85 protein-coding genes and 1 pseudogene are annotated in these 94,563 nt (G+C 72.3%); 34 read left to right on the top strand and 52 right to left on the bottom strand.

Translation table 11 applies throughout. From position 1 onward, the window contains the following. The 4 genes and pseudogenes from B0E54_RS13700 to B0E54_RS13685 all read right to left on the bottom strand — a co-directional run. Positions 1-230: pseudogene (locus B0E54_RS13700) on the bottom strand (hypothetical protein); the annotation flags it as partial. Further along, positions 230-1,933 (bottom strand): urease subunit alpha, encoded by a 1,704-nt coding sequence (locus B0E54_RS13695; RefSeq protein ID WP_234583799.1) that lies wholly within the window; start codon positions 1,931-1,933, stop codon positions 230-232. The gene B0E54_RS13695 and the pseudogene B0E54_RS13700, both read right to left, overlap by 1 nt. After that, the gene (locus B0E54_RS13690; RefSeq protein WP_308195359.1) at positions 1,930-2,295 is read right to left on the bottom strand and encodes an urease subunit beta; all 366 of its coding nucleotides are present in this window, start codon (positions 2,293-2,295) and stop codon (positions 1,930-1,932) included. Before B0E54_RS13690 ends, B0E54_RS13695 begins: the two co-directional genes overlap by 4 nt. Continuing rightward, positions 2,292-2,594, bottom strand: a complete 303-nt coding sequence (locus B0E54_RS13685; RefSeq protein ID WP_234583798.1) for an urease subunit gamma — start codon at positions 2,592-2,594, stop codon at positions 2,292-2,294. The genes B0E54_RS13690 and B0E54_RS13685 overlap by 4 nt, the downstream gene beginning before the upstream one ends. A gap of 397 nt (positions 2,595-2,991) precedes the next feature. Here B0E54_RS13685 and B0E54_RS13680 point away from each other — a divergent pair, with 397 nt between their 5' ends. Further along, the gene (locus B0E54_RS13680) at positions 2,992-3,411 is read left to right on the top strand and encodes a hypothetical protein (protein WP_234583797.1); all 420 of its coding nucleotides are present in this window, start codon (positions 2,992-2,994) and stop codon (positions 3,409-3,411) included. Between the two features lie 35 nt (positions 3,412-3,446). Here the strand turns inward: B0E54_RS13680 and B0E54_RS13675 are convergent, their stop codons facing one another. Both B0E54_RS13675 and B0E54_RS13670 read right to left on the bottom strand, forming a co-directional pair. After that, positions 3,447-4,901: a hypothetical protein gene (locus B0E54_RS13675; protein WP_234583796.1), complete on the bottom strand. Its 1,455-nt coding sequence runs from the start codon at positions 4,899-4,901 to the stop codon at positions 3,447-3,449. Between the two features lie 77 nt (positions 4,902-4,978). Next, entirely contained in the window at positions 4,979-6,166 is a 1,188-nt protein-coding gene (locus B0E54_RS13670) for an LLM class flavin-dependent oxidoreductase (RefSeq protein WP_234583795.1), read from the bottom strand. Positions 6,167-6,357: 191 nt separating this feature from the next. Between B0E54_RS13670 and B0E54_RS13665 the strand changes: the two genes are divergently transcribed. From B0E54_RS13665 to B0E54_RS13640, 6 genes are read left to right on the top strand one after another with little or no spacing between them, the layout of a single operon-like run. After that, a complete protein-coding gene (locus tag B0E54_RS13665; protein WP_234583793.1) occupies positions 6,358-7,335 on the top strand; it encodes an aliphatic sulfonate ABC transporter substrate-binding protein in 978 nt (325 codons plus the stop codon). Continuing rightward, positions 7,332-8,165, top strand: coding sequence for an ABC transporter permease (locus B0E54_RS13660; RefSeq protein ID WP_234583792.1), 834 nt, complete (start codon positions 7,332-7,334; stop codon positions 8,163-8,165). The genes B0E54_RS13665 and B0E54_RS13660 overlap by 4 nt, the downstream gene beginning before the upstream one ends. After that, positions 8,138-8,869: an ABC transporter ATP-binding protein gene (locus tag B0E54_RS13655; protein ID WP_234583791.1), complete on the top strand. Its 732-nt coding sequence runs from the start codon at positions 8,138-8,140 to the stop codon at positions 8,867-8,869. Before B0E54_RS13660 ends, B0E54_RS13655 begins: the two co-directional genes overlap by 28 nt. A 15-nt stretch (positions 8,870-8,884) precedes the next feature. After that, a complete protein-coding gene (locus B0E54_RS13650; RefSeq protein WP_234583790.1) occupies positions 8,885-10,291 on the top strand; it encodes a selenium-binding family protein in 1,407 nt (468 codons plus the stop codon). Then, the gene (locus B0E54_RS13645) at positions 10,288-10,917 is read left to right on the top strand and encodes a hypothetical protein (protein ID WP_234583789.1); all 630 of its coding nucleotides are present in this window, start codon (positions 10,288-10,290) and stop codon (positions 10,915-10,917) included. Before B0E54_RS13650 ends, B0E54_RS13645 begins: the two co-directional genes overlap by 4 nt. Before the next feature lie 42 nt (positions 10,918-10,959). Beyond that, positions 10,960-11,976 (top strand): acetylserotonin O-methyltransferase, encoded by a 1,017-nt coding sequence (locus tag B0E54_RS13640; RefSeq protein WP_234583787.1) that lies wholly within the window; start codon positions 10,960-10,962, stop codon positions 11,974-11,976. 83 nt (positions 11,977-12,059) lie between these two features. Here the strand turns inward: B0E54_RS13640 and B0E54_RS13635 are convergent, their stop codons facing one another. Then, positions 12,060-12,911: an alpha/beta fold hydrolase gene (locus B0E54_RS13635; RefSeq protein WP_234583786.1), complete on the bottom strand. Its 852-nt coding sequence runs from the start codon at positions 12,909-12,911 to the stop codon at positions 12,060-12,062. Positions 12,912-13,098: 187 nt separating this feature from the next. On the opposite strand from B0E54_RS13635, the gene B0E54_RS13630 reads away from it, so the two are divergent. The 5 genes from B0E54_RS13630 to B0E54_RS13610 all read left to right on the top strand — a co-directional run bounded on the left by B0E54_RS13630 (position 13,099) and on the right by B0E54_RS13610 (position 16,100). Beyond that, on the top strand, positions 13,099-13,410 hold the full coding sequence (locus tag B0E54_RS13630; protein WP_234583784.1) for a hypothetical protein: 312 nt from the start codon (positions 13,099-13,101) through the stop codon (positions 13,408-13,410). Positions 13,411-13,418: 8 nt separating this feature from the next. After that, the gene (locus B0E54_RS13625; RefSeq protein ID WP_234583783.1) at positions 13,419-13,676 is read left to right on the top strand and encodes a hypothetical protein; all 258 of its coding nucleotides are present in this window, start codon (positions 13,419-13,421) and stop codon (positions 13,674-13,676) included. A 67-nt stretch (positions 13,677-13,743) separates the two neighbouring features. Beyond that, on the top strand, positions 13,744-14,610 hold the full coding sequence (locus tag B0E54_RS13620) for a metallophosphoesterase (RefSeq protein ID WP_234583782.1): 867 nt from the start codon (positions 13,744-13,746) through the stop codon (positions 14,608-14,610). A gap of 146 nt (positions 14,611-14,756) precedes the next feature. After that, positions 14,757-15,653, top strand: coding sequence for an alpha/beta hydrolase family protein (locus B0E54_RS13615; RefSeq protein ID WP_234583781.1), 897 nt, complete (start codon positions 14,757-14,759; stop codon positions 15,651-15,653). Between the two features lie 48 nt (positions 15,654-15,701). Further along, on the top strand, positions 15,702-16,100 hold the full coding sequence (locus B0E54_RS13610) for a hypothetical protein (protein WP_234583780.1): 399 nt from the start codon (positions 15,702-15,704) through the stop codon (positions 16,098-16,100). Between the two features lie 5 nt (positions 16,101-16,105). Here B0E54_RS13610 and B0E54_RS13605 read toward each other — a convergent pair whose 3' ends face one another. The 4 genes from B0E54_RS13605 to B0E54_RS13590 all read right to left on the bottom strand — a co-directional run bounded on the left by B0E54_RS13605 (position 16,106) and on the right by B0E54_RS13590 (position 19,208). Continuing rightward, a complete protein-coding gene (locus B0E54_RS13605) occupies positions 16,106-16,879 on the bottom strand; it encodes a hypothetical protein (RefSeq protein ID WP_234583804.1) in 774 nt (257 codons plus the stop codon). A gap of 113 nt (positions 16,880-16,992) precedes the next feature. Next, positions 16,993-17,286, bottom strand: a complete 294-nt coding sequence (locus B0E54_RS13600) for a DUF1330 domain-containing protein (RefSeq protein ID WP_234583779.1) — start codon at positions 17,284-17,286, stop codon at positions 16,993-16,995. Between the two features lie 33 nt (positions 17,287-17,319). Then, positions 17,320-18,753 carry an MFS transporter gene (locus B0E54_RS13595; RefSeq protein WP_234583778.1) on the bottom strand — a complete coding sequence of 478 codons (1,434 nt, stop codon included), beginning with the start codon at positions 18,751-18,753 and terminating at the stop codon, positions 17,320-17,322. Further along, complete coding sequence (locus tag B0E54_RS13590; RefSeq protein ID WP_234583777.1) at positions 18,750-19,208, bottom strand: MarR family transcriptional regulator; 459 nt, start codon at positions 19,206-19,208, stop codon at positions 18,750-18,752. The genes B0E54_RS13595 and B0E54_RS13590 overlap by 4 nt, the downstream gene beginning before the upstream one ends. 130 nt (positions 19,209-19,338) lie before the next feature. On the opposite strand from B0E54_RS13590, the gene B0E54_RS32915 reads away from it, so the two are divergent. Continuing rightward, positions 19,339-19,497, top strand: a complete 159-nt coding sequence (locus B0E54_RS32915) for a tetratricopeptide repeat protein (RefSeq protein ID WP_374109268.1) — start codon at positions 19,339-19,341, stop codon at positions 19,495-19,497. 148 nt (positions 19,498-19,645) lie between these two features. On the opposite strand, the gene B0E54_RS13585 is transcribed toward B0E54_RS32915, so the two are convergent. Further along, positions 19,646-19,891 (bottom strand): discoidin domain-containing protein, encoded by a 246-nt coding sequence (locus B0E54_RS13585; RefSeq protein ID WP_308195358.1) that lies wholly within the window; start codon positions 19,889-19,891, stop codon positions 19,646-19,648. Between the two features lie 6 nt (positions 19,892-19,897). On the opposite strand from B0E54_RS13585, the gene B0E54_RS13580 reads away from it, so the two are divergent. Further along, positions 19,898-20,275: an integrase gene (locus B0E54_RS13580; RefSeq protein WP_234583776.1), complete on the top strand. Its 378-nt coding sequence runs from the start codon at positions 19,898-19,900 to the stop codon at positions 20,273-20,275. Positions 20,276-20,337: 62 nt separating this feature from the next. On the opposite strand, the gene B0E54_RS13575 is transcribed toward B0E54_RS13580, so the two are convergent. Then, positions 20,338-20,946, bottom strand: a complete 609-nt coding sequence (locus B0E54_RS13575) for a hypothetical protein (protein ID WP_234583774.1) — start codon at positions 20,944-20,946, stop codon at positions 20,338-20,340. A gap of 153 nt (positions 20,947-21,099) precedes the next feature. On the opposite strand from B0E54_RS13575, the gene B0E54_RS13570 reads away from it, so the two are divergent. Then, positions 21,100-21,483: a hypothetical protein gene (locus tag B0E54_RS13570; protein WP_234583772.1), complete on the top strand. Its 384-nt coding sequence runs from the start codon at positions 21,100-21,102 to the stop codon at positions 21,481-21,483. Between the two features lie 59 nt (positions 21,484-21,542). Here B0E54_RS13570 and B0E54_RS13565 read toward each other — a convergent pair whose 3' ends face one another. Together B0E54_RS13565 and B0E54_RS13560 are read right to left on the bottom strand one after the other, a co-directional pair. Further along, the gene (locus B0E54_RS13565; protein WP_234583771.1) at positions 21,543-23,921 is read right to left on the bottom strand and encodes a discoidin domain-containing protein; all 2,379 of its coding nucleotides are present in this window, start codon (positions 23,919-23,921) and stop codon (positions 21,543-21,545) included. 193 nt (positions 23,922-24,114) lie between these two features. After that, positions 24,115-25,968 carry an adenylyl cyclase gene (locus B0E54_RS13560; RefSeq protein WP_234583770.1) on the bottom strand — a complete coding sequence of 618 codons (1,854 nt, stop codon included), beginning with the start codon at positions 25,966-25,968 and terminating at the stop codon, positions 24,115-24,117. Between the two features lie 172 nt (positions 25,969-26,140). Here B0E54_RS13560 and B0E54_RS13555 point away from each other — a divergent pair, with 172 nt between their 5' ends. Further along, entirely contained in the window at positions 26,141-26,782 is a 642-nt protein-coding gene (locus B0E54_RS13555; RefSeq protein ID WP_234583769.1) for a GNAT family N-acetyltransferase, read from the top strand. Between the two features lie 378 nt (positions 26,783-27,160). Here the strand turns inward: B0E54_RS13555 and B0E54_RS13550 are convergent, their stop codons facing one another. Continuing rightward, positions 27,161-27,928 (bottom strand): alpha/beta fold hydrolase, encoded by a 768-nt coding sequence (locus B0E54_RS13550; RefSeq protein WP_234583768.1) that lies wholly within the window; start codon positions 27,926-27,928, stop codon positions 27,161-27,163. Positions 27,929-27,987: 59 nt separating this feature from the next. On the opposite strand from B0E54_RS13550, the gene B0E54_RS13545 reads away from it, so the two are divergent. Then, a complete protein-coding gene (locus tag B0E54_RS13545) occupies positions 27,988-31,029 on the top strand; it encodes a BTAD domain-containing putative transcriptional regulator (protein ID WP_234583767.1) in 3,042 nt (1,013 codons plus the stop codon). A 15-nt stretch (positions 31,030-31,044) separates the two neighbouring features. Here the strand turns inward: B0E54_RS13545 and B0E54_RS13540 are convergent, their stop codons facing one another. From B0E54_RS13540 to B0E54_RS13510, 7 genes are all read right to left on the bottom strand, one after another. Next, positions 31,045-31,599: a dihydrofolate reductase family protein gene (locus B0E54_RS13540; RefSeq protein ID WP_234583766.1), complete on the bottom strand. Its 555-nt coding sequence runs from the start codon at positions 31,597-31,599 to the stop codon at positions 31,045-31,047. Between the two features lie 119 nt (positions 31,600-31,718). Continuing rightward, the gene (locus B0E54_RS13535) at positions 31,719-32,252 is read right to left on the bottom strand and encodes a hypothetical protein (protein ID WP_234583765.1); all 534 of its coding nucleotides are present in this window, start codon (positions 32,250-32,252) and stop codon (positions 31,719-31,721) included. Between the two features lie 17 nt (positions 32,253-32,269). Continuing rightward, a complete protein-coding gene (locus B0E54_RS13530) occupies positions 32,270-34,105 on the bottom strand; it encodes a prolyl oligopeptidase family serine peptidase (RefSeq protein WP_234583763.1) in 1,836 nt (611 codons plus the stop codon). Continuing rightward, the gene (locus tag B0E54_RS13525; RefSeq protein ID WP_234583762.1) at positions 34,106-35,884 is read right to left on the bottom strand and encodes an N-acetylglutaminylglutamine amidotransferase; all 1,779 of its coding nucleotides are present in this window, start codon (positions 35,882-35,884) and stop codon (positions 34,106-34,108) included. It abuts the gene before it with no gap. A gap of 98 nt (positions 35,885-35,982) precedes the next feature. Next, a complete protein-coding gene (locus B0E54_RS13520) occupies positions 35,983-37,146 on the bottom strand; it encodes a circularly permuted type 2 ATP-grasp protein (RefSeq protein ID WP_234583803.1) in 1,164 nt (387 codons plus the stop codon). A 139-nt stretch (positions 37,147-37,285) separates the two neighbouring features. Next, a complete protein-coding gene (locus B0E54_RS13515) occupies positions 37,286-38,647 on the bottom strand; it encodes a glutamate--cysteine ligase (protein ID WP_234583802.1) in 1,362 nt (453 codons plus the stop codon). 163 nt (positions 38,648-38,810) lie between these two features. Continuing rightward, on the bottom strand, positions 38,811-39,371 hold the full coding sequence (locus B0E54_RS13510) for a DJ-1/PfpI family protein (protein ID WP_234583761.1): 561 nt from the start codon (positions 39,369-39,371) through the stop codon (positions 38,811-38,813). 52 nt (positions 39,372-39,423) lie between these two features. On the opposite strand from B0E54_RS13510, the gene B0E54_RS13505 reads away from it, so the two are divergent. Next, the gene (locus B0E54_RS13505) at positions 39,424-40,368 is read left to right on the top strand and encodes a GlxA family transcriptional regulator (protein WP_234583759.1); all 945 of its coding nucleotides are present in this window, start codon (positions 39,424-39,426) and stop codon (positions 40,366-40,368) included. A gap of 91 nt (positions 40,369-40,459) precedes the next feature. On the opposite strand, the gene B0E54_RS13500 is transcribed toward B0E54_RS13505, so the two are convergent. The 9 genes from B0E54_RS13500 to B0E54_RS13460 all read right to left on the bottom strand — a co-directional run bounded on the left by B0E54_RS13500 (position 40,460) and on the right by B0E54_RS13460 (position 50,697). Continuing rightward, complete coding sequence (locus tag B0E54_RS13500) at positions 40,460-41,449, bottom strand: phosphotransferase (RefSeq protein WP_234583758.1); 990 nt, start codon at positions 41,447-41,449, stop codon at positions 40,460-40,462. 271 nt (positions 41,450-41,720) lie between these two features. Then, the gene (locus B0E54_RS13495; protein ID WP_234583757.1) at positions 41,721-43,121 is read right to left on the bottom strand and encodes a cellulase family glycosylhydrolase; all 1,401 of its coding nucleotides are present in this window, start codon (positions 43,119-43,121) and stop codon (positions 41,721-41,723) included. Between the two features lie 110 nt (positions 43,122-43,231). After that, the gene (locus B0E54_RS13490) at positions 43,232-44,095 is read right to left on the bottom strand and encodes a hypothetical protein (RefSeq protein WP_234583755.1); all 864 of its coding nucleotides are present in this window, start codon (positions 44,093-44,095) and stop codon (positions 43,232-43,234) included. 65 nt (positions 44,096-44,160) lie between these two features. Next, positions 44,161-45,399 carry a VWA-like domain-containing protein gene (locus B0E54_RS13485; RefSeq protein ID WP_234583753.1) on the bottom strand — a complete coding sequence of 413 codons (1,239 nt, stop codon included), beginning with the start codon at positions 45,397-45,399 and terminating at the stop codon, positions 44,161-44,163. Continuing rightward, positions 45,396-46,622 (bottom strand): MoxR family ATPase, encoded by a 1,227-nt coding sequence (locus B0E54_RS13480; RefSeq protein ID WP_234583752.1) that lies wholly within the window; start codon positions 46,620-46,622, stop codon positions 45,396-45,398. The genes B0E54_RS13485 and B0E54_RS13480 overlap by 4 nt, the downstream gene beginning before the upstream one ends. 43 nt (positions 46,623-46,665) lie before the next feature. Beyond that, a complete protein-coding gene (locus B0E54_RS13475; RefSeq protein WP_234583751.1) occupies positions 46,666-48,036 on the bottom strand; it encodes a hypothetical protein in 1,371 nt (456 codons plus the stop codon). Positions 48,037-48,146: 110 nt separating this feature from the next. Continuing rightward, positions 48,147-48,908, bottom strand: coding sequence for a maleylpyruvate isomerase family mycothiol-dependent enzyme (locus B0E54_RS13470; RefSeq protein WP_234583749.1), 762 nt, complete (start codon positions 48,906-48,908; stop codon positions 48,147-48,149). 56 nt (positions 48,909-48,964) lie between these two features. Beyond that, complete coding sequence (locus B0E54_RS13465; protein ID WP_234583748.1) at positions 48,965-49,987, bottom strand: LD-carboxypeptidase; 1,023 nt, start codon at positions 49,985-49,987, stop codon at positions 48,965-48,967. A 107-nt stretch (positions 49,988-50,094) separates the two neighbouring features. Continuing rightward, the gene (locus B0E54_RS13460) at positions 50,095-50,697 is read right to left on the bottom strand and encodes a dihydrofolate reductase family protein (protein ID WP_234583746.1); all 603 of its coding nucleotides are present in this window, start codon (positions 50,695-50,697) and stop codon (positions 50,095-50,097) included. A gap of 166 nt (positions 50,698-50,863) precedes the next feature. Between B0E54_RS13460 and B0E54_RS13455 the strand changes: the two genes are divergently transcribed. Next, positions 50,864-51,841 (top strand): aldo/keto reductase, encoded by a 978-nt coding sequence (locus B0E54_RS13455; RefSeq protein WP_234583744.1) that lies wholly within the window; start codon positions 50,864-50,866, stop codon positions 51,839-51,841. A gap of 19 nt (positions 51,842-51,860) precedes the next feature. On the opposite strand, the gene B0E54_RS13450 is transcribed toward B0E54_RS13455, so the two are convergent. Genes B0E54_RS13450 through B0E54_RS13440 form a run of 3 tightly spaced genes read right to left on the bottom strand, consistent with a single transcriptional unit; the run spans position 51,861 to position 54,906 of the window. Further along, the gene (locus B0E54_RS13450) at positions 51,861-52,604 is read right to left on the bottom strand and encodes a YqjF family protein (RefSeq protein ID WP_234583743.1); all 744 of its coding nucleotides are present in this window, start codon (positions 52,602-52,604) and stop codon (positions 51,861-51,863) included. A 14-nt stretch (positions 52,605-52,618) separates the two neighbouring features. Continuing rightward, entirely contained in the window at positions 52,619-53,776 is a 1,158-nt protein-coding gene (locus B0E54_RS13445; RefSeq protein ID WP_234583742.1) for a winged helix DNA-binding domain-containing protein, read from the bottom strand. Then, positions 53,773-54,906, bottom strand: coding sequence for an epoxide hydrolase family protein (locus tag B0E54_RS13440; protein ID WP_234583741.1), 1,134 nt, complete (start codon positions 54,904-54,906; stop codon positions 53,773-53,775). The genes B0E54_RS13445 and B0E54_RS13440 overlap by 4 nt, the downstream gene beginning before the upstream one ends. 64 nt (positions 54,907-54,970) lie before the next feature. Between B0E54_RS13440 and B0E54_RS13435 the strand changes: the two genes are divergently transcribed. The 4 genes from B0E54_RS13435 to B0E54_RS13420 all read left to right on the top strand — a co-directional run bounded on the left by B0E54_RS13435 (position 54,971) and on the right by B0E54_RS13420 (position 58,521). Beyond that, positions 54,971-55,984, top strand: coding sequence for a YafY family protein (locus B0E54_RS13435; RefSeq protein ID WP_234583740.1), 1,014 nt, complete (start codon positions 54,971-54,973; stop codon positions 55,982-55,984). Further along, entirely contained in the window at positions 55,981-56,949 is a 969-nt protein-coding gene (locus B0E54_RS13430) for an RNA polymerase sigma factor (RefSeq protein ID WP_234583739.1), read from the top strand. The genes B0E54_RS13435 and B0E54_RS13430 overlap by 4 nt, the downstream gene beginning before the upstream one ends. A 114-nt stretch (positions 56,950-57,063) precedes the next feature. Then, positions 57,064-57,948: an alpha/beta fold hydrolase gene (locus B0E54_RS13425; protein ID WP_234583738.1), complete on the top strand. Its 885-nt coding sequence runs from the start codon at positions 57,064-57,066 to the stop codon at positions 57,946-57,948. Positions 57,949-58,062: 114 nt separating this feature from the next. After that, positions 58,063-58,521, top strand: a complete 459-nt coding sequence (locus B0E54_RS13420; RefSeq protein ID WP_234583737.1) for a DUF5709 domain-containing protein — start codon at positions 58,063-58,065, stop codon at positions 58,519-58,521. 65 nt (positions 58,522-58,586) lie between these two features. Here the strand turns inward: B0E54_RS13420 and B0E54_RS13415 are convergent, their stop codons facing one another. Further along, the gene (locus B0E54_RS13415) at positions 58,587-60,170 is read right to left on the bottom strand and encodes a DHA2 family efflux MFS transporter permease subunit (RefSeq protein ID WP_234583736.1); all 1,584 of its coding nucleotides are present in this window, start codon (positions 60,168-60,170) and stop codon (positions 58,587-58,589) included. 334 nt (positions 60,171-60,504) lie between these two features. On the opposite strand from B0E54_RS13415, the gene B0E54_RS13410 reads away from it, so the two are divergent. Further along, a complete protein-coding gene (locus B0E54_RS13410) occupies positions 60,505-61,338 on the top strand; it encodes a helix-turn-helix transcriptional regulator (protein ID WP_234583735.1) in 834 nt (277 codons plus the stop codon). On the opposite strand, the gene B0E54_RS13405 is transcribed toward B0E54_RS13410, so the two are convergent. After that, entirely contained in the window at positions 61,300-62,163 is an 864-nt protein-coding gene (locus B0E54_RS13405; RefSeq protein ID WP_234583734.1) for an AraC family transcriptional regulator, read from the bottom strand. The two genes, B0E54_RS13410 and B0E54_RS13405, sit on opposite strands and share 39 nt — an antisense overlap. A 50-nt stretch (positions 62,164-62,213) precedes the next feature. On the opposite strand from B0E54_RS13405, the gene B0E54_RS13400 reads away from it, so the two are divergent. Continuing rightward, positions 62,214-62,636: a DUF2000 domain-containing protein gene (locus B0E54_RS13400; protein ID WP_234583732.1), complete on the top strand. Its 423-nt coding sequence runs from the start codon at positions 62,214-62,216 to the stop codon at positions 62,634-62,636. A 95-nt stretch (positions 62,637-62,731) separates the two neighbouring features. Beyond that, positions 62,732-64,342 (top strand): ricin-type beta-trefoil lectin domain protein, encoded by a 1,611-nt coding sequence (locus tag B0E54_RS13395; RefSeq protein ID WP_234583731.1) that lies wholly within the window; start codon positions 62,732-62,734, stop codon positions 64,340-64,342. Between the two features lie 55 nt (positions 64,343-64,397). Here B0E54_RS13395 and B0E54_RS13390 read toward each other — a convergent pair whose 3' ends face one another. Together B0E54_RS13390 and B0E54_RS13385 are read right to left on the bottom strand one after the other, a co-directional pair. After that, positions 64,398-66,932, bottom strand: a complete 2,535-nt coding sequence (locus tag B0E54_RS13390) for an FtsX-like permease family protein (RefSeq protein WP_234583729.1) — start codon at positions 66,930-66,932, stop codon at positions 64,398-64,400. Beyond that, positions 66,929-67,687, bottom strand: coding sequence for an ABC transporter ATP-binding protein (locus B0E54_RS13385; protein ID WP_234583728.1), 759 nt, complete (start codon positions 67,685-67,687; stop codon positions 66,929-66,931). Before B0E54_RS13385 ends, B0E54_RS13390 begins: the two co-directional genes overlap by 4 nt. A gap of 147 nt (positions 67,688-67,834) precedes the next feature. On the opposite strand from B0E54_RS13385, the gene B0E54_RS13380 reads away from it, so the two are divergent. The 3 genes from B0E54_RS13380 (at position 67,835) to sthA (ending at position 71,195) form a co-directional block, all read left to right on the top strand. Continuing rightward, positions 67,835-69,037, top strand: coding sequence for a sensor histidine kinase (locus B0E54_RS13380; protein ID WP_234583727.1), 1,203 nt, complete (start codon positions 67,835-67,837; stop codon positions 69,035-69,037). Then, on the top strand, positions 69,034-69,672 hold the full coding sequence (locus B0E54_RS13375; RefSeq protein WP_234583725.1) for a response regulator transcription factor: 639 nt from the start codon (positions 69,034-69,036) through the stop codon (positions 69,670-69,672). Before B0E54_RS13380 ends, B0E54_RS13375 begins: the two co-directional genes overlap by 4 nt. 119 nt (positions 69,673-69,791) lie before the next feature. After that, the gene (gene sthA / locus B0E54_RS13370) at positions 69,792-71,195 is read left to right on the top strand and encodes a Si-specific NAD(P)(+) transhydrogenase (RefSeq protein ID WP_234583724.1); all 1,404 of its coding nucleotides are present in this window, start codon (positions 69,792-69,794) and stop codon (positions 71,193-71,195) included. Here sthA and B0E54_RS13365 read toward each other — a convergent pair. Continuing rightward, on the bottom strand, positions 71,192-71,596 hold the full coding sequence (locus tag B0E54_RS13365; protein ID WP_234583722.1) for a MerR family transcriptional regulator: 405 nt from the start codon (positions 71,594-71,596) through the stop codon (positions 71,192-71,194). The two genes, sthA and B0E54_RS13365, sit on opposite strands and share 4 nt — an antisense overlap. Positions 71,597-71,624: 28 nt before the next feature. On the opposite strand from B0E54_RS13365, the gene B0E54_RS13360 reads away from it, so the two are divergent. After that, positions 71,625-72,320, top strand: coding sequence for a methyltransferase domain-containing protein (locus B0E54_RS13360; RefSeq protein WP_234583720.1), 696 nt, complete (start codon positions 71,625-71,627; stop codon positions 72,318-72,320). A gap of 67 nt (positions 72,321-72,387) precedes the next feature. Here the strand turns inward: B0E54_RS13360 and B0E54_RS13355 are convergent, their stop codons facing one another. Further along, on the bottom strand, positions 72,388-73,800 hold the full coding sequence (locus B0E54_RS13355; RefSeq protein WP_234583719.1) for an endo-1,4-beta-xylanase: 1,413 nt from the start codon (positions 73,798-73,800) through the stop codon (positions 72,388-72,390). 33 nt (positions 73,801-73,833) lie between these two features. Next, positions 73,834-75,219, bottom strand: coding sequence for a PHB depolymerase family esterase (locus tag B0E54_RS13350; RefSeq protein WP_234583717.1), 1,386 nt, complete (start codon positions 75,217-75,219; stop codon positions 73,834-73,836). A 309-nt stretch (positions 75,220-75,528) separates the two neighbouring features. Between B0E54_RS13350 and manD the strand changes: the two genes are divergently transcribed. Further along, the gene (gene manD / locus B0E54_RS13345) at positions 75,529-76,737 is read left to right on the top strand and encodes a D-mannonate dehydratase ManD (RefSeq protein WP_234583716.1); all 1,209 of its coding nucleotides are present in this window, start codon (positions 75,529-75,531) and stop codon (positions 76,735-76,737) included. A gap of 46 nt (positions 76,738-76,783) precedes the next feature. On the opposite strand, the gene B0E54_RS13340 is transcribed toward manD, so the two are convergent. From B0E54_RS13340 to B0E54_RS13310, 7 genes are all read right to left on the bottom strand, one after another. Further along, a complete protein-coding gene (locus B0E54_RS13340; protein WP_234583715.1) occupies positions 76,784-78,922 on the bottom strand; it encodes an alpha-glucuronidase in 2,139 nt (712 codons plus the stop codon). Positions 78,923-78,965: 43 nt separating this feature from the next. Beyond that, a complete protein-coding gene (locus B0E54_RS13335) occupies positions 78,966-79,652 on the bottom strand; it encodes a DUF624 domain-containing protein (RefSeq protein ID WP_234583714.1) in 687 nt (228 codons plus the stop codon). Continuing rightward, entirely contained in the window at positions 79,649-81,181 is a 1,533-nt protein-coding gene (locus tag B0E54_RS13330; RefSeq protein WP_234583713.1) for a xylan 1,4-beta-xylosidase, read from the bottom strand. The genes B0E54_RS13335 and B0E54_RS13330 overlap by 4 nt, the downstream gene beginning before the upstream one ends. 96 nt (positions 81,182-81,277) lie before the next feature. Next, a complete protein-coding gene (locus tag B0E54_RS13325; RefSeq protein ID WP_234583712.1) occupies positions 81,278-82,921 on the bottom strand; it encodes an extracellular solute-binding protein in 1,644 nt (547 codons plus the stop codon). A 45-nt stretch (positions 82,922-82,966) separates the two neighbouring features. Then, positions 82,967-83,905: a carbohydrate ABC transporter permease gene (locus B0E54_RS13320; protein WP_234583711.1), complete on the bottom strand. Its 939-nt coding sequence runs from the start codon at positions 83,903-83,905 to the stop codon at positions 82,967-82,969. Then, entirely contained in the window at positions 83,902-84,894 is a 993-nt protein-coding gene (locus B0E54_RS13315) for a sugar ABC transporter permease (RefSeq protein ID WP_234583710.1), read from the bottom strand. Before B0E54_RS13315 ends, B0E54_RS13320 begins: the two co-directional genes overlap by 4 nt. A gap of 9 nt (positions 84,895-84,903) precedes the next feature. Beyond that, entirely contained in the window at positions 84,904-87,294 is a 2,391-nt protein-coding gene (locus tag B0E54_RS13310; protein WP_234583709.1) for a glycoside hydrolase family 3 N-terminal domain-containing protein, read from the bottom strand. A gap of 316 nt (positions 87,295-87,610) precedes the next feature. Here B0E54_RS13310 and B0E54_RS13305 point away from each other — a divergent pair, with 316 nt between their 5' ends. From B0E54_RS13305 to B0E54_RS13295, 3 genes are all read left to right on the top strand, one after another. Beyond that, entirely contained in the window at positions 87,611-88,645 is a 1,035-nt protein-coding gene (locus B0E54_RS13305) for a LacI family DNA-binding transcriptional regulator (RefSeq protein ID WP_234583708.1), read from the top strand. Positions 88,646-88,659: 14 nt separating this feature from the next. Then, a complete protein-coding gene (locus tag B0E54_RS13300; RefSeq protein ID WP_234583707.1) occupies positions 88,660-89,670 on the top strand; it encodes an acetylxylan esterase in 1,011 nt (336 codons plus the stop codon). Positions 89,671-89,940: 270 nt separating this feature from the next. Next, a complete protein-coding gene (locus tag B0E54_RS13295; RefSeq protein ID WP_234583705.1) occupies positions 89,941-91,155 on the top strand; it encodes a cellulose binding domain-containing protein in 1,215 nt (404 codons plus the stop codon). Positions 91,156-91,419: 264 nt separating this feature from the next. Here the strand turns inward: B0E54_RS13295 and B0E54_RS13290 are convergent, their stop codons facing one another. The 3 genes from B0E54_RS13290 to B0E54_RS32615 all read right to left on the bottom strand — a co-directional run. Beyond that, the gene (locus tag B0E54_RS13290; RefSeq protein WP_234583704.1) at positions 91,420-91,884 is read right to left on the bottom strand and encodes a MaoC family dehydratase; all 465 of its coding nucleotides are present in this window, start codon (positions 91,882-91,884) and stop codon (positions 91,420-91,422) included. A gap of 16 nt (positions 91,885-91,900) precedes the next feature. After that, the gene (locus tag B0E54_RS13285; RefSeq protein WP_234583703.1) at positions 91,901-93,049 is read right to left on the bottom strand and encodes an acyl-CoA dehydrogenase family protein; all 1,149 of its coding nucleotides are present in this window, start codon (positions 93,047-93,049) and stop codon (positions 91,901-91,903) included. Positions 93,050-93,109: 60 nt separating this feature from the next. Beyond that, positions 93,110-94,563 (bottom strand): LuxR family transcriptional regulator (locus tag B0E54_RS32615; protein WP_305076129.1); only part of this gene is annotated, 1,454 nt, incomplete at its 5' end.

The raw sequence follows: 94,563 nt of genomic DNA, 5'->3' as shown, positions 1-94,563 counted from the left end.
GGTGCGGGGGCGCCGCCGCCGACCGGCGACGCCACCCGGTGCGCCGCCGCCGCGAACGCCGCGCCGACCAGCCCGGCCGTGGTCAACCGGCCGACCAGGAACGACTCCAACGACGGCAGGTCGTTCACCCGGCCGGCGGCGACGGCCGCCTCCAGGCCGCCGGAGTGCGCGTGCGCGCCGGCCGGGAAGCGCCCGTCGGCCAGCAACAGGAGCAGGCTCGACGTCGCCATCAGAACAGGAAGTACCGCTGTGCCATCGGCAGCTGGGGCACCGGGTCCGGCTCCACCACCTCGCCGTCGATCCGCACCGTGAAGGTGTCCGGGTCCACCTCGATGTGCGGCATCGCGTTGTTCTCCGGCAGGTCGGCCTTGCCCCGGGACCGCACGTCGGCGACCGGCACGACCCGCCGCCGTACGTCCAGGCGCAGTCCGGCGTCCAGGGCGGCCGGCGCGACGAACGTCAGACTGGTGGCCGCCGCAGCGGCCCCGTACGCCCCGAACATCGGGCGCGGCAGCATCGGCTGCGGGGTGGGGATGGAGGCGTTGGCGTCACCCATCTGGGCGTACGCGATCATGCCGCCCTTGAGCACGAGGTGCGGTCGTACGCCGAAGAACGCCGGGTCCCAGAGCACCAGGTCGGCGAGCTTGCCCGGTTCGACCGAGCCGATCTCCCGTTCCAGTCCGTTGGCCATCGCCGCGCAGATCGTGTACTTCGCCACGTACCGCCGGGCGCGGTGGTTGTCGGCCGCGCCGTCGCCCGGCAGCGCGCCCACCCGCTCTTTCATGACGTGGGCGCTCTGCCAGGTCCGCAGGATCACCTCGCCCACCCGGCCCATCGCCTGCGCGTCGGAGCCGATGATGGAGATCGCGCCGAGGTCGTGCAGCAGGTCCTCGGCGGCCATGGTGGACGGTCGGATCCGGCTCTCGGCGAACGCCAGGTCCTCCGGCACGGACGGGTTGAGGTGGTGGCAGACCATCAGCATGTCCAGGTGCTCGGCGAGGGTGTTGCGGGTGTACGGGCGGGTCGGGTTGGTCGACGACGGCAGCACGTTCGGCTCGCTGGCCACCGTGATGATGTCCGGCGCGTGCCCGCCTCCCGCTCCCTCGGTGTGGTACGAGTGGATCGCCCGCCCGCCGATGGCGCGCAGCGTGTCGGCCACGAATCCGGCCTCGTTGAGGGTGTCGGTGTGGATCGACACCTGGACCCCCGAGGCGTCCGCCACCCGCAGGCAGGCGTCGATCGCCGCCGGGGTGGTGCCCCAGTCCTCGTGCAGTTTGAAACCGCCCGCGCCGGCGCGCAGCTGCTCCCACAGCGCCTCTGGCGAGACGGTGTTGCCCTTGCCGAGCAGCAGCACGTTGACCGGCAGCGTGTCCAGCGCCTCGTGCATCCGGGCCAGGTGCCAGGCGTTGGGCGTGACGGTCGTGGCCCGGGTGCCCTCGGCGGGTCCCGTACCGCCGCCGACGAGCGTGGTGATGCCGCTGGCCAGCGCCTCGGTGACGATCTGCGGGCAGATGAAGTGCACGTGGGTGTCGACGGCGCCGGCGGTGAGGATCCGGCCGTTGCCGGCGATCACCTCGGTCGCCGGGCCGATGACCAGGTCGGGGTGGACGCCGGGCATGGTGTCCGGGTTGCCGGCCCGACCGAGGGCGACGATCCGCCCGTCGCGCAGCCCCACGTCGGCCTTGACCACACCCCAGTGGTCCAGCACGACGGCGCCGGTGATGACGGTGTCGAGGGCGCCGTCGGCGCGGGTGGCCCGCGACTGCCCCATCGACTCGCGGATCACCTTCCCGCCGCCGAAGACGGCCTCGTCGCCGCCGACGCAGTGGTCGGTCTCCACCTCGATCAGCAGGCTCGTGTCGGCCAGTCGGATCCGGTCGCCGGTGGTGGGCCCGTACAGGTCGATGTAGCGGTCCCGCCGCACGGCGCTCATCGCGCCGGCCCGTCGCTGGTCGGCCCGTCGCTGGTCGGCGCGGTCGAGGACGCCTCGTCCAGCGGCCCGGCGCACTCCCCGCGCAGGCCCGGCACGATGCGCGCGCCGCCGAGCGGGACCAGGTCCACGCTGCGGCTCACGCCCGGCTCGAAACGGACCGAGGTGCCCGCCGGTACGGCCAGGCGCTGCCCCCAGGCCGCGACCCGGTCGAAGGTGAGGGCCGGGTTGCTCTCGGCGAAGTGGTAGTGCGAGCCCACCTGCACCGGCCGGTCGGCGGTGTTGACCACTACCACTGTGGTCACCGGCCGACCAGCGTTGATCTCGACCGGGCCGGTAGCCGGCAGGATCTCCCCCGGGATCACGGGATCGGGTGGTGCACCGTCACGAGCTTGGTGCCGTCCGGGAACGTCGCCTCCACCTGCACCTCCCTCAGCAGCTCGGGGATGCCGTCCTGGACGTCGTCGCGGTCGAGCACGGTCCGGCCGGCCGACATGAGGTCGACCACCGACCGACCGTCACGGGCGCCTTCGAGCAGGAAGGCGGTGATCATCGCGACGGCTTCGGGATAGTTGAGGCGCAGGCCGCGTTCGCGGCGGCGGCGGGCGACATCGGCCGCGACGTGGACGAGCAGGCGGTCCTGCTCGTGGGGGCTGAGGAACACGGGACTCTCCGGTGGGGATCGGCGTGTCCGGCTCGCCGTCGGCTCCTACGGGAGCCGCGCCGGGCAGCAGTCACCCGGGGACGAGCTGGAGTCACACGACCGCCGGAACCACAGTCGGCGGGGTGACCCGGGACTCCACCATCCCGGCCCGCGCGACGGGCGTCCGGCGGTGTCCGGTCGGATGCGGACCGCACCGCCCACCGCTTGAGCAGACCGTAGAGGATCGTTCCCGGCCGGGGCAACAGTCCGTTCGGGATCGGCGGCGACGCCCCGGCTCCGGCGGCAACGCCGCCCAGGCGTACGCGGGCTACGTCGCGTCGGTCACCGGGCGCCTGACGCTGTCGACGGGGTACGGGTACTCATTCCCGCGCGGGTCATGGCGGGAGATGATCGCCCGATGACGGCGACGAGGCGTACGCACGCACTGTTCGGTGCGCTGTTCCTGGCGGTGGCCACGGTCGGGGTGTGGCTGCTCTGGCTGGGCTGGGACACCGGTTACACGGTCGACGCGCGGACCGGCGCGACAAGCGGCCCGTACGAGCCGTGGCAGGTGATCGGCTGCGTGCTGACGCTCGTGCTGCTGGCCGCCCTGGCCGCGTGGCGACTCAGCCCGTGGCTGGTGGCCCCCGTGATGACTGCCGCCTTCACCGCCGCCTGGTCACGCCAGGCCGCGTCGCGCGACGACAGCGGACTGTGGGTCGTTGGGGCGATTCTGGTGCTGGTCGGGATGGCGGTGGGCAGTACGGCGGTGAGCCTCGCCGCACGCCGGATCGCCCGTGCCCGGGTCCGCCGTGGCCGGGTCGGCCGTTCCGGCTAGGACGTGGCCTGTCGGACTCCCACCGGCCGGTCGGTTCAGCGCCGGTGGGTGAACGCGCGCCCGGCCACGGCGAACAACGACAGGCTGATCGTGGCGACGAACACGCGCATCGTCGGGTCGAAGTTCAGCGCCGAGCCGAGGTCGCGGGAGATGTGCACGCCGACGAAGGTCGGCACGGCGCTCCACACCGTGACCGCGAGCAGCAGCAGGGCGACGCTGGCGAGAACGGCGGCCAGCAGGCATTGGCGCACGTACCGACCGGACCGCTTGCCGCGTACCCACAGCCGGGCGATCGCCGATGTCGGTGGCCGGCGCCAGCTGCCGTGCCGTACCCAGCCCTCCTCGTGGTCGTCGAGGGAGTAGCGGTTGACGACCGCCTGGATGAGCAGGTAGGTGCGCAGGAGCAGGTAGACCTTCGACGGGGCGTCGAACGCGTACCACCGTTGCAGCTCCCGTGTCTCGGCGCGGATCCGGCCGGCCCAGGCCCGCAGCTGCCGGTCGGTGGCGTCGACACCCGTGCGGTTGACGCGATGCCACGCGAACTCGAACGTGGTGGCGGCGCGGTCCAGTGCCTCCACGACACGACGCCGCTCCGGTGGTGCCGGACCCGACTCGACATCGTCGGCGAACTCCAGGAGGGCGGCGATCAGGGCAACGTCGGGGCGGGTCCAGTGCTCCCGCTCGACGCGCCACGCCCGCACGAGCGGCCACAGCGCGACGAAGAGCAGGCCAGCGCCCGCGAAGGCGAGCCCCACCAGGACGTCGTACCAGCGGGTCGTCTGGATCGTGGGGACGGCCGACGCCGCGACGCACGCCGCGACCGCGGCACCGCCGCCGATGGCCGCCCCGCGGCACGGGACGGCGAGGCGCGAGACGGCCAGGGCGAGGACGACCCCGACGGACAGGCTCGTGGCGGCGGCCACCAGCCGGTGAGCCAGCGGCCCGCCGACCATGGCGAACGCCGCGACGGCGGCCACCACCGCGCCGAACAGGAGCGGTAGCGGTCCCGGCGTCCGCAGGAACTGCAGCGAGAAATCCCGCCAGGCCAGCGCGATCTTCGCGTCCCGTACCGTGGGGACCACCGACTGCGGATCAACGTCGACGTGGTCCCAGAACGTGTCGTAGCCCGCGACGATGCCGTGCAGCCGGTTCCCATGCTCCCTGCGGTCCGATCGCGCCGTCGCGTCGATGTGCTCCCCATGGGTGACCCACCATGGGACGGCGTACGGTCCGTCGGCGGCCTCGGCCGCGTCGACCGGGTCGCCCTCGTCCGACCAGTCGACGTCTGCCCTCGTGCTGTCGGGCTCGTCGTCAACGACCAGCAGGTCGTCGTCGGCGGACGATGCGGACCACCGTTCCCGGGATACCGGACTGTCGTCCGCGACCTCGATCAGGTCTTCGCGGAACAGGACCACCCGCTGCGGACGGACTGCGCGTCGGGGCAGCTGCCTGTCGTCGGGTGCGGGCGCGTCGGCTGCCCATTCGTCCACGCGATCACCACCAGCTCGCGGATGTGCCTCCGTGATAGCACGGCACGACAAGTCCGAGGGTCCCGGCGGTGGGCCGGTCAGCGGGCCGCCACGGGCTCCGGGGCCGGGCGCGGCGTGGACGTCCCGGCGAACGGGATGTCGACGCCGTCCGCCGGGTCCGCCGGGCCGTCGGGGTGCCGCCACAGCCCGCGCTCGCGCAGGATCGGCAGGACGCCCTCGCCGAACCAGTACGCCTCCTCCAGGTGCGGATAGCCGGAGAGGATGAACTCGTCGATGCCGAGCGCGTGGTACTCGGCGATCCGGTCGGCGATCTCGCGGTGGCTGCCGACGAGCGCGGTGCCCGCGCCGCCCCGGACCAGCCCGACGCCGGCCCACAGGTTGGGCGAGACCTCCAGGCTGTCGCGGGAGCCGCCGTGCAGGTCGAGCATCCGGCGCTGCCCCTCGGACTCGCTGCGGCGCAGCCCGTCCTGCACGGCTCGGATGTCGGCCTCGGCGATGCCGTTGAGCAGGCGGCGGGCCTGCGCCCACGCCTCGTCGGCGCTGTCCCGGGCGATGACGTGCAGCCGAATGCCGAACCGCAGGTCCCGGCCTGCGCCGGCGGCCAGCGCCCGCACCCGGTCCAGTTTGTCGGCGACCTGGGTCGGCGGCTCGCCCCAGGTGAGGTAGACGTCGCTGTGCCGGACCGCCACGGGCAGGGCGGCGGCGGACGAGCCGCCGAAGTAGACCGGCGGCGCCGGGTCGGGCAGCCGGTGCAGCCGCGCCTGCTCGACGCGCACGTGCGTGCCGTGGTGGTCGACCGTCTCACCCCGCCACAACGCGCGGACGACGTGCAGGAACTCGTCGGCCCGCGCGTACCGGGCGTCCTTGTCCAGGAAGTCGCCGTACGCCCGCTGCTCCGATGACTCGCCGCCGGTGACCACGTTGAGCAGCAGGCGGCCCCGGGACAGCCGCTGGAACGTCGAGGCCATCTGGGCGGCGAGGGTGGGTGAGGTCAGGCCAGGCCGGAAGGCCACCAGGAACCTGAGGCGTTCGGTGACCTCGGCGAGCATCGCCGTGGACAGCCAGGCGTCCTCGCACCACGCGCCGGTGGGGGTGAGCGCCCCGACGAAGCCGAGCTGCTCGGCGCTGCGGGCGATCTGCCCGAGGTACGCCACGCTGGCCGGGCGGGCGCCTCCGGCGGCCCCGGTCGGCACGCCGTGGCCGCCGCCGACGATGTCGCGGCTGTCGCCGTTGGTGGGCAGGAACCAGTGGAAGGTGAGGGTCATCGGGGCTCTTTCCTCCAGTGCGCGGCGGAGCGGGTGCGGGCGGCGCGCGCGGTGAGGCGGCACCTCCTGAGGGGTGGGACGATCCCGCCAACAGCCTACCCATAAAACCTATCGGGTTAGTAGGCTACCGCCCACGATCACCCACGCCGGTCGATGCGGCCCGGCACACCTGCCCGACCCAAGGAGCCGCCATGCGCACCCCCTCGACGAGTCATCCCCCGCGTCGCCGCCTGCTGACGGCCGCGTTCACCGCAGTGGTCCTGCTCGCCACGGCCGGCGTGAGCGCGTGCGGCGGGCCCGCCGACGCCGAAGGCCACGCCGGCAAGCTACGGATCGGCTACCAGCGCTTCGGAGGGCTGAGCCTGGTCAAGGCCCGCGGCGCCACCCCGGGCGTCGAGTGGTCACTGTTCGAGAGCGGGCCGGCCCTCACCGAGGCGCTCAAGGCCGGGTCGATCGACATCGGACAGGTCGGCGAGGCGCCACCCGTCTTCGCCGCCGCCGCAAAGATCCCGTTCTCCATCATCGGCACCTCCGCGCCGATCCCGCAGGGCGAGGCGGTGCTGGTCAAGGCCGACAGCGGCTACCGCAGCTTCGCCGACCTCAAGGGCCGGACGATCGCCCTCAACAAGGGCTCCAACGTGCACTGGCTGCTGGTCCGGCTGCTGGAGGCCAACAAGATGACGTTGCAGGACATCAAGGTCACGTATCTCAAGCCGGCCGAGGGACGGCCCGCGTTCGACAGCGGGCAGGTCGACGCCTGGGTCATCTGGGATCCGTACTTCGCGCTGGCCGAGCAGCCGGGCGTCCGGGTGCTCGCCGACGCGACAGGCCTGGCCAGCAACCGCGAGTACGTGCTGGCCGCCCCCGACGCGGTCGCCCAGCGCTCGGACGACATCCGGGCGTTCCTGCAGCGCTACCGCGAGGTGACCGACTGGGGCATCGCGAACCCGCAGGAGCGGGCCCGCACGCTGGCGCCGGAGCTGAAGATCCCGCAGGACGTCGCCAGCCGCGCCCTCGACCGCAGCGCCAAGCCGCTCGCCCCGGTCACCCCGGCCATCGGCGACGAACTCCAGGCGATCACCGACAGCTTCATCGCGCTGGGCCTCATTCCGGGGCCTGTCGACATCCGGAGCCGGGTGGACGACCGCTTCAGCGCGGTGTTCCAGTGAGCCGTACACAGCTGTTGGAAACGCCGCCGGAGGCCGCTGCCGTCGCGCCGCCCGACCCCCGGCGCCCCCGGTCGACCCGGCGGTGGCGGCGCCTGGCCAGCCCGGTCGTGCTGGTGCTGGGCTGGGAACTGGCCGCCCGCACGGGGGTCCTGGCGCCGGAGAAGCTGCCCGCGCCGAGCGACGTGCTCGCCACCGGCTGGCGGCTGTCCCGCGACGGAACGCTCGCCGTGCACCTCGTGGACTCCCTCACCCGGGCCGGAGCGGGGCTGCTCATCGGCGGCGTCCTGGCGCTGGTCCTGGGCACTGTGGCGGGGCTGTTGCGCCTCGGCGACGACCTGGTCGACCCGCCGGTGCAGATGGCCCGGATGCTGCCGCACCTGGGCCTCGTGCCGCTGCTGATCATCTGGGTCGGCATCGGCGAGTCGCTGAAGATCAGCCTGGTGGCCCTGGGCGCGTTCTTCCCCATCTACTTCAACACGTACGCCGGCATCCGCGACATCGACGAACGGTTGGTGGAGGCGGCCCGCGCCTGCGGGCTCGGGCAGGCCGCCCGGCTGCGCCACGTGGTGCTGCCCGGCGCGCTGCCGTCGCTCTTTCTCGGCCTGCGCCTCGCGATCGGCGCGGCCTGGCTCAGTCTCGTCGTCGGCGAGCAGGTCAACGCCCAGACCGGCATCGGCTTTCTGATGATGGAGGCACGGGAGTTCAGCCAGACCGATGTCGTGGTCCTCGGCCTGCTCGTCTACGCGCTGCTCGGGCTGATATCCGACCTTGCCCTGCGCGTTGCGGAGAGGAGGATGTTGACATGGCGACGCGGACTGCGAGCCACCTGATCGGCGCGACCCCGGTGCTGACCGCCCACGCGATCCGCCGGTCCTTCGGGCCGACTGTCGTGCTGGCCGGGGTCGACCTGACCATCGCGCGGGGCGAGGTGGTGGCCCTGCTGGGCCCCAGCGGTTCCGGCAAGAGCACCCTCCTGCGGGTTCTCGCCGGCCTGGACCGCGACGCCACCGGCGACACCGTCGTGCACGGCACCGCCGCAGTGGTCTTTCAGGAACACCGACTCCTGCCCTGGAAGCGGGTGGCGGCCAACGTCGGGCTCGGCCTGTCCGGTCCGGACACCGCCGGCCGGATCGACCGGGCGTTGCGCGAGGTCGGGCTGGCCGAGCGGCACCGGGCCTGGCCGGCCGAGCTGTCCGGCGGGCAGGCACAGCGGGTGGCCGTCGCGCGGGCCCTGGTCCGCGAACCGGACCTGCTGCTGCTCGACGAGCCGTTCGGCGCCCTGGACGCGCTCACCCGGCTCAGGATGCAGGTGCTGCTGCGCCGGCTGCGCGCCGAGCACGGCTTCGCGGCCCTGCTGGTCACCCACGACGTGGACGAGGCACTGCTGCTCGCCGACCGGATCCTGCTCCTCGACGACTGCCGCATCGCCGCGGAGTTGCCCGTCGACCTCGCACCCACCCGTACGCCGGACGATCCGGGCTTCGGCGCGCTGCGCCGCCACCTGCTCGACCGGCTCGGCGTTCCCACCACCTGAGGAAGCGGAGACACGATGACCCGCTGGACGCCCGACCCCACCTTCTACCCGTCACCGTCGCAGGCCGCGACCGCCCCGGCGGAGAAGCTCGCCTACGTGGCGGCCTTCGACCGTACGGCCAGCCGCCCGGACGCCATCGCGGTGCTGGACACCGACCCCGACTCCCCCGACTACGGCCGGGTCGTCGGCTGGACCGACCTGCCCCACCTCGGCGACGAGGTGCACCACTTCGGGTGGAACGCGTGCAGCAGCGCACTCTGCCCGACCGCACCGCACCCGCACGTCGAACGGCGCTACCTGATCGTGCCCGGCCTGCGCTCGTCGCGGATCCACGTCATCGACACGCAGCCCGACCCGCGCCAGCCGCAGGTCGTCAAGGTGATCGGGCCGGAGGAGCTGGCGAAGCGGGCCGGCTACTCCCGGCCGCACACCGTGCACTGCGGCCCGGACGGCATCTACCTCTCCGCTCTCGGTGGCGCGGACGGCGCCGAGGGCCCGGGCGGCATCGCGATCCTGGACCACACCACGTTCGACGTCCGCGGGGCGTGGGAGGCCGACCGGGGCCCGCAGTTCCTGGCGTACGACGTGTGGTGGCACCTCACCCAGGACGTGCTGGTCACCAGCGAGTGGGGCACCCCGTCCATGATCGAGGACGGGATCGTCGGCGAGCTGCTGCTGGGCCGGCGCTACGGCCACGCCATCCACTTCTGGGACCTCGCGAAACGCCGGCACGTGCAGCGGGTCGACCTGGGTGATCAGTACCAGATGCCGCTGGAGCTGCGCCCCGCGCACGATCCGACGAAGTCGTACGGGTTCGTCGGAGTGGTGATCAGCGTCGAGGACCTGTCCGCCTCGATCTGGCTGTGGCACCGCGACGGGGACGCCTGGGCGGTCACCAAGGTGATCGACATCCCGGCCGAGCCGGCCGACCCGGCGAACCTGCCCGACCTGCTCAAGCCGTTCGGCGCGGTGCCGCCGCTGGTGACCGACATCGACCTGTCGGTGGACGACCGATTCCTCTACGTCTCCTGCTGGGGCACGGGTGAGCTGCGTCAGTACGACGTCAGCGACCCGCTGCACCCGGTGCAGACGGGCTCGGTGCACCTCGGCGGGATCGTCCGCCGCACGGCGCACCCGTCCGCGCCCGACGAGGCCCTCGCCGGTGGGCCGCAGATGGTCGAGGTGAGCCGGGACGGGCGGCGGGTCTACGTCAGCAACTCCCTCTACGGCTCGTGGGACGACCAGTTCTATCCCGACGGGGTGGGCGCCTGGCTGGCCAAGCTCGACGTGGATGTCGACGCCGGTGGCCTCACCCCCGACGTGCGGTTCTTTCCGCACGGCGACGAGTTCCGGGGGCTGCGCGTGCACCAGACGCGATTGCAGGGTGGGGACGCGTCCTCCGACTCGTACTGCTTCCCGTGACCCTCGGGACGATCGCGACGCTGGCGGCGCTCGGCGCGTTCCACGGTCTGAACCCGGCGATGGGGTGGTTGTTCGCGGTGGCCCGGGGCCTGCAGGAGCGCAGCCGGATGGCGCTGCTGCGCGCCCTGCCGCCGATCGCGGCGGGGCATCTCGCCTCGGTGGCGATCGTCGCGGCCCTGGTCACCGCGACCAGGTCGGTGACGGCGAGCACCGCCCTGGCGGTGGTCGGCGGCCTGCTGCTGGTCGGCTTCGGGTTGTGGCGGCTGCTCTCCGAGCGGCACTTCCGCTGGGCGGGGATGCGGCTGTCGGCGGCTCAGCTCACCGGCTGGTCGTTCCTCATGTCGTCGGCGCACGGCGCCGGACTGATGCTGCTGCCGGTGCTGGTCGCCGAGCCGGTGCCCGGAGGTCACTCCGGGCACCTGGCCGCCGCGCCGCTCGGTGCGCTGCCCGGGTTGGCCGCGGCGGGTGTGCACACCGTGGCGATGCTGGGCACCGCTCTGGTCGTGGCGGTGCTGGTCTACCAGGTGCTCGGGGTCGGGGTGCTGCGTCGGGCGTGGTTCAACGTCGACCGGCTCTGGGCGGGCGTGCTGGTGGCCGCGGGGTTGGTGACGCTGATCCGGGCGTGACCGTCCATCGTGGAAACGTGTGATGTGTGATCTCATGTCGTCATGGTCACCCCGACTCCCCTCATGCAGCTGGTGGCCGGCGTGTGGGGGTTCAAGACCCTCGCGGCCGGCGTTGACCTCGGTCTGTTCACCCGGCTCGCCGGCGGACGGACGATGACAGTCGAGCAGGCCTCGGCCGAGTTCGGGCTGCCGGACCGGCCGGCGGACCTGCTGCTCGCCGCGTGCGCCTCGCTCGGCCTGTTGGAGAAGGCCGGCGACGGCTACCGCAACTCCGAGTTGGCCGAGCAGTTCCTGGTCGAAGGTCGGCCCTACTACTTCGGCGCCCAGATCCGCTACTCCGACCTGCGCACCTACCTGCCGTGGCACCGCATCGGCGAGGCGCTGCGCACCGATCGGCCGTTGACCTGGGACCCGGAGTGCCAGCAGTCCATGTTCGACACCGCCGACCCGGAGATGCTCACGCAGTTCTGGGACGCCATGTTCTCGACGTCGAGTTTCACGGCGAGCGCGCTGGCCGAGGCGTACGACTTCTCCGCGCACCGCCGGTTGCTCGACGTGGGCGGCGGGGCCGGCGCGTTCCCGATCGAGTTCTGCCGCCGGCTGCCCGAGCTGCGGGCGACAGTCCTGGACCTGCCGCACGTCTGCGTACGGGCGCGGGAGCGGATCGCGGAGGCCGGTCTGACCGATCGGATCGACGCGGTGCCGGGCGATTTCCTCGCCGATCCGGCGTTGCCGGACGGGCACGACGTCATCCTGCTCAGCATGATCCTGCACGACTGGGACGAGCCGACGAACCGCGCGCTGCTGGCCCGCTGTCACGCGGCGCTGCCGCCCGGTGGTGCCATCGTCGTCTGCGAACTGCTGCTCAACGACGAGCGCACCGGGCCACCGGAGGCCGCTCTGATGGGCATGAACATGCTTGTCGAGACCGAGGGCGGCCGGAACTACTCGGCGGCCGAGTACGGCGCGTGGCTCACCGACGCCGGGTTCGTCGACGTCCGTACCGTGCCGTTCGACGCTCCCGGCGCCAACGGCGCGGTCGTGGCCCGCCGGCCCTGAACGCCGACGGCACCCGACCCCTGGGAGGGTCGGGTGCCGCAGCGTCATCGTGACGCTGGCGTCCGATCGGCTACCGGTACCCCTCAGGCGCGAGCCTTGGCCGGCTGCTTCATGAAGTCCATGATCGCCTTGTTGATTTCGTCGGCGTGCGTCCACGGGATGCCGTGCGGCGCACCCTTGAGCGTGATGAGCGTGCCGGTCGGCATCATCGGGCCGAGCCGCTGGCCGGTCACCGGGTAGGGCAGCACCCGGTCCTGGTCACCCTGCACGATCAACACCGGAATATTGATCTTCGGCAGGTCCTGCCGGAAGTCCTCCTGCCAGGCGTCCACACTGTCGTGGGTGGCCTTGCCGGAGGCCATCGCGCCGATCTGCCAGTGCGCCCGGTACGCCTCTTCGCTGACCCGCTTGCCCATGTTCTGGTCCGGGTTGAAGAACGCGTCGCAGAACGACGTCAGATAGGCGAAACGGTCCTTGATGATGGCGTCCTGGAAGCCCTTGAAGAGCTTGCGGTCGACGCCCTCGGGGTTGTCGTCGGCCTTGGCCAGCATCGGTTGCAGCGGGCTGAGCAGCACGGCCCGGCTGACCCGCTGGGAGCCGTAGTTGGCCAGGTAGCGGACGACTTCGCCGGTGCCCATCGAGTGACCGATCAGGGTGGCGTCGTTGAGGTCCAGCTCGGTCATCAGCACGTCGAGGTCCGCGGCGAACGTGTTGTAGTCGTACCCGAAGGCCGGCTGCGCCGAGTTGCCGTTACCGCGCCGATCGTAGGTGATCGTCCGGTATCCGGCGTTCTGCAGCACGTTGGTTTCCTTCTCCCACGTTGCCCCGTTGAACGGGAAGCCGTGGATGAGCACCACGGGCTTACCGGATCCGTGGTCCTCGTAGTACAGGTCGATGGGTGCGGAGTTTTCCGTCCCCACGGTAATGAAAGGCATGTTTTTCTCCTGCTCCGGTATGGGCTGTCGGACGCCCCGTGCTTTCCCGTCGGGTCGCCGGATATGCGGCCGAGCGCCGTCGCCCAGGCCCGCCGGCCCGCTCCGGACGACCGGTCCCGGCATCGACATTTATCAACCTCGTCGGTAGGGTCGCCGGTAGGAAAGTTTCGGCGTACGGGAGGTGGGCATGCTTCGAAAAGTCCCCGCGGCGCTGGCCCTCGGAGCGGCCGTGGCCGCCCTGGGCGGCACGCCGGCGCAGGCCGACCCGGTGGTGCCACGGCACGCCATAGTCATCTGCCAGAGCGCCAGCTTCTACGCCAACTACGACTCTGCCGGCGGCCCCACCGGCCTGAAGCGCACGCTCGTCTACGGCAACAAGATCGGCCACACCCCGGGCGCGCATCCGGTCTACAACGGGTGGGCGGCCACCTTCGACTTCGGCCCGAACGACTGGGGTTACCTGCGCTCCGAGTGCATCGGCGGGTACGACTCGTGGTGAGGGCCCGGGTGACGGCCGGCGTGCTGGCCGGGATCGTCGCCGCACCGGCGCCGGCGCAGGCCGCCAACGGCACCATCGGTCAGCGCGAGACGGTGTGCGCGAGCGACCTGTTCGTCCGCACGCAGCCCAACGGCGCCTGGATGGGCACCCTCTACCAGGGTCAGACGTTCCTGGTCGAAGGTCCCCGCAGCGGCGGCTACGTCTACGGCTTCGCCTACGGGTACATCAACCGGCGCGGCTGGGTGCAGGACGGCTGGTTCTGCTGAACGGGCGGCCGGCGACGCGACCCGATCGGAGTGCCCCGATCCGGCCGCGGCGGCCTAGCCTCGAACGGTGAGCCCTTCGCCCCGGCTGCGAGCCGTCAGCGACCTGCACATCAGCTACGCGGAGAACCGCGCGTTCGTCCAGGAGCTCCGGCCGGACCACCCCGGCGACTGGCTGCTCGTCGCCGGCGACGTGGCCGAGCGGTTCGCCGACATCGAGTGGGCTCTCGGCCTGCTGAGCAACCGCTTCGCCCGGGTGGTCTGGGCGCCGGGCAACCACGAGCTGTGGACGCCACCCGGCGACCCGGAGCACCTGCGCGGCGAGACCCGCTACCGCGAGCTGGTCGAGCTGTGCCGGCGCCTGGGAGTCGTCACCCCGCAGGACCCGTACCCCGTCTGGGACGGCGAGGGCGGGCCCGCCACGATCGCCCCGCTCTTCGTGCTCTACGACTACACGTTCCGGGTGCCCCAGGCCAGCACGAAACAGGAGTCGCTGGACCTGGCGCACGCGGCCGGCGTGGTCTGCACGGACGAGGCGCTGCTGCACCCCGACCCGTACCCGAGCCGGGAGGCGTGGTGCGACGCCCGCATCACCGAGACCGAACGCCGGCTGGCCGAGCGCGACCCGGCGCTGCCGACCGTGCTGGTCAACCACTACCCGCTGGTGCGCGAACCCACCGACGTCCTGTGGTTCCCCGAGTTCGCCCAGTGGTGCGGCACCGTCCGCACCCGCGACTGGCACCTGCGCTTCGGCGCGTCCACGATGGTCTACGGGCACCTGCACATCCCCCGCACCACGTTCTACGACGGCGTCCGGTTCGAGGAGGTCTCGCTGGGCTACCCGCGCGAGTGGCGGCGACGCGGCCCGGTCCCGGACCCGGTGCGCACCATCAACCCCGCCGAGGACAGGCGCCGGCGCGAGTCCGTCAGCGGGTGAGGCCGACCACCGACGCCAGCCGCGCCACGCCGGCCGGCGCCGGCTGCGCCCGGGCGACATCGGCGATGAGAGTACGCGCCAACGGCCGCCACCGAACCTCAAGTTCAACACCCCTCTGAGCTGAGCGCAGCGACTACGGTGACCGGATGCCGATCAGTCGACGCCGAATCCTCCAGTTGGTGGCCGCCGGCGGCGGCGTCACCGCGCTCGGCGCGGCCGGCATCGCCCTGGTCGACGCCGAGGTGCTGCCCGGCCGGTCGGTGCTCGACCACGCGCTGGGCCGCTGCGACGCCGCATCGCCGACCGCGCCGCAGGGCACACCCCAACCGCCGGTCACCGGCAGCTTCCGCTCGGCGGCACGCCGCCGGGAGGTGGCCTTCGCCATCTCCTACCCACCCGGGTACGCCCCGGGCGCGCGGCTGCCCGTCTGCCTGGCCCTGCACGGGTACGCGGCCGACGCCCGATCCGCCGTCACCGCCGCCCGGTATCCGGAGTTCCTGGCCGGCGCGCTCGCGGCAGGGGTGCCCCCGTTCGCGCTGGCCGCACCGGACGGCGGCGACGGCTACTGGCATCCGCACGCCACCGACGACCCGCTCGGCATGCTCGTCGACGAGTTCCTGCCGCTGTTGGCCGGGCGCGGCCTGCGTACCGACCGGGTCGCGGTGGCCGGCTGGTCGATGGGCGGATACGGCGCGCTGCTCGCCGCGCTGACCCATCCGGACCGGTTCCGGGCGGTGGTTGCCACATCACCGGCGGTCTTCCGCTCGTACGCCGACGCGGAGCGGGTCAACGCCGGCGCGTTCGGCGGCCCCGACGAGTGGGCCCGGTACGACGTGACGGCCCGCGCCGCGCAGTTCGCCGGCCTGCCGGTGCGGATCGCGATCGGCGCGGCCGACCCGTTCGCGGGCGCGGTCGAGACACTGCGGGACCGGCTGCCCGACCCGGGGGTGGTGACCATCGGGGTGGGCTGCCACGACGGCGACTACTGGGCGTCCGTCGCCCCGGCGCAGGTGCGGGCGATCGGCGCCTCGCTGGCCGGCTGACCCGTAGCACCATCCGCCAGCCCTCGGGGCGATGTGTACGGTGCATCGGTGCATGAGCCATCCGTGCTGGACGGTCTGACGGAGATGACCGGCGTGCAGATGCTGTGGTTCGCCGACTACTACGACGGACCGTTGGATGGTCTCGCGCTCCTCGACGGCAGGGAGTACTGGTTCATCGCCGTTGCGGACGAGCGCGGCTGTCCCGTTGATCAGGATCGGCGCTGCTACGTGCTCCATGCGATCTCCGAGGAGCAGGCGCAGGCGGAGTGGGCGGAGCACCGCGATTTTGTGGCAGTGGTGGGTGGGCCTGGGTGCGTACACACGCCCGCTTGTGCCCATGGTCCGGTTGACGCCGACGCGGCTGCTGCCTGGCACCGCGATCATCCTTGGGAGCTGCGGCCGGACCATGCCAGCGCGCCAGCGATCGGGTGGTTCCGCGGGTACTGAGCTGACTAGTCCGGGTAGGAGTCCCGGATGACCAGCTCTCGGGTTTCGATGATGCCGGGCCAGTGCCGGGAGACCGGGTCGGTGCCCCGGCGCAGCCAGAGGGTCGTGCCGTCGGTGGCCGTCGCGGTCTCGATGACGTGCTCGGCGTCCGCCTCGATGCGGCCGGTCTCGACCGGGCCCATGCCCAGCCTCTCCGCCTCGGTGCGCAGGTCGGCGCGGGCGAGGTAGAGCAGGGCCGCACGGCCCGGGTCCACGCTGACGGCGGCCGGCTCGACGCGGGCCAGCCACGGCCCCAGCGCCTGCGCGCTCCCGGCGATCGTGTCCGCCGGAACGGTGACGAAGAGCCGGGCGACAACCTCGGCCTCGGTCGGCCCGATGTCCAGGGTGCGGTCGGGAGTGAGGCCGGAGCCGTGGGTCGCGCCCTCCCAGCCCAGATCCTGGTCGGCCCGATCGATCACCAGGTGGGTGGCGGGCGGCCCGGACGGGGGTACGTCGGTCTCGGCGTACCGGACGTTCCGCGCGTAGCTGAAGTCCTGATCGCGCCAGCCGAAGCGGTGCAACAGCCGCTGCGCCAGGGCGTGCATGGCGCGTTCCTCGTTCCCGGCGACCCGGTAGCCCGACAGCAGCAGGTCCGCGCGGTCGACGTCGACGTCGATCCCGTCGGCGCCGATCTCGTCGGCGAGCGGAGCGTAACGGCGCAGAGTGTCGGCGGCGGTCGCGGTTCCGCGTTCCAGCCTGAGCATCGCCTTCATCCTGAACGGCGGCTTGTTCTTCGCCACTCGCTTCACCACCAATCCGTGCCAGGCACGCGAGGCACCGTAACCAGCGGCTACCGAGTGAACAACCGATTTGGACCAGGCAGGCTGGGCGCCCGCGCCGACATCACGGTCGGTCAGTCGATGCCCTCGACGATGCGGAAGTCGCGCTCGACGGCGTCGGAGAGGGCGACAAGCGCCTCCTGGTAGGCCGCACTCTCGTGCGCCGCGACGGCCTGCGCGAAGCTGTCGAACTCGATCACGATGGTGCGCTCGGCGATTCCGGCGTCATGCGCCACGACCCGACCGCCACGGACGAGGACCCGACCGCCCCCGGCCGCGACGGCCGGAGCGGCCAGCGCGTTGTAGGCAGCCAGCTTCTCCGGGTCTGAGATGGTGCGGTAGGCGCTGACCCAGTAGCCCTTGGGCATGGAACCTCCAGTGTGGGGATGAGTGCGTCTGGCTTACGGGATGGTCTCGGACGAGCGTCGGCGGGCGAGAGCGAGGCTCGTCAGCGTCGTGATCGCCATGGCACCGATGCCGACCAGCGCCGCCGTGGTGTAGGCGCTGTCGTCGGGGAAGCGGTGGCCGGGGCCGGTGCCCGCAGCGAGGATCAGGCCGCCGATGGCGCTGCCCAGGGAGTACCCGACGCTGCGGACGACGTAGTTGAAGCTCATGGCGCTCGACGTCTCGCTCTTGGGGGTGACGGCCAGGATGACGCCGGGCATCGCGGCCGAGAAGCCGCCGACGCCGAAGCCGAGCACGCCCATCGCCACGAACAGTTCGGTCAGATCCGACCGGGCCGCCGCGAACAGGGCGAACCCGCCGCCGACCACGACGGCGCTGCCGGCCAGGAGCAGGGGGTCGGCGATCAGCGTCCGGACCCGCGGCGTGAGCTTGCCGGCGACGAACCCCAGCACCGAGAACGGAATGAGGACCAGCCCGGCGACGAAGGTCGTCAGCCCGAAGCCGTAGCCGGCGCCGTGCGGCGTCTGCGCGTACCGGGTGATGAGCGTGAGCAGGAGGTACATGCCGATCCCGCCGACGAACATGGCGAGGTTCGCCCCGGCGACCGCCGGGTGCCGCACCGCCCGCACATCGACCAGAGGCGTCGTGCTGCGCAGCTCGATGACGGCCCAGACGCAGAGCAGCACCACCACGACGACGGCGAGACCCGCCGCCACGGCGAGGTGCCGGCTCCACAGATTGCGTTCGCCGGCGAGGAACAGCACCAGGAGCAACGCAGCGGCCAGGACGACAGCGCCTGTCACGTCGACGTGGGCGGAGCGGCCTTCGGGGGCTTCGGGCATAGAGCGCCACGCGGTCAGGAGGGCGGCGGCGGTGACGACCAGGCCGAGGCCGTAGGCGGCCCGTACCCCGCCGAGCTCGGCGAGCAGTGCGGCCAGCGGGTAGCCGACGCCGGCCCCGATGATCGAGACCACCGAGATCAGGGCGATCACGGCCGCGCCGCGCTCCTCGGGGAGGTGGTCCCGGGCCACGCCCATCATCAGCGCCGTCAGCCCGAGCCCGACGCCCTGGGCCGCCCTGCCGACCAGCAGCCACGCGAACGGCAACGGCAGCACGGTGAGCGCGCTGCCCGCGACGACGACAGCCAGCGTGGCGAGGATGGTGGCCCGCCGGTGCGGGCCGGCTCCGAGCCGGCCCAGGACCGGTGTGGCGACGGCGCCGCTGAGCAGCGCGATGGTCAGCGTCCACTGCGCGCTGCCGAGCGAGACGTGGAACGAGGTCGCCACGCTGGTGATGAGCGGCGTCCCGAGGCTGGCGACCGCCGCCACGACCAGAGCGATGAACACCAGGGCGGGGACCAGGAGCGGCGTTTCGGAACGTGCCACCGGGACCGCCTGCACCGCGCCCCCGCCGACGGGCTGCCCGGTCACCGCCTCGACCCTTCACGGTCCTGGCTTTCGAGCTCTGCCAGATGCTTCAGCGCCGGAAGGGCTGCCACCAGCGCCTCGACCTCGTCGCCGGTCAGCTCGCCGATCAACCGCTCGAACGCGTGGACGCCCGCCTGGCGGCGCGTCCGGACATAGGAGGCGCCGGCCTCGGTGAGGCACACCAGCGTGACCCGCTTGTCGGACGGGTCGCTGCGCCGCTCGACGAGGCCGGACTCCTCCATCACCCGGACCAGGGTGGTCATCGCGGGCTGGGTGACGCCCTCGACCGCGGCCAGATCGGTGATGCGCCGCGGGCCGGTCCGGTCCAGGGTGGCCAGGGTGGCGGCGGACGTCAGGCTCATGTCCCGGGGCAGGCGCCTCGCAGCCCTGGTGGCCAGGGCGTAGAGGGCTACCCCGATGGCGGCGGACGCGCCAGCAGTGGTGTCGTGATGACTCACACTCGAAGCATAGCAACTTTATATTCAGTCTTTATGGAGATGCCGTGTCAGTCGTCGGTGAACGGGGCGCCGGTCGACCGCACCGCCCACCGTGCTCACGCCACCGTGCTTGACACTCGACCTCAAGTAGCTGACCGAAGCCCACCGCCTGCACGAACAGGTCCTACAACTGCGCCGTCGCGTGCTAGGCAAGGAACACCCCCACACGGTCGACTCGAAGCAGCGAGTCGCCGAGTTCGCAGCCCGGCTCGACACGCATCAGTCGGAGGGGCCGGACCGCGAGCCGTAGCCCAGGCATCCCGATCTTCTCGTTGGGGCAGTCGTCGCGAGGAACGGCCGCCGGTCGGCGTCCGGTCAGCTGGCGTACACCTCCAGTGCCGCCAGTTGCCCGCCGGCCAGCCGGTGTTACCGCTCACGGTGACGTGTATGTAACGGGTCTACGCCGCGCTGAAGGTGAGCGACACCTGATTACCCGTCGACGGGTCGAAGGTGCGCTCCGCCGCCCCGACAAGCGTGCCGAAGCTGCTCCCATCGGTGCTGCCCGCGACGGCGATGGTCTGCGTCCGACTCCCCCAGGCCGACGACGGCGGCAGCTTCAGCACCACCCGCCCGACCGTGCGCGTCGCGCCCAGGTCGACCTGCACCCACTGGGGGAAGGCATTGGACCGCCGGGCTGGCAGCATGGGTGGATGAGGTCGAGGCTGCGCACGCTCCACGTCGACGGCCGGGAGTTCACCTGGAAGGCCGACATCCGGGCCGCACCTGGCTCTGACGGCCGTCTTCACCGCTGCATAAGGCTCCGCGTATGGGGTGCGGGAAAAACCGGTCGCGCCCTACAGGCCGATGTGACCGAGCGGCCCACCGACGCCTCTGCCGGTCGGTACGTCGAGACCGACGTGCACGGCAGCGGAGAGGCGTACCCCTACCCGACAGCCGCGGACGTACGCGTTCTGGTCCGTTACGGCCTGCGCGCTGGATGGACGCCGCAGGCGTTGGGTGGGACGTTCACAATCGCCCCGCCGACCGAACTTGAGCTACCGCGATTCGCCGTCACCGAGCCTGTCTGAAGCGTTGAACTGCACCGCGAGGGCACCCGGTCGTCGTGACAAGTGGTGGGGTTCTGACGTGTTCAGAGGGGCTCGAAGAATCGAGTGGACCAGGTCGCATCATTCGTCGGGCCGAACACCCAGCCATTGGGCCCGTCGTACGGCGCGGCGAGGATGTGCTCTGGAACGAGGAGGTAGTCGAGTCCGCTGAGTGCCTCCTCGATCCGTGCGCGGTCGTCCGGGTGCAGGTGAGATGTGTGGGCCCACGGAGCGGAAGATCCGCACGCGGCAAGGCCACCAAAATTGCTGACGCTCACACTCAGAGCCAGTGGGATTCGGGTACGTTTCGTGCGGCTGCGACTGACCTCGGCGGGAATCCAGATGCTGCCGAAACATGCGGAGTCCTGGGCCAGCCCCACGTCGCATCGGCAACCGTAGGCCTCGCTCAATCGCTCCGCGAGCCGGTCGAACCGACCCTGGGTCGCCGCGCGGTCGAAGTGCCGTGGCATCTCCAGACCATCGCCTGCGCCTGGCTCCACCCGAGCGTTCGATGCCGCCAGCACCGACTGCGGCACTACGCCCTCGACCATGACCCGCATGAGCGATTCCGGGCTGAGGCCGTGCTCCACCGGCGCGACCGGCTCGTCCAGCTCCCGGAGCAGCGACCACCATTCCGCATCGGACATTGTCACGCGAGGCACCGTAGCCAGCGGGCGACAGAGCCGACAACCCGATTTGAGCCGGGTCGGCAGGGCACCTAGCATCGTGGCCAGTCCGGGCGGCGGATCGATGCAGTTAAGGATCCCCCTACCAGCCGCGCTTCGGAGCTTGGCGGGAGTGTGCGAATGAGCCTGGATATCGCGGTGTGGATACCCGACGACGACTCCTACGCCGGTCGGCAGGTTGTGGAGGATCCGCCGGGCACCAGCACGGCGGTGGGAGCTGAAGCCTTCCGTCATTCACTGTGGGGTTCCGCGGTGACTCGTCAGCTGGGCGCGACGTTCCTGCCACAACTCGCCGACGTCACGGTCGAGAATCGGGGTAACCTCCAGGTCTTCCCCGGTCAGCTCGATGCCTTCGACCAGGAGTGCGTCCGCTTGGCGGAGAACGTCGAGCTGCTGGCCGCCACGACCGGATACGACGCGGAACGCATCCTCGGCTACCTGACCAATGTGCGGGATGCCGTGCAGCGCGCCAGGGCGGTGCAGGGCGGCATCATCATCTGGTAGTCGGCGTACGGGTGGAGGGGCGGCCGCCGGTCGGCGTCCGGCGGCCGCCCCACGTCCGGTCAGCTGGCGTACACCTCCAGTGCCGCCAGTTGCCCGGCCGGCCAGCCGGTGTTCCCGGTCACCGTGATCCGCACGTAACGGCTCTGCGCAGCACTGAACGTCAGCGACACCTGGTTACCCGTCGACGGGTCGAAGGTCCGCGCCGCCGACCCGACCAGCGTCCCGAAGCTGCTCCCGTCGGTACTGCCGGTGACGGCGATGGTCTGCGTCCGACTCCCCCAGGCCGACGACGGCGGCAGCTTCAGCACCACCCGCCCGACCGTGCGTGTCGCGCCCAGGTCGACCTGCACCCACTGGGGGAAGGCGTTGTTGGCGCTCTCCCAGTAGCTGTTCGCGTCGCCGTCGACCACGTTGCCCGAGCCGTAGCTCTGGACGTGGCTGCTCTCGCTGGTGGACCGCCCTCGGGCCAGGTCGGCGTTGGCCGGGGCGTCGGTGGTCACCGTGACTCCGTTCGAGGCCGCCGAGGTGTTGCCGGCGGCGTCGCGGGCGACGACCGTGAAGGTGTACGAGGTGGACGCGCTGAGCCCACTCACGGTCGCGCTGGTGCCCGCGACCGTGGCGACGACCGTGCCGCCCTGGCGTACCTGGTAGCCGGTGACGCCCTTGTCGTCGGTCGACGCCGTCCAGCCCAGGGAGACGCTGCTCGACGTCTTGGCGGTCACGGTGAGACCACTCGGGGCGGTCGGCGGGTTGTCCGTGGTGGCGCTGGATCCGTACACCTCGACCTTGGCGAGCTGGCCCGCCGGCCAGCCGGTGTTGCCGGCGATGCTCAGCCGGACGTAGCGGGCCGTGGTGGTCGTCAGCGTGCGGGTGACGGTGTTGCCGGTCGCCGGGTCGAAGGCGAACGCCGAGGCCCCGGCGATGGTCGAGAAGGAGCTGCCGTCGACGCTGCCCTGCACGGTGATGGTCTGGGTCCGCGCACCCCAGCCGGCGGGGAGCCGCACCACGAGCCGGCTGACCTGCTGGCTGGCACCCAGGTCGACCTGCCACCAGTGCGGGAACGAGCCGCCGCCGCTCTCCCAGTAGCTGCCGGCGTCGAAGTCCAACGCGTTCGCGGCGACGAAGGAGCCGTTCTGGCTGCTGGCCGAGGTGGATCGGCCGGCTGCGAGGTCGCCGCTGGTCGGGGGCGGGGTGCCGACCGTCGGCGGCGTGGGCCGCGTCGCGGTGAGCGCGAGCTGCCCCTTGAGCATCCGGCCGCCGTCGCCGGTGATGCGCAGGTAGTAGTCCGACGAGCAGGCGACCCCGTCCTCGTCCAGGGCGCGGATGTTCGCGCCGGCCGGAGTGGTGGCCTGGGTCTCGGACGTCTTGGCGATCTGGTTGCCCTCGTTGTACTCGTCGAACATGGACACGTAGAGGCCCTGCGAGCCGAGCCGGACCATGTTGTAGATGTGCCGCCAGTAGAAGTCCCCGTGCTTGCGGTGCCCACCGGCCAGGTCACCGGGCATCACGCAGGGCAGGTAGTCGATGCCGCGCGCCGCGCAGTCGGCCATGTCACCGACGTTGACGTTGTTGTAGTACGAGTCGAGCTCCTCCACCGTCCTGGCCCGGTAGACCATCCACGGGGAGATCGCGTGGAACGCGTGGTAGACGTCGAGGAAGCCGGCGCGGGAGTCCTCGATGCCCTGCCGCCACCAGGTGGGCACGCCGCCGATGACGTAGCAGCCCTGCGCTTTGAACCAGTTGATGACCTCCAGGCACGGCCCGGGGGTGAAGGGCCGGCTGGGTTCGCTGAAGCCGAAGCCCCAGATGCAGACGACCGGCTTGCCGTTCTGGCGGGCGTACGCGCTGGACGACGTGTGCGCGGACATCTTCGTCGTCCAGTCGGTCTTGATGTCCGTCTGCATGGTCAGCCAGTCGGTGACGTCGTACATGATGTAGAACTTGCGGCCGTAGCGCTCGGCCGCCGAGCGGACCTTCTGCGTCATGGCGTCGCGCGTCGGCCCCTCGTCGCCGGTCGGGTTGAACCGTTGCAGCGCCGCGGTGTCGCAGCCGTACTCCTGCATCCAGCGGAAGTGGGTGTCCACGGTCTGCTGGTCGTAGGAGGAGAAGAGGGTGGCCGGCGAGCCGTTGCCGAGGTTGGGGTACGCGGTGGGATAGCTGCGCGTGTACTCGCGCATGTCCGGCCAGGACACGATCGTGGTGTTGGACGGCGACGGCGGCTGGAAGCGGTCGCGGCTCCAGTGCCACCAGCCGCCGATGGGCGCGGAGTCGCCGGGGGCGCTGAACCAGCCCTGGTAGCCGACCGTCACCTTGCCCACCACGTCCCCGACCGGGCTGGCGGCCTGGGCCGGGCTGGCGAGGAATTTCGTGGTGGAGGCGGCGGCGAGGGCGGAGCCCGCCAACACGGACGTGACGAACCTGCGGCGGGAGACCGCCATGGGGACCACTCCTTCGGGACGGAAGGCATTGACGGCCATCGTGGCAGCAGTGGATGCCGTCCCGCAAGAGTGCGACTGATCGATGAAAATGTAAGTCAGGGGATCGGAAGGAACCGAGCGTCACGGTCGGACACACGCGGAGGGCCGGCGCCGCACACCGGCGCCGGCCCTTTCGGTGGTACGCCCGGAAGCGTTACGACGCCGGGTACTGCACGATGTAGACCGGCACGCCGACCTTCGTCGTGTCGGCCGCGTCGCCGACGCCGTTGACCACGTGGTCGATGGTGCCCGCGCTGAGGTTGACGGTCATGATGTGGTGCAGCCGCACACCCGGCCGGTTCGGCACCTCGAAGCCGTTCTCGGTGTGGATCGACGGGTTGTTCTGGTTGAAGACGTACACCCCGCCGCCGTAGAGGTCGTGGTGGCGCACCCGGTCGCCGACCTTGTAGCCGGCGTAGCCCTCGACCGGGCCGTTCATCCAGTCAGCCTGCGTCGGCGGGTCGTACGGCAGCTCGTTCTGGTAGAGGATCGTGGTGCCGTGCTCGCCGTTCCAGACGGTGTTGTAACGCTGGAAGTGCTCGACGAACAGGCCGGTGGCCGTCACGTGGTCGCCGTTGATGACAGCGCCGTAGCGGCCGGTGTTGGTGCGCCAGCGGTCGGTGTCGCCGTTGACGCCCTCGGTGAAGCCCTCGACGCCGTGGTCGCCGCGCCACACCCAGGTGTGGTCGATGAGCACGTTGTCGCTGTTGACCTCCAGCGCCGTGTTGGTCCGGCCGATGTGCGGGCCGCCGACGCGGAAGTACACGTCCGACAGCGTGGTCGGGTTGGCCGGGCTGCTGGCGTCGCGGCCGTGCTGGCGGCCCACCCGCAGCAGGACCGGTGACTCGACGGTGCCGGCGTCGATCGTGACGCCGGCGACGATCACGCCGGGCACGTTCGCGACGTCCAGCGGGACGGCGCCGTTGACCGCGGTGAGGGTGGCGTGGCCGATGCCGAGCACCACCGTGTTGGCCCGGCGGATCTCGATGCTGCGGGCGATGTCGTACACGCCGGGGGTGAGCAGCAGGTGCTTGCCGCGCGCGAGTTGACTGTTGATCACCTGCACCGGGTCGGACGGCTTGGCGATGAAGAAGTCGTCGATCCCGATGGTCCGCCCGGGGGTCAGGCCGTCGGCCCAGGAGACGCCCCGGCTGTCGCGCTGCGCCGACGGCACCCGCACGTTGTAGCGGCCCTTGCCGTCGACGAACAGGTACGGCTTCTCCCGGCTCACCGGCGTGGTGTCCAGGGTGGTGTACGGCGGGTCCGGGAACGTGGCGTCGTCAGGTGCGCCCTCGACGCCCGCGAAGACCTGGTTCCACACCGCGTTGGACCACCCGGCGACCTCGCTGTTGCGGGTGAGCCACTGCTGCTGGGAGCCGTTGGTGGTGGCCGGCAGCCGCGAGTCGGCGATGAAGCCGCCGCTGGCGAACTGCGGGCCGGCCGTGCAGTAGTCCATCAGGGACAGCCCGCCGCCGGTGATGTTCAGCCGGCGCATCGAGACCGCCTGGGACACCGCCCAGAAGTTCGCCGTCGACCGGCAGCCGTCCTGGCCGGCGGCGTTGACGGTGAGCGAGAGGTTGGACAGAGTGCGCCAGAAGTTGACAAGCGCGAGGCAGTTGCCGGTGCCGCCGTCGGCCAGGCAGCGGTTGTAGACCTCGATCTTGCCGTTGACGGCGACGTCGGTGGGCGACGCGCCGAGGCCGGCGACCTCGGTGTAGTAGCCGACCTTGGCCTGCAACGGCTGTTCGGCAGTGCCGTACGCGCCCGGCTTGAACAGGTAGGCGTGCCGCTCGGTGCCCATCTCGTTGTCGACCTGGCGGGCGTGCGCGGCGTCGAGGGTCTGCTGGATCTCGCCGACCGGCATGGTCGGGTCGAAGATCGTCACGTTCGGCCCGAAGTCGGGTGCGCCGTGCGTCGGGCGGCCGGCGGTGGCGGCGGTGCCGGTCGTCGTGAGGGCGGTGGTGACCAGAAGGGCGAGCAGGAACGTACGTCGGGACGGGGTTGTCATGTGGTTCGTCCTCTCCGCGACCGGGTGGTACTCCCGGCGCAGCTGGGGCGTGAGAGCGCTCTCCGGTGTTTCTACCCGGTCCGGCGGCCCCACGCCATGACCTCAGGGCGGCGAACTTCGGACCGGGCCGGCGAGAATGGACGGTGGCTCTCAACCCGAGGAGGCGACGATCGTGGGTGGCACGTTGGCCGACGTCCTGGACGCGGCAGCACGCGGGCACTTCCCACCGCCGGACGGCGGGACCACCATCGTGCCGCAGCACAGCCCCCGGGACGCCGGAGTCATCGCGTTCACCGCCCACTCCGTCGTGTTCACCGACGAGGACCCCGACTGGGTCCGCCGCACCCTGGCCGCCCTCGACTGCGACTCGCTGGCGGCCACGATGAATCCGCGCTTTCTGGGTGCGCTGCTCGAGCGCACCGGACGGTCGACGGACACCATCGACCTGCTGACCGTCGCCGCCCCGCTCGCCGGAGCGCCCCCGCTGGCGCTGCGCGAGCTGACCGACACCGATCACCCCCGCGAGGCCAGGGCGCGCAGGCGTCGTGACGACGTCCGCGTCTGGGCCGCCGAGGGCGGCGTGGTCGTCCTCGGCCGTGGCGTGGCGGGTCGCTGGGAGGCGGCGATCGAGGTCGACGAGGACGTTCGCCACCGGGGCCTGGGCCGGGCGCTGGCGACGGCAGCCCGGCACCTGGTGCCCGACGGCCAGCCGGTCTGGGCGCAGCAGGCCGCCGGCAACGCACGCAGCGTGCGTGCCTTCCAGGCGGCCGGCTTCCGACCGGTGGGCGCCGAAGCGCTGCTTCTCGAGAAGTAGCCACTCCGGCGCTGGTGTCACACGTCGCTCAGAAACTCGTCGGTCATCGGGGCTAGCCAGCCTGATGTCACGGCAGCAGCTAGTGGATGACACCTGCCCATCGCGCCCTTTGCTCTGCTTCAACCCGCGCAACACCGGGACACCCAAACTGTTGCGTGGGTTGAAGCAGAGCAAAGGGGCGCGACCCGAACGTCCGCCGTCCTCCACTCTCCATCCCCAGATACCCCCCGCCAGAACTGGCTCCCCCGAAGAGCGATAGCCTCCCCGAACCGTCGATCATGGAGTTGTGGTGGTGCACGAGAGAGACATCCGCCGCCAGAATGGCCACCACAAGTCCATGATCGACCTTGTGGGGCGGGGTGCGGAGATGAGCGCGCTCTAGCGTTGCGAGCTGGCCTCGGTCAGGAACTCGTCGATCATCGGCGCCAGCCACTCGGCGCGCTGCGGGATCGTGGTGTGGGTGGTGCCCGGCAGGATGGCCAGCCGGCAGGCCGGCAGACCGGTCAGGTCGCCGGGCACCCCGCCCCCGAGCAGCCGGAACATCAGCACCGCGTGCTCGGGCTGGACGATGTCCGAGTCGGCCAGCACGATCAGGGCGGGCGCGGCCAGGGCCTTGATCTCCTCGGGCGTCCAGCGCGGCAGGTTCGCGTCCAGCACCTTCATCTTGGTGACCAGGTTGGCCCAGCCCGCCGGGTCCGGCGCGGTGCGCAGGTACTCCTCGTGGAACTCCGAGCCGTGCAGGTGCTCCGGCCGCAGATCCTGGATCCCGTCGAGCAGCCCGGGGTGCAGGCCGTCGTCCTCGAAGCTCACCGAGGCGAGGACCAGCCGCCCGACCCGCTCGGCGTGGTCGGTGCCCAGGCGCAGCGCCACCGCCGCGCCCATGCTCCAGCCGAACACGTCCGCCCGCTCGACACCTAGCCGGTCCAGCAGCTCGACCACGTCGGCGGCGAAGTGCTCCACCGTCAGCGGACGATCGACGTCCGGGGTGTGGCCGTGCGCCTGCAACTCCACGGCGATCACCCGCCGCGACTTCGCCAGCATCGGCAGGATCGTGCCGAACGAGGTGCCGATGCCCGAGAGCGCGCCGTGGATGAGCACCAGCGGCCGGCCCTCGTCACTGCCATGTGTCTCGTGATAGATCTCCATGCCCACACGGTGCGCCCGCCCGCTTACGGTCTGCTTCAGGTCGCCTTACCGGCGATAGGATGTCCGCCGTGCAGTTCGGGGTGCTCGGGCCGCTCGCCGTCACCACGGACGCCGGCGAGCCGGTGGTGGTGCCCGGCGCCAAGGTGCGCGCCCTCCTGGCCGACCTGTTGACCAACCGCAACCAGGTCGTCTCCGCCGACCGGCTCATCGACGACCTGTGGGGTGACGACTCCCCCGCCAACCCCGCCGGCGCCCTCCAGGTGCGGGTGTCGCAGCTGCGCAAGGCGCTCAACGACGCCGAGCCGGGCGCCCGCGACCTGGTCGAGTCCCGCGCTCCCGGCTACCTGCTGCGGGCCGACACGGTCGACGCCGACCGGTTCGCCGAGCTGGCCCGGCACACCGACGTCGACGTGTTGACCGAGGCCCTCGGGCTGTGGCGGGGCGAGGCGTACGCCGACGTGGCCGACGCCGAGTTCGTCCGCGCCGAGGCGACCCGACTCGCCGAGCAGCGCCTCGCCGTGCACGAGCGGCTCGCCGAGGCCCGGGTGGCCCGGGGTGAACACGACCTCGTCGCGGCCGACCTGGCGGAGCTGGTCGCCCGACACCCGCTGCGCGAGGGCCTGCGGGCCGTGCAACTGCGCGCGCTGTACGCCGCCGGCCGCCAGTCCGAGGCCCTGGACAGCTATGCCGACCTGCGGGACCGGCTCGCCGACGAGCTGGGCCTCGACCCCGGCCCCGAACTGGTAGCCCTGCACCGCAGGATCCTCGAACAGGACGCCGGCCTGAGCGCGCCGCCCAAGGCCGCGATCATCCGCAACAGCCTGCCGGCCCAGCTCGACGAGCTGGTCGGCCGGGCCGAGGCGCTGACCGAGCTGCGGGCCCTGCTGCCCGCGCAGCGCCTGGTCACGCTGATCGGGCCGGGCGGCGTCGGCAAGACCCGACTGGCCACCGAGAGCGCCCGCGCCCAGTCCCTTCCGGACGGCGTTCTGCTGGTCGAGCTGGCGCCGCTGCCGGCCGGGGACCCGGGCGTCGCCGAGCAGGTGCTCGGCGCGCTGGACGTGCGCGAGGCCGCCGGCACGAGCCTGTCGGCCACCGACCGACTCGTCGCGGCGCTGCGGTCGCGGCACCTGCTGCTGGTGCTGGACAACTGCGAACACGTCATCGAGCCGGTCGCCGCGCTGGTGGCCCGGCTGCTGCGCGACGCGCCCGGGGTGCGCGTGCTGGCCACCAGCCGGGAGCCGCTCGGCCTGACCGGGGAGCTGCTCTGGGAGGTACCCCCGCTGTCGTTGCCCTCGGACAGCGACCCGGACGCGGTCCGGCGCTCGGCGGCGGCCCGGCTGTTCGCCGCCCGCGCCGCCGCCCAGCACCGCGGCTTTCGTCTCGACGAGCACACCGCGGCGGCGGTCGCGCAGCTCTGCCGTCGCCTGGACGGCCTGCCGCTGGCGTTGGAGCTGGCCGCGACCCGCGTCCGCGCGCTCGGCCTGCGGGGTGTGGTGGACCGGCTCGACGACCGGTTCCGGCTGCTCACCACGCAGCAGCGCGACGTGCCGGCGCGACAGCGGACGCTGACCGCGGTGATCGGCTGGAGCTGGGACCTGCTCGACGACGGCGACCGCGCGGTGCTGGCCCGGCTCGCGGTGTTCGGCGACGGCTGCACCCCGGAGGCGGCCGAGGTCGTCTGCCGGACCGACCTCGACACACTGGCCCGCCTGGTGGACCGGTCGCTGGTGGTGCTGGACGACACCGGCGCCGGCCCCCGTTACCGGCTGCTCGAGTCGGTCGCCGCGTTCTGCCTGGACCACCTGGTCGACGCCGACGACACCCGGGCGCGGCACGCCGCGTACTACACCGACCTGGCTGAGCAGGCCGACCCGCAGCTGCGCGGCCCCGAGCAGCAGCGGTGGCTGGCGTTGCTCGACGCGGAGACGGTGAACCTGCGCGCGGCGCTGACGCACGGCGGCGGGTTGCGGCTGGCCGTCGCGCTGAGCTGGTACTGGTACCTGCGGGGCCGGCTCACCGAGGCGCGGCGGGCCCTCGCGACGCCGGGCGACCCGACGCAGGAGAGCCGCGCCGCAGCCTGGCGGACCGGTTTCGCGCTGTTGCAGGGCGAGCAGATCCCAGCGGCCGAGGTGCGCGCCGCCCTCGCCGGTGTCGCCGACGCCCGAGCCGTCTGGTTCGCCGCGAACGCGGTGCTCGAGCGCAGCGACCTGCCGCTGGCGTCGGAACTGCTGCCCACCGCCGCCACCGATCCGTGGACCGAGGCCGCGGTGCTCAGCTCCCGGGCCATGATCGCGCATGCCGGCGGTGACCTGGCCGCGTTGGAGAGCGCGGCGACGCGCAGCACCGCGCTGTTCGCCGAGGTTGACGACCGGTGGGGCCGCCTGCAGGCGAGCGACTGGGTAGGTGGGCTGGCCGAGATCCGCGGTGAGTACGAACGCGCGGCGGCCCTGCACCGGGAAGGGCTGCGCTGGGCCGAGGAGCTGGGGCTGTGGCCGCACGTGGGCGGCAAGCTGTCCTGGCTGGCCTGGCTCGCGGTGCAGACCCGCGACTACGCGCAGGCCCGGGAGCTGGCCGAGCGCGCGTACCAGCTGGCGGTGGAACAGGGCTCGCCGAGCGCGATCGTCTTCGCCGAGCTCGGCCTGGGCTTCGCCGCCCGCCGCGACGGCAAGCTCGACCTGGCCACCACCCACCTCACCCGCCTCGCCGAGAAGGGGCGCAGCGAGGCCCAGCCGGCGCTCTACCTGCCGATGGTCCTCGTCGAGCTGGGTTACGCCCTCGATCAGAGCGGCGACCCCGCCGCCGCGCTGGCCCTGCACCTCGAGGCGTTCGACGTCGCCGAGGCGATGGCCACCGCGCGCGATGCGCTCGGCCCGCTGGAAGGGATGGCGTCGGCGGTGCGTTCGCCCGAGGTCGCGGCCCGGCTGCTCGGCGCCGCGGCCGCCGCCCGGCAGGCCGCCGGCACTCCGGCCGCGCCCGCCGAGCGCGATGACACCGACCGGGTGACCGAACGGGTGCTCGCCGCGCTCGGCCGGGAACGGTTCGACGCGCTGGCCGCCGAGGGCGCGAAGCTGAGCCCGGGCGAGGCCCGGGCCCAGCTCTGAGCGCCGCTCAGCCGCTCAGCTCGCCGACTTCGGCCGGTACGAGGCGATGATCACGCCGCTCTTGTGCACCCGGGTGTCGATCAGCTCGAACGTCGCCTTCACGTCGGTGAGCGGGGTGCTCAGGCTGGCGCCGCCCTCCAGCACAGGGTGGATCCAGAACCGGACCTCGTCGACCAGGCCCGCCTTGACCAGCTGGGCGGTGACCGAGCCGTAGCCGTACTGGACGATGTCCTTGCCGTCCTGGGCCTTGAGCTTCGCGACCGCCTCGACCAGGTCCCCCTGGAGCACCTCCGTGTTGTTCCAGGTGGGGTTGGTGAGGGTGGTCGAGGCGACGTACTTCTTGACGTTGTTGAAGAACGCGGCGCCGGTGCTCGGGTCGCTCTCGTCCATCGTCGGCCAGGCCTGGGAGAAGCCGTCGTAGGTGGCCCGACCCATCAGCAGCGCGTCGGCGTCCTCGGTCTGCGAGCCGGCGAAGGCGGCGGCCTCCTCGTCGAAGTAGGGCGCGGTCCACATCGGGTTCTCGATGACGCCGTCGAGGGTGAGGTAGGTCGAGTTGATGAGCTTGCGCATCGGAATCTCCTGGGTGTGTGTCGTGTGCTCCGGTGACACCCAGAACTCTGCCGAGCCCCGCTTACGATTCGCTTCAGGTCCCCTTGCGAGGGGCCGAAAGCGGGGCCGGAAGCGGGGCCTTAAAGCGGGTCGGTCAGCGGGATCGGCAGCGCCTGCGGGGCCGCGGTGCCGCCGCCTGACGAGTGCGCCGGCGCGGGCCGGTCGCCGGTGCGGCTGTGCAGACGTCCGCGCCCAGCCGGCCCGGCGCGGCGGGTCACCTCGACGGTCACCATCCGCACCGGCGGTGGCGGCGCGGTGAAGCGGCCCACGCCCCAGCGCACCCAGATCGGGATCCGGCCGGCGTCGGCCTCGGCGGCGAGTTTCTGCACCGTACGCGCCCGGTCGGTGTGGTCGACCTCGATCACCACCGGTGGGCCGTCCGGTCGGGCGCACGCCACGTCGAGGACGGAGTGCCGCTGGTGCATGGGCGGCGGCAGCGGCATGACGCTCGGCGCGCGCCGGTAGACCCGCCAGCGGTGCTCCTGCCCCCACCGCGCCACCGCGTCGATGATCAGCGCGGTCACCTCGTCGGCGTCCAGGTCGACGAAGGTCACGTCGGTCAGCCACCGGCCCAGGTCGGCGGCCAGCCGCTCACCCTGCGCCGTGACGTCCACCGGCGCAGGATAACGCCTCAGCCGAGGGTGGCCGCCGTCACGGCGAGGTGCCGGGTGAGCCAGGCGGTGGTGGCCGTACGCGCCGCCTCGGCGTTGTCGCGGGCCAGGAAGTCGTGCCCCTCCCCGGTGAGCACGAGGTGCCCGTGCGGGACGTCCCGCGCGGCGAGGGCCTGCGCCACCTGGGCCGACTCGCCGGCCGGCACGTTGGTGTCGTTGGCGCCGTGGATGAGCAGCAGCGGCACGTCGAGCTGGTCGATCCGGGTCATCGGTGACAGGTCCCGCAGCAGGTCGGCGTCGCGCACCGGGTCGCCGTACTTGCTGACGGCGGCGGCGGCGATCCACGGCTCGGTGCCGGCGTAGAACGTGCGGAAATCGGAGATGCCGCACTCGGCCACACCCGCGGCGAACAGCCCCGGGAAGTTCACCAGCACCGCGAGGACCAGGTAGCCGCCGTAGGAGCGGCCCAGGCAGCCGAGCCGGCCCGGGATCGCGACACCGCTGTCGATCAGATGGTCGGCGCACGCCGCCACGTCGGCGATGGCCCCGTAGCGGCCGGCGAGATTGTCGGCGGCGACGAAGGTGCGGCCGAAGCCCGACGAGCCCCGCACGTTGGGCGCGAACACGGCGACGCCCTGCGCGACGAGGGCCTGGAACAGCGGGTTGTAGCCGGGACGCTCCTGCGCCTCCGGGCCACCGTGCAGGCTGATCGCCGTCGGCCAGGGACCCGGGCCGGGCGGGCGGTACAGCCAGCCGGACAGCGGCAACCCGTCGCGGGCGCGCAGGTCGACGAGCTGCGGGGCGACACCGCTGTCCCCCGTACGCGCGGCGCCGGTGTCCGGCCGCAGCGGGCGGGGCGTGCCGGTCACCGGATCGACCAGCCAGACCTCCCGCGGCTGCACCGGCCCCTGCGCGGTGACGCAGAGCAGGCCGCCGTCGGCGGCGAAGACCGCGCCGTCGAGCACCTCGCCCGGGGCGGCGACGGCCCGCTGCACGCCGCTGGCGAGATCCAGCAGACTCAGCTCGCCGCGCCCGCCGTAGGTGTTCCACGACAGCGCGGCGCGGCGCCGGTCGGCGCTGAGAGCGACGTGCTCCAGCTCGGCGTCCGGACGCGCCGCGAGCCGCGTCGGGGCCCGCTCCGGGCGCGCGAGGTCCACGCGCACCAGCGCGGCCAGCTCCGAGAACGCGTCGGTACGCGCCAGCACGCTCATCCCGTCGGGGCCGAACCAGCCCTGGTCGGTGCTGCCCCGGCCGGTGTCCGGCAGCAGTCGTACCCGGTCGCCGGTGGCCACGTCCAGCAGTTCCAGCCAGCGTGCGTTTCGCGGACCACATCGCAGCAGGGCGGACCCGCCGTCCGGGCTGACGTCCAGGAGGGTGAGCAGGTCGCCCTCGGCGAGCACCCGCCGGTGCCCGGTGTCGGCGTCGACAAGCACCGCGGCACCCCGCTCGGCGGTCTCGGTGACCGCCAGCAGCGCGCCGCCGGGCAGCCAACCGGTCAGGGCGGCGCTGCGGCGGCCGAACCCGGCGACCTGGCGGCGCTGCGTGCCGTCGGGGCTCAGCACCCACAGCTCGGTGCGGGGGGCGCCGCCGGGCGCGACGACGCACGCCAGCCATCGCCCGTCCGGGGACCAGCTCACCGCCAGGACCGGTTCGTCGCCGCTGGGCAGCGCGACGGCCTCGGCCGCGTCGACGTCGCGGACCCAGACGGCCGGGGTTCCCGCCCGGTCGGACAGGTACGCCACCCGTCGGCCGTCCGGCGACGGCGCGGGCGCGAAGTCCTCGCCGGGAGGCGGGGTCACCGCCGCCGGGCGCCGCACGGGGCGGACCCGGCGCGGCACCTCCATCCGTACGCTCATCTAAACCCCGATCCGCTGCAACCAGAGCTCCAGCAGCCCGAGCTGCCAGAGCGCGTTGGAGCCCAGCGTGGTCCGCCGGGCGTTCGGCGCCTCCAGCAACTCCTCCAGGTAGTCCTTGCGGAACAGGCCGCGCTCGCGCGCCGGTCGTGCGGTCAGCGCGTCCCGGACGTCGTCGAGCAGCGGGCCGGACAGGTGCCGGATCGCGGGCACCGGGAAGTAGCCCTTCGGCCGGTCGATCACCTCGTCGGGCACGATGCCCCGGCTCGCGGCCTTCAGCACGCCCTTGCCGCCCTGGGCGAGCTTGAGCGCCGGTGGGCAGGCGGCGGCCAGCTCGACGACCTCGTGGTCGAGGAACGGCACCCGGGCCTCCAGCCCCCACGCCATCGTCATGTTGTCGACCCGCTTGACCGGGTCGTCGACGAGCATCACCAGGCTGTCCTGGCGCAGCGCCGCGTCGAGCGCGGTGTCCGCGCCCGGCGTGCCGAAGTGGGCGGTGACGAACTCCAGGCTCGCGTCGTGGTCGAGCATCCACTCCGGCGCCAGGTGCCCGGCGAGCGCGTCGTGGCGACGATCGAAGAACACCCGGGCGTACGCCTCGACGGCGTCCGCGCGGGCCGCGTTGGCCATCGGCGGGTACCAGTCGTAGCCGGCGAAGATCTCGTCGGCGCCCTGCCCGGACTGCACCACTGTGATGCGCTGCGAGACCTCCTCGGAGAGCAGGTGGAACGCCACGCAGTCGTGGCTGACCATCGGCTCGCTCATCGCCGCGATGGCCTCGTGCACGGCCGGAACGAACCGGGCCGCGCCGATGCGGATCTGGTGGTGGTCGGTGTCGTACTCGCGGGCCACCAGGTCGGAGTAGTGGAACTCGTCGCCGCTCTCCCCCGCCGCCGCCTCGAAGCCGATGCTGAAGGTGGCGAGGCCGGTCTGGCCCTGCTCGGCGAGCAGGGCGACGATCAGGCTGGAGTCCAGGCCGCCGGAGAGCAGCACACCGACCGGCACGTCGGCGACCATCCGCCGGCGTACGGCGGTGCGCAGCGCCGCCATGATCCGTTCCTGCCACTCCCCGGCGGACATGACCGGGGCGGCGGCGCGGGTGAACTCCGGCCGCCAGTAGACGGTGTCGGTGCTGCGGCCGTCGCCGGTGATCACCCGCACGGTGGCCGGGGGCAGCTTGCGGACGCCGGCCAGGATGGTGCGCGGTGGTGGCACCACCGAGTGGAAGCTCATGTAGTGGTGCAGCGCCACCGGGTCGAGGTCGGTGTCCACGTCACCGGCGGCGAGCAGCGCCGGCAGGGTCGAGGCGAAGCGGATCCGGCCGGGCGTCTCGGCCAGGTAGAGGGGCTTGATGCCGAGCCGGTCGCGGGCCAGCACCAGCGTGTTCGTGGCCATGTCGACAAGGGCGAACGCGAACATCCCGTAGAACCGCTCGACGCAGGCCGTCCCCCACCTGTGGTACGCCTTGAGGATCACCTCCGTGTCCGAGGTGGACCGGAAGGAGTAGCCGGCGGTGGTCAGCTCGTCGCGCAGCTCCCGGTAGTTGTAGATACACCCGTTGAAGACAAGGGCGAGGCCCAGCTCGGGATCGACCATCGGCTGGGCGCCGGCGTCGGACAGGTCGATGATGCGCAGCCGGCGGTGCACCAGCGCCGCCGGGCCGTGCTGCCACCGTCCCTCACCGTCCGGGCCGCGGGAGGACAGGACGGGGAGCATCCGTTCCAGCGCCGCCAGATCCGGTGGCGCCCCGTCGAGGCGGAATTCGCCTCCGATACCGCACATGGCACACACCTCTCATCGGCTCGGTCCGCTCGGGCCGCTGACCGGTCCAGGCTTGGCGGACCGGGTTGCGTCCCGATGTCATCTTCATCAAGCGTGAGTTACGCCGGGGGCTGATCGGTTCCGCCGAGCAGCCAGGTGTCCTTCGACCCTCCGCCCCGGGAGGAGTTGACGATCATGCTGCCGGCTGGCGCGACCCGGGTCAGCGCCACCGGGGCCACCTCGGCCGTCTCGCCGAGGAACACGAAGGCCCGCAGGTCGACGTGGCGCGGCGCGAGGGCCGTGCCGTCGAAGACCGGGTGGGTGGTGAGAGCGACCACCTCCTGGGCGATCCACCGGTGCGGCGCGGCGAGGATCTGCTCCCGGACGGCGTCCAGCTCCTCGGCCTCGGCGCGAGGGCCGATCACCACGCGGTCGCCGCCGTAGCCGTCGACCGGCTTGAGCACCAGCTCGTCGAGCCGGCCCAGCACCTCGGCCCGCTGCTCGGGCAGCCCGCACAGGTACGTCGGCACGTCGCCGAGCAGCGCCTTCTCCCCCAGGTAGTACTCGATGAGCCGGGGCACGTACGCGTACAACGCCTTGTCGTCGCCGACGCCGTTGCCCAGCGCGTTGGCCAGCGTGAGCCGCCCGGCGTGCACTGCCGCCAGCAGCGGCCAGCCCAGCGGCACGCCGTCGGCGCCCGGGGCGTGCAGCAACGCGTCCTCGTCCATCCGCAGGTAGAGCACGTCGACCTGGCTGCGGCGGCCCTCGGAGACCAGGTGGACGCGGCCGTCGGACACCAGCAGGTCGCCGCTCTCGGCCAGCGGCACGCCCATCTCGTCGGCGAGCAGCCGGTGCTCGAACCAGGCCGGGTCGCCCGGGCCGCTGCTGAGCACCACCACCGCGGGGTCGTCGGCGGCGGCGGGGGCGGCGGCGAGCAGCGCCCGGCGCAGCATCGCGGGTGTCTCGTCGGCGGGCAGCAGGTCGTCGGGCACCGGCAGCTCGGGCAGCACCGCACGGGTGAGCCGCCGGTTCTGCACGGCGTAGCCGATGCCCGAGGGCACCCGGAGGTTGTCCTCCAGCACGTACCAGCCGCCGTCCGGGTCACGGACGAGATCGGTTCCGGACACCTGGGCCCGCGCGCCGCGCCGGCTCATCAGCGCGCCGGTCGGACGCAGACCCGGCGAGGACTCCACCACCCAGGCCGGGACGATCCCGTCGGCGACCACCGCCCGGTCGGCGTACACGTCGCGCAGGAACGCGTCCAGCGCGCGGGCGCGCTGCACCAGGCCGGCGCGCAGCGCCCGCCAGTCGTCGGCGGGCACGACCCGGGGCACCAGGTCGACTGGGAAGAGCCGGGTGCTGGCCTCACCGGCCACGCTGAACGTCACGCCCCGGGCGCGCTGCTCCTCGTCCCGGTCGTGCTCACGTTGGCGCAGGCCGGCGGCGCCGAGGGTGCGCAGGGCGGCGAGCAGCGGCCGGAACGTCGGCTCCGGCCCGTCCGGGCCGAAGACCTCGTCGCCCGCGTCGGCGTACGCGGACAGCGCGGGCGGTGGCGGCACACCGGGCAGGGGCGTACGCGCCCGGCCCCGCGTCTCGTCGAGAGCAGGTCGCCACGTCGGCCAGCCGACCCCGCCGCTCGTACGCCCGTCGCTGCCGCGCCGCGGAGCTGCCGCGCTCCAGCGCGTACCGGGTCAGCTCGCGGACCTGCTCGGCGTCACCTGTCGCCTCCAACTGCGGGCGCAGGTCGGTCACCAGGCGGCCGACCGCCTCGGCGGCCGGCACCGGCCGCGCCGAGCGGGGCAGGTCGAGCAGGTCGCCTTCCAGCCCGGAGCGCGCGGCCCGCCACACGGCGGCGCGCAGCACCGGCGGGCGGACGGCGGGGGGGTCGACTCCGGCGCGCAGGGCGGCGACCTCCCGGCGCACCAGCGCCCGGAACAGCCCGGTGAGCAGGACGATCGTCTCCACGTCGGCGTTGGCGTCGGTGATGCGCAGCTCCACGGTGGGCACGTGCGCCGACGGCCGGACATCGAAGTAGATCATGGCGGGGTCGGTGATGGTCTCCGAGGAGATCAGCTCGGCGACGAGGGCCTCGTGGTCGGCCGCGCTGGTCACCTCGCCCGGGTCGCCGGCCGTGGGCCAGCGCTGCCAGACCAGCGAGCGGACGCTGGCGTAGCCGCTGTCCTGACCCATCCAGTACGGCGAGCTGGTGGACAGGGCGAGCAGCACCGGCAGCCACGGCTGCACCCGCCGGGTGACGGCCACCGCCAGGTCCCGGTCCGAGACCCCGACGTGCACCTGCGCGCCGCAGATCAACTGCTCCCGGGCGAGCATCTGGTACTCGTCGAGCATCCGTCGGTAGCGCGAGGTGGGGGTGACGCTCGGGTCGCCGTCGGCGCGCAGCGGCACCGTGCCGGCCGCCACGATGCCCAGCCCGGCCCGGTCGGCGACCTGGACCGCCGACTGGCGCAGCCGGGTCAGCTCGGCGCGGATCTCGTCCAGGGTGCGACAGACAGCGGTGTTGGTCTCCACCACGCTGCGGTGCAGTTCGGCGGTGAACGACGTGGCCGGCAGCCGGTCGAGCAGCTCCCCGGCCCGGGGCACCAGCTCCCGGGTGTGCAGGTCGACAACGTGGAACTCCTCCTCCACGCCGATGGTGGCGAGGTCCGCCGGGTCGTCGTGCACCGCCGTCGCCGGGGCGGTCCGGGGTGTGGGCGCGGCCCGGCCGTTGCCGGACCGGCCCACCGGCCCGTCGTACGTCGCCGCGTTCGTGGTGTTGTCGACCATGGTCACCCCGGTTCGCGTGTCGGTGGTCTCGACTGTCCGACGAGCGTTCCCAGGCTTGGTACCGGGGGCGTTTCCGGCGCGTTAAGGTGACGCGCCGTTCTACCGGCAGAGGGTCGACTATGCGGGTGGCCGCTGATCCTCTTCGGACACCGCGCCGCAAGCCTCAGGCGCGGGCGTATTCGATGGCGGTAGCGACCCGGTTGGCGGTGGCGGCGCCGAGTTCCCGTTCGGTGAGCCACAGTCCCAGATCGAGCCCGGCCGTGAGCGCGCCCGCCGTGACACGGTCGCCGTCGTCGACGACGCGCTCGTCGAGGACCGTCACGTCGTAGCCGCGCAGCTCGTCGTACGCGTTGCGGTTGGTGGTCGCCCGGCGGCCGGTCAGCAGGCCGGCGGCCGCGAGCAGCAGCGCGCCGGTGCACACCGACGCCATCCAGCGCGTCGACGGCGCCAGGGCGGACAGCTTCGCCGGAAGCTCACCGCGCTGCGCCTGCGCCCAGGCGCCCTCGGCGGCCCGGTTGAGCCAGCCGCCGCCGGGAACTATCACGCCGTCGGCCGGACCCAGCACGTCGGGGACCCGGAGCTCGACCCCACGCATGCTGGTGACCGGGCCGGGCCGCTCGACGGCGACCAGTCGCACGTCCAACCCGGCGATCGAGAGCACCTCGAAAGGCCCGAAGACGTCCAGTTCGTCGAAGCCGTCGAACACCACGATGTCAATTCGCACCCGGTCAGGATCGCTCGTCGGCCAGGGGCTGACGAGTGGCATCCTTGCCATCATGCGTAAGAGTTCCGCCACGCATCGGGTCGCCGTTCTCGCTCTCCCCAGGGTCGTGGCCTTCGACCTGACCATCGCGACGCATGTCTTCGGCCACGAGGGTCACGGCCGGTACGCGACGACTGTGTGTTCGCTGGACGACGGTCAGGTCGTCACCACCACCGCGGGCCTGAACCTGACAGTCGCGGCGACGCTCGACGCCCTCGGCGACGCCGACACGGTGATCGTGCCCGGATTCCGCCGCGGCCCGGCACCGGCGCGCGCTCTCCAGGCGCTGCGACTGGCGCACCGTCGCGGGGCGCGCATTGCGTCGATCTGCACCGGCGCGTTCGCGCTGGCTCAGGCCGGCCTGCTCGACGGCCGCCGCGCGACGACCCACTGGGTGCACGCCGAGGCGCTCGCCCGCGAACACCCCGAGGTGCTCGTGGACGCCAACGCCCTCTACGTCGACGAGGGCCAGGTGCTCACCAGCGCCGGACTCGCCGCGGGCCTCGACATGTGCCTCTACCTCGTCGGCCGCGACCATGGGCAGGCGGTCGCCATCGAGCGGGCCCGTCACATGGTCACCCCGCTGCACCGAGCGGGCGGCCAGGCGCAGTTCATCCCGGTCGGGGTGACGGGTGAGGGCGACGAACTGGCCGGGGTCACCGCCTGGGCGAGCAGCAACCTGCGCCAGCCGATCACCGTCGCGGACCTCGCGAGACAGGCGGTGATGTCCACCCGCACACTGCACCGGGCGTTCCAGAGCCAGTTCGGCATGGGTCCGCGGGCCTGGCTGATCCAGCAACGGCTGCGCGCCGCCTGCACCCTGCTCGAGGACAACGGGATCAGCGTCGACGAGGTCGCCCGCCGCACCGGGCTGGGCACTGCCACCAACCTGCGTGCGCACTTCCAGCGGGCCTTCGCCACCACTCCCACCGCGTACCGGCGAGCCTTCACACCCTGAACTGACGCTCCGGGGTTGGATCCGGTGACCGGTAGGGGCGCGTGGTGCCTGACAGTCGGCCGGTGGCCAGCGCGGCGAGCAGCTCGCCGCCTTACTCTGCGGTTTCCTGGCTCAGCTGGCTCAGGACGGACGATCCCCACCCGGTCGGGTCGTCGCCCGGCGGCACCATCGCCAGGGCCTGCCAGAGCAGAAGGATGTCCAACCAGCCCGCCTCGACCGGGGTCAGCGGACGCTCGGACTGGTAGCTGGTAAGGAATTCCGCGCGAACCTCCGCCGACACCGGCCCCCAGTTGTGGTAGCGGGTGCCGAGCAGGACCGCCGCGCGGGCCAGCTCGACGATTCGGTGATCATGCCGGGCCTCCTCGAAGTCGAGGATCGCAGCGACCTCGCCGTGGGCCCACAGGATGTTGGCGGAGCGGATATCGAAATGGACGAGTTGGCGGGGAAGCCGGTCGGGCGGCGCGCTGATGACCAGCCCGCGCAGCGTGTCACGAGCGGCCATCGGCAGATGGTCCGCGTGGGAGTCCAGCCAGTCGGTGACCCGGGCCGTCAACGGCTCGAACGCAACGGCGGAGGCGAGAAGCTGATCAGCGTCCGGGTATGCGGCCAGCGCGTCCTGCAACTGGGCGAGTAGGACTCCGGCCGCCCGCACCTGGTGGAGATCCGTGGTGTCGAGGAGGTCGCCCACGACCTCGCGCTGCAGGCCCATCGAGACACCGTCGACCTCGACCTGGAGGCGGCCATCTCGGGCGGGAACCGGCGCCGAAACCGGCAGCCCTCGACCATGGAGCCAGCACGTGAGACGCGCCGTCTCCATCAAACGCGGAAATCGCTCGAGCACCACCGACCATTTCGCGAGCAGTCGGCCGGACGGCACGCCGACCCACGCTATCGCGTTGCCCCCGCTCATGACTATTCGCTCGCAGGAGTCGATGCGAACGCCCCAGTGCTCCTTCAGCATCGCGGCGACCCAGCGGCCGGCGGACTCTGCGTCACCGAAGCCGAACCGTTCGTCGAGCGCTTGGCGAGGGTCGTGCGGCTCCCACAGCATCTCCACCATCGGCGCCTGCGATTCGATCATGTGTCGTATCCGGTCACCGGGCCGGCGGATGCCGCTCGCTCGGCACCGGCGAAGGGACGGTCACGACGACTGCATCGGATGACCCGCCCCGGTTCGAGAGCTGTATACCGCACAGGTATGAATATGACTGACTGGCATATCGCCTGCCAAAGCGACCGCCCCGGCGAGGGCCGCGCGTGGGTGATCGACACGTGATCGCCGATGTCGGGGCGTCCCGCTGGCTCGGACACCCCGACATGGCGATCTGGAGTTGATCAAAAGCGCGGCCAGGTCACCTCATGTTGGCGACCACGAACGGCGCGTGGCCGTGCAGGTAGTTGTTCCACCCGCCGGTCACCGGCGCCCCGGGGCTGAGCAGGTTCGTGGTGTCGGTGCCGACGTCCAGCTTCCAGGCGGTCCAGGAGATGCCGTTCGCCTTCATCCAGTCGATCCAGGACTGCGCCTCCGGCAGGCAGGCCCGGCCATCGAGGCCGCCGTCGGCGTTGCTGGCGCCCCACTCGGTGACGAACAACGCGAGCCCCGCGCGGATCGCCGCGTCGCCCTTGGCGCGCAGCGACGCGCCGTGGGTGCACGAGTAGAAGTGCAGCGTGTACATGAGGTTGGTGCCGGACACGGGGCTGGCCGCCGCGACGTCCACGTCCTGCGACCACGTCGGCGTGCCGAGCACGACGATGTTGTCCGGGTCGGCGGCGCGGATCGCGGACACGACCGCCTGGTGGTACGGCTTGATGACGCCGGTCCAGCTGAACTGCAACGGCTCGTTCCACGTCTCCCAGATCACGTTGGGCAGGTGACCGTAGCGGCGGGCCAGGTCACCGAAGAACGCCACCGCCTGCGACTGGTTGTTCTGCGCCTCGTGCGCGTGCCAGTCGACGATCACGTACACCCCGGCGGTGACCGCGTTGTTGATGATCGTCTCCACCTGCGCCCGCGCCCGGCCCGGGTCACTCAGGTACGCCCCGGCGGGTTCCACGCCCATCGCCGCGCGGATCACCTGGAGGTTCCAGTTGTCGCGCATCCAGGTCAGCGCGGACAGGTTCTCGGCGTACGGAGCGGTCTCCCAGTTGAGCCACATGCTGCTGACGCCGCGCAGCTGCACCCGCGCGCCGTTCTTGTCGCACATCGTCGTGCCGCAGACCCGCAGTTGCCCGTACCGCTGCACCGGCGTGCCGGTCGTCGGCGGCGGAGTGGTCGGGGGCGGAGTCGTCGGCGGCGGGGTCGTCGGCGGCGGGGTCGTCGGCGGCGCGGTGGTGGGCGGCGGCGTCGTGGGCGACGTGCCGCCGGTGCAGGACACCCCGTTGCCGTTGACGGTGCAGTTCACCGGAGTTCCGGAGCCGTTGACGAGGAAGCCGAACGACGTCGAGGCGCCGGCCCCGAGAGTGCCGTTCCACGACACGTTGCTGAAGGTGTAGTGGTTGCCCGAGGTCACCTGCTGGGCGTTCCACGACTGGCTGATGCTCGTGCCCGCCGGCAGGTCGAACTCGACCCGCCAACTGCTGATCGGCGCGGAGGTGTCGTTGGTGACCGTGACCTGGCCCTGATAGCCACTGCCCCAGCTGTTGGTCACGGAGAACACGACAGTCGCCGCGCTGGCCGGCGTGGCGATCATCGCCACCGCGCCGGCGAGCAGGCCGGCGACGGCCAGCGACGTGACAAGTCTCAGTGTGCGCATGCGGAACCCGCTTCTCTTCGACGGTGATGGTCCGAGGCGGGGCGGCGCCTTCACGCAGAGTATCGATCAACGACGATGTCGTGCAAGCCGGGGCGCGGATGCCCGGTAGGTCAACCCCGCCGCCAGCCCCACCGCCGCGAACCGGCAGCTCCTCCCGACCCACCCTTCTCCCGGGCCAGCATCTCGGCCGCGACCCGCAGCTTCTGGGCGGGCTCCGCGGCGGCCGGGCCCAGCGTCTCCACGAAGCGGTTGCCCATCGCCAGCACCATTGCCGCCCGGTCGAGGTCGCCGATCAGCACGAGGCACTGGGCGTACACCCCGTAGGTGTTGGCCATTTCCCAGAAGGTCAGCGGACGCGCCAGGTCGAGCAGCCCCTGGCGCAGCTCGCAGGCCCGCGACGCCGCCAGCGCCGCCTCCTGGGCGCCGGCGGCCGACGACGGCCGGGTGAGGTGCCGGTGCAGCAGCGCGGTCGCCTGGTTGTGGTAGGCGGTGCCCATCGCCTCGCGGGTGCGGGGCCCGGCGGACGGCGGATTCCCGGCGGAGGTCAGACCCACGGTCACGGCCCGTTCCAGCAGGTCCCGGCGCGTGGCGGGCTGACCGGCGGCGAACGAGACCTCGGCCAGATCCACGAGCGCGGTGATCAGCTCGGCGAGGGCGTCGTCCCGGGGTGCGGCAGCCACGTTCCCGCCCTCCGCCGCCACGGCGTCGTACACCCGCTCGAAGACGACCACCGCCTCACCGCCGGGGGCCATCCCGTCGGCGGCCCGGCCGCGCGCCGAGAGCAGCATGCTGTGCCGCCACAGCGCCCGCGCCAACTGCTGCTGGTCCTCGCGGACCCCACCCGGTCCGCGCACCGCCTCCCGGTACGCCTCGATCACCCGGACCCACAACCGGTCCGCCTCCGCCCAGGTCTCCTGTCGCGCCGAACGCTCCCGCGCCTGCTCGAACAACCGTCGCCGCTCGTCCGGTCCCATCGTGCGCACCGCCTTTCGTGGTCGCCCCCAGCCCACACCGCCAAAAGCAGTGAGACTCGTCGATTCTAGGTCGCCCCGATGGTCACCACCCGCGCCCACTGCGGCGGCGCGTTCGGTACGCGGTCCTCCTCCTCGCTCCACGACGCCCGGCCGCGAGGGAACAGGCCGACCACCGTCCGCGACGTCGGGCGGGCCGACGGCCAGGGCGTCTGCCCGTCGGTCAACGCCACGATGACGTCCGGTCGAGGGCGTGCCCGCAGCGCCCGGGCGAAGCCGCTGCGCAGGTCCGTGCCGCCGCCACCGATCAGCGGGATCTCCTCCGCACGGCACAGGGAATGCACGACCCGGGCCGCGGCGTCGCACGGCAGCACGCTCACCAGGTCGCGTCGGCCGCCCAGGGCCCGGGCGATGGCCGCCACCTCGAGCAACGCACTGCCCAGTTCGGCGTCGCTGACCGACCCGGACGTGTCGACGATGACGCAGACCGTCGGAGGTCGACGGCGCAGGCTGGGCAGGATCACACCGGGCAGGCTGGCGGACCGCCGGGACGGCCGCCCGTAGGTGTGGTCCGAGCCGACCCCGGCGGCCACCGCCGCGGAGCGGATCGCCGCGCCCAACAGGTCCCGCCACGGCTGCGGCGGGTGGAACGCCTGCTCCGCCCACCGCCGCCACCCCCCGGGGATGGAACCAGGGTGTCCGGTGATGCCTTCGGCCACCCGGTGCCGCACCGCGTCCCGCTCCTGCTCGCTGAGGCCGTGCGCGCCGTCCGGCCCCAGGTCCCACCGTCGGTCCAGGCCGTCCGCGCCGCTGCCGCAGTCCAACCAGACCAGATCCTGCGTACGCGGTCCCAGCCCGAACTGGCGCAGGTAGTCCTCCATCAGCTCCCCCGGGTTGAGCCCGAGCGACGCCGGCTGGACGGCACCTTCGGGCATCGTCAACCCGTCACCGAACGCGTCGTCGTTGATCTCGCAGTCCGCGGCGATGTTCATCCGCAGCCGCTCCCCCGGGCCGGTCAGCCCCCGGGCCCGAGCGACCCGGTCGCCTCGCCCGTGGTGGTCGCGCAGCAGGTGCGACACCTCGTGCACCCACACCCCGGCCAACTCCTCCAGCGGAGCGCGGTCCACGAACGCGGGCGAGACGTAGCAGCGCCAGTACCGGTCCACCGCCATCGTCGGCACCTGCGAGGACGCCACCGGGTGCAGGGCGAACAACGCCGTCGCCAGGTAGGGCCGTGCGCGGGCCGCGTGCAGCCGGGCCGCGTACAGCTTGTCGACGTCCAGGCGGAACGTGCTCGGGGCGCTCACCGTCGCACCCCGGCGGCCGCCGCGACGCGCGCTGCGGCCTGGTCGGCCCGCCGGGACAGCGACACCGCCCCGCCGAGGCGTTCGATCGTGTCCGGGACGTCCCAGTCCTCGCGGCGCAGTGTGGCGAGGGCGGTCGCGGGAACCACGACCAGATCCGGCGCACCGGTCTCCACAGCCCGGGCCAGCAGCGCCCACGCCGCGTCCCAGCGCGACCGTTCCGGGCGGTTGCGGACCGCCGCCACGACGGCGTCCAGCACCGCCTGGCGCAGATCACCCCGTTCGGGCAGTACGGCCGCCGCCGGGTCGGCCAGCAGGTCCTCCGGATCAGGAAGGTCCATCCGGTCCATGCTGGCCAGCAACTCCAGCCCCGGACCGTCGCCGACCGTGCCCCGCACCAGCGTGGACAGCACCTCGCGGGACACGCCGGCCGCGCTCGCGAAGGCGGTCAGCCGCAGCGCCATCTCCCAACTGCGCGGCGACGGCCACGGCCCACCCCGGGCGACGTCGGTGGCGGGCAGCCGGTGCACGAGATCCGGGCGGACCGCCAGCAGTCCGCACACCGCGCGGCGGGCGAAAGCGACGGCCCCGGGCAGCAGCGCCGGGTCGAGCCGGGGCAACGCCGCGCGGGGCCACGTGCCGCCGAGCCCGCGCACGACGACCTCGTGGTCGTGCCTCCACTGGAGGTGGACGAAGCGGTTGGCCAGCGGCGGGCTCAGCTCCCATCCGTCGGCCGCCGACGACCGTGGATTGGCGGCGGCGACGATCCGTACGCCGGGCGGCAGCCGCAGGGCACCGACGCGGCGTTCCAGCACGAGGCGCAGCAGGGCGGCCTGAACGGCGGGCGGGGCGGTGGACAGTTCGTCGAGGAACAGGAGCCCTCGACCGGCCCGCACCAGGCGCACGGCCCAGTCCGGTGGGGCCATCGGGACGCCCTGGGTCGCCGGGTCGGCGCCGATGATCGGCAGTCCCGAGAAGTCGGACGGCTCGTGGACGCTCGCCACGACTGTGGTCAGGGGCAGGTCCAGGGTGGTGGCGAGGTGGGTGAGCGCCGCCGTCTTGCCGATGCCGGGCTCACCCCACAGGAGTACGGGCAGGTCGGCGGCCACGGTCAGGGTCAGAGCCGCCAACTGGTCGTCGGAACGGGGTTCGGTGGTGGTCGCGCCGAGCAGGGCGAGCAGATCTTCGGCGACGTCGAGCTGAGGACTGGTTGCAGACATGGTCATCACCTTGTGAGGTCGTGGTGGGTGAAGTGCTGGCGTACCGCGGTCAGCGGTGTGTCGCGTGCCGCGCGCGCCGGCGGCGCGCGCCGACGCGGCGAGGTTCCGCGGCGGTGGGGCCCGGCTCGGCCCCGATCAGGCCGGCCCGGAACAGGCCGTGGGTGATCCGCCGCTGCGCGGCGGTCTCGAGTTCGTCGCGCAGGGCCCCGTCCCGCATCAGCGCCCGGGGGCCGAGCAGCGCCTCCACGGTGGCCAGCGCCCCGGCGGTGTCCCCGTGGTCCAGGCGGGCCCGCACGTCGGGCAGGCACTCCGGCTGCCGGTGCGCCTCGTCGATCGCCCGCAGGCAGGGCAGCGGCGATCCGGTGAGCGCCGCCAGCAACTCCTCCCGGCGGGTCTCTGCCGCGTCGTGATCCAGCGCGGTGAGCACGCCGTCGACCAGGCCGATGCGATGGTGGGCGCCCCGGCACAGCACCACGCGCGGCAGCGCGGCAGGGTCCGGCGTGGCCGGTGCGGTAGGCACCTGATGCTCGGGCACCAGCGCCGACGCGACCAGGGGATGCAGTCGGTCGGCCTCGATCAGCCCGGCACGCAGCAGCGCCAGGTCGGGCAGCACCCAGGTCGCCGCGTCGGGCAGCACCGGCAGTCGCCCGTCGCTCGACCTGAAGGCCCGGGCCGAAGGCGGCCCGTCGTGCCCATCAGGGGCCACCTCAAGGACCAGCCGACGCCCGCCGCCGAGCCGCACCGCGACAGCTCCGCCGGTACGCCCCTCGACCCGCAGCAGAAGCGCGGCCTCGGCCGCCCATCGGTCCGTCGCGTGCCCGGACGCCTGCGCCGCGTCTGCCCACTCGGGGACGACGGCGGGTGGGGTGTCCCACGGCAGCAGGTCCGCACCGGATCGGGTCCGCAACTCGCCCGCCCGACGCGCGTCCCACAGGTGGCGGTGCAGGTCGAGCCGGAACCGCCGGTCGGGGTGGGGATGGGCGCCGGACCCGTCGCGCGTCCCGTCCCACAGCCCGAGGCTGATCCGCTGCCCAGCGTCGGCCCACGCCGGTGGTGTCCGGGCCACCAGGTGCACCGCGCCGCCGTCGGGCCGCTCCTGGCCGTACCGGGCCAGCGGGACGATCAGGTTCGGGCGCAGCAGACCGTCGGGGGCTGTCCTCGGCAGATGCCAGCGCAGCAGATCCGGGGCCAGCTGACGAAGGTCGGCCCGGACTCGGGCCGCCAGCTCCCGCCCGTGGCGGCCCGCCACGGCACGCAGGTTGATGTCGCTGTCGACGCGGGCGGCGGCGCATGCCCCGGCCCAGTCACCGACCAGACGCCGAGCTGTCGCACGCTCGATCATGGACGGCGGTACGGCGAACTCGCGCACGCACCGCCAGAAGGACAGTCGAGAATCCGCATTCGCGGCCCGGGAGTGCATCAGCACTCACCGTTCGCGGATCGGACCCCCAATCTGAAGAGAGAGGAAGTGATCATCACGCCGGAGCATACCGCCGGGACGCCGGCTCCGCCATGACCCCACCGCCATCGTCACTGGGTGGCGACGACGATGCAGCGCCGCAGCTCGGCCACCGCCTCGGACGGCCCCTGCACGCTGACGCCACTTCGCTCAGCGGCCAGCTCCCGGCCCCACAGCCACCGCAGCATCGCCGCCGGCGGGCCGGTCACCGTCACGTCGGCGGTGTCGGCCACCCCGTCGGTCACCCTGAACACCCCGGGCCCGGTACGCACCGACCACGCCGTGTCGTCGGCGCGGACGGCGAACGTCCAGCCCGGCGAGCCGGCCAGGATCTCGCGGAAGGACTCGGCCCACTCGGCCACCGAGTACTCCACGAACACGCGAAGCAGCTCGTCGACGCCGTCCACGGCGAGGTCGGCCGGAACGGGCGCGACAGGCGCCCCGACGCCCAGCTCGGCATCGATGCGGTGGATGACGGTCTCCTGCGCCATCCGGCGGATCCAGAAGCCGACGTAGCGGCCCGGCGCGTACCACGAACCCGCCGCGTCCTTCGGGTCGTGGGCGGCGAACTCGGCTCGCAGGTCGGCGTACGCGCGGTCGAGCAGCGCCAGCGGCTCCTCGGACGCCAGCTCCGCCGGGGGCCACGGCTCGGGCTCGGCGCCCTCGCGAATGGCCAGGGTCTTGTGGAGGTAGACGTCACCCACGTGACGGGTGAGGTCGGCGACGCTCCAGCCCGGGCACGTCGGCACCGGCGCACCCAGGTCGGTCGGCGCGACGGCGCGCAGCCGGGCGAAGTCGGCCGCGAGGCAGTCGAGATATCGCGAGTAGTCCATGCCGGACAGCTCAGCACAGCACACCGACAGCCTCGCGTTTCACGCGCCCGCTGGCCTCAGGCGACAGGTGCGGTCGTCGCATGCGGGCGTACCGCAGGTTCCAGCAGTGCCAGCGTCCGCTGCCCCGCGTCGAGGGCGACGCGGACACCGACCGGCATCGGCAGGTTGGGGCCGGCGTGTCCAAACTCGACGTTGCCCAGCACCGGGATGTCACGGTCGCCGAGGACGTCGAGCACCATCTCGGGCAGGGTCGGGGACGCGTCGGGCGTGTCGAGGCCGTCGATCGCGTGCGGAATGCCCACGACCATGCCGCCGATCCGGTCGAGAATGCCCGCGTGCCGCAGCACGTGCAGATAACTCCACACGTACGACGCCTGGCCGCCCATCTCCTCCCAGAACAGCACCGCGCCGTCGAACCAGTCCAGCGGCAGCGCGTACCGCGTCGCCTGCACCAGCGCGACGCGATTGATCACCCCGCCGATGAGCCGACCCTCGACGCGACCGGGGCGCCAGCACTCCCAGGACGGACTGCTCGGGAGCGCCCCGAGCGGCTCCGTGCCGGTCAGCAGGGCCGAGTAGAGCTTCTCCAACTCCGCTCTGCGCGCCGAGGGCGCACGCTGCCACGCGCCGCCGAGCCCCGGCGTGGCCAGGTCGGTGTGGAACCCGACCAGACCCGTACGCGCGTACAGCACCAGATGCAGCAGCGAGATGTCACTGAAGCCCAGGATCGGCTTGGGGTCGGCGACGATCGCCTCGACATCGATCAGGTCGAGGTAACCGAGCGCCGTCTGACCGCCGTCGTGCGCGATGATGGCGCGCACCTCGGAGTCCCGCAGGAGCGCGTTGAATTCGCTGGCGATCTCGGCGGGAGTGGCCGCGCTCCACCAACGCCGTCGCCCCACGTCGAGCAGTGGTGCCCGCCGCACGCGGAACCCCATCCGCTCGAGCACGACCACCGCCTGCGCGAGGTCGGGCTCGTAGGCGGCGTGCAGCGGACCGGACAGCGCGGCGACAACGACCAGATCGCCGGGCCGCAGGGCGGGTGGTCGAAGCAGTCGAGGCGACGCGGAACTGGTCACCGACGCAGTGTCCCGAGGCGCGCACCAGCGCGCCACACCAATTCCGGTCACGCTCGACGCCGGCGTACGGGTGCGGGGCCGGCCCGGGCGGGCCGGCCCCGAGACGGTCAGGCCGCCGGACGTACGCGGTAGGCCAGGTGCGTGACGCCGTCGCCCTCGACGACGCGGAAGGGGCCGTCGAGTTGCAGTGGCGCGATCGTCAGGCCGGCGAAGAACGGTATGCCGGCGCCGAGCACGACCGGGACGAGGTCGACGTGCACCTCGTCGAGCAGGCCAGCCTCGACGACCTGGGCCGCGATGGTGCCTCCGTTGACGCCGACCTCCTTGGCACCGGCGAGCGCCTTCGCGCGGTCGATGGCGCTGACGATGCCGTCGGTGACGAAGACGAAGGAGTCGTTCTCCGGCTCCCAGCCCTGCGGCACGGTGTGCGTGACGACCACGACGGGCACGTCCATCGGGTGCCGGCCGCCCCACCCGCCGGTCATGTCGAACAGCCGACGGCCGACGACCAACGCGCCGGTACGTGCGGTGAGGTCCCGCAGGTGGCGGGCGCTCGCGGCGGACGTCCGGAACGTCATCTCGGGGTTGGCCGTGGGCGTCTCGACGTCGCCGCTGCCGTACCACTGGAAGAGGTGCTCGAAGCCGCCGTGGGAGGCGTCCGCGATGTAGCCGTCCAACGACATCGTCGCCCCGGTCGTCACCTTCGTCATCGGTCCACTCCTTGGTCTGTGCGGTGTCAGCCTGCCGGTCGTGCCCGGCCCTCACCCCGTGGTCGAAGCAGGCGCTGCTGTCCTCGACACGCCCGCCGAACTCTTTCCGACCGCGTTGGACGGCCGCCGGATGCCGCCGGGCGGCAGCGGTCGTAGCGTGGTGCCCATGAGAACCACCACGCTGGGCAGCGCAGGGCCCGAGGTCGGCGTCATCGGTCTCGGGTGCATGGGCATGAGCCACGGATACGACATCACCGGCCCCCGCGACGACGACACCTCGATCTCGGTGATCCGCCAGGCGCTGGACCTGGGCGCCACGCTGATCGACACGTCCGACGTGTACGGGCCGTACACCAACGAGGAGCTGGTCGGCCGGGCACTGGCCGACGGCCACCGGGAGCGGGCCGTCCTGGCGACCAAGGTCGGGCTGGTGGCCACGTCCCTGACCGGAGGCCCCGGCAACTCACCGAAGATCGGCAACAACGGCCGGCCGGAGCACATCCGCACGGCGATCGACGACAGCCTGCGCCGCCTCGACACCGACCATGTCGACCTCTACCAGCTGCACCGCGTCGACCCCGAGGTGCCGATCGAGGAGTCCTGGGGCGCGATGGCGGAGGTCGTCGCGGCGGGCAAGGCGCGGCAGATCGGCCTGTCCGAGGTGACTGTGGACCAGATCGCGCGGGCCCAGGCCGTGCACCCGGTGGCGTCGGTGCAGTCCGAGTTGTCGCTGTGGACCCGGGACCCGCTGGCCGAGGTTCTGCCGTACTGCGTCGCGCACGGCATCGCCTTCCTGCCGTTCTCCCCGCTGGGCCGGGGCTTCCTGACCGGCCGGTTCTCGTCGTTCGACGACCTGCCGGCCGACGACTTCCGACGTGGCCTGCCGCGCTTCCAACAGGACGCGCTGCGGGCCAACCTGGCCATCGTCGCCCGGGTCCGGGAGATCGCCGACCGGGCCAGCGTCACTCCCGCGCAGGTCGCGCTGGCGTGGGTGATCGCCCAGGGCGACCGGGTCATCCCGATCCCCGGCACCAAGACACCGAAGTACCTGGTGGACAACTGCGCGGCCGGCGACGTGCGGCTCGGCGCCGAGGAACTGGCCGACCTCGACGCGCTGCCCGCACCCGAGGGCGGGCGCTACTGAGCATCCGGCGGCCCGGCGCTCAGCCGGGCCGCCGGGCCGTCACGGGCGGGCCGAACCGCACCCCGACACCTGGCGAGTAGAGCGCGCTGACCGGCGGTCCGACCGGTGCCGGCAGCCCAGCGGCGGCGACCAGCCCGTCGTCCAGGTGCAGCAGCTCCGCCCGGTGCAGCGGCCAGCGGGGATGCCAGTTCGGCAGGTGCAGCGTGCGCCCGTACGCCCGGGTGTGCAGCCCCCACCGGGCGGTGAGGAAGTGGTCCAGGGGGGTGGGGTCGGCGATCGGCTCCCCCACCCGGACCGCCATCCGGCTCGTCGTACCCGCCGGGCCGGGCCAGCGACGCCGGCAGCGGTAGGTGAGTCGGTCGCCGTCGCGGTCCAACCGCATCGACGACCAGAGGTACGGCAGACGCAGCGTCGCCTGTGCCACCAGCACCGGCACCAGGCGGGACGCGTCGAGCGAGCGGAACACGACGGCCCGTCGGCCGGTGTCGTCGACCGAGTAGAGCCGCACGTTCGTCTCGGCGAACGTGCCGAAGTACGGCACCCCCGGGCCCCAACCGAAGCCCAGCCCGACCATCCGGAAGCCGATCAGCCCGACGAAGCTCACGCCGTCCAGCGTGTCCGGGCGAGTGCCGGTGGGCAGCAGCGGCGCGACGAGTTCCGGAGCGACAGCCCAGTGCAGGAAGGTGAGGTCCTCCCAGCGCTGCCGCAGGACCGTCGGGACGAACGTTCGGCGGGGCGCGTCGTCGACCGGTTCGATGTCCACTCCCTCATCCTGACTCAGGCGTGCGGACCGACACGCACCGTCCCGACGGTCAGTGTGGCGTCCCCCTCCAGGATGTGGCCGACCCGCTCGATCTCCTCGGCCAACTCCCGCCGCCGACGGGCGTCGAGGGCCCGCAGCGGCTCGACCGTGACGCGGATGGTGCGGCCGGAGCGGCGTTGGTGCCACACGCCGGCGACTGTCCCGTCCACCAGGAGCACGGGATAGTTGCCAGCCTGTCCACCGGCCAACGCCCGCTCGGCGGCCGCCCCGGGATAGAGCCGGTCGCGCGGATGACAGCCGACCACGTACGCGTCGAAGTAGGGCAGTAACCGCAACCCGGACGGCGGGTCGTCCGGAAAGTCGGTGTCGTCGGCGGCCACCCATGCGGGCGTGCCCTCGACCGTCACCTCGGTCAGGTCCAGCAGGGTGAACAGCCACGTCGCCCAGGGCCGGGGCGCCGACAGCCACTGGGCGAACTGGGCCGGGGTGGCCGGACCGTACGCGTACAGGTAGCGGCGCACGAGGTCGGCCAGCGCGGCCCGGCCGGCCATCGGGGTGAACCCGGGTAGCCAGCGGTTCGGGCTGGTATACGTGGTGGCGCGGCCCCGGTTCGGGCCGAAGCAGACGATTCCGCTGCGGGTTGCCTGCCCCATCGCCGCGAACCATCGGGGCCACCTGTCCTGGAATGCCTCCATGACCCGTTCGCCCGCCCACTCGCCGGTGCGGGCGACGACCTCCTCGGTCAACTCGGCGGTGGTCAGCTCGGCCTCGGCCAGCGCCTCGGCGATGGCCGCGAGGACCCGCTCGGTCTGCCGGGGAGTCAACAGGGCCACACTCCGCTCCCGGGGCGGAGTGGGCATCGCGCTCAGCGCGCCGGTCCACATCGGCAGGTCCGCGGCGGCGAGCAGGTGCACGGTCCCGCGTGGTCCACGGGTCTTGACCAGGGTGCGGTCCCGCCAGAGCGCCTGGCGCACCAGGGCACGGGTGGCGCCGGGGGCGCGGAGCCCGACGGACAGTTCGGCGGCGGAGGCGACCTGGGCGTGCGCGCCACACAGCACGGACACCACGTCGGCGAGGCGGTCGACGTCCGGCGTGGTGTCCGGTGTCGGAGTCGTGAGCCGGTGCCGCGCCAGACGCCGGGCGGACACCTGCGCCCAGCTCAGGTCGGTCATCGCAGGCTCGCGAAGAAGGTGCGGATGTCCGCCGCGTGCGCCGACGGCTCGTCCATCGCCACGAAGTGGCTGCCCGGGTTGCCCTGCGGCCAGTGCACGATGGTGTTGTCCCGTGCGGCGAGGCGGCGCATCAGCGCGGTCCCGCCGCCGTAGACGCCCGACGGCACCCGCCGTTGACCCCGGGGCCAGGCGAAACCGCCGTCGTCGGCGAGGGTGAGCCGCTCGTACATGGGCCACGAGGAGGTTCCCGAGGTGCCGGTGAACCAGTAGAGGCTCACGTTGGTGAGCAGATGGTCCCGGTCGATGGCCTGCTCGGGTGTCGGTACCGTCATGGTGAACTCCTTGAACTTCTGCATCATCCAGGCCAGCAGCCCGACCGGCGAATCGGTCCAGGCGTACGCGAAGGTCTGTGGCGCGGCCCGCAGCAGCGCGTGGTGGTCCACCCCACCGCTCATCCACCGCCGCATCTGTTCCCACTCGGCGCGTTCCGCCTCGCTCAGGTCGGGCTCGTCGGCGGCAGTCGGAAAGCCGAATCCGCCGTCGATGTGCACGCCCACCACGCGCTCCGGCGCCACCGCCGCCACCCGGGGCGCGACGTACGCGCCGAGGTCGCCGCCCTGGGTGCCGTAGCGGTCGTAGCCGAGGCGGGCCATCAGCTCGGCCCACATCGAGGCGAGCCGGTCGATCGTGAACCCGGCCGGTGGCGCCTGCGAGAAACCGAAGCCGGGCACCGACGGCACCACCACGTGGAACGCCTGCGCGGGGTCACCGCCGTGGGCACGCGGATCGGTCAACGGGCCGATCAGCTCGGTGAACTCGACCACCGAGTTGGGCCAGCCGTGCGTCAGCAGCAGCGGCAGCGCGTCGGGTTCCGGCGAGCGGACGTGCAGCAGGTGCACGTCCAGGCCGTCGATCTCGGTGACGAACTGGGGAAAGTCGTTCAGGCGCGCTTCGTGCGCCCGCCAGTCGTAACCGTGTGCCCAGTGCTCGGTCAGCTCGCGGAGGTAGTCCACCGGCACCCCTCGGTCCCAGCGGGCTCCGGGCAGCGGGCGGGGCCACCGGGTGCGGGCGAGCCGCTCGCGCAGGTCGTCGAGGTCGGACTCGGGAATGTCGATGCGAAACGGCGTCATGCCGGGAAACGCTAGGGCCGATATAGGTCAGGATCTGGCACACATCGCTGGCATGGTGGAGGCCATGTCCGACACCCCCGCCCGACTACTGGGCCTGCTGTCGCTGTTGCAGACCCCCCGGGAGTGGCCCGGCAGCGAACTGGCCGCCCGGCTCGGCGTCAGCCTGCGCACCATCCGCCGCGATGTGCACCGGCTGCGCGACCTCGGCTACCCGGTGCAGGCGACGATGGGCGTGATCGGCGGCTACCGCCTGGTCGCGGGCAAGGCGATGCCACCACTGTTGCTCGACGACGAGGAGGCGGTGGCGATCGCGGTCGGTCTGCGGACCGCCGCCGGTCACGCGGTGGCCGGTATCGAGGAGGCCTCGGTACGGGCGCTGGCGAAGCTCGAACAGGTGCTGCCGTCCCGGCTGCGACAGCGCGTCAGGGCACTGGGGGCGGCCACCGAACCGCTGCTCACCTGGGGTCCGCCGACGGTCGACCCCGAACACCTGAACGCCCTGGCAGCCGCCGTCGACAGCCGCGCGCAACTACGGTTCACCTACCGCCGTCGCGACGGCGTGGACGGCGAACGGCTCGTCGAGCCGTACAAGCTGGTGTCGGCGGGCCGGCGCTGGTATCTGGTGGGCTACGACAACGATCGCGCCGACTGGCGGATCTTCCGGGTGGACCGGATCACCGACCCGCGGCTCACCCGGACCCGGGTCGCCGCCCGTCGACTGCCGGCCACCGACGCGGCGTCGTTCATGGCGGAGAAGCTGCTCGAGCTGACGCCCGTGTACCGGGCGGTGGTGACGCTGCACGCACCGGTCGAGCGGGTGGCCGGCCCGCTCGGCGGCGCCGGGGTCGAGCTGGAGCCGATCGACGCCACCTCGTGCCGGTTGCGCAGCGACGCGGACACCCTGGAGTGGCTGGCGTGGCGCCTGCTGACCCTGGGTTGCGACATCGAGGTGCACGAGCCGCCGGAGTTGATCGCGTACCTGCGCGAGATCGGCGCCCTGGCCACCCGCGCCGCCGGCCCGCAGGCTGCGGAGACGGGCCGCCCCGGGGGCACGCCGGTCCGCCGTACGCTTGAATGAGCAGAAGCGTTCAGAACGGGCGGTTCGGGGAGGAACTGGACGTGACGCAGGGTGATGCGGAGCTGGTCGCGCTCGCGCAGGCGGGAGACGCGGCGGCGCTCGGTGCGCTGCTGACCCGTCACGAGGCCGGGATGCGGGCCGTGGCGCTGGGCGTCCTGGGCTACGGGCCGGACGCCGAGGACGCGGTGCAGGACGCGATGGTGACGGCACTGCGGCGCATCGGCGAGGTCCGCGACCCGGCCGCCGTCGGCCCGTGGCTGCGCACGATCGTGCGCAACAACGCCCGGACGACCCGGCGCGGGCCGCGCACCGTCCCGGTCGCCGAGCCGGAGTGGTTCGCCCAGCCCGCCACCAGCCCCACCCCCGAGGAGGCTCTGGACTCCGGCGCGCTGCGCGACTGGGTGTGGCACGCCATCGGGGAGTTGTCCGAGCCGGACCGGCTGGTCACGCTGCTGCGGTACTTCAGCGACGCCTCCTCGTACGAGCAGATCGCGACCGTGTGCGGCGTGCCGGTCGGCACCGTCCGCAGCCGCCTCAGCCACGCCCGTCGGGCCCTCGCCGGCGGCCTGCGGACGGCGGCGACCACGGCGCACGCCGATGTCAGCGCGGCCGGCGACGCCCGCTGGCGTGAGGGCCGCGACATGATCGCCACGGCGATGCGGGGCGACTTCGACCGGGTCGTGCACGAGAGCTGGTGGCCGCACGCCGAGATGGTCGTGCCGGGTGGGCCACGCGGCGGCCGTGACCTGGCGATCCGCGGCATGACCACCGATCTGGAAGCCGGGGTACGCCAGCGGCTGCGCAACGTGGTCGCCAGCGGCGACGTGCTGATCTGGGAGACCGACCTGATCAGCCCGCCGGACGACCCGGAGCACTGCCCACCCGGCGCGCTGTGGTTGCAGCAACTGCACCAGGGCCGGGTCCGCCGGTTCACTCTCTTTCACCCCGTCCCGGCGCTGGTCTGAAAAAACGTTTGCCGACCGAGCGAACTTTCTCCTCGACCCGTGCATCTGGTCCGTGTCAGTCACCAGCCGCGCGGCGGGCACACGCCGCGCGGGTCACGGATCGGGAGATGGTTCATGGGTTCCACCAGCCACGACGTCGACGCCCTCGCACCGGGCACGCACACCTTCACCGTTGACGGCGTCCGGCAGGTCTACCACGTCGCCGGCAGCGGCCCGGTGTGTGTGGCGCACTCCGGCGGCCCCGGGATCGAGTGGGCCTACCTGCGGACGCCGGGCCTCGAGGAGCACTTCACGATGGTGTACGTCGAGCCGGTCGGCACCGGCGCGTCGGGTCGGCTCGACACCGTCGACGACTATCGCCTCGTCACGTATGTCCGGTTCCTCGACGCCGTCATCGCGCACCTCGGCGAGCCCCGGGTGTACCTCCTCGGTCACTCGTACGGCGGATTCGTCATCCAGCGGTACACCCTGGACCACCCGGACCGGGTCGCCGGCCTCGCCCTGTACGACACCTCAACCGTCACCGGCGCCGACTTCTGGGCCGAGGCGATGGCCAACCTCGCCGCGTACCCGCAGCGGCACCCGGACCGCCCGGAGGCGGCGGAGATCCCGGCCGCCTTCGCGCAGATCGGCGCCGCCACCGACGACGAGTCCCTGGGAAGCGCCCTGCGCGCCGCCCTTCCGGTGTACTTCGCGGACTTCTGGGGTCGGCAGGCCGAGTTCGTCCCGTTCCAGGCGGCCGTGCGGATCTCGGCGGCGCCGGCCGGCGCGCAGGACCCGACGCCCTTCGACGTACGCGACCGGCTCGCTGAGATCACCGCGCCGGCCGTGGTGATCGTCGGCGCGTACGACTTCATCTGCGGCCCCCGGTACGCCGAGGAGCTGCACGCGGGCCTCAAGGACTCGCGCCTGGTGGTGCTGGAGCGCAGCGGGCACTTCGCGCACGTCGAGCAGCCGACGGAGTTCACCGAGGCCGTTGCAGAGTTGCTGAAGCGCTGAGCGCGCGCCGCGCCCCGAGGTCCGTTCGTCACAGCGGGCAGACCCCGGGGGGCGGCGGCGTTGGACGGTCATAGGCTTGGCACTTCGCTGCGCCGTGACGAAGGAGATACCGCCGTGAGCCAGACGGATTCCGTCGACGAGTGGAACGTGGCCGAGGACGACGGGGTGCTGGACGCCTCCGACACCCTGGACGACGACCGTGTCGGCGACCCCCTCGACACCGGCATCGTCGCCGCGGACCACTGGACGGCGGCGAACCGGTTCGGCACCACCCCCGCCGAGGAGCGGGCGGGCGAGTCGCTGGATCAGTACCTCGCCCAGGAGGAGCCGGACGTCGACCCGTACGCCGAGACCGGCGACGACGAGGACGAGGACGAGCTGACCCGCCGGGGGTACGAGACTGAGGCGCGCGCGGGCCGTCTCGTCGAGTACGACGAGGGCGTCCGCGAGGACGACGAGGCCGAGTCGGTGGCGTGGGACGCCGGGATCGACGCGGGCGCCGCCAGCGCTGAGGAGGCGGCGGTCCACGTGATCGAGGACCCCGACGGGCCGGGCGACGGTCCGCTGCGCTGACCGACGCACCGCCGCGCTCGACACCACGATGGGCGTCGAGCGCGGCGGGTGGTCGAGCGCGTCGGTCAGTGGATGACGACTGGCGCCTTGGCCAGCTCGGCCTGCTCGTCGCCGAGCGGCTGCGCGGGCGTACGCCGGCGCGGCAGCAGGGCGGCCGGGATGAACGTGGCCAGCACCAGCGCGAACGCCACCCAGAACGTGTGGGCGAACGACCGCGCGGCGAAGTCGAGACCACGTTCGATGATCGACGGATCCACCGGCATCTGCTGGAGCAGCTCCGGCCGCTGCTGGGCGGCGATGGCCAGCCCGGCCTCGGTGATCGGCTTGCCGCTCGGGTCCACCGCGCCGGGGATCGGCCGGGAGCCGTTCAGCTCGTTGGTGAGGATCACCGACATCACCGCGGCGCCGACCGAGCCACCGATCTGCTGGAGGATGTTGACGAGCGTCGAGCCGCGCGCCACCTCCTGCGCCTGCAACGTCCGCAGCGCCGACGTCATGATCGGCATCATCGTGCCGCCCATGCCCAGGCCCATCACGAACAACGACCCGCCGAGCAGCCAGTACGAGGTCTGCGCGTCGACCTGGGTGAACCCGAAGAACCCGGCGACGATCAGCGCCAGCGCGAACGGGACGGTGCGACCGATGGGCACCCGGTCGGCGAGCGTGCCGGCGATCGGCATGGTGATCATCGCGCCGAGACCCTGGGGCGCCATCAGCAGGCCGGCGGCCAGCGTCGACTCGCCGCGCACCTGCAGGAAGTAGCTCGGGAACAGCAGGCCGGCGCCCATGAACGCGATGATGAACACGAACAGCGTCACCGAGGCGATGGTCAGGTTGCGGTTGCGGAACAGCCGCAGGTCCAGCAGCGGGTGCCGGGGCTTGAACGAGTAGAGCACGAACGCCACCACCAGCGCGCCGCCGACCAGCATCGGGGCCCACACCTTGGTCGCGGAGAAGGTGCCCGCCTCGGGCAGCGACGAGACGCCGTAGAGGAAGAGCGCGAGGCCCGGGGAGAGCATCAGCATGCCGAGGAAGTCGAAGGACTCCGACGGCTCGGGGGCGTCCTTCGGGAGCGCCATCTGCGCGTAGATGAGGGCGACGACACCGATCGGCAGGTTGATCAGGAAGATCCAGTGCCAGCTCGCCGTGTCGATCAGCCAGCCGCCGAGGATCGGGCCGCCGATCGGGCCGAGGAGCATCGGGATGCCGAGGACCGCCATCAGCCGGCCGATCCGGTGCGGCCCGGCCGCGCGGGTCATGATCGTCATGCCGAGCGGCATGAGCATGCCGCCGCCGAGGCCCTGAAGGACGCGGTAGCCGATCAGTTGGCCGATCGAGTCGGCGGTGGCGCAGAGGCCGGACCCGATCGTGAACAGGGCGAGCGCCACCATGTAGAGGCGCTTGGTGCCGAACCGGTCGGCCGCCCATCCGCTGAGGGGGATCACCGTGGCCAGGGCGAGCGTGTAGCCCGTCATCGTCCAGGCCACCCGGGCGTAGGACGCGTCGAACTCGGTCTGGAACGTGGGCAGCGCGACGCTGACCACCGTCACGTCGAGGATCGACATGATCGCGCCAAGGACGACGACGCCCGCCACCTTGAGCACCGCGGCGTCGAGTTTGTCCGATGTCGCGACGGATTGCTGTGTCACTGACTCTCCTGAGGTCGGTTGATCCGGCGGAAGGTGGGCGGTGGCGGCGTATGCCACGCCGACCAGGCGCGGGACGCGACGTGCCGGGGCGACGACGCGCGGAGGCAGACTATCCGGGGACTGTGACGGATTGCGGCCGGATTTCGTGACGACCACGTGGCGGAACCGATCGGCCGCCCGATTGGAACCGGTAGTCGGGGTGTCGATCAGCCGGCGGACCGACCCGGCACGGGAACGTCCGCGGAACAGCGCGGCCGGCCCCGGCTGTTGCACCCGACGTGCCGGTGCACCGCCGGCCCACACCGATCCACCCCGGGTGGCAGAAGGAGATGCCGTGGACCGCGCCCAGCTCGCCAGCTTCCTGCGCACCAGACGTGCGGCGCTGCAACCCGAGGACGTGGGTCTGCCCCGGGGTCAGCGCCGACGCACCGGTGGCCTGCGGCGCGAGGAGGTCGCCGCGTTGAGCGGTATGTCCACCGACTACTACACCCGACTGGAGCAGCAGCGCGGGCCGCACCCCTCCGAGCAGATGCTGGCCGCCCTCGCCCGCGGTCTGCGGCTGTCGCTCGCCGAACGGGACCACCTGTTCCGACTCGCCGGTCACGCCGTTCCGCACCGCGCCGTCCGGGCCGACCACGTCAACCCCGGGATGATGCGCATCCTCGACCGGATGCACGACACTCCCGCCCAGGTGGTGAACCACCTCGGCGAGACGCTGGCGCAGACCGCGCCGGCCATCGCCCTGCTCGGCGACGAGACCCGGTACACCGGGCTGGCGCGCAGCGCGCACCACCGCTGGTTCACCGACCCGGCGGCGCGACAGCTGCACCCCGGCGAGGACCACGAGACGCAGAGCCGGCTGTTCGTGGCGCACCTGCACGCGTCGTACACCCGCGACGGCCGGGGCTCGCGGGCGGCGACGCTCGTCGACGACCTGCTGGCTCGCAGCCCGGAGTTCGCCCGCCTGTGGCGGGAACACCCGGTGCCCGGCACCCACTGCCCGACGAAGCGTCTCCGGCACCCCGAGGTGGGCCCGCTGGAGCTGCACTGTCAGACGCTTGTGGATCCCGACGGGTCCCAGACGCTGCTGGTCTTCACCGCCGCGCCCGGGTCGGTGAGCGACGAGAAGCTACGCCTGCTGTCCGTCACCGGCGGCCAGCTCGTCTGATCGCGGCCGGCTCGGCAGGAGCACGTGCGGGGCCGCGTAGCGGGACGGACTGACGCCCAGGTGCCGCCGGAAGTGGCGCGTCAGGTGCGCCTGGTCGAAGAACCCGGCCGCGACGGCGACCTCGGCGGGGCGCTGCCCCGCGAGGAGCAGACGGCGTGCCAGTTCGACACGACGACCGGTCAGGTACGAGTGCGGCGGCAGCCCGTGCGTGTGGGTGAACGTCCGGACCAGGTGGGTCGGGTGGGCGTGCAGCAGCTCGGCGGCCTGGCGCAGCGTGAGGCCCTCGACGGTCCGGGCGTCCAGCAGCTCGCGCAGTCGTACGGCGAGGCCGCGCGCGGCCGGCGGGTCGCCGGCCGGGGAGCGCGGGCGCAGCCGCTGGCGCAGCCGGTCCAGGATGAGCGCGAGCCGGCTGTCGGCCTCGAACTCGTCCCCCGGCGCGGCGAGCACCCGGTGCAGGTGGTGGATGCGGTCCCGTAGGCGCGGATCGGCCAGGTCCGGCCGGTCGACCGCCGGACCGACAAGCCCGGCGTCGAGCGCCGTGGTGTCGAGGTACAGGACCCGTTTGCGAAAGCCGTCCGGCGTGGCGGACCGGCCGTCGTGCGGCACGTACGGCGGCAGCAGCGTGACCGACGTGCGCAGCGCGCCGTGGCGGTGCCGGTCCAGGTCGAAGCGGACCGCGCCGTCGTCGACGATCAGCAGCGTCCACACGTCGTGGGTGTGCAGCGGGTACGCGTGATCCGGGAAGTGGGCGTGGAACACCTCGGCGACCCCGGCGACCGCGGGTCGCCACGCGCTGACCTGTGCGCCCGTCGGTCGGGTGACCACGCTAAGAACGTACAAGAACGGCCGGGCGCCGGGCGGGCAGGCTCGACGGCATGACCGAACCGATCCGTTTCCCCACCAAGATCGCCGTGCTGCTCCGCAACGACCTGGCGGGGTGGCAGCGGCTGAACGTCACCGCCTTCCTGGTCAGTGGCGTCGCGAGCGCCGAGCCGGAGTTGCTCGGCGAGGAGTACCGCGACGCGGACGGCACCTCGTACCTGCCGATGTTCCGTCAGCCGGTGCTGGTCTTCGCCGGTGACCGGGCCACCCTCACCGCCGCGCACTCGCGGGCGCTCACCCGCGGGCTGCGCCTGGCGATCTTCACGTCCGAGTTGTTCGCCACCGGCAACGACCGGGACAACCGGGCGGCGGTGCAGGCGGTCGGCCGGGAGAAGCTCGACCTGGTGGGGCTGGCCCTGCACGCGCCGCGCGCCGTGGTCGACAAGGTCCTCAAGGGCGCGGCCATGCATCCGTGAGCGCCCCGTCGCGGCGAAGACATTGATATCAATGGGTACGACTGTAATGATTAACACACTTTACAGTTGTCTTCGCCGCCTGGAAGGACCCCGACATGGCGCGACGATTGGCCGGGCCCGCGCCCCGCCACCCCCGTACCAGGTTCGCCGCCGCGCTCGCCGCGGCCCTGCTCGCCGTGCCGACCGGCCTGTTCGTCGGCGCCTCCCCCGCGACGGCCGCCACCACCGGCGCCATCACGGGTTACGGCGGCAAGTGCGTCGACGTGGCCGCAGCGAACCCGGCCAACGCCACAGCCGTGCAGCTCTACACGTGCAACGGCTCCACCGCCCAGCAGTGGACGGTGGCCGACGACGGCACGATCAGAGCCCTGGGCAAGTGCCTCGACATCGCCGCCGCCAGCACCACCAACGGCGCCCGGGTGCAGATCTACGACTGCAACGGCACCGGCGCGCAGCAGTGGTCGTCCAGCGCCGGACAGGTGGTCAACCCGACCTCGGGCAAGTGCCTCGACGCGACCGGCCCCAGCTCGGCCGACGGCACGCCGTTGCAGATGTGGAGCTGCACCGGCAGCGCCAACCAGCTCTGGACCCTGCCCAGCGGTGGCGCCACTCCCCCGCCGTCGAGCGGCTTCACCCACCCCGGGGTCCTGGTCAGCCGCGGCCAGCTCGACTTCGTCCGGGGGCGGGTGCAGGCGGGCGCGCAGCCGTGGGCGGCGGCGTACAACCAGATGATGAGCAGCCGGTACGCCTCGCTCTCGCGCACCCCGGCGCCCCGCGCCGTCGTCGAGTGCGGCTCCTACTCCAACCCGAACAACGGCTGCACCGACGAGCGCGAGGACGCGATCGCGGCGTACACCGACGCGCTCGCCTGGTACCTCACCGGGGACTCCCGGTACGCGCAGAAGGCGATCCAGATCATGGACGCCTGGTCGGCGACGATCACCTCGCACACCGGCAGCAACGGACCCCTGCAGACCGGCTGGGCGGCCTCGACCTGGCCCCGCGCCGCCGAGATCATCAAGTACACCTACGGGAGCTGGCCCAACGCCAACCGGTTCGCCACCATGCTGCGCAACGTCTACCTGCCGGTCGTCCGCAACGGGTCGAACAGCAACGGCAACTGGGAACTGACGATGATGGAGGCCGCCGTCGGCATCGCCGTCTTCCTGGAGGACCGCACCGCCTACGACGCGGCGGTCACCCGCTTCCTCAACCGCGCCCGCGCCTTCATCTACCTGCCCAGCGACGGCGCGCTGCCGTACACGGTGCCCGGCAGCGGCCTGGACACCAGCTCGGAGATCATCGGCTACTGGCAGGGCCAGTCCACCTTCGTCGCCGGCCTCGCGCAGGAGACCTGCCGGGACTTCGTCCACACCGGGTACGGGATCTCCGCCATCTCGCACGTCGCGGAGACCTCGCGCATCCAGGGCCGCGACCTGTACCCGCAGGTCGGTGAGCGGCTGCGGCAGGCGCTCGGCCTGCACTCGCGCTACCAGCTCGGCGAGGCGGCACCCTCCTGGCTCTGCGGCGGCACCCTCACCCGGGGCCTCGGCCCCGTCACCGAGGTTGGCTTCAACGCGCTGAGCAACCGGCTGGGCAATGTCATGACCAACACGCAGACCCTCACGCTGCAACAGCGACCCGCCGGCACCAACAACCTCTTCGTCGCCTGGGAGACGCTGACCCACGCGAGCAACCCCAACTGACCGCGCCGCGACGGGCCGGCGCCGAACCCTCTCGACGCCGGCCCGCCCCGCACGCTCAGCCCTCGACGCCCAGCGCCACCACCGGGCTGACCCGCGACGCCCGCCGCGCCGGCAGCACGCCGGCCAGCGCGGTCAGCCCGACCAGCGCCGCGAAGAGCCCGACCAGCGACAGCACCGGCAGCGACAGCGGCGCGTTGAGCCCGAGCGCCCGCACCGCCAACCAGGCGTACGGGACGCCGAGCAGCAGACCGAAGCTCGCCCCGATCACCCCGTAGAGACCGGACTCGACGGTCAGCATCGTGCGCAGTCCCGCCCGGGACAGGCCGACGGCGCGCAGCAGCCCGGATTCGCGGACCCGCTCGACGACCGACAGCGCGGTCGTGGAGCCCACGCCGACCACGGCGATCAGCACGGTCAGGCTGACCAGACCGGCAGTGATCCAGACCAGGGCGTTCAGCACCGCGTCGTTGCGGTCCCGCTCGTCGGCGAGCACCCCGATGCCCAGGCCGGCGCCGTTCCCGATCGCCTGCCGCAGCGCCCGCACCCCGGCGGTGCGACCGTCCTCACCCGCCCGCGCCGCGTCGGCCAGCAGACCGGTGTACGCCGTCGGCCCGCCGATCCGGTCCAGGTCGGCACGGTCGACGACGATGCCCGCGTACAGGGGGCCACGGTCGGGCAGGACCGCCGACACCCGTACGTCGACAGTCCGTCCGTCGCGGGCCAGTGTGACGGTGTCGCCGGCCCGCAGCCCGGCGTCGCGGGCGACCCAGTCACCGAGCACGACCCGGCCGGGTCCACGGTCGGCGAGGGTGCCCTGCGCCACGTCCAGGGCCGCAGTGGTCGGCAGCGCCGACAGGTCGAGGTCGGTCGTCGAGTACCCGGACTCGCCGTCGCCGAGCCGATCGGCGCCCCGCATCAGCGCGACGTCGTGGACCATCCGGTACGGCACCACCCGGGTCAGCGCGCCGCTCGCCGCCCGCGCCCTCGTCACCACGGCGACCGGCAGGGTCGTACCGTCACCGGAGGACACCTCGAAGTCGGCCGGCGCGGACAGCGCCATGTCCCGATCGGCGACGACCCGCATCGACGCGCCGCCGATGACCACCCCGGAGATCAGGGTCACGCCGAGCGCGACCACGACGGAGACGGCGGCGGCCCGCCGGGGCGTGCCACCGATCCCGCCGACCGCCAGCCGCCCCAGCGGCCCGACCTGGCGCAGCGGCCAACCCGCCACGGCCAGCACCGGGCGCACCAGCAGCGGCCCGAGGGCAACCAGGGCGAAGAACGCCAGCGCTCCCGAGATGACCAGCAGCAACAGCGGCGCGCTCGGGTCGTAGGACTCCTGGCCCGGCGTCGGCAACCGCCGCACCGCGACGACGCCGGCCAGCAGCGCGCCGAGGACCAGCAGCCCGCCGGACACCAGACGCGGCGCTGAAATGCCGCGCCGCCCGGCGGTCACGCTCGCCGCCCGCAACGCCTCCAGGGGCGAGACCCGGGCGGCGGAGAACGCCGGCGCCAGGACCGCCACCACGGTGAGGACCACCGCGCCGAGCACCACGGCGACCGCCGCCCCCAGCGACAGGCCGGGCGACGAGACCGCCATGCCCGAGGCGCGCAGGACCACGGGGAGGACCTGCCCGGCGGCGAGGGCGCCGGCGACCCCCACGACACCCGCGACCAGCCCGGTCAGGGCACCCTCGGCGGTCAGCGCGACCACCAGCCCGCTGCGCCCCGCGCCCACCGCCCGCAGCAGCGCGAGATGCTGCATCCGCTGGGCGAAGACGATGCGGAACGTCGAGGTGACCACCAGCGCCGCGGCGACCACCGCGACCGCGACGAACATTCCGACAAGCGCGAACAGTCTCCCCACCTGCTCGGCCGCCGCGTCGGCCTCGGCGTCGCGCACTTCGGCGCCGGAGCGGATCGGCTGATCGGCCGGGACCACCGCGGCCACCCGGTCGCGAACCGCCTGCGCCGCGCCGGCGGCGCTCCGCACGTCGATCCGCTCGACAGCACCGACGTGACCCCACGCGGCCACCACGTCGTCCGGGGCGTACGCGTCGAAGCCACCGTCGTCGGGGGTGTCGACCACGCCGGTGACGGTGAGCGGCGCCCCGGTGGTGACGTCGCCGCCCGTGCCGGTGGTCACGGTCCCGACCGCCAACCCCAGCCGCTCGACCGTACGGCGGGTCACCGCGATCTCGCCGGGCCGGTCCGGGTAGCTGCCCTGGACCAGGCGGACCGTGGCCAGCGGGCCGACGCCCGGGTCGGTGCGCAGGTTGAGGTAGCCCTCGGCGAGGGAGACACCGAGCGTCGTCCGGCCCACCGCCTCGGTGACACCCGGCAGGGCCCGGACGGCACGCAGCGTCGCCACGGTGGGCGGCGGCTGCTGCGGGTCGCCGATGACCAGGTCGGTGGCGGCCGGCGTGCCGCTGAGGTTGTCCCGCGCGGTCCGTTCGGTGATCTCCTGCGCCAGCACGGTGCCGAAGACGACGAACGACGCGACCAGGATCGCCAGGCCGGTCAGGATCAGTCGGCCCGGGCGTCGGGCCGCGGCGCTCACCTGGGTACGCAGCACCGTGGCTCTCACGCGGGAACCGCCAGCTCACGCAGCGCGTCGGTGACCGAGCCCTGGTCCGGCTCGTCGATCTCGCCGGCGACCCGGCCGTCGGCGAGCAGCACCACCCGGTCGGCGTACGCGGCCGCGATCGGATCGTGGGTGACCATGACTACCGTCTGACCCAGGTCGCGTACCGAGTCGCGCAGGATGGTCAGGACCTCCGCCCCGGAGCGGGAGTCGAGGTTGCCGGTCGGCTCGTCGGCGAAGACGACCTCGGGCCGCGACACCAGGGCCCGGGCCAGCGCCACCCGCTGCTGCTGGCCGCCGGAGAGTTCGCTGGGCCGGTGCCCGAGCCGCTGCCCGAGGCCCAGCACGTCGACGAGGCGCGCGAGCAGGTCACGGTCGGGTTCGCGGCCGGCGAGGTCCAGCGGCAGGGTGATGTTCTGCGCGGCGGTGAGCTGCGGCAGCAGATTGAACGACTGGAAGACGAAGCCGATCCGGTCGCGGCGCGCACGGGTCAGCGTGCGGTCGGACTGACCGGTCAGCTCCGTACCGCCGAGCAGGACCCGGCCGGAGGTGGCCGTGTCCAGGCCGGCGAGGCAGTGCATCAGCGTCGACTTGCCCGACCCGGACGAGCCCATGATCGCGGTGAACTCGGCCCGGCCGAAGCCGACCGAGACGCCGTCCAGGGCGCGGACCGCGGTGTCGCCGCTGCCGTACACCTTGACCAGGTCGACCGCGGCGACGGCGGCCTGCCCGGTCGGCGGCGGGGCGTGGGTTGTCATGGGTTCCTCCAGTGGCTGCGATGTGACACGGGAAGACTCGCCCGCGCCGGGCGGGAGCCGCATCGGCCCGCGGTCGGGGAACGCCCGCGCCGGGTCTGTCTTTCGGCCGATCTGCCCGCGCCGGCCGTCTGGCTACGCTGGGTCACGATGAACGCGCCGGGATTCTCGACATGGTGGGTACGCCTGGGTCAGCTCGCCGGTCTGGCGGCGCTGGCCCTGCTCGGTGCCTTCGACCTGCGGTACGGCCTCTACACCGGGGCGAGCGCCGCCGACGCCCTGCGCGCCCTCCTGCAGGTGGGGTTGGCGTTGATGACCGCTGTGGTCTGGCTGCCCGTGCACCGGCAGGGGTCCCGATCCCTGCCGCTCGCGGCGCTCGCGCTCGGCACCGTCTCACTCGCTGTCACCTTCGGCTTCCTGGTGCTCCGCACGAGCGGCAGTTATCTGCTGGGCGGCAGCTGGGGGCTGGCCGAGTCCGCCGGGATGATCGCGGTGGTGTTCGTGGTGACCCGGTGGGCCGCCGCGCGGCTCGCTCCGTGGGCGGCGGTGCTCGCCGCGCTCGCTGCCGCCGCGCTGCCGCTGCGCGCCGGCGCCGACTACGTGTACGTGATCTTCGGGCTGCTCCAGGCGCTCGCCGCGGTCGGCGCCGCCGCCGTCGGGATCTACCTGCGCGTCGTCGCCGCCGGGCGGGAGCGGGCCATCGCGCTGGTACGGGCCGAGCAGCGCGCCGAGTTCGCCCGTGACCTGCACGACTTCATCGCCCACCACGTGACCGGCATCGTGGTCCAGGCGCAGGGTGCCCGGTTCGTCGCCGAGCAGGACCCGCAACGGGTGATCGTCGCCCTGGAGCAGATCGAGCGGGCCGGCGCCGAGACGATGGCCTCGATGCGACGGATGGTCGGCGTCCTGCGCAATCCGGACGCCCCGCCGGACGCGCCGCTGGCCCCGCTGGCCGGCGTGGCCGATCTCGCACCCCTGGTGGAGGGCCACAACGACACCACCAACGCGCCGGCCCGGCTGTACGTCGACGGCCCGCTCGACGAGCTGCCGGTGGAGGTGTCGACCTCGGCGTACCGGGTGGTGATGGAGGGGCTCACCAACGCCCGCCAGCACGCCCCGGACGCCCGGTCGGTGGCCGTGTCCGTACGTCGTACGCCGGACTGGCTCCTGGTCCGGGTCGCCGACGACGGCGCCACCCCGCGTACCGCTCCCGCCCGGGGGCACGGCTTCGGCCTGCTGGGCCTCACCGAGCGGGTACGCGCCCTCGGCGGCACGATCACCGCCGGGCCGGGGATCTCCGGCGGCTGGGTGCTCGACGCCGCGTTCCCGCTGCGGTCGGCGGTGACCCGATGATTCGGGTGCTGATCGCGGATGACCAGGCGATGGTCCGGACCGGCTTCAGCATGATCATTTCAGCGCAGCCGGACATGGCGGTGGTCGGTGAGGCCGCCGACGGGGTCGCCGCCGTCGAGATGGTCCGACGGCTACGCCCGGACGTGGTGCTGCTGGACATCCGGATGCCCCGCCTGGACGGCCTGGAGGCGTTGCGGCTGCTCGCTGGGCCGGGCGTCGCCGACCCGGCGCGGGTGGTCGTGGTGACGACCTTCGACCTCGACGAGTACGTGCACACCGCGCTGTCCAACGGCGCCTGCGGGTTTCTCCTGAAGGACTCCGGCCCGGCGCTGCTCGTCGAGGCGGTCCGCGCTGCCGTCTCGGGCGACGCGCTGATCAGCCCGTCCATCACCGTACGACTGCTGGAGCACCTCAGCCCGCCCACCGCGCCGCGCGACGACGTCGGCCTGTCCCCGCGCGAACTCGACGTCGTGAAGCTCGTCGCCCGGGGCCTGACCAACGCGGAGATCGCCGGCCGGCTCTTCATCGCCGTCGGCACCGTCAAGACCCACCTCGCCAGCGTGCAGACCAAGCTCCCGGCCCGCAACCGCGTCGAGATCGCCGCCTGGGCCTGGGAACGCCGCCTCGTCGGCTAGGCCTGTTTCACAAGAACTGGCCGGCCTGCGGCGAACGGCGGTGTCCGCGTGGTGGCAGACAAGTAACGCTCGCGTCCGGGGTCTGGCGTCCACGGCGACATCTTGCGACGCTAGCGATCGTGTATGACTACGACCTGTTGGTGCTGGGCTCCGGACCCAGCGGTCAGAAGGCCGCGATCGCCGCCGCCAAGCTCGGCAGGCGGGTCGGCATCGTGGACCGCCGCGACATGATCGGCGGGGTGTGCATCAACACCGGCACCGTCCCGTCCAAGACGCTGCGCGAGGCAGTGCTCTATCTGACCGGTCTGAGCCAGCGCGACCTGTACGGCAGCAGCTACCGGGTCAAGGAGGAGATCACGGTCAGCGACCTGGCCGCCCGCACCCAGCACGTGATCACCCGACAGACCGACGTCATCCGCAACCAGCTCGCCCGCAACCGGGTCGCGATGATCACCGGGACCGGGCGCTTCGCGGACGCGCACTCCATCTGGGTCGACGCCGGCTCCGGGCGCGAGTCGAAGGTGACGTTCGACAAGGCCATCATCGCGGCCGGCACCCGCCCGGCCCGCCCGGACAGCGTCGACTTCGACGACCGGACCATCGTGGACTCCGACGGCGTCATCAACCTCCAGGCCGTCCCCCGCAGCATGGTCGTGGTCGGCGCCGGTGTGATCGGCATGGAGTACGCGTCGATGTTCGCCGCCCTCGGCACCAAGGTGACAGTCGTGGAGCGCCGCGAGCGGATGCTGGAATTCTGCGACGAGGAGATCGTCGAGTCGCTGAAGTACCACCTGCGCGACCTGTCGGTGGCGTTCCGCTTCGGCGAGGAGGTCGCCGCGGTGGAGAAGCACCAGACGGCGGCGCTGTGCATTCTCAAGAGCGGCAAGAAGATCGTCGCCGACACCGTCATGTACTCGGCCGGCCGCCAGGGCCAGACCGACGACCTGGCGTTGGAGGCGGCCGGGTTGCAGGCCGACCGGCGCGGCCGGATCGCTGTCGACGCCAACTACCGCACCCCGGTCGACAACATCTACGCCGTCGGCGACGTGATCGGCTTCCCGGCGCTGGCGTCCACCTCGATGGAGCAGGGCCGGCTGGCCGCGCAGCACGCCTGCGGCGAGCCGATCCGGGAGATGCACGGCCTGCAACCCATCGGCATCTACACCATCCCGGAGATCAGTTTCGTCGGGCAGACCGAGGCCGAGCTGACCGACGCGTCGACGCCCTTCGAGGTGGGCGTCGCGCGCTACCGCGAGCTGGCGCGCGGCCAGATCGTGGGCGACTCGTACGGGATGCTGAAGCTGCTCGTCTCCCCCGAGGACGGCCGGCTGCTCGGGGTGCACGTGTTCGGCACCGCGGCGACCGAGATCGTCCACATCGGTCAGGCGGTCATCGGCTGCGGCGGCACGATCGACTACCTGGTCGACGCCGTGTTCAACTACCCGACCCTGGCCGAGGCGTACAAGGTAGCCGCGTTGGACGCGTCCAACAAGATCCGCAACATCACCCGCATCGACGGTTAGCCCGGGACGCCGACGTCCACCAGCTCCGTGAGGTGGGCGCGGTAGTTCGGGCAGGTCGAGATGTCCTCGTGCGTGCAGTTCAACCCGGCCTCCAGCAGATCGAGCGCCGACCGCAGCGCCGTCATCCTGGCGTGCAGCGCGCTGTGGTTGCGGCGCAGCACGTCCTTGCGGGCGGCCGGGTCGTGCGCGGCGAGGAACGCCCGGATGTCGGGCAGCGACAGGCCGGCCTGCTTCGCGCGCAGGATCGAGGCCACCCGGTACAGGTCGTCACGGGTGTAGCGGCGGCGGCCGGTGACGCGGGCGGGCGAGAGCAGGCCCACCGATTCCCAGTGCCGCAGGACATGCGCTGGGAGGCCGAAGTGGTCGGCCGCCTCGCCGATCGTCATCGGGCTTGACTTCATGTCGACATTAAGTCCGACCATGGCCGGCATGTCCAGTCTTCTAGCTGTCCTCGATGCCATCGAGAGCGAGCCCGCGGCCGTCGCACTACGCGGCCGTTCCTACGAGCTGCTCGGCGACCTCAGCGGCCGGACCGTCGTCGACGCCGGCTGCGGCAGTGGCCGTGCCGTCGCCGAGCTGGCCCAACACGGGGCTCACGCCGTCGGCGTCGACCTCGACCCCGACATGATCGCCGTGGCCCGCCGGCGCTGGCCCGCCGGCGAGTTCCACGTCGGCGACGCCGCCGAGCTGCCGCTGGAGACCGGCTCGGCCACCTGCTATCGGGCGGACAAGGTGCTGCACCTGCTCGACGACCCGGCGCGAGCCGTCGACGAGGCCCGTCGGGTACTCGCGCCGGGCGGGCGGGCCGTGCTCATCGGCCAGGACTGGGACCTGATCGCCATCGACTCGGATCAGTCGGAGACGACCCGCCGTCTCGTGCACGCCAAGGCCGACTCGCTCCCGTCGCCGCGCGTTGCCCGTCGGTATCGCAACCTGCTGCTCGACGCCGGGTTCACCGACCCGGTGGTCGAGGTGCACACGGCCATGTTCACCGATGACAGGGCCATCGCCGTGCTGCGACGGATCACCGACGACGAGAGCTGGCTCGCCGAGCAGGCCGAGCGCGCGCGCAGGAACCGGATCTTCGTCGCCGTGCCGATATTCCTCGTCGCCGCCCGGAGATAGCCCCCGGCCGGGACGTGCCGGCCGGTGCGGAGGGTCCGGGCCGACCTCCGCACCGGCCGGGGTTCCGTCAGCCCGCCGCGCAGGTCGGGCTGAGGCTGCCGGCGGTGCCGTTGCCCTGGAACCCGAACTCGGTGGACTGTCCCGCGCCGACCTGACCGTTGTACGACACGTTCTTCCAGGTCGTCGTGCCGGTGCTACCGGTGTTGGTGGCGCTCCAGGCGTTGGTGACAGTCGCGCCGGACGGCAACGCGATCGTCACGGTCCACCCGTTGAGAGCCGACGAGCCGGCCGTCACCCGCACGTTCGCCACGAAGCCGCCGGTCCACTGGTTCACCGTCACCGTCGCGGTGCAGCCACCCTGTCCCGGAGGCGGGGTCGTGGGCGGCGGGTCGCTCGGCGGGGGCGTGGTGGGCGGCGGGTCGCTGGGCGGCGGGGTGGTCGGCGGAGGCGTGGTGGGCGGCGGGGTGCCGTTGTTCAGCGCCGCGAGGACCGCGTCGTACGCGGCCTTCTTCGAGCCGTCGTTGTTGAACAGCAGCGGGGTCTGCGACGACCGCCACGAGTCGCTGTCGCGGATGCCCCACACCGTGATCCCGTTGCAGCGGGCCACCGCGAGGCAGTCCTCCGTCACGCTGCGGTAGGTGTTCGCCGGAGCGCCCTGGATGTCCAGCTCGGTGATCTGGACGTCCACGCCCAGCGCCGCGAAGCTCGACAGCGTGGTGCGGTAGTTGCTGACGTACGGCGAGTCGCTGTTGAAGTGCGACTGGAAGCCCACGCAGTCGATGGGCACACCGCGGGACTTGAAGTCCCGCACCATGTTGTAGACGCCCTGGGTCTTGGCCCAGGTCCAGTTGTCGATGTTGTAGTCGTTGTAGCAGAGCTTCGCGCCCGGGTCCGCCGCCCGCGCGGCACGGAACGCGGCCTCGATCCAGTCGTCGCCCGTGCGCTGGAGGTTCGAGTCGCGGCGTCCTCCGGAGTTGCCGTCGGCGAACGCCTCGTTCACCACGTCCCAGGAATAGATCTGCCCCCGGAAGTGCGTCGCCACCTGGGTGATGTGGTTGAGCATCGCCTGTCGCAGGGCGCTGCCGCTCATGCCCTGCATCCAGCTGGGCTGCTGGCCGTGCCACGCCAGGGTGTGACCGCGTACCTGCATCCCGTGACTGCGGGCGTGGTTGACGATCTGCTCGGCCGAGCCGTAGCTGAACCGGCCCTGCTGCGGCTCGGTGGCGTCGATCTTCATCTCGTTCTCGGCCGTCACCATGGTGAACTCACGGTTCAGGATCGTGGTGTACGCGCTGTCCGAGAGCTTGTACGCGGCCACCGCCGTACCGAAGTAGCGGCCCTTCTCCGCAGCGGACGCGCCCAGGGTGGTTCCGGCGGACGCGGGCGTCACCAGGACCATTGCCATGCCGGCGGCGAGAGCGCCCGCGCCGGTCAGCGCGAGCACGGCTCTCGAGGCCGCCTTCCATCTCGTTCTGCTCATCGTGTGACTCCGTTTGTCGATGGTGGTGGGTGGTCAGGAGACCGCGCAGGTGGCCCCGTTGAGCGCGAACAACGACGGTTTGCCGGTGCCGCCGGTGTGGGTGGCCTGGAACCCGATCTCGACCGACGCGTTCGGGGCGATGGTGCCGTTGTAGGAGACGTTGCGGGCGGTGACCGCTCCGCTCGTCGGGGAGTAGGTGGCGTTCCAGCCGTTGGTGATGGCCTGGCCGCTGGGCAGCGTGAAGGTCAGCGCCCACCCGTTGACGGCCGCGGTCCCGGTGTTGGTGATGATCACGCTCGCGGTGAGACCCGAGTTCCAGGCGTTGACCGTGTATCCGACGCGGCACGCACCCGCACCCGGCGGCGGCGTGGTCGGCGGCGGAGTCGTCGGGGGCGGCGTGGTCGGCGGCGGCGTCGTCGGAGGCGGCGTCGTGGGCGGAGGCGTCGTCGGCGGAGGCGTGGTCGGCGGCGGCGTGGTCGGGGGCGGCGTCGTCGGGGGCGTCGTGCCGTCCAGCCCGAAGAAGCGGATCACCTGGGCCGCGTCGACGGGGATGTTGTGCGTGACGCCCTGCATGCTGATCGCCTCGACCGGCGCCATCGGGCCGCTGCTGCCGTACCGGGTGCGGGTGTACCCGGACTGCGGGGAGTCGGTGTACGTCGGGGTCTGGCTGAGGCCGTGCACGTTCGTCCACTGCTTGACCTGCTCGCCGAAGTTCGGGTAGCGCAGGGTCTCGTCGCTGGTGCCGTGCCAGATCTGCATCCGCGGTCGCCGGCTGGTGTAGCCGGGGTACGCGCCGCGGACCAGGTCACCCCACTGCTGGGCGGTCTTGATGGACTGCCCGTTCGCGCACTCGCTGTTCCACTCCGAGGTGCCCCCGGTGGCGAAGCAGGCGAACGGCACCCCGGCGAAGGACGCGCCCGCCGCGAACACGTCCGGGTAGTCGCCGAGCATGACGTTGGTCATCATCGCGCCCGACGAGGTGCCGGTGGCGAAGACACGGTCCGGGTCGGCGGAGTACCGCTGCTTGACGTAGTCGATCATCGAGATGAGCCCGACCGGGTCGCTGCCGCCACCTCGGCGCAGCGCCTGCGGCGAGGCCACGTCCCAGCACTTGCTGCTGCGGGTCGCGGACGGGTAGATGACGATGAAGCCGTACCGGTCGGCGAGGGACGCGTACTGCGTGCCGGAGTAGAAGGCGGGGCCCGTCCCGGTGCAGTAGTGCAGGGCGAGCAGGATTCCCGGCCGGGATGCGACCCGGTCCGGGACGTACAGGTGCATCTGGAGGTTTGTGGGGTTGTTGCCGAAGCCGGTCACCTGGGTGAGCGTCGCGGCCGACGCGGGGCTGGCGAACGTCAGCGCCGCGGCGGCGACTGTCGCGACCGCCGTGAGGACGCCGAGCAGCCTTGTCTTCAGTGTCATGGTTCGCGATTCCTCGGGAGAATGGCGCATGGAAGGGGGGTGAGTCGAGGACTGCCCTTCGCCCGACCGTGACCGCGGCTCGCGTGACCAACGTCAGCTTCAATCGAGCGCACTCGATTGTCAAGGTTCCCGGAAACCTTTCGGTGCAAGGGATTGGGCCGTCACCTGCACGCACTCCCCGCTCAGCAACACCATTCACCACCGGCAGCCGGCGGGATATTATCGGCACGTTCCCGATAGGCAGACCGCCCTCGCACGCACCCCCTGCGAGCGTCCTCACGCGACTCCCGCGGGCACGAAGGAGATCGAGTGAAGATCGTCGACGCCCGGGTCATCGTGACCTGTCCGGGCCGCAACTTCGTCACCCTCAAGATCGTCACTGACGAGGGCGTCACAGGCGTCGGGGACGCCACCCTCAACGGCCGGGAGCTGGCCGTCGCGTCGTACCTGCGCGACCACGTGGCGCCGCTGCTGATCGGCCGGGATCCGGCCCGGATCGAGGACACCTGGCAGTACCTGTACCAGGGCGCGTACTGGCGGCGCGGGCCGGTCACGATGAGCGCGATCGCCGCGGTGGACACCGCGCTGTGGGACATCAAGGGCAAGGTGGCGGGCCTGCCGGTCTACCAGCTGCTCGGCGGCCGGTCCCGCGAGGGCGTCACGGTGTACGGCCACGCCAACGGCGAGACCGTCGAGGAGGTCCTGGTCGAGGTCGCCCGCTACGTCGACCTCGGCTACCGGGCGGTCCGGGTGCAGTGCGGTGTGCCGGGCCTGCCCAAGACGTACGGGGTCAGCGCCGACAAGCTCTTCTACGAGCCGGCCGACGCGGCGCTGCCCAGCGAGGCCACCTGGTCGACGCCGCGCTACCTGACCCATGTGCCCACCGTGTTCGCCCGGGTCCGCGACGAGTTCGGCCCCACCCTGCGGCTGCTGCACGACGTGCACCACCGGCTCACGCCCATCGAGGCGGCCCGGCTCGGCCAGAGCCTGGAGCCCTACGCGCTGACCTGGATGGAGGATCCGGTCCCCGCCGACCTGCAGGAGGGCTTCCGGCTGATCCGGCAGCACACCACCACCCCGATCGCCGTTGGTGAGGTCTTCAACAGCGTCTTCGACGCGGCGCAGCTCATCCGGGAACAGCTCATCGACTACATCCGGGCCACGGTGGTGCACGCCGGCGGCATCACCCACCTGCGTCGCATCTTCGACCTCGCCGCGCTGCACCACGTCCGCAGCGGCTCACACGGCGCCACCGACCTGTCGCCCGTGTGCATGGCCGCCGCGCTTCAGCTCGACATCTCGATCCCCAACTTCGGCCTGCAGGAGTACATGCGGCACACCGCGCAGACCGACGAGGTGTTCCCGCACGGCTACCACTACGCCGACGGCTACCTGCACCCCGCCGAGACCCCCGGCCTCGGCGTCGACATCGACGAGGAGGCGGCGGCCCGCTACCCGTACGCGCCCGCGTACCTGCCGGTGAACCGGTTGGAGGACGGGACCGTGCACCCCTGGTGAGCACGCCGGCGCCGGTGCTCCGGCCGGCCCGATCGGGCCGGCCGGGTCAGTGGATGCGCCGCCCCCGCGCGTCGGGCACCCCGGACTTGCGGAAGAAGTACGTGTTGATCTGATCCCGCCACTCGGTGGCGCAGCGCAGCTGCTCGTCGAGGCGTTCGGCCACCCGTTCGTACACGGCCGGATCGATCATCCCGTTCAGGGTCTGCCACCGCCGCCGCATCACCGCCACCTCCTCGACGCCCGCGAAGTGGGTGTCGTAGATGTGCTGGATGACTGTGGAGCCGCTGTGCAGGACGTGCGTGTACGGGACGTGGTGGAAGAAGAGCAGCAGCTCGTCCGGGCAGGTGCGGGGCGACTCGTACACCTGCGCCCAGTAGGGCGGGTACTGGCCGGCGAAGCCGGTGCCCGAGGCGCGACTGCGGTCCACGCCGACACCGTCCCGGTCGGCGAAGTGGTACGTGCCCCACCGCGAGTACTCGTACCCGTCGACGTCGGGGCCGTAGTGGTCGCCGGGATGGACCATGAAGCCGACGCCCAACGGGGCGGTGTACCGCTCGTACGTCCGCCACGAGTCGTCCATGATCTCGTGCAGCGTCCGTCGTACCAGCTCCGGCTCGGCGGTCGCCGACGGCGGGAACGTCAACGTCATCCACTCGTCGAGGACCGCCGTCGGGTCGAGCAGCGGATCCCAGGCGAGCCGGCCGACCGTGTACAGGTTGGCCTGGGCCAGCGGGTGCCCCGTCCAGAAGGGGTCGTCGCCGGTGTTGGCGACGGCGACCAGGCCACCGCCCTTGCCGGCCTCCCCGGTGACCAGGTCGGCGATCGTCCGCCCACCCGGGCCCCAGGGCGCGAAGCGCAGCACGTCGCTCCAGCACGGCCCGAGGTGGCAGACGTGCCGCTGCTGACCCGTGTACTCCTGGGTGACCTGCAACTCGACAGCGATCCGGGTGGCCGGCATGGCGGCGAGCACCGGCGAGACCGGCTCGCGCGTCTGGAAGTCCACCGGGCCGAACTTCACCTGCAGGACCACGTTGGTGCGGAACCGCCCGTCGAGCGGGGCGAAATGGTCGTACGCCGCCCGCGCCCGGTCGGTGGAACGGTCCCGCCAGTCCTGGTGATGGTTGTAGACGAACGCCCGCCAGTGCACCACTCCCCCGTACGGGGCGAGGGCCTCGGCGAGCAGGTTCGCCCCGTCGGCGTGGTCGCGCCCGTAGGTGAACGGGCCGGGTTGCCCCTCCGAGTCGGCCTTCACCACGTAGCCGCCGAAGTCGTCGATGCGCTCGTACACCCGCCGGGTGGTGGCCGCCCACCAGGCGCGTACCTCCTCGTCGAACGGATCGGCGCTCGACAGTCCACCGAGAACCACAGGCGCGGCGAAGGTGACCGACAGGTGTACCCGGATGCCGTACGGGCGCAGCACGTCCGCGATCCGCGCCACGTCGCCGAGCCGGTCGGTGAGCAGCAGCGCCTCGGCGTGACCCACGTTGACGTTGTTCACCGAGATCGCGTTGATCCCGCTGGCGGCCAGCAGCCGCCCGTACTCCCGGATCCGGGCCAGGTCCCCGCGCGGACGGCCATCGGCCCAGAAGATCGAGCCGCCCGCGTACCCCCGTTCGACCTGACCCATCACCGGGTGCACGGCCACGTTGTCCCAGTGGTTCAGCATCCGGCGGCGCAGCGCGGGCCGGTGCAGCTCGGGTGGGCGGGCCGGGTCGAAGGCCGCCGCGCAGAGCCGTACGACGTGGAAGAGCCCGTACAGCAGGCCGGCGGGCGCGTCGGCGAGCACCACTGTCGTCTCGCCGGCGCGGGCCAGCAGGAACCCCTCGTCGCCGAGCGTCGCACCGTCGCCCAGGTCGACGAGCGCCGCCTCCCCCGCCGACCGCGCCGCCTCGACCGCGGCGCTGGGCAGCTCGTCGGCGTCGCGCAGGGTGAGCACCAGGTCGACGTCGACGTCCCAGGAGGGGGAATGCCAGACCCGCCCGCCGTAGCGCGCGCAGGCACGGGTCACCTCGTCGAGGACGGTGTCGACGAGCAGCCCGTCGCCGTGCACGAGGACGCGGCGCGCGCCGAGCGCGCGGAACGCCTCCGGTGGGAGCCAGGCGGGGTGTACGCGCGGTTCCTCGATGTCGCGCGGCTCCGCCACGAACACCGGCTCCTCCAGGTGCATCGACTCGTGCGCGTTCACGCGTCCTCCCGGCCGAAGCGCACCTCGGCGGTCGCGGGCAGGCTCATGCGGTGAACTCCTTCCGGATCAGGTGGATCATCGGGTCGCCGACGCGCAGGACCGCCAGCACCACGACCGAGGCGAGCAGCACCAGGACGGCCTCGGAGAAGACCGCGGTGACCCCGGCCGCCGCGGCGAGCAGCAGGGCGTTGCCGACGGTGACCCCGGGGGTACGGACGAGAAAGTGCACGGCCAGGCGCAGGACGTCGCGGGTGCGGAACTCGAACAGCGAGGTGATCACCAGAGCGTTGGCGGCGCAGAGGGTCACCCCGACCGCGATCAGGACCAGCGGCACCACCCACCACCTCCCGAGGCCGACCGCACCTCGATACGCGAGGTTCAGCGCGAGCACGGTCAGCCACAGCAACGTCGGCGCCCAGACCCGCAGCGCGCCCGTGGCGTTGCTCCGGTAGCCCCGCCAGAACAGGGCGGCGGGCCGCAGGTCCGTCAGGTCGGGCCGCTGGTGGCGCAGGGCGTACAGGGCCGCGCAGACCGCCGGACCGACCGGCAGCAGCAGGAGCGCGACCAGCGGCAGGTTGCTGGGGTCGCGGTCGAGCAGCAGCAGCGGGAGCAGGCCGGGCAGCGTGGTGACCAGGAGCAGCACCTCGACCACGAGCAGCGTGTAGACGCGGGACGCGAACCGGGACAGCGGCCCGTCGCCGAACTGCCGCCGGGCGTGCGCGGTGGTCATCGGTCCTCCCCCGGCTCGGCGCCCAGCAGGCCGTCGGCGTCCCACCACGGCGGGGTCTCGTCCACGACCGGGGTCAGTTCGAGGAGGGTGACCTCGTGCCGGCTGAGGGTGAGGTCCACCTCGACCCGGCCGGCGGCGACCGGCAGGGCACGGTGCGTCCGCGACGGTTCCGCCGCCTCCCGCAGCGCGTCGAGCTGCCGGACGCCCGGCGAGCGGGGGCGGCCCATCTCGGCCCACGCCGCCCAGGCGTTGCCGGCCTCCTCGCCGACCGACGAGCGGAGCAGGAACGCCGAGGTCGTCGGGGGCGAGCCGAGCGGAATCGACAGCGCCAGGGGGTGTCGGTCGGGTGCCGGTGACCGTCCGGTGACGTCCACCGGCGCCCACGCCAGCACGGCCACCCGTCCGTCGGAATGGCAGGTGACCAGGTGGTCGTCGCCGCGCGCCAGCACCTCGGGGCCGAGGCGGGCCATGAAGGCGTACAGGTGGTAGGTGGGTTTCTTGATCTGGCGGTGGGTGAGCAGGCCGAACCCGCCGTGGAACAGCCCGGTCGGGATCCCCGCCTCCTCGAACACGTCGCTGAAGGTCCAGTACGCGAAGGAGTCCACGAGGTCGCCGCCGGCGGCCAGCACGGGTGCGAGGTAGGGGGCGTGGAACGCCGTGTCGTGGATCGGGTTGTCCGGCCGGTAGGAGGAGTTGAACTCGGTGATGTGCACCGGCAGGTCCGCCAGCGCGGTGCCGGCCAGGTGCCGGCGCGGCGCGGCGAACTGGGTGAGCAGATCCGTGGCCGGGGCGAGGGACTGGTGGGTGCCGAACGGCACGTGCCGCGCCGGGCCGGAGGTGTACGCGTGCCGGCTGACGAAGTCGACTGGCACCTGCCGCTCGGTGACGAACTCGGCGAACGCCGCCAGCCAACCGTCCGCCCCGGGCGAGATCGCCGGGCCGCCGACCTGCAACGACGCGTCCACCTCCTTGACGGCGTGCGCGCTCACCTCGTACAGGTGGTGGTACGCGTCGCGGTCGGCGCCCGCCCAGAAGTCGGCGAGGTTCGGCTCGTTCCACACCTCGATCGGCCAGCCGCGGACCTCGTCGATCCCGTACCTGTCGACCAGGTGGGCGACCGTGGCGCGGACCAGGTCGCCCCACTCCTTGTGGGACTCCGGCGGCGTGACGTTGCCCCGCCACCAGAACACCGTCTGGTCGCCCGACGCGAGGCCGCTGGGCATGAACCCCAGCTCCACGAAGGGGCGGATGCCCAGGTCGAGGTACGCGTCGACGACCTGGTCGACGTAGGTGAACGAGTGGTGCACCCGGCGCTCGCCGGCGTACTCGTACGGGCGGTGCACACCGACACCGTCGCTGAGCAGCCCGTGCCCGCGAATGTGCCGAAAGCCGATGTCGCGTTGGATGAGCGCCAGCGAGTCCTGGTAGTCGCGGCGCAGGGCCAACTCGAAACGGCCGGTGCCGACGGCGAAGCGCCAGGCATCGGACAGGCGGCCCTGCGGATCCGCCGACACGGTCGTACGCGTCATCTCGTCCTCTTCGGTGCGGTGCGCGGCCGGTGCGGTGCGCGACTGACGGTGCGCGGCCGGTCCGGTCGTGACGGGCACGACCGGACCGGCCGACGGTCAGCCGTGGTCCTTCTGGTACCTGTCGTACGCCTTGTTGACCATGGTCAGGTAGGCGTCCATGTTCTTGCCCTTCAACTCGGCCAGGTAGGCGTCCCACTGGGAGAGGTCGCGCTGGCCGAGCGCGAACTGCAGGGTCGCCTGGTAGACGGCGTCCTTCAGCGGTGTCTCCCACAGCGACGCCTGCTCGCGCTCCTCGTCGCTGAGGGGGTGCGGCGGGGGCACCGCGACCGGCGGACGGGCGTTCAGCACCTTCTGGAACTCCTGCTCCTCCGGGGAGAAGAAGCCCTGCACCAGCTCCGGCTTGCCACCGTAGGCGAACACGCCGTTGTAGAAGCCGAAGTCCTTCTGCAGATGCTTGGGCGCCTTCGGGTTCAGACCGATGACGTTGACGTCGGGCGCGAGCTTGGGCTGGCCGGCGGCGTCCCGGACGAACGTCGTTCCCTCGACGCCCCACTTGGCGAACTCCTGACCGGCGTCGGAATACCAGAGCCAGTCGATGAACTGCATCATCGCCACGAAGTTCTTGCTCTCGCGGGCCTTCGAGGAGATCATCACGCCGTTCTCCAACCGGCTGGCGGGGTTGACCTCACCCGCCGGCCCGATCGGCAGCGGGATCTTGGCGATCTTCGCCTTGGGGTTGGTCTTGGCGAGGTCGGGCCGGTAGTCGTTCACGACCGCCTGCGCGTTGGCGCTGATCACGAAGGACTTGCTGTTGGCGAGCTTCTGCCGGGCCTGTTCGTCGGTCTGGGTGAAGCTCTCCGGGTCGAGCAGCTTCTCCGACACCAGCTTGTTGAGGTACTGGAGCATCTGCTTGTACTGCTCCGTGGCGCCGGTGTAGACGAACTTCTTGGCGTTCGCGTCCCAGGAGGTGTGCTGGAAGTTCCAGCCCGCGCCCTGCAGTCCGTACGACACGGCCAGGATGTTGAGCAGGTTGCCGGCCGGGTTGGGCTTGCTCCACCGGTCGGAGAACGGATACACGTTCGGGTACTTGGCCTTCATGGCCTTGAGCACCGTGTACAGCTCGTCCCAGGTCTTCGGCGGGCTCAGCTTCAGCTCGTCGAGGATGTCGGTGCGGATCGCCAGCGAGTAGTCCTGCCACGGCTTCTCGTGCAGGCCCGGCAGCAGGTAGAACTTGCCGTCCTCCTGGCGCCGCGTGTCGATCTCGGGCTTGAGATTCCACCGCGAGATCTTGTCCTGGAGGTTGGGCATGAGGTCCAGGTAGTCGCTGACCGGCAGGACAGCCCCGGAGGAGACGTAGGCGTCCTCCTGGCCGGGGTACGTCTTCGGGATGATCATCGGAGCGTCGCCGGCGCCGATCAGCAGGCTGCGCTTCTGTTCGTAGTCGCTCAGCGGCACGGCGACCGGCGAGAGCGTGACGTTGGCCCGCGACTTCAGCTCGTTCCAGAAGAGCCAGTCCTCGCGCAGCGGGTAGTTCGGATGGTTGTTGTAGAGGATGGAGAAGGAGACCGGCTCGCTCGCCTTGAACTGCTTGCCGATGGCGTAGTCGGCCATCGCACCGGCCCGGTTCTCCGACAAGTCCTTGGCGTCGGACGGATCCTCGCTACAGGCGGCGATACTGCTGGCCGCGAGCAGCGCGGCTACTGCCGCTGTCGCGGCGCGGCGCCACGATCGGTGGAGCATGGCGGTCCTTTCGGGTTCGGTGAAGGGAAATGGTGGACGTGCCGGTCAGCCCTTGACGGCGCCGAGCATCACGCCGCGGACGAAGTACCGCTGGACGAAGGGGTAGACGACGAGGATCGGCAGGGTCGTGAGCACGATCGTCACGGCCTTGAGCGTCGCGTCGGCCTGCACCTCGTCGGCCTCGGCGATGACGCCGACGTTCTCCGCGCCGGTGGCCCCCGCGATCAGGTTGCGCAGATAGACGGTCACCGGCCACAGCTCCTGCTGGTCCATGTAGAGGAAGGCGGCGAACCAGGAGTTCCAGAAGGCAACGGCGTAGAACAGCACCATCGTGGCGACGATCGCCTTCGACAGCGGCAGCACGATGCGCAGCAGGATGCCGTACGTGTTGAGCCCGTCGACGGCCGCGGCCTCCTCCAGGTCCGTGGGCAGACTCTCGAAGAACGCCTTCATCACCAGCAGGTTGAACACGTTTATCGCGTTGGGCACCGCGATGGCCCAGACGGTGTTCTTCATGCCCAGGCTGGTGACCAGCACGTAGTTGGGGATCAGGCCGCCGGTGAAGAACATGGTGAACACGGCGATACCGATCAGAGCCGTACGGCCGCGCAGGTGCTTCTTGGACAGCACGTAGGCGTAACAGGTGGTCAGCACGATCGAGATGACGGTGGCGACGACCGTGTAGAAGACGGTGTTGCGGTAGTTCGTCCAGAACAGCGAGTCGTGCAGCACCAGCCGGTAGGTGTCCAGGTTGAAGCCGCGCGGCACGAAATTGACCTTGCCGGCGATGATGTACTGCTCGTCGCTGAGCGAGCGGGCCACGACGTTGACGAACGGGAACAGCGTCACCACCACGACGATGGTGAGCACTACCGCGTTGCACGCCTGGAACACGCGGTAGCCGCGGGTCGGGCGGATTCCGCGCGGCCGCGCACGCGCGGGCAGGTCGCTGCCGCTGGCCGTGTCGGCGGCGTCGACGGTCACCACAGGCTCGTCCCCACGGTGCGGCGGGCGATCAGGTTCGCCGTCAGGACCAGCGTGAGCCCGATGACCGCCTCGAACAGCCCGATGGCGGCGGCGTAGCTGAAGTTGCTGGACCCGAAGCCCATCCGGAACAGGTACGTGGAGAGAACGTCGGCGGTCGGATAGGTCAGCGGGTTGTAGAGCAGCAGGATCTTCTCGAACCCGACCGCCATGAAGCTGCCGATGTTGAGGATCAGCAACGTCACCATTGTGGGGCGGATGCCCGGCAGCGTCACGTGCCAGGTCTGCCGCCACCGGTTGGCGCCGTCGATGCGGGCCGCCTCGTACAGGTCGTCGTCGACCGTGGTGAGCGCGGCGAGGTAGAGAATGGTGCCCCAGCCGACCGTCTGCCAGACCTCGGACGACACGTAGATGGTCCGGAACCACTCGGCTCGTTGCAGGAACGGCACCGCGTCGCCGCCGGTGGCCTGCACGATCTGGTTGATGGTGCCGTCGACCGAGGTCAGCTGCATGACCATGGCCGCCACGATCACGATCGACAGGAAGTGCGGCAGGTAGGACACGGACTGGACGAACCGCCGCAGGCGACGGGCGCGCACCTCGTTGAGCAGCAGCGCCAGGACGATCGGCAGCGGGAAGCAGAACAGCAGGGTCAGCGTCCCGAGCACAAGCGTGTTGGTGAAGACGTCCCAGAACGTCGGGTCGGCGAGGAACATCCGGAAGTACCGCAGCCCCACCCAGTACTCACCGAAGATGCTGCCGCCGGGCTTGAACCGGCGGAACGCGATGATGTTGCCGATCATCGGGAGGTACCGGAAGACCAGGAAGAACAGCAGAGGCCCGATGGCGAGCGAGTAGAGCTGCCAGTCCCGGCGCAGCGCCTGCCGCCAGGTGCGGCGACGGCGCGGCGCGCGGGGCACCCCGACGGCGGCCTCCGCCGGAGCGCCGGGTGGCGCCGGTGGCGGTGGCCGTAACGTTCCGGATGTCATCCTCGCCTCCTATGCGGAGTGCGGTACGGCCACCAGGGGCTCGACCCGCACCGACGTGAGTAGTTCCCGCTGGTGGCCGACCTGGCGCTCCGGCCCGGTCAGCCGCAGCGGCAGGGCCGCCGCCATCTCCCCGCTCGACCGCCCGAACCGCAGCTCCACCGCGCCGGGCTCGACGATGCGCCGGCCGGACCGACCGGTGAACGACGCGATGTCGGCAGGTACGCCGAACGTCACGTGCGCCTCCGCCCCGGGTTCCAGGGGCACCCGGGCAAAGCCGACGAGCCGGTTCACCGGGCGGGTGGTCTGCGCCACCGGGTCGTGCAGATAGAGCTGCACCACCTCGGTGCCGGCCCGGTCACCCGTGTTGCGGACGGTGATCCGCACCCGTACCTCGCCGTCGACCGGCCAGGCCGTCGTCCCGCCCTCGGTCCCGTCCACCGGCGACACGACCGTGGCGTCGGACCACTCGAAGCTGGTGTAGCTCAGGCCGTGGCCGAACGGGTACGCCGCTGTCGTGTCGATCGAGGACACCTTGCTGCGGTGCCCGAGCGGCGGCGACAGGTAGGTGCCCGGCAGGCCGCCGGCGTCGCGCGGGACGCTGACCGGCAACCGTCCGGACGGGTTCACCGCGCCGATGAGCACCTCGGCGAGCGCCTGAGCGCCGAGTTGGCCGAGGAAGAACGCCTGCACGACGGCCGCTGCGGCGTCGAACTCCGGGCCGAGCGCGTACGGCCGGCCGGTCATCAGCACCAGCACGACCGGGGTGCCCGTGGCGAGGACGGCCCGGACCAGGTCGGCCTGCACCCCGGGCAGGCGCAGGTCGGCGGCGTCGCAGCCCTCACCGGAGGTGCCCCGGCCGAACATTCCCGCCCGGTCGCCGACGGCGAGCACACACACGTCGGCCGCGGTGGCCGCGGCGACCGCCGCCGGGATGCCCGAGGTGTCCTCGCCGGTGATGGTGCAGCCCGGCTCGTGGGTGAGCAGGGGGACGCGGCGGGCCAGTTCCTCGCGCAGCGAGGCGATGTCCAGGCCCATGCCGTGGTCGCTGTGGTTGACGCCGACGTGGTTGGGAAAGGAGTAACAGCCCAGCATGGCCATCGGATCGTCGGCGACCGGACCCACCAGGGCGACCCGGCTCGCGACGGGCAACGGCAGGACACCGTCGTTGCGCAACAGGACGACGGACTCGCGAGCCAGGCGTACGGCGACGTCCCGGCTGGCCTCGTCGTCGAGGCGCAGGTCCGCGACGTCGTCGGGCAACTCGTGCCAGTCCTCGTCGAGCAGGCCGAGCTCGATCTTCTGGATCAGCACCCGACGCAACGCCCGGTCGATCAGCGCCTCGTCGATCTCGCCGGCGCGGACGGCCTCCACCAGCGCGCCGCCGAAGGCGTCCACGGTGGGCAGCTCGACGTCGATCCCGGCGCGCAGAGCCAGGTGGGCGGCGTCGGCCGCGCCCTCGGCGACACCGTGCAGGGTCTGCAGGAACCGTACGGCGAAGTAGTCGGCCACCACGGTGCCGGTGAAACCCCACTCGTCGCGCAGCAGCCCGGTCAGCAGGTGCTCGTCGGCGGCGGCCGGCATGCCGTCGATCTCGGCGTAGGAGTTCATCACCGACCGCGCGCCGCCGAGGCGCAGGGCCATCTCGAACGGCGGCAGGATGACGTCGGCCAGTTCACGGCGCCCCATCGACACCGGGGCGAGGTTGCGGCCACCCCGGGAGGCCGAGTAGCCGGCGAAGTGCTTGAGGGTGGCCACCACGCCGGCGTTCTCCAGGCCCCGCACGTACGCCGCGCCGGTCGTTCCCACCAGGTACGGGTCCTCCCCGATCGTCTCCTCGGTGCGGCCCCAGCGGTAGTCGCGGGTGACGTCGACGACGGGCGCGAGCCCCTGGTGCACGCCCGCGGCGCGCATGGACCTGCCGATCCGGCCGGCCATCTCCTGGACCAGGTCGGGGTCGAAGGACGCGCCCCAGCCCAGCGGGGTCGGGTAGACGGTGGCCTGCCAGGCCGCGAACCCGGTGAGGCACTCCTCGTGCACCTGGGCGGGAATGCCGAACCGGCTGGCGGCGACGATCTGTGCCTGGGAGGCCGCCAGCGACCTGGCGCCGAGCACCGGGTCGACCGGCGCGGTGCCGAACGGCCGGGTGAGCTGGCCCAGCCCGTGGGAGATGACGTCGTCCCACGCCGGCGTCTCGGCGACCATGTCGGACTGGTGGGGAGCGACGCCCTCGCCGGAGGCGTCGGCGCCGACCCAGACGCCGACGAGCTGGGCGATCTTCTCCTGCACCGACATCAGCGGGAGCAGCGCCTCGGCCCGCTCGGCCGGTGACAGCCGCACGTCCCGCCAGGGTGTGGCGTCGCGCGACGCCGGTTCGCCGTCGGCGGGCAGCTGACTTCTCATGCCGAGACCCCTTAGCTCCGGCCACGTTCCCGCACCCTCGTGGGACCGGTCCGTGGCGGACGGTGTGCGATCCGAAACTTTCCGGAAACCCAAGCAACCTTTTCGGCAACCTAAGTCCACCGCCGGGATGTAGTCAAGGGGCTCGATTGGTTGCGGGACGGCTCCTTCGTACGGCCAGTGGCACCGCCGATCGCGCTCAGTCATGACCGGGCCGCAGAACCGCCGTGGCCGCGCCCGACCTGCGGCCACATCGACCGTCATGACCGGCTGGTCGTGTTAAGGTCTTCCGAAAATTTCGACGCTGCATGAGGCTGCGATGACAGAGCACCGCCCGCTCGACCCACCCGCCTCCACCACCATCGCGACGATCGCCCACGACGTCGGCGTGTCGGTGGCCACGGTGTCCAAGGTCCTCAACGGCCACGAGGATGTCGCCGCCGGCACCAGGGCACGGGTCGAGGAGAGTCTCGACCGGCACCGGTACCAGCGCCGTGCGCGGCGGTCGTCCAGCGCGGGGCGGATCGATCTGGTGTTCCACGAGTTCGACACCGGCTGGGCGATGGAGGTCCTGCGCGGCGCCGAGGCGGTGACCAGCATCGCCGGCATCGGCCTCGCGGTCTCCCAACTCGACGGCGCGCACCGGCCACCGCAACGGTGGCTCGACACGCTGCTCAGCCAACGCCCGCTGGGCGTGCTGCTCGTCCTGTGCCACCTGGCCGAGACGCAGCAACAGCAGCTGCGCCGCCAGGGCGTCCCGTTCGTCGTGATCGACACCGACAGCGCGACCTCGGCCTCCGTGCCCACGGTCGGGTCGAACAACTGGAACGGCGGCCTGCTCGCCGCTCGACACCTGCTGGAGCTGGGCCACCGCCGAAACGCCGTCATCTCCGGGCCGCCCGACGTGCTGTGCAGCCGGGCCCGCGCCGCGGGCTTCCAGCACGCGCATGAGGAGATCGGGTTGACCGTCGACCGCGAGCTGGTCCGCTACGGCAGTTTCTCGGCCGGCGCCGGGCACGCCCACGGGCTCGAGTTGCTGAGACGGCCGGACCGGCCGACGGCGATATTCGCCGGCTCGGACACCCAGGCCATGGGGGTGCTCCGGGCCGCCCGGCAGTGCGGCCTGCGGGTCCCCGAGGACCTCTCCGTGATCGGGTACGACAACCTGCCCGTCGCCACCTGGACCTATCCGGCTCTCACCACCATCAACCAGCCGCTGCGCGACATGGCGGGCATCGCCACCCAGATGCTGCTCGACCTGATCGCCGGCAATGGCCCGGCGACCAGCCGGATCGACCTGGTGACCGAGCTGGTCGTCCGGGAGAGCACCGCACCCCCCGCCCAGCAGCCCTGACCCTGCGAGGACCCGTGCCGTACTCCGACCCCGCCCTCGACGAGCTTGCGCGATACGTGCCGACCGTCGCCGAGCCCGCGGACTTCGACAGGTTCTGGCGGAACACCCTCGCCGAGGCGGCCAGCCGTCCGGTGCTGGTGGACGTCCGCCCCGAGCCCACCGACCTGCCCCTGCTCGACTCCTGGGACGTCACGTTCGCCGGCTTCGGCGGTGACCCGGTGCGCGCCTGGTACACCCGCCCCGCGGGCGTACCCGGACCGCTGCCGGCCGTGGTGGAGTACGCCGGTTACGGGCGCGGACGCGGCCTGCCGCACGAGCGGCTGACCTGGCCGGTCGCCGGGTACGCGCACCTGCTGATGGACAACCGGGGTCAGGCGGGGCAGCACGGCGCCGGTGACACGGCCGACCCGCACGGCAGGCCCGGCGGCCCTTGGCCGGCCACCTCGGGAATCCTCGACCCGCACGACTACCACTACCGACGTCTGATCACCGACGCGGTCCGGGCCGTCGACGCCGTACGCGCCCTGCCCGGGGTCGACGCGGACCGGATCGCCGTGGTCGGCAACAGCCAGGGCGGCGGCCTGGCCCTGGCGGTGGCCGGCCTCGTCGACGACCTCGCGGCGGTGCTGGCGACGGCGCCGTTCCTGTGCGACGTCCAGCGCGCCATCACACTCAGCGACGTCTCGCCGTACGGCGAGATCGGCCGTTACCTGGCGGTGCACCGGGAGGCCGAGGACGCGGTCCGGCACACTCTGTCCTACGTCGACGGGGTGACCTTCGCCCGGCGGGCGACCGCGCCGGCGCACTTCGGGATCGGCCTGCGCGACACCGTCTGCCCGCCGAGCACCGGCTTCGCCGCCTACAACCAGTACGGCGCCGCGGCCGGACAGCCCGTCGCGCCCGAGCGGGAGATGCACGTCTACCCGTTCAACGGCCACGAGGGCGGCGAGGCCGTGCACGTCCGGCGGCAGCTGCGCTGGCTCGCCGCGCGGCTCGCGCCGACCGACACGACCGGCCGGGACTGACCGCATCGTCCACTCCCGAGCATCGTCGACGTTCGATCCATTGCCGGTGTTAGCGATAACAAGCTATGGTGCGTCCAGGCGGGGTGCAGGGCACATCCCGGCCGGGGCCCATCGATCCGTCGCCTCCGACCGTCGATGACCAGAGCGTTCGACCAGCGGTGTGATGACGTCCGGGTTCCTGGTCCTCGCGCAGCTCACTCTCGCGTACCGCGCGGTTCCGCCTCGTCGGCGGGCCGCCGCTGTCGTGCTCCCACCACCTGAGGAAGCCCCATGAGCAGACCGACCCTTGGCAACCCCGTCCCCCCACCGCCCGCCACCACCGCGCCGACGTCGAGGCCCCGCCGGGCCCGTTTGTGGTGGGCGGCCCTGGCCGCCGTCGCGGCCATGACCGCCGCCGTCCCGGTAGCGACGACGCCCGCGAGCGCCGAGTCCAACGGCGGGGTACGTGTCATGCCCCTCGGCGACTCGATCACCGACGGCTTCAACGTCGCCGGTGGCTACCGCATCGAACTCTGGAACCGGTTCGTCTCCGGCGGATACCGGATCGACTTCGTCGGTTCCGGGTTCAACGGTCCGGCGAGTCTCGGTGACCACGACCACGAGGGCCACTCCGGCTGGACCATCGCCCAGATCGACGCCAACATCGTCAACTGGCTGCGCGCCACGAACCCGCGGACCGTGCTGCTGCACATCGGCACCAACGACATGTACGGGGACACGTCCGGCGCTCCGGCCCGCCTGGCCACCCTGGTCGATCGCATCACCAACACCGCACCGAACGCGGACGTGTTCGTCGCGACGATCATCCCGAAGTCCGGCGCGGACACCCAGGTCCGCGGCTACAACGCGGCGATCCCGGGGATCGTTCAGACCCGGGCCGCCGCCGGCAAGCGCGTCCACCTGGTCGACATGTACCGCGCGCTGACGCTCAGCGACCTGGCCGACGGCGTACACCCCAACGCCACTGGTTACCGCAAGATGGCCGTCGCCTGGTACGACGCGCTGCGCACGGTGCCCGGCAGCATCGGCGGCGACACGCCGCCGACCACCGCACCACCGACCACCGCGCCACCCACCACGGCACCGCCGACCACGGCACCGCCCACCACCGCGCCGCCGACCACGGCACCGCCCACGACCGCGCCGCCCACCACGCCCCCGCCGTCCGGGGGATGCCGGGTCACGTACACGGTCAACGCCTGGAACAACGGGCTCACCGCTGCCGTGTCGGTCACCAACACCGGTAGCAGCGCGGTCAACGGCTGGGCTCTGACGTTCACCCTGCCCAGCGGCCAGACCATCACCGGCGGCTGGAACGCCAGCTACTCCCCGTCGAGCGGGGCGGTGACCGCGAGCAACGTCTCGTACAACGGCACCATCGCCCCGAACACGTCTGTCGACATCGGCTTCCAGGCCACCCACACCGGCAACACCGGCCGGCCGTCCGCCTTCGCGCTCAACGGCACCGCCTGCGCGGTCGCCTGACCCCCGCACCGGCAGCGGGACGCGGGGGCGGGCACACCTTCCCCACACCCTTTGCTCTGCTTCAATCCAGGCAACACAAACGGGCTCTCACTGTTGCGTCGGTTGAAGCAGAGCAAAGGGCCCGCTGGTGGTCCTTGACCCGGCGCGGGTAACGCCAGGCAGCGCAGCGGGACCAGCGGCGGCGCAACCAACGCGGCGCCGCCCGGGGCCGGACAGACGACGGGCTGCGGGGGCGGCGACAGAAGTCGCCCGCCCCCGCACCGGTCAGCGGCTCGCCTCGCCGTAGAGGCGGCTCACCGTCTCGGCGACGCACACGGGCTTGCCCCCGGCGTCACTCTCCACCGTCACCGCCGTGACCATCTGCACCCCACCGCTGACCGGTGACACCTCAGCGATGACGGCGGTGGCCCGCACGGCGGCGCCGACCCGCAGCGGCGCGGGGAAGCGCACCCGGTTCAGCCCGTAGTTGACCCCCATCGCGACCCCCTCGACGCGGTACAGCCGACCGGCCAGAGCCGGCAACAGCGACAGGGTCAGGTAGCCGTGCGCGATCGTGGCGCCGAACGGTCCGGCCGCCGCGCGTACCGGGTCGACGTGGATCCACTGGTGGTCGTCGGTGGCGTCGGCGAAGAGGTTCACGCGGTCCTGCTCGATCCGCTGCCAGGGGCCGGGCCCGAGGGTCTCGCCGACCGCGGTGGTCAGCTCGTCGAGGGAGGTGAAGACTCGCATCCGGATGTCCTTTGAGCTAGAAGGCGTTGACGCCGGTGAGCGCGCGTCCGATCAGGAGCTGTTGGATCTGGCTGGTGCCCTCGTAGAGGGTGGCGACCCGCGCGTCGCGCAGGTACTTGCCGACCGGGTACTCGTCGATGTAGCCGTACCCACCGAAGACCTGGACCGCGTTGTTGGCCGCGCGGACGGCGGCCTCGCTGGCGAAGAGCTTCGCCATCGACGCCTCGGTGGCGAACGGCTGGTCGCGGTCGATCAGGTCGGCGACCTGCCAGACCAGCAGGCGGGCGGCCGCCGTGTCGACGGCGATGGCCGCGAGCAGCTGCTGGACGAGTTGGTGACCGGCGATCGGCTTGCCGAACTGGGTCCGCTGCCCGGCGTAGCCGACCGCCGCGTCGAGGCACCCCTGGGCGATGCCGACGCAGCCGGCCGCCACCGACATCCGCCCCTTGGCGAGGGTGGCCAGGGCCAGCCGGAAGCCGGCGCCCTCGGCCCCGAGGCGGGCGGCGTCGGGCACCCGTACGTCGTCGAGACGCAGCTCGCCGGTGGCCTGCCCGCGCAGGCCGAGCTTGCCGTGGATCTCGCGGCGGGTCAGGCCCGGACTGTCGGTGGGCACCAGGAACGCGGTGATCCCCCGGTGGCCGGGACCGCCGGTGCGGGCGAAGATCAGAGCGACGTCGGCGGTCGTGCCGTTGGTGATGAACGTCTTCGTGCCGGTGAGCAGCCAGTCGTCGCCGTCGCGGACCGCGCGGGTGCGCAACGCGGCCGCGTCGGATCCGCTGTCCGGCTCGGTGAGCCCGAAACAGCCGAGCGCGTCCCCGGAGCAGAGCCGGGGCAACCACTCGGCCCGCTGCGCGGCCGACCCGTGGGCGGCGATCGACTTGGCGACCAGGCCGAGCGAGACGGAGACGATGCCACGCACGGCCGAGTCGCCCCGGCCCAGCTCCTCAAGGACCAGGCAGTACGCGAGGTGGTCGCCGCCGGAGCCACCGTCGGACTCGGGGATGGTCAGCCCGAGGAAGCCGAGGTCGCCGAGCTTGCCGACGATGGCCGGGTCGACCGACTCGCGCCGATCCCACGCGGCGGCGTGCGGCGTCAACTCCCGGTCGGCGAACTCGGCGGCGAGCTGACGGACCGCCGTCTGCTCGGCGGACAGGGTGAGCTCCATGACGCATAAACTAGCGGTGATAGTTTACGCCGTCCAGACCGGACCATCCCCGTTGCGCGCTCACCTGTCGGAGGCCAGACCGGCGTGCGGCTCGGCGGCGAAGGTACGGGCCAATTCGGTACGGGAGCGGATGCCCAGCCGGTGGAAGACGTTGCGCAGGTGGTGGTCGACAGTGCGGGTGGACAGGAACATCCGGGCGGCGATCTCCCGGTTGGTCGCGCCCTCGGCGACCAGTTGCGCGATCCGCAGCTGCTGACCGGTCAGCAACCGCGCCGCCGGCAGGTCCGGCGGACCGACCGACTCCCCGGCGGCGCGCAGCTCGGCCGTGGCCTGCTCGGCCCAGCGATCCGCGCCGAGCAACGTGAACGTCTCCCGGGCCTGGTGCAGGTGCCCCCGGGCGTCCCGCGGACGCCGGCTGCGCCGCAGCTCCTGACCGAAGAGCAGCTCCGTGCGCGCCCGTTCGAACGCACCATCCTCCGTCGGGTGCAGTCGCAGCGCGGTCCGGAACTCCTGCTCCGCCTCGACGCCGCCCCGGGGCGCGAGCAGCGCGTGACACCGGGCCGAAAGTGCCCGCCGCAGCGGGCTCGCGGTGCTGCTCGCCCACCTGTCGAAGGCGGCGAGCGCGGCCGTCGCCGCCGGCCGGTGCGGCAGGTGGGCCGCCGCCTCCACCAGGTACGGGGTAGCCATCACCTGGACGAGCACCTGACCCCGGCCGGTGCCGAGCCGGGCCAGCGACGCCAGTCGGGCCGCCGCCTCGGCGTGCCGACCGTCGACGAGGTCGAGCACGGCCAGCGCCCATCCGGCGAGCGCGTGTGGTCGGCTGCCCGGCGTCGGCGTCGGGCCGATTTCGCGGATCCACCGCAGGCTGGCCTCCCGGTCGGCCCGGACGGCGGCCAGCACGGCGAGCATGCCCAGGTGGACGTTGGCGCAGTTGAACTGGCCGGTGGCGCGGGCGACCCGCAGCCCGTCACGGGAGGTCTCCGCCGCCGCCTCGTGCCGCCCCAGCCAGTACTCGGCGACCGCGCGCAGCTCCAACGCCCGGGACAGCATGGACAGCTCGCCCCGCTCCCGCGCCAACCCGACGGCGCGCTCGGCGAGCCGGTGCGCGGCGCTGTCCACGGCCACCACCAGCCCGGCCGCCGCCGCGCAGCTGAGCGCGGTCGGGGTCAGCGCCGGCCCGGCCAACCGGCCGCCCAGCACGACGGCTCGGCGTAGCGCGGGCCCGGCCCGCTCGTGGTCACCCCGCAGCGTGGCGGCCACCCCGGTGACGAGGCAACCCGTCAGCTCCACGGCCGCGGCACGGTCGGTCCCGGCCACCGCACGCGCGGCGGACACCAGCGTGGCCGCCGCGCCGGCGGCGTCGTCACAGCGCAGTTGCAGCTCGCCGCGCAGCAGCCCGGCGTACCCGGTGACGGTCGGGTCCGCGCAGGTCGCGCGGAGGCGGTCGAGCAGGAGTCGGGCCTGGCCGGGTTGCCCGGCGGTCCAGGCGTAGCGGGCGGCGGCGAGCAGGCGCG

The sequence above is a fragment of the Micromonospora sp. MH99 genome (genome assembly GCF_021442385.1).
In the GTDB taxonomy this organism is placed as follows: domain Bacteria; phylum Actinomycetota; class Actinomycetes; order Mycobacteriales; family Micromonosporaceae; genus Micromonospora.
Note: the sequence above shows the minus strand (reverse complement) of the source record. Positions and strands in the feature narration are given on the sequence as shown.

Coding starts and splice junctions, on each gene's coding strand:
- B0E54_RS13430 (WP_234583739.1), top strand. CDS start 55,981: ATGAGCAGAAGCGTTCAGAACGGGCGGTTCGGGGAGGAACTGGACGTG.
- B0E54_RS13695 (WP_234583799.1), bottom strand. CDS start 1,933: ATGAGCGCCGTGCGGCGGGACCGCTACATCGACCTGTACGGGCCCACC.
- B0E54_RS13315 (WP_234583710.1), bottom strand. CDS start 84,894: ATGACATCCGGAACGTTACGGCCACCGCCACCGGCGCCACCCGGCGCT.
- B0E54_RS13670 (WP_234583795.1), bottom strand. CDS start 6,166: ATGACCCTCACCTTCCACTGGTTCCTGCCCACCAACGGCGACAGCCGC.
- B0E54_RS13565 (WP_234583771.1), bottom strand. CDS start 23,921: ATGGCGGTCTCCCGCCGCAGGTTCGTCACGTCCGTGTTGGCGGGCTCC.
- B0E54_RS13305 (WP_234583708.1), top strand. CDS start 87,611: ATGACAGAGCACCGCCCGCTCGACCCACCCGCCTCCACCACCATCGCG.
- B0E54_RS13460 (WP_234583746.1), bottom strand. CDS start 50,697: ATGACGAAGGTGACGACCGGGGCGACGATGTCGTTGGACGGCTACATC.
- B0E54_RS13585 (WP_308195358.1), bottom strand. CDS start 19,891: ATGCTGCCAGCCCGGCGGTCCAATGCCTTCCCCCAGTGGGTGCAGGTC.
- B0E54_RS13425 (WP_234583738.1), top strand. CDS start 57,064: ATGGGTTCCACCAGCCACGACGTCGACGCCCTCGCACCGGGCACGCAC.
- B0E54_RS13445 (WP_234583742.1), bottom strand. CDS start 53,776: ATGACCGACCTGAGCTGGGCGCAGGTGTCCGCCCGGCGTCTGGCGCGG.
- B0E54_RS13365 (WP_234583722.1), bottom strand. CDS start 71,596: ATGAAGTCAAGCCCGATGACGATCGGCGAGGCGGCCGACCACTTCGGC.
- B0E54_RS13455 (WP_234583744.1), top strand. CDS start 50,864: ATGAGAACCACCACGCTGGGCAGCGCAGGGCCCGAGGTCGGCGTCATC.
- B0E54_RS13355 (WP_234583719.1), bottom strand. CDS start 73,800: ATGAGCAGAACGAGATGGAAGGCGGCCTCGAGAGCCGTGCTCGCGCTG.
- B0E54_RS13435 (WP_234583740.1), top strand. CDS start 54,971: ATGTCCGACACCCCCGCCCGACTACTGGGCCTGCTGTCGCTGTTGCAG.
- B0E54_RS13680 (WP_234583797.1), top strand. CDS start 2,992: ATGACGGCGACGAGGCGTACGCACGCACTGTTCGGTGCGCTGTTCCTG.
- B0E54_RS13580 (WP_234583776.1), top strand. CDS start 19,898: ATGAGGTCGAGGCTGCGCACGCTCCACGTCGACGGCCGGGAGTTCACC.
- B0E54_RS13360 (WP_234583720.1), top strand. CDS start 71,625: ATGTCCAGTCTTCTAGCTGTCCTCGATGCCATCGAGAGCGAGCCCGCG.
- B0E54_RS13375 (WP_234583725.1), top strand. CDS start 69,034: ATGATTCGGGTGCTGATCGCGGATGACCAGGCGATGGTCCGGACCGGC.
- B0E54_RS13655 (WP_234583791.1), top strand. CDS start 8,138: ATGGCGACGCGGACTGCGAGCCACCTGATCGGCGCGACCCCGGTGCTG.
- B0E54_RS13505 (WP_234583759.1), top strand. CDS start 39,424: ATGCGTAAGAGTTCCGCCACGCATCGGGTCGCCGTTCTCGCTCTCCCC.
- B0E54_RS13285 (WP_234583703.1), bottom strand. CDS start 93,049: ATGGAGCTCACCCTGTCCGCCGAGCAGACGGCGGTCCGTCAGCTCGCC.
- B0E54_RS13350 (WP_234583717.1), bottom strand. CDS start 75,219: ATGACACTGAAGACAAGGCTGCTCGGCGTCCTCACGGCGGTCGCGACA.
- B0E54_RS13570 (WP_234583772.1), top strand. CDS start 21,100: ATGAGCCTGGATATCGCGGTGTGGATACCCGACGACGACTCCTACGCC.
- B0E54_RS13540 (WP_234583766.1), bottom strand. CDS start 31,599: ATGCGCAAGCTCATCAACTCGACCTACCTCACCCTCGACGGCGTCATC.
- B0E54_RS13385 (WP_234583728.1), bottom strand. CDS start 67,687: ATGACAACCCACGCCCCGCCGCCGACCGGGCAGGCCGCCGTCGCCGCG.
- B0E54_RS13295 (WP_234583705.1), top strand. CDS start 89,941: ATGAGCAGACCGACCCTTGGCAACCCCGTCCCCCCACCGCCCGCCACC.
- B0E54_RS13615 (WP_234583781.1), top strand. CDS start 14,757: ATGCCGATCAGTCGACGCCGAATCCTCCAGTTGGTGGCCGCCGGCGGC.
- B0E54_RS13470 (WP_234583749.1), bottom strand. CDS start 48,908: ATGGACTACTCGCGATATCTCGACTGCCTCGCGGCCGACTTCGCCCGG.
- B0E54_RS13325 (WP_234583712.1), bottom strand. CDS start 82,921: ATGCTCCACCGATCGTGGCGCCGCGCCGCGACAGCGGCAGTAGCCGCG.
- B0E54_RS13650 (WP_234583790.1), top strand. CDS start 8,885: ATGACCCGCTGGACGCCCGACCCCACCTTCTACCCGTCACCGTCGCAG.
- B0E54_RS13380 (WP_234583727.1), top strand. CDS start 67,835: ATGAACGCGCCGGGATTCTCGACATGGTGGGTACGCCTGGGTCAGCTC.
- B0E54_RS13330 (WP_234583713.1), bottom strand. CDS start 81,181: ATGACGCGTACGACCGTGTCGGCGGATCCGCAGGGCCGCCTGTCCGAT.
- B0E54_RS13635 (WP_234583786.1), bottom strand. CDS start 12,911: ATGCCTTTCATTACCGTGGGGACGGAAAACTCCGCACCCATCGACCTG.
- B0E54_RS13335 (WP_234583714.1), bottom strand. CDS start 79,652: ATGACCACCGCGCACGCCCGGCGGCAGTTCGGCGACGGGCCGCTGTCC.
- B0E54_RS13290 (WP_234583704.1), bottom strand. CDS start 91,884: ATGCGAGTCTTCACCTCCCTCGACGAGCTGACCACCGCGGTCGGCGAG.
- B0E54_RS13480 (WP_234583752.1), bottom strand. CDS start 46,622: ATGACCATGTCTGCAACCAGTCCTCAGCTCGACGTCGCCGAAGATCTG.
- B0E54_RS13500 (WP_234583758.1), bottom strand. CDS start 41,449: ATGATCGAATCGCAGGCGCCGATGGTGGAGATGCTGTGGGAGCCGCAC.
- B0E54_RS13310 (WP_234583709.1), bottom strand. CDS start 87,294: ATGAGAAGTCAGCTGCCCGCCGACGGCGAACCGGCGTCGCGCGACGCC.
- B0E54_RS13395 (WP_234583731.1), top strand. CDS start 62,732: ATGGCGCGACGATTGGCCGGGCCCGCGCCCCGCCACCCCCGTACCAGG.
- B0E54_RS13495 (WP_234583757.1), bottom strand. CDS start 43,121: ATGCGCACACTGAGACTTGTCACGTCGCTGGCCGTCGCCGGCCTGCTC.
- B0E54_RS13545 (WP_234583767.1), top strand. CDS start 27,988: ATGTCCGCCGTGCAGTTCGGGGTGCTCGGGCCGCTCGCCGTCACCACG.
- B0E54_RS13560 (WP_234583770.1), bottom strand. CDS start 25,968: ATGACAACCCCGTCCCGACGTACGTTCCTGCTCGCCCTTCTGGTCACC.
- B0E54_RS13600 (WP_234583779.1), bottom strand. CDS start 17,286: ATGCCCAAGGGCTACTGGGTCAGCGCCTACCGCACCATCTCAGACCCG.
- B0E54_RS13665 (WP_234583793.1), top strand. CDS start 6,358: ATGCGCACCCCCTCGACGAGTCATCCCCCGCGTCGCCGCCTGCTGACG.
- B0E54_RS13640 (WP_234583787.1), top strand. CDS start 10,960: ATGGTCACCCCGACTCCCCTCATGCAGCTGGTGGCCGGCGTGTGGGGG.
- B0E54_RS13550 (WP_234583768.1), bottom strand. CDS start 27,928: ATGGAGATCTATCACGAGACACATGGCAGTGACGAGGGCCGGCCGCTG.
- B0E54_RS13475 (WP_234583751.1), bottom strand. CDS start 48,036: ATGCACTCCCGGGCCGCGAATGCGGATTCTCGACTGTCCTTCTGGCGG.
- B0E54_RS13400 (WP_234583732.1), top strand. CDS start 62,214: ATGACCGAACCGATCCGTTTCCCCACCAAGATCGCCGTGCTGCTCCGC.
- B0E54_RS13490 (WP_234583755.1), bottom strand. CDS start 44,095: ATGGGACCGGACGAGCGGCGACGGTTGTTCGAGCAGGCGCGGGAGCGT.
- B0E54_RS13530 (WP_234583763.1), bottom strand. CDS start 34,105: ATGAGCGTACGGATGGAGGTGCCGCGCCGGGTCCGCCCCGTGCGGCGC.
- B0E54_RS13525 (WP_234583762.1), bottom strand. CDS start 35,884: ATGTGCGGTATCGGAGGCGAATTCCGCCTCGACGGGGCGCCACCGGAT.
- B0E54_RS13440 (WP_234583741.1), bottom strand. CDS start 54,906: ATGACGCCGTTTCGCATCGACATTCCCGAGTCCGACCTCGACGACCTG.
- B0E54_RS13630 (WP_234583784.1), top strand. CDS start 13,099: ATGCTTCGAAAAGTCCCCGCGGCGCTGGCCCTCGGAGCGGCCGTGGCC.
- B0E54_RS13515 (WP_234583802.1), bottom strand. CDS start 38,647: ATGGTCGACAACACCACGAACGCGGCGACGTACGACGGGCCGGTGGGC.